This window comes from Roseivivax sp. CAU 1753, assembly GCF_054482575.1.
Genome location: NZ_JBTLRF010000007.1, coordinates 55656 through 164001 on the forward strand (window position 1 = coordinate 55656; position 108346 = coordinate 164001).

97 protein-coding genes and 2 pseudogenes (1 of these 99 running past the window's edge) are annotated in these 108346 nt (G+C 66.8%); 47 read left to right on the plus strand and 52 right to left on the minus strand.

The annotated features are described in order from the left end of the window. A protein-coding gene (locus ACXYMN_RS14915; protein ID WP_459014518.1) for an SDR family NAD(P)-dependent oxidoreductase crosses the window boundary here: on the plus strand, window positions 1-497 show its 3' portion. It extends 253 nt beyond the left edge of the window; the window shows 497 of its 750 coding nt (coding positions 254-750); its start codon lies beyond the left edge, outside the window; its stop codon occupies window positions 495-497. Between the two features lie 12 nt (window positions 498-509). Here the strand turns inward: ACXYMN_RS14915 and ACXYMN_RS14920 are convergent, their stop codons facing one another. Genes ACXYMN_RS14920 through ACXYMN_RS14955 form a run of 8 tightly spaced genes read right to left on the minus strand, consistent with a single transcriptional unit; the run spans window position 510 to window position 6980 of the window. Beyond that, window positions 510-665, minus strand: coding sequence for a hypothetical protein (locus tag ACXYMN_RS14920; RefSeq protein ID WP_459014519.1), 156 nt, complete (start codon window positions 663-665; stop codon window positions 510-512). A 16-nt stretch (window positions 666-681) separates the two neighbouring features. Beyond that, a complete protein-coding gene (locus ACXYMN_RS14925; RefSeq protein WP_459014520.1) occupies window positions 682-1917 on the minus strand; it encodes a flavin-dependent oxidoreductase in 1236 nt (411 codons plus the stop codon). A gap of 4 nt (window positions 1918-1921) precedes the next feature. Next, window positions 1922-2374 (minus strand): cupin domain-containing protein, encoded by a 453-nt coding sequence (locus ACXYMN_RS14930; RefSeq protein WP_459014521.1) that lies wholly within the window; start codon window positions 2372-2374, stop codon window positions 1922-1924. Between the two features lie 21 nt (window positions 2375-2395). Next, window positions 2396-3097 (minus strand): ABC transporter ATP-binding protein, encoded by a 702-nt coding sequence (locus ACXYMN_RS14935; protein ID WP_459014522.1) that lies wholly within the window; start codon window positions 3095-3097, stop codon window positions 2396-2398. Continuing rightward, the gene (locus tag ACXYMN_RS14940) at window positions 3097-3849 is read right to left on the minus strand and encodes an ABC transporter ATP-binding protein (protein ID WP_459014523.1); all 753 of its coding nucleotides are present in this window, start codon (window positions 3847-3849) and stop codon (window positions 3097-3099) included. Before ACXYMN_RS14940 ends, ACXYMN_RS14935 begins: the two co-directional genes overlap by 1 nt. Next, complete coding sequence (locus tag ACXYMN_RS14945) at window positions 3846-4838, minus strand: branched-chain amino acid ABC transporter permease (protein ID WP_459014524.1); 993 nt, start codon at window positions 4836-4838, stop codon at window positions 3846-3848. Before ACXYMN_RS14945 ends, ACXYMN_RS14940 begins: the two co-directional genes overlap by 4 nt. Then, entirely contained in the window at window positions 4838-5755 is a 918-nt protein-coding gene (locus ACXYMN_RS14950) for a branched-chain amino acid ABC transporter permease (RefSeq protein WP_459014525.1), read from the minus strand. The genes ACXYMN_RS14945 and ACXYMN_RS14950 overlap by 1 nt, the downstream gene beginning before the upstream one ends. 25 nt (window positions 5756-5780) lie before the next feature. Continuing rightward, window positions 5781-6980, minus strand: coding sequence for an ABC transporter substrate-binding protein (locus ACXYMN_RS14955; protein WP_459014526.1), 1200 nt, complete (start codon window positions 6978-6980; stop codon window positions 5781-5783). A 460-nt stretch (window positions 6981-7440) separates the two neighbouring features. Here ACXYMN_RS14955 and ACXYMN_RS14960 point away from each other — a divergent pair, with 460 nt between their 5' ends. From ACXYMN_RS14960 to ACXYMN_RS14980, 5 genes are all read left to right on the plus strand, one after another. Then, window positions 7441-7956 (plus strand): MarR family winged helix-turn-helix transcriptional regulator, encoded by a 516-nt coding sequence (locus ACXYMN_RS14960; protein WP_459014527.1) that lies wholly within the window; start codon window positions 7441-7443, stop codon window positions 7954-7956. Further along, window positions 7953-8753: an enoyl-CoA hydratase family protein gene (locus tag ACXYMN_RS14965; RefSeq protein ID WP_459014528.1), complete on the plus strand. Its 801-nt coding sequence runs from the start codon at window positions 7953-7955 to the stop codon at window positions 8751-8753. The genes ACXYMN_RS14960 and ACXYMN_RS14965 overlap by 4 nt, the downstream gene beginning before the upstream one ends. Before the next feature lie 72 nt (window positions 8754-8825). After that, window positions 8826-9983, plus strand: coding sequence for an acyl-CoA dehydrogenase family protein (locus ACXYMN_RS14970; protein WP_459014529.1), 1158 nt, complete (start codon window positions 8826-8828; stop codon window positions 9981-9983). Beyond that, window positions 9980-10807 (plus strand): tryptophan 2,3-dioxygenase, encoded by an 828-nt coding sequence (gene kynA, locus ACXYMN_RS14975; protein ID WP_459014530.1) that lies wholly within the window; start codon window positions 9980-9982, stop codon window positions 10805-10807. The genes ACXYMN_RS14970 and kynA overlap by 4 nt, the downstream gene beginning before the upstream one ends. 37 nt (window positions 10808-10844) lie before the next feature. Further along, window positions 10845-12476, plus strand: coding sequence for an AMP-binding protein (locus ACXYMN_RS14980; protein ID WP_459014531.1), 1632 nt, complete (start codon window positions 10845-10847; stop codon window positions 12474-12476). A gap of 9 nt (window positions 12477-12485) precedes the next feature. On the opposite strand, the gene ACXYMN_RS14985 is transcribed toward ACXYMN_RS14980, so the two are convergent. Genes ACXYMN_RS14985 through ACXYMN_RS14995 form a run of 3 tightly spaced genes read right to left on the minus strand, consistent with a single transcriptional unit; the run spans window position 12486 to window position 16818 of the window. Further along, window positions 12486-13535 carry an FAD-binding oxidoreductase gene (locus tag ACXYMN_RS14985; protein WP_459014532.1) on the minus strand — a complete coding sequence of 350 codons (1050 nt, stop codon included), beginning with the start codon at window positions 13533-13535 and terminating at the stop codon, window positions 12486-12488. 8 nt (window positions 13536-13543) lie between these two features. Beyond that, complete coding sequence (locus ACXYMN_RS14990) at window positions 13544-14779, minus strand: aromatic ring-hydroxylating oxygenase subunit alpha (RefSeq protein WP_459014533.1); 1236 nt, start codon at window positions 14777-14779, stop codon at window positions 13544-13546. A 2-nt stretch (window positions 14780-14781) separates the two neighbouring features. Then, complete coding sequence (locus ACXYMN_RS14995) at window positions 14782-16818, minus strand: oxidoreductase (RefSeq protein WP_459014534.1); 2037 nt, start codon at window positions 16816-16818, stop codon at window positions 14782-14784. A gap of 228 nt (window positions 16819-17046) precedes the next feature. Here ACXYMN_RS14995 and ACXYMN_RS15000 point away from each other — a divergent pair, with 228 nt between their 5' ends. The 10 genes from ACXYMN_RS15000 (at window position 17047) to ACXYMN_RS15045 (ending at window position 26825) form a co-directional block, all read left to right on the plus strand. After that, the gene (locus tag ACXYMN_RS15000; protein WP_459014535.1) at window positions 17047-17748 is read left to right on the plus strand and encodes a paraquat-inducible protein A; all 702 of its coding nucleotides are present in this window, start codon (window positions 17047-17049) and stop codon (window positions 17746-17748) included. Further along, a complete protein-coding gene (locus ACXYMN_RS15005; protein WP_459014536.1) occupies window positions 17718-18362 on the plus strand; it encodes a paraquat-inducible protein A in 645 nt (214 codons plus the stop codon). The genes ACXYMN_RS15000 and ACXYMN_RS15005 overlap by 31 nt, the downstream gene beginning before the upstream one ends. Before the next feature lie 3 nt (window positions 18363-18365). Beyond that, window positions 18366-20828 carry an MlaD family protein gene (locus ACXYMN_RS15010; RefSeq protein ID WP_459014537.1) on the plus strand — a complete coding sequence of 821 codons (2463 nt, stop codon included), beginning with the start codon at window positions 18366-18368 and terminating at the stop codon, window positions 20826-20828. 5 nt (window positions 20829-20833) lie between these two features. Then, a complete protein-coding gene (locus ACXYMN_RS15015; RefSeq protein WP_459014538.1) occupies window positions 20834-21400 on the plus strand; it encodes a PqiC family protein in 567 nt (188 codons plus the stop codon). Between the two features lie 103 nt (window positions 21401-21503). Then, entirely contained in the window at window positions 21504-22127 is a 624-nt protein-coding gene (locus ACXYMN_RS15020) for a CDP-alcohol phosphatidyltransferase family protein (RefSeq protein ID WP_459014614.1), read from the plus strand. Next, window positions 22124-23335, plus strand: a complete 1212-nt coding sequence (locus ACXYMN_RS15025; RefSeq protein ID WP_459014539.1) for an ABC transporter substrate-binding protein — start codon at window positions 22124-22126, stop codon at window positions 23333-23335. The genes ACXYMN_RS15020 and ACXYMN_RS15025 overlap by 4 nt, the downstream gene beginning before the upstream one ends. An 89-nt stretch (window positions 23336-23424) precedes the next feature. After that, entirely contained in the window at window positions 23425-25077 is a 1653-nt protein-coding gene (locus ACXYMN_RS15030; protein WP_459014615.1) for an ABC transporter permease, read from the plus strand. Then, window positions 25070-25705 carry an ATP-binding cassette domain-containing protein gene (locus tag ACXYMN_RS15035; RefSeq protein ID WP_459014540.1) on the plus strand — a complete coding sequence of 212 codons (636 nt, stop codon included), beginning with the start codon at window positions 25070-25072 and terminating at the stop codon, window positions 25703-25705. The genes ACXYMN_RS15030 and ACXYMN_RS15035 overlap by 8 nt, the downstream gene beginning before the upstream one ends. A gap of 54 nt (window positions 25706-25759) precedes the next feature. Then, window positions 25760-26116, plus strand: coding sequence for a CidA/LrgA family protein (locus tag ACXYMN_RS15040; protein ID WP_459014541.1), 357 nt, complete (start codon window positions 25760-25762; stop codon window positions 26114-26116). Further along, the gene (locus ACXYMN_RS15045; protein ID WP_459014542.1) at window positions 26109-26825 is read left to right on the plus strand and encodes an LrgB family protein; all 717 of its coding nucleotides are present in this window, start codon (window positions 26109-26111) and stop codon (window positions 26823-26825) included. Before ACXYMN_RS15040 ends, ACXYMN_RS15045 begins: the two co-directional genes overlap by 8 nt. Before the next feature lie 34 nt (window positions 26826-26859). Here the strand turns inward: ACXYMN_RS15045 and ACXYMN_RS15050 are convergent, their stop codons facing one another. The 8 genes from ACXYMN_RS15050 to ACXYMN_RS15085 form a co-directional block, all read right to left on the minus strand. Next, complete coding sequence (locus ACXYMN_RS15050) at window positions 26860-27288, minus strand: cupredoxin domain-containing protein (RefSeq protein WP_459014543.1); 429 nt, start codon at window positions 27286-27288, stop codon at window positions 26860-26862. Next, window positions 27285-27959, minus strand: coding sequence for an ABC transporter ATP-binding protein (locus ACXYMN_RS15055; RefSeq protein ID WP_459014544.1), 675 nt, complete (start codon window positions 27957-27959; stop codon window positions 27285-27287). Before ACXYMN_RS15055 ends, ACXYMN_RS15050 begins: the two co-directional genes overlap by 4 nt. Next, the gene (locus ACXYMN_RS15060) at window positions 27905-28669 is read right to left on the minus strand and encodes an ABC transporter permease (RefSeq protein ID WP_459014545.1); all 765 of its coding nucleotides are present in this window, start codon (window positions 28667-28669) and stop codon (window positions 27905-27907) included. Before ACXYMN_RS15060 ends, ACXYMN_RS15055 begins: the two co-directional genes overlap by 55 nt. Beyond that, complete coding sequence (locus ACXYMN_RS15065; protein WP_459014546.1) at window positions 28666-29640, minus strand: ABC transporter substrate-binding protein; 975 nt, start codon at window positions 29638-29640, stop codon at window positions 28666-28668. Before ACXYMN_RS15065 ends, ACXYMN_RS15060 begins: the two co-directional genes overlap by 4 nt. A 148-nt stretch (window positions 29641-29788) precedes the next feature. Beyond that, window positions 29789-30238 (minus strand): c-type cytochrome, encoded by a 450-nt coding sequence (locus tag ACXYMN_RS15070; protein WP_459014547.1) that lies wholly within the window; start codon window positions 30236-30238, stop codon window positions 29789-29791. Between the two features lie 182 nt (window positions 30239-30420). Then, window positions 30421-31845, minus strand: coding sequence for a mannose-1-phosphate guanylyltransferase/mannose-6-phosphate isomerase (locus tag ACXYMN_RS15075; protein ID WP_459014548.1), 1425 nt, complete (start codon window positions 31843-31845; stop codon window positions 30421-30423). Window positions 31846-31852: 7 nt separating this feature from the next. Beyond that, on the minus strand, window positions 31853-32353 hold the full coding sequence (locus tag ACXYMN_RS15080) for a type II toxin-antitoxin system VapC family toxin (protein ID WP_459014549.1): 501 nt from the start codon (window positions 32351-32353) through the stop codon (window positions 31853-31855). After that, a complete protein-coding gene (locus ACXYMN_RS15085) occupies window positions 32259-33518 on the minus strand; it encodes a replication initiation protein (RefSeq protein ID WP_459014550.1) in 1260 nt (419 codons plus the stop codon). The genes ACXYMN_RS15080 and ACXYMN_RS15085 overlap by 95 nt, the downstream gene beginning before the upstream one ends. A gap of 610 nt (window positions 33519-34128) precedes the next feature. On the opposite strand from ACXYMN_RS15085, the gene ACXYMN_RS15090 reads away from it, so the two are divergent. The 4 genes from ACXYMN_RS15090 to ACXYMN_RS15105 all read left to right on the plus strand — a co-directional run bounded on the left by ACXYMN_RS15090 (window position 34129) and on the right by ACXYMN_RS15105 (window position 38329). Beyond that, window positions 34129-35535: an AAA family ATPase gene (locus tag ACXYMN_RS15090; RefSeq protein ID WP_459014551.1), complete on the plus strand. Its 1407-nt coding sequence runs from the start codon at window positions 34129-34131 to the stop codon at window positions 35533-35535. 67 nt (window positions 35536-35602) lie between these two features. Continuing rightward, complete coding sequence (locus tag ACXYMN_RS15095) at window positions 35603-36586, plus strand: ParB/RepB/Spo0J family partition protein (protein ID WP_459014552.1); 984 nt, start codon at window positions 35603-35605, stop codon at window positions 36584-36586. A gap of 130 nt (window positions 36587-36716) precedes the next feature. Beyond that, entirely contained in the window at window positions 36717-36986 is a 270-nt protein-coding gene (locus ACXYMN_RS15100; protein WP_459014553.1) for a spike base protein, RCAP_Rcc01079 family, read from the plus strand. Next, window positions 36986-38329 (plus strand): hypothetical protein, encoded by a 1344-nt coding sequence (locus ACXYMN_RS15105; RefSeq protein ID WP_459014554.1) that lies wholly within the window; start codon window positions 36986-36988, stop codon window positions 38327-38329. The genes ACXYMN_RS15100 and ACXYMN_RS15105 overlap by 1 nt, the downstream gene beginning before the upstream one ends. On the opposite strand, the gene ACXYMN_RS15110 is transcribed toward ACXYMN_RS15105, so the two are convergent. Genes ACXYMN_RS15110 through ACXYMN_RS15130 form a run of 5 tightly spaced genes read right to left on the minus strand, consistent with a single transcriptional unit; the run spans window position 38272 to window position 43705 of the window. Further along, window positions 38272-39387 (minus strand): GumK N-terminal domain-containing glycosyltransferase, encoded by a 1116-nt coding sequence (locus ACXYMN_RS15110; protein WP_459014555.1) that lies wholly within the window; start codon window positions 39385-39387, stop codon window positions 38272-38274. The two genes, ACXYMN_RS15105 and ACXYMN_RS15110, sit on opposite strands and share 58 nt — an antisense overlap. Continuing rightward, window positions 39384-40712, minus strand: coding sequence for an oligosaccharide flippase family protein (locus ACXYMN_RS15115; protein WP_459014556.1), 1329 nt, complete (start codon window positions 40710-40712; stop codon window positions 39384-39386). Before ACXYMN_RS15115 ends, ACXYMN_RS15110 begins: the two co-directional genes overlap by 4 nt. Next, entirely contained in the window at window positions 40709-41758 is a 1050-nt protein-coding gene (locus ACXYMN_RS15120) for an acyltransferase family protein (RefSeq protein WP_459014557.1), read from the minus strand. The genes ACXYMN_RS15115 and ACXYMN_RS15120 overlap by 4 nt, the downstream gene beginning before the upstream one ends. After that, window positions 41751-42989 (minus strand): O-antigen polymerase, encoded by a 1239-nt coding sequence (locus ACXYMN_RS15125; RefSeq protein WP_459014558.1) that lies wholly within the window; start codon window positions 42987-42989, stop codon window positions 41751-41753. The genes ACXYMN_RS15120 and ACXYMN_RS15125 overlap by 8 nt, the downstream gene beginning before the upstream one ends. Beyond that, window positions 42986-43705 carry a sulfotransferase family 2 domain-containing protein gene (locus ACXYMN_RS15130; protein ID WP_459014559.1) on the minus strand — a complete coding sequence of 240 codons (720 nt, stop codon included), beginning with the start codon at window positions 43703-43705 and terminating at the stop codon, window positions 42986-42988. The genes ACXYMN_RS15125 and ACXYMN_RS15130 overlap by 4 nt, the downstream gene beginning before the upstream one ends. Before the next feature lie 77 nt (window positions 43706-43782). Here ACXYMN_RS15130 and ACXYMN_RS15135 point away from each other — a divergent pair, with 77 nt between their 5' ends. Both ACXYMN_RS15135 and ACXYMN_RS15140 read left to right on the plus strand, forming a co-directional pair. Beyond that, window positions 43783-44907, plus strand: coding sequence for a glycosyltransferase family 4 protein (locus tag ACXYMN_RS15135; protein ID WP_459014560.1), 1125 nt, complete (start codon window positions 43783-43785; stop codon window positions 44905-44907). Continuing rightward, window positions 44904-46028: a glycosyltransferase family 4 protein gene (locus tag ACXYMN_RS15140; protein ID WP_459014561.1), complete on the plus strand. Its 1125-nt coding sequence runs from the start codon at window positions 44904-44906 to the stop codon at window positions 46026-46028. Before ACXYMN_RS15135 ends, ACXYMN_RS15140 begins: the two co-directional genes overlap by 4 nt. Here ACXYMN_RS15140 and ACXYMN_RS15145 read toward each other — a convergent pair. After that, the gene (locus tag ACXYMN_RS15145; protein ID WP_459014562.1) at window positions 46025-46678 is read right to left on the minus strand and encodes a sugar transferase; all 654 of its coding nucleotides are present in this window, start codon (window positions 46676-46678) and stop codon (window positions 46025-46027) included. The genes ACXYMN_RS15140 and ACXYMN_RS15145 overlap by 4 nt on opposite strands. A gap of 111 nt (window positions 46679-46789) precedes the next feature. Beyond that, the gene (locus tag ACXYMN_RS15150; RefSeq protein WP_459014563.1) at window positions 46790-47524 is read right to left on the minus strand and encodes a metallophosphoesterase; all 735 of its coding nucleotides are present in this window, start codon (window positions 47522-47524) and stop codon (window positions 46790-46792) included. 268 nt (window positions 47525-47792) lie between these two features. Here ACXYMN_RS15150 and ACXYMN_RS15155 point away from each other — a divergent pair, with 268 nt between their 5' ends. The 5 genes from ACXYMN_RS15155 (at window position 47793) to ACXYMN_RS15175 (ending at window position 53516) form a co-directional block, all read left to right on the plus strand. Next, window positions 47793-49880 (plus strand): YjbH domain-containing protein, encoded by a 2088-nt coding sequence (locus ACXYMN_RS15155; protein ID WP_459014564.1) that lies wholly within the window; start codon window positions 47793-47795, stop codon window positions 49878-49880. After that, window positions 49877-50479 (plus strand): YjbF family lipoprotein, encoded by a 603-nt coding sequence (locus ACXYMN_RS15160; RefSeq protein ID WP_459014565.1) that lies wholly within the window; start codon window positions 49877-49879, stop codon window positions 50477-50479. Before ACXYMN_RS15155 ends, ACXYMN_RS15160 begins: the two co-directional genes overlap by 4 nt. Before the next feature lie 35 nt (window positions 50480-50514). Further along, window positions 50515-51888, plus strand: a complete 1374-nt coding sequence (locus tag ACXYMN_RS15165; protein ID WP_459014566.1) for a polysaccharide biosynthesis/export family protein — start codon at window positions 50515-50517, stop codon at window positions 51886-51888. Window positions 51889-52163: 275 nt separating this feature from the next. Beyond that, the gene (locus ACXYMN_RS15170; protein ID WP_459014567.1) at window positions 52164-53153 is read left to right on the plus strand and encodes a response regulator; all 990 of its coding nucleotides are present in this window, start codon (window positions 52164-52166) and stop codon (window positions 53151-53153) included. Between the two features lie 3 nt (window positions 53154-53156). Beyond that, complete coding sequence (locus ACXYMN_RS15175) at window positions 53157-53516, plus strand: Hpt domain-containing protein (protein ID WP_459014568.1); 360 nt, start codon at window positions 53157-53159, stop codon at window positions 53514-53516. Here ACXYMN_RS15175 and ACXYMN_RS15180 read toward each other — a convergent pair. Next, window positions 53513-53893 carry a response regulator gene (locus ACXYMN_RS15180; protein ID WP_459014569.1) on the minus strand — a complete coding sequence of 127 codons (381 nt, stop codon included), beginning with the start codon at window positions 53891-53893 and terminating at the stop codon, window positions 53513-53515. The two genes, ACXYMN_RS15175 and ACXYMN_RS15180, sit on opposite strands and share 4 nt — an antisense overlap. A gap of 195 nt (window positions 53894-54088) precedes the next feature. Here ACXYMN_RS15180 and ACXYMN_RS15185 point away from each other — a divergent pair, with 195 nt between their 5' ends. The 3 genes from ACXYMN_RS15185 to ACXYMN_RS15195 all read left to right on the plus strand — a co-directional run bounded on the left by ACXYMN_RS15185 (window position 54089) and on the right by ACXYMN_RS15195 (window position 60237). Beyond that, window positions 54089-56116, plus strand: coding sequence for a PAS-domain containing protein (locus tag ACXYMN_RS15185; protein WP_459014570.1), 2028 nt, complete (start codon window positions 54089-54091; stop codon window positions 56114-56116). Between the two features lie 94 nt (window positions 56117-56210). Continuing rightward, window positions 56211-57881: a PAS domain-containing sensor histidine kinase gene (locus ACXYMN_RS15190; RefSeq protein WP_459014571.1), complete on the plus strand. Its 1671-nt coding sequence runs from the start codon at window positions 56211-56213 to the stop codon at window positions 57879-57881. A gap of 133 nt (window positions 57882-58014) precedes the next feature. After that, entirely contained in the window at window positions 58015-60237 is a 2223-nt protein-coding gene (locus ACXYMN_RS15195) for an NADP-dependent isocitrate dehydrogenase (RefSeq protein ID WP_459014572.1), read from the plus strand. A gap of 77 nt (window positions 60238-60314) precedes the next feature. Here the strand turns inward: ACXYMN_RS15195 and ACXYMN_RS15200 are convergent. Next, window positions 60315-60940: pseudogene (locus ACXYMN_RS15200) on the minus strand (class I SAM-dependent DNA methyltransferase). A gap of 120 nt (window positions 60941-61060) precedes the next feature. Between ACXYMN_RS15200 and ACXYMN_RS15205 the strand changes: the two are divergent. Both ACXYMN_RS15205 and ACXYMN_RS15210 read left to right on the plus strand, forming a co-directional pair. Continuing rightward, window positions 61061-62011, plus strand: a complete 951-nt coding sequence (locus ACXYMN_RS15205; protein WP_459014573.1) for a lysylphosphatidylglycerol synthase transmembrane domain-containing protein — start codon at window positions 61061-61063, stop codon at window positions 62009-62011. 38 nt (window positions 62012-62049) lie between these two features. Next, complete coding sequence (locus tag ACXYMN_RS15210) at window positions 62050-63456, plus strand: alkaline phosphatase D family protein (protein ID WP_459014574.1); 1407 nt, start codon at window positions 62050-62052, stop codon at window positions 63454-63456. Between the two features lie 6 nt (window positions 63457-63462). On the opposite strand, the gene ACXYMN_RS15215 is transcribed toward ACXYMN_RS15210, so the two are convergent. From ACXYMN_RS15215 to dctP, 10 genes are all read right to left on the minus strand, one after another. Beyond that, window positions 63463-64812 (minus strand): TrkH family potassium uptake protein, encoded by a 1350-nt coding sequence (locus ACXYMN_RS15215; RefSeq protein WP_459014575.1) that lies wholly within the window; start codon window positions 64810-64812, stop codon window positions 63463-63465. A 1-nt stretch (window position 64813) separates the two neighbouring features. Next, window positions 64814-65476, minus strand: a complete 663-nt coding sequence (locus ACXYMN_RS15220; RefSeq protein ID WP_459014576.1) for a potassium channel family protein — start codon at window positions 65474-65476, stop codon at window positions 64814-64816. Between the two features lie 83 nt (window positions 65477-65559). Then, window positions 65560-66090, minus strand: a complete 531-nt coding sequence (gene nusG / locus ACXYMN_RS15225) for a transcription termination/antitermination protein NusG (RefSeq protein ID WP_459014577.1) — start codon at window positions 66088-66090, stop codon at window positions 65560-65562. 99 nt (window positions 66091-66189) lie between these two features. After that, window positions 66190-68346, minus strand: coding sequence for a GumC family protein (locus tag ACXYMN_RS15230; protein ID WP_459014578.1), 2157 nt, complete (start codon window positions 68344-68346; stop codon window positions 66190-66192). Window positions 68347-68519: 173 nt separating this feature from the next. Further along, on the minus strand, window positions 68520-68837 hold the full coding sequence (locus tag ACXYMN_RS15235; protein ID WP_459014579.1) for a hypothetical protein: 318 nt from the start codon (window positions 68835-68837) through the stop codon (window positions 68520-68522). Window positions 68838-68993: 156 nt separating this feature from the next. Continuing rightward, window positions 68994-70508, minus strand: a complete 1515-nt coding sequence (locus ACXYMN_RS15240; RefSeq protein ID WP_459014580.1) for a malonate--CoA ligase — start codon at window positions 70506-70508, stop codon at window positions 68994-68996. Window positions 70509-70512: 4 nt separating this feature from the next. Beyond that, window positions 70513-71769 (minus strand): malonyl-CoA decarboxylase, encoded by a 1257-nt coding sequence (locus tag ACXYMN_RS15245; RefSeq protein WP_459014581.1) that lies wholly within the window; start codon window positions 71767-71769, stop codon window positions 70513-70515. After that, window positions 71766-73082: a TRAP transporter large permease gene (locus tag ACXYMN_RS15250; RefSeq protein ID WP_459014582.1), complete on the minus strand. Its 1317-nt coding sequence runs from the start codon at window positions 73080-73082 to the stop codon at window positions 71766-71768. The genes ACXYMN_RS15245 and ACXYMN_RS15250 overlap by 4 nt, the downstream gene beginning before the upstream one ends. Before the next feature lies 1 nt (window position 73083). Further along, window positions 73084-73662, minus strand: a complete 579-nt coding sequence (locus tag ACXYMN_RS15255) for a TRAP transporter small permease (RefSeq protein WP_459014583.1) — start codon at window positions 73660-73662, stop codon at window positions 73084-73086. A gap of 59 nt (window positions 73663-73721) precedes the next feature. Continuing rightward, window positions 73722-74708: a TRAP transporter substrate-binding protein DctP gene (gene dctP, locus ACXYMN_RS15260; RefSeq protein WP_459014584.1), complete on the minus strand. Its 987-nt coding sequence runs from the start codon at window positions 74706-74708 to the stop codon at window positions 73722-73724. A 130-nt stretch (window positions 74709-74838) separates the two neighbouring features. Between dctP and ACXYMN_RS15265 the strand changes: the two genes are divergently transcribed. Continuing rightward, window positions 74839-75492: a GntR family transcriptional regulator gene (locus ACXYMN_RS15265; RefSeq protein ID WP_459014585.1), complete on the plus strand. Its 654-nt coding sequence runs from the start codon at window positions 74839-74841 to the stop codon at window positions 75490-75492. 169 nt (window positions 75493-75661) lie between these two features. On the opposite strand, the pseudogene ACXYMN_RS15270 reads toward ACXYMN_RS15265, so the two are convergent. Then, window positions 75662-75959, minus strand: a pseudogene (locus tag ACXYMN_RS15270) (IS3 family transposase); the annotation flags it as partial. Between the two features lie 224 nt (window positions 75960-76183). Then, window positions 76184-77503: a UDP-glucose dehydrogenase family protein gene (locus tag ACXYMN_RS15275; RefSeq protein ID WP_459014586.1), complete on the minus strand. Its 1320-nt coding sequence runs from the start codon at window positions 77501-77503 to the stop codon at window positions 76184-76186. A 202-nt stretch (window positions 77504-77705) separates the two neighbouring features. Between ACXYMN_RS15275 and ACXYMN_RS15280 the strand changes: the two genes are divergently transcribed. From ACXYMN_RS15280 to kdsA, 3 genes are read left to right on the plus strand one after another with little or no spacing between them, the layout of a single operon-like run. Continuing rightward, window positions 77706-78665, plus strand: a complete 960-nt coding sequence (locus ACXYMN_RS15280) for a KpsF/GutQ family sugar-phosphate isomerase (protein ID WP_459014587.1) — start codon at window positions 77706-77708, stop codon at window positions 78663-78665. Then, on the plus strand, window positions 78662-79453 hold the full coding sequence (locus ACXYMN_RS15285) for a 3-deoxy-manno-octulosonate cytidylyltransferase (protein WP_459014588.1): 792 nt from the start codon (window positions 78662-78664) through the stop codon (window positions 79451-79453). Before ACXYMN_RS15280 ends, ACXYMN_RS15285 begins: the two co-directional genes overlap by 4 nt. Continuing rightward, on the plus strand, window positions 79450-80271 hold the full coding sequence (gene kdsA, locus ACXYMN_RS15290) for a 3-deoxy-8-phosphooctulonate synthase (RefSeq protein ID WP_459014589.1): 822 nt from the start codon (window positions 79450-79452) through the stop codon (window positions 80269-80271). Before ACXYMN_RS15285 ends, kdsA begins: the two co-directional genes overlap by 4 nt. 306 nt (window positions 80272-80577) lie before the next feature. Here the strand turns inward: kdsA and ACXYMN_RS15295 are convergent, their stop codons facing one another. Continuing rightward, entirely contained in the window at window positions 80578-82056 is a 1479-nt protein-coding gene (locus ACXYMN_RS15295) for a phosphomannomutase/phosphoglucomutase (RefSeq protein ID WP_459014590.1), read from the minus strand. Between the two features lie 79 nt (window positions 82057-82135). Here ACXYMN_RS15295 and ACXYMN_RS15300 point away from each other — a divergent pair, with 79 nt between their 5' ends. Further along, entirely contained in the window at window positions 82136-82351 is a 216-nt protein-coding gene (locus ACXYMN_RS15300) for a DUF6552 family protein (RefSeq protein WP_459014591.1), read from the plus strand. Between the two features lie 42 nt (window positions 82352-82393). Here the strand turns inward: ACXYMN_RS15300 and ACXYMN_RS15305 are convergent, their stop codons facing one another. After that, window positions 82394-84472 (minus strand): acyltransferase family protein, encoded by a 2079-nt coding sequence (locus ACXYMN_RS15305; protein WP_459014592.1) that lies wholly within the window; start codon window positions 84470-84472, stop codon window positions 82394-82396. 233 nt (window positions 84473-84705) lie between these two features. On the opposite strand from ACXYMN_RS15305, the gene ACXYMN_RS15310 reads away from it, so the two are divergent. The 3 genes from ACXYMN_RS15310 to ACXYMN_RS15320 are packed head-to-tail and all read left to right on the plus strand — an operon-like array spanning window position 84706 to window position 88928. Next, on the plus strand, window positions 84706-87294 hold the full coding sequence (locus tag ACXYMN_RS15310) for a glycosyltransferase (RefSeq protein WP_459014593.1): 2589 nt from the start codon (window positions 84706-84708) through the stop codon (window positions 87292-87294). A 3-nt stretch (window positions 87295-87297) separates the two neighbouring features. Continuing rightward, on the plus strand, window positions 87298-88023 hold the full coding sequence (locus ACXYMN_RS15315; protein ID WP_459014594.1) for a CatB-related O-acetyltransferase: 726 nt from the start codon (window positions 87298-87300) through the stop codon (window positions 88021-88023). Beyond that, the gene (locus tag ACXYMN_RS15320) at window positions 88023-88928 is read left to right on the plus strand and encodes a sulfotransferase family 2 domain-containing protein (RefSeq protein ID WP_459014595.1); all 906 of its coding nucleotides are present in this window, start codon (window positions 88023-88025) and stop codon (window positions 88926-88928) included. The genes ACXYMN_RS15315 and ACXYMN_RS15320 overlap by 1 nt, the downstream gene beginning before the upstream one ends. Here ACXYMN_RS15320 and ACXYMN_RS15325 read toward each other — a convergent pair. After that, window positions 88883-89815 (minus strand): glycosyltransferase, encoded by a 933-nt coding sequence (locus tag ACXYMN_RS15325; RefSeq protein ID WP_459014596.1) that lies wholly within the window; start codon window positions 89813-89815, stop codon window positions 88883-88885. The genes ACXYMN_RS15320 and ACXYMN_RS15325 overlap by 46 nt on opposite strands. A gap of 128 nt (window positions 89816-89943) precedes the next feature. Here ACXYMN_RS15325 and ACXYMN_RS15330 point away from each other — a divergent pair, with 128 nt between their 5' ends. The 3 genes from ACXYMN_RS15330 to ACXYMN_RS15340 are packed head-to-tail and all read left to right on the plus strand — an operon-like array spanning window position 89944 to window position 92842. Next, the gene (locus tag ACXYMN_RS15330) at window positions 89944-91272 is read left to right on the plus strand and encodes a capsule biosynthesis protein (protein ID WP_459014597.1); all 1329 of its coding nucleotides are present in this window, start codon (window positions 89944-89946) and stop codon (window positions 91270-91272) included. After that, on the plus strand, window positions 91272-91928 hold the full coding sequence (locus ACXYMN_RS15335; RefSeq protein WP_459014598.1) for an ABC transporter ATP-binding protein: 657 nt from the start codon (window positions 91272-91274) through the stop codon (window positions 91926-91928). Before ACXYMN_RS15330 ends, ACXYMN_RS15335 begins: the two co-directional genes overlap by 1 nt. Next, complete coding sequence (locus ACXYMN_RS15340) at window positions 91925-92842, plus strand: sulfotransferase family protein (protein ID WP_459014599.1); 918 nt, start codon at window positions 91925-91927, stop codon at window positions 92840-92842. The genes ACXYMN_RS15335 and ACXYMN_RS15340 overlap by 4 nt, the downstream gene beginning before the upstream one ends. Before the next feature lie 22 nt (window positions 92843-92864). On the opposite strand, the gene rfbA is transcribed toward ACXYMN_RS15340, so the two are convergent. The 6 genes from rfbA to ACXYMN_RS15370 form a co-directional block, all read right to left on the minus strand. Further along, a complete protein-coding gene (gene rfbA, locus ACXYMN_RS15345; protein WP_459014600.1) occupies window positions 92865-93737 on the minus strand; it encodes a glucose-1-phosphate thymidylyltransferase RfbA in 873 nt (290 codons plus the stop codon). After that, complete coding sequence (gene rfbD / locus ACXYMN_RS15350; RefSeq protein ID WP_459014601.1) at window positions 93734-94591, minus strand: dTDP-4-dehydrorhamnose reductase; 858 nt, start codon at window positions 94589-94591, stop codon at window positions 93734-93736. The genes rfbA and rfbD overlap by 4 nt, the downstream gene beginning before the upstream one ends. 79 nt (window positions 94592-94670) lie before the next feature. Then, complete coding sequence (gene rfbB / locus ACXYMN_RS15355; RefSeq protein WP_459014602.1) at window positions 94671-95711, minus strand: dTDP-glucose 4,6-dehydratase; 1041 nt, start codon at window positions 95709-95711, stop codon at window positions 94671-94673. Next, window positions 95708-96823 (minus strand): acyltransferase family protein, encoded by a 1116-nt coding sequence (locus tag ACXYMN_RS15360; protein ID WP_459014603.1) that lies wholly within the window; start codon window positions 96821-96823, stop codon window positions 95708-95710. The genes rfbB and ACXYMN_RS15360 overlap by 4 nt, the downstream gene beginning before the upstream one ends. 1 nt (window position 96824) lies before the next feature. Then, the gene (rfbC, locus tag ACXYMN_RS15365; protein ID WP_459014604.1) at window positions 96825-97385 is read right to left on the minus strand and encodes a dTDP-4-dehydrorhamnose 3,5-epimerase; all 561 of its coding nucleotides are present in this window, start codon (window positions 97383-97385) and stop codon (window positions 96825-96827) included. A gap of 15 nt (window positions 97386-97400) precedes the next feature. Continuing rightward, a complete protein-coding gene (locus ACXYMN_RS15370) occupies window positions 97401-98393 on the minus strand; it encodes a replication initiator protein A (protein ID WP_459014616.1) in 993 nt (330 codons plus the stop codon). A 494-nt stretch (window positions 98394-98887) separates the two neighbouring features. Between ACXYMN_RS15370 and ACXYMN_RS15375 the strand changes: the two genes are divergently transcribed. The 4 genes from ACXYMN_RS15375 (at window position 98888) to ACXYMN_RS15390 (ending at window position 105298) form a co-directional block, all read left to right on the plus strand. Further along, the gene (locus tag ACXYMN_RS15375) at window positions 98888-100276 is read left to right on the plus strand and encodes an AAA family ATPase (RefSeq protein WP_459014605.1); all 1389 of its coding nucleotides are present in this window, start codon (window positions 98888-98890) and stop codon (window positions 100274-100276) included. Window positions 100277-100351: 75 nt separating this feature from the next. After that, window positions 100352-101377: a ParB/RepB/Spo0J family partition protein gene (locus ACXYMN_RS15380; RefSeq protein WP_459014606.1), complete on the plus strand. Its 1026-nt coding sequence runs from the start codon at window positions 100352-100354 to the stop codon at window positions 101375-101377. A gap of 170 nt (window positions 101378-101547) precedes the next feature. Then, window positions 101548-102633 carry a DUF2793 domain-containing protein gene (locus tag ACXYMN_RS15385; RefSeq protein WP_459014607.1) on the plus strand — a complete coding sequence of 362 codons (1086 nt, stop codon included), beginning with the start codon at window positions 101548-101550 and terminating at the stop codon, window positions 102631-102633. 181 nt (window positions 102634-102814) lie between these two features. Beyond that, window positions 102815-105298: a calcium-binding protein gene (locus tag ACXYMN_RS15390; protein WP_459014608.1), complete on the plus strand. Its 2484-nt coding sequence runs from the start codon at window positions 102815-102817 to the stop codon at window positions 105296-105298. 60 nt (window positions 105299-105358) lie between these two features. Here the strand turns inward: ACXYMN_RS15390 and ACXYMN_RS15395 are convergent, their stop codons facing one another. The 3 genes from ACXYMN_RS15395 to ACXYMN_RS15405 all read right to left on the minus strand — a co-directional run. Continuing rightward, window positions 105359-106171 (minus strand): ABC transporter permease, encoded by an 813-nt coding sequence (locus ACXYMN_RS15395; protein ID WP_459014609.1) that lies wholly within the window; start codon window positions 106169-106171, stop codon window positions 105359-105361. 103 nt (window positions 106172-106274) lie between these two features. After that, a complete protein-coding gene (locus ACXYMN_RS15400; RefSeq protein WP_459014610.1) occupies window positions 106275-107996 on the minus strand; it encodes a CAP domain-containing protein in 1722 nt (573 codons plus the stop codon). Between the two features lie 124 nt (window positions 107997-108120). Then, window positions 108121-108346, minus strand: a 226-nt coding sequence (locus ACXYMN_RS15405) for a UDP binding domain-containing protein (protein WP_459014611.1), incomplete at its 5' end; no start/stop codon positions are given.

Below are 108346 nucleotides of genomic sequence, written 5' to 3' on the forward strand. Positions count from 1 at the left end.
CGTCCGCGTCGGCACCCTTTACCCGCACAGATCTGGCCGACTGGAAAGCGATGGTCGACGTCAACCTGACCGGCGCGTTCCTGACCCTGCGGGACGGCGCGCGGCATCTGAAAGGCCGCGACTGGGGGCGGCTGATCGCGGTGGCCTCGACCGCCGGGCTCAAGGGCTACCCTTACGTGTCGGCCTATAGCGCCGCCAAGCACGGCGTCGTCGGTATGGTCAGGGCCGCCGCGCTTGAGATGGCGCGGACGGGGATCACCGTGAACGCGCTCTGCCCCGGCTTCCTCGATACCGAGATGACCGAGCGGTCGGTGGCGAACATCATGGACAAGACCGGCCTCTCCGCCGAGGACGCCCGCGCCCAGCTTGAAAAGATGAGCCCCCAGCGCCGCCTGACCCAGCCCGCCGAAGTGGTCGCCGCCGCCCTGTGGATCTGCGGGCCGGGATCGGAAGGCATCACCGGTCAGGCGATCTCGATCTCGGGCGGCGAGGTCTAGCGGCTTTGGCCATCAGTCCTCGGGCAGCAGCGGCCGACAGCGTCGATAGCGCGCCAATGTCGGTCCGTGTTCCTCAAGCCGCGCCGCTTCTGCCGCGAATCCCGGCTTTGCCGCCGCCACCCATTCCGCCTGCCTTGCGCGCGCGTCGCGCTCGGTCCGGTCCTCCATTCACATCTCCCACCCGTCAGCCCCGCCTGACCTGGGAATACCCGGCCATGTGCGCGTAGCCGCCGACGATGGCCTTGCGGGTCTCGTAATCGAGCACCTGGTTCACATCGCGGAAACCGGCGGGCGCGCGTTTCTCGATCTCGTCGATCACCCGTTCCGGCCCGCCGACGCGATTGGTGCGCACGACGTCGGCGGTCTTGGGCAGGCGGTCTTTTTCATAGGCCCAAAGCGCCGCGCGCGGATGTTCCGCCCCGGCCAGCGCATCGGCAAGGCAGCGCGCATCCAACACCGCCTGGCTCGCCCCGTTCGAGCCCACGGGATACATCGGATGCGCCGCATCGCCCAAGAGCGTCACCCGCCCGAAGGTCCAGCGCGGCAGCGGATCGCGGTCGGCCATCGGGTATTCGAAGATCGCCCCGGTCGCCCGCACCAGCTTGCCGATATCCATGCCCGGCACGTGAAAGCGCAGCGCATGCGGCAGCACCCGCGACAGCGGCACCTGACGCGACCAGTTGTCGGGAGGCGGCGGCGAGATGGCGGGGTCCTTGATCCGCACGTTGACCACCCAGTTCATCAGCTGGCGGCCCTTCACGGCGGGCGCGATCGGGTAGAGCACGAATTTGCCGCCCAGACCGCCGCCGATGGCCATGCTTTCGCCATCCTCCCAAACCGGCCAGTCGGTGGCCCCGCGCCACATCACCACGCCCTGCCACGACGGCGCGCCTTCGTTCGGATAGAACACGCGCCGCCCCGCCGAATGGATGCCGTCGGCGCAGATCAGCACGTCGCCGCGGTCGGTCATGCCCGCGCCACCCTCGACACTGTCGGTAAACTGCGCCGTCACGCCCGCCTCGTCCTGCACGAACCCTGCCAGCCTGCGGCCCGTGCGCACCGCGTCCTTGCCCAGCCGGTCGATCACCGCGTCGAAGATCAGCTTCTGCAACCGCCCGCGATGGATCGAGAACTGCGGCACGTCGTGGCCCGCATGCATGCCGCGCAGTTCCGACCAGACCTCTTGCCCCTGCTTGGTCAGATAGGACAGCTTGCGCGTGCGCAGCCCCACCCGGTCGAGCGCGGGCAACAGCCCCAGCGCGTCCAGTTCGCGGATCGCATGCGGCAGCACGTTGATGCCGACGCCCACTTCGCGCACCTCGCGCGCCGCCTCGTACAGGGTGACGGGGATGCCGCGCGCATGCAGCATCAGCGCCGTCACCAGCCCGCCGATCCCGGCCCCTGCGATCAGAACGCGCATCGGCTCATTCCTCGGGGGGTGGCAGGAAATCGACCTCGTGCTCGGCCGAGATGGCGACCACATCCGCCGGGTTGGCATCGGGGCCGAGGTTGTGCAGCGCCCAGAACAGATCGAACAGGCGGCGTTCCGGCGCGACCCAGAACAGGCATTTGATCGTGGTGTCGGACTTGTTGAAGATGCCGTGCGGGATGCCCATCGGCAGGCGGATCAGGTCGCCCGGTTCGGCATAGGCCTCGACCCCGTTCAGAAGCAGGTCGAACCGGCCCTCCAGCACATAGATGAACTCGTCCTGCGTCGGGTGGATATGCGGCGGCACGAAGGTGCCCTTGGGCAAGGTCGCGTGCCAGGCCATCGACCGTTCCGACCGTTGCTTGGGCACATAGGTCTGCCCGAGGATGTTCCACTTGATATCGTCGAGGCCGGAACTGGCCTTGGTGACGCCGGGCAACATGGTCATGATCTATCTCCTTTTCGGGTCTTATACATGCAGGAAGCGGTCCTTGACCTCGGGGGTGGCAAGGATGTCGCGGTTGGTGCCGGTCCAGACCACGCGGCCCTTCTCGATCACCACGTGTCGGTCGGCGAACTTGGTCAGCGCGTCGACATTCTTGTCGATCACCAGGATCGCCTCGCCCTCGGCCTTGAGCCGGGTCAGCACCGCCCAGATATCGGCGCGGATCAGCGGGGCCAGCCCCTCGGTCGCCTCGTCCAGCACGATCAGCCGCGGATTGGTCATCAGCGCGCGCCCGATGGCCAGCATCTGCTGTTCGCCGCCCGACAGTTGCGAGCCCATGTTGCGCTTGCGTTCGGCCAGCCGGGGGAACAGGTCGTAGATCCGCGAAAGGGTCCATTTGCCGCCCCCATCGCTGCCGCTTCGCGCGGTGGCGACAAGGTTTTCCTGCACGCTCAGCGTCGGAAAGATCTGCCGCCCCTCGGGCACGAGGCCGAGACCCGCATGCGCGATGCGGTGCGGCTCTGCCCCGGTCAGGTCGGTGCCGTCGATCTGCACCGTTCCGCCGCGCGGCTTGAGGATGCCGAAGATCGACTTGATCGTCGTGGTCTTGCCCATGCCGTTGCGGCCCAGCAGCGTGACCACCTCGCCCTTGTCCACATGCAGATCGATGCCGAACAGGATGCGGCTTTCGCCATACGCCGCCTCAAGTCCGGACACGGTCAGCATCAGGCGGCCTCCTCCTCTTCGCCCAGATACGCGGTGCGCACCTGCGGATCGCGGCGGACCTCTTCGGGGGTGCCGGTGGCGATGATCTGGCCGTAGACCAGCACCGACACGCGGTCGGCCAGTTGGAACACCGCCTCCATGTCATGTTCGATCAGCACCATGGTCAGCTTGCCCTTGAGCTTTGCCAGCCGGGCCACGAAGGCCTCCGCATCCTCGCCGCCGACGCCCGCCAGCGGTTCGTCCAGCAGCAGGATCTGCGGCTTTGTCGCCAGCGCGATGGCCAGTTCCAGCCGCCGGTGTTCGCCATGGCTGAGCGCGCCGGCATTGCTACCCGCGCGATCCTGAAGCCCCGCCTCGGCCAGTGCGGCCATCGCCTGTGTGTTCAGCGCCGCCTCTTCGGCAACGCGCGAAAAGAACCGAAAGCTCGAACCCGACCGCGCCTGCACCGCAAGGGCCACGTTTTCCAGAACGGTGAAGCCGGGCAGCACCTGGGTGATCTGGAACGACCGCGCCAGCCCCAGATGCACCCGTTCGGGCATCGGCAGCGCCATGATGCTGCGCCCGTCCAGCAGGATATCGCCGCTGTCGGACCCGAGCTGCCCCGAAAGCTGCGACACGAAGGTGGTCTTGCCCGCACCGTTCGGCCCGATGATGGCGTGCAGTTCGCCGGGCTCGATGGTCAGCGACACGTCATCGGTGACCTTGAGCGCGCCAAAGCTCTTGCGCAGATGCCGGATTTCAAGGCGGCTCATTCCCGCGCCCTCCGCTGCCCGAGCTTCTTCAGCAGCCCGGTGATCCCGCGCGGCGAAAACAGCACCATCAGCACCAGAAACAGGCCGAACCAAAGCCGCCAATGTTCGGTCAGCGCCCCCAGCGCCTCTTCCAGCAAAAGCGCCGCAACCGCCCCGCCGATGGCCCCCGACAGCGTGCCGATGCCGCCCAGCACCACCATCACGATCAACTCGCCCGAGCGGTGCCATGACATGAAAGCGGGCGACACGAACTCTGCCTGATTGGCCAGAAACACCCCAGCGACCGAGGTCATGCACCCCGAGATCACGAACGCGGTCAGCTGGTAGCGGAACGGCGCATAGCCCACCGCCTCCATCCGCAGGCGGTTTTCGCGGATGCCGGTCAGCACCCGGCCAAAGCGCGCGCCGACGATGCGGTGGCAGACCCAGAACAGCGCCATCAGCACCAGCAGCGTCGCGTAATAAAGGGTGAAATCGTTCTCGAGCATATCGCTGCCCAGCACCGTCGAGCGCTGCGTCAGCCCATAGCCGTCATCACCGCCATAGGCCGAAAGCGAGATGAAGAAGAAAAACGCCATCTGCCCGAAGGCCAGCGTGATCATGATGAAATAGACGCCCTTGGTGCGCAGCGAAATCGCGCCCGTGATCAGCGCGAACAGCGCCGAGACACCCATGGCGGCGGCGATCTGCAGGAAGATGTCGTGCACGCCGTAGCTTGACAGAATGGCGACCGCGTAGGTGCCGAAGCCCAGATAGGCGGCATGGCCAAACGACACCATCGCGCCGTATCCCAGGATCAGGTCCAGCGCCATCGCGGCCATGGCATAGGCCAGGATGCGCGTGCCGATCAGCACCAGGAACGGGTCATCAAGCGCCGCCGCCACAGGTGGCAGGGCGGCGAACAGCGCAAACAGCACCAGCGCCGCCTTGACCCGGACCGCCAGCGCGGGCCGCGTTGCGGGCGCGGATGTCAGCGCGGTCTCGGCCATCAGCCGCGCCCCCCGAACAGTCCCGCGGGCCTGGCAAAGAGGATCGCCGCCATCAGGATATAGACCAGCATCGGGGCCAGCATCCGCCCGGTCTGACCCGCCGCCGCCGGATCGAGCACCGCGCGCAGCCAGATCGGCCCGAAGACGCCGCCCACGGTGTCGACCACCGCCACCAGGATCGCGCCGAAGAACGCGCCCTTGACCGACCCGATGCCACCGATCACCACCACGACGAAGGTCAGGATCAACACGCTTTCCCCCATGCCGGTATCGACCGACAAGATGGGTGCGACGATGGCCCCGGCGAAACACGCCAGCACCCCGCCCATGGTAAAGACGATGGCGAAAAGCTTGCCGATGTCGATGCCAAGCGCCGACACCATCGTGCGGTTGGTGGCGCCCGCGCGCAGCAGCATCCCGATGCGGGTGTGATTGACCACGACATAAAGCCCCAGCGCCACCGCCAGCCCTGCCGCGATGATCGCGATGCGGTAGACCGGGTAGCGCAGCGGCCCCATCAGCGGCACCGAGCCGGACAGGAGTTCTGGCATCGGCACCGACAGCGGTGAGACGCCCCAGATCATCTTGACCGCCTCGTTGGCAATCATCACCAGCCCGAAGGTCGCCAGCACCTGATCGAGATGCGACCGCGCGTAGAGCCGCCGGATCACCACCACCTCGAGCACCAGCCCGACCGCGATGGCGGCGGGGAACATCAGCAACAGCCCCCACCAGAAACTGCCCGTCGCCGCCGCGAAGGTGGCGATCAGGTAGGCCCCCACCATGTACAGCACCCCGTGGGCGAGGTTGACCACGTCCATGATCCCGAAGACCAGCGTCAGCCCGGCGGCGATCAGAAAGAGCAGAACGCCCAGTTGAACGCCGTTGAGAAGCTGCAGCACGAAGAGGTTGGTCATGGGCGCGGTCCCCTCGTCCGGTCGCTTACTCCATGGTGCAGTCGGCGGCGTAGTTGTCGACGTAATCGTCGAAGATCTTCTCGCGGATCGAGGTGCCGAAGAAGCCGTCATCGCGCTTCACCGCCTCGACCAGATAGAAGTCCTGCACCGGGTACTGGTTGACGCCAAAGCTGAAATCGCCGCGCGGGCTGTCGAAATCCGCCTTGGCGATGGCCGCGCGCAGGGCGGCGCGGTCGGTCAGATCGCCGCCCAGTTCGGCCACCGCGCTGTCGATCAGCTGGGCCGCGTCATAGGCCTGCATCGCATAGGTGCCGGGCACCGCGCCGTATTTCTCGATATAGGCCGACACGAAGGCCTGGTTGGCGGCGTTGTCCAGATCGGGGGCCCAGTTGGCCCCACCCATCAGACCCACGGCGGCATCCTGCGTCGCGGGCAGCGTGGTTTCGTCGACGGTGAAGGCCGACAGGAACGGGATGCGCGACAGCCCCGCCTGGTTGTATTGCTTGACCAGATTCACACCCATGCCGCCGGGCATGAAGGTGAACAGCGCATCGGGCTGGAACGCCGCGATCTGCGCCAGTTCGGACGAGAAGTCGAGTTGACCCAGCTCGGTAAAGACCTCGCCCGCGACGCCACCGGTGTAGGAATTCTTGAACCCCGCGAGGCTGTCCTTGCCGGCCTGGTAGTTGGGCGCCATCAGGAACACGTTCTGATAGCCCTGGCTTTGCGCATAGGCACCCATGACCTCGTGGTTCTGGTCGTTCTGATACGAGGTCACGAAGAAGTTCGGGTGGCATTCCGCGCCCGCGAAGTTCGAGGTGCCCGCATTGGTCGAGATCAGCACCGTGCCGCTTTCGGTCACCGGGCGGTGAATGGCGATCAGGATATTCGAGAAGATCGGCCCGACGACAAAATCGACCGCATCGCGAGCTACCAGTTCGCGGGCGCGGTCAGAGGCAAGATCGGGGCGCTGTTCGTCGTCGACGACGATGATCTCGGTCTTCATGCCGCCCAGCATCTGGTTCTGTTCGGCATAGAGCATGAAGCCGTTCTTGGCCTGTTCACCCAGGGCGGCGGCAGGGCCGGACAGGGTATAGACGAGGCCGATCTTCAACACATCGTCCGAGGCCGAGGCCGGGGCTTCGGCATGGGCCGCGGCGAAGGCCGCCCCGGTCAGCGCCAGCGTGGCAGAGGTCGAGGCAAGCAGTGTGGTCTTGAGTGTCATGGTCGTTCTCCCGGTTGGTCTGGTGTCGGCCGCGCCTCTGTCGGGCGTCGTGCCGGGCGGTTGCGGCGTGATGCGCCCGGTCGATGACCCGTGCGGCGCATCCTTTCGTCTGGCCCGGTTGGCAGAGGACCGTGGATCATGCGGGCGGTCAACGCCAATGATCCCCGAACCCGCGCCACCGACCGGGTCGGAACAGGCTGAGGGCCGATGGTTAACCGGGAATCGTAATATTTCAAGCTCAAACCTTTTTTGCTTGAAATAAAATTTGGCCGCGCCTAGCGTTTTGATACCGGATGCGCCGGGCCGCGCCCTTGGGGGACCGAACAGCCCACCGGGACCGGCAGATCGAAGCGACAGACCGGATGCGACAAAGCGGGTTCGACAGACCGGGATCGACAGACCGGGTTCGACAGACCGGGATCGACAGACCGGGTTCGACGGAAAGGAGCAGCGCGGGATCATGGGACAGTGGCGTGACACCGATGCGACACCCGGCCCCGACATTGTCGGCACCGAGATCTCGGCGCAGACCTCGAAGGAACGCCTGCGGCTCTGGCTGCGCATCCTCAAGCTGTCGCGCCGCACGGAGGCGGTGCTGCGCGACCGCCTGCGCACGGAGTTCGACGGCACCCTGCCGCGCTTTGACGTGCTGGCCGCACTGGCGCGCTATGACGCGGGCCTGAAGATGAGCGCGCTGTCGGGCGTGCTGCGGGTCTCGAACGGGAACGTCACCGGCATCGTCGACCGGCTGGCCGATGACGGGCTGGTCGAGCGGGTGCAGGTGCCGGGCGACAGGCGCGCCTCGCTGGTGCGGCTGACCCGCAAGGGACAAGAGGAATTCGCGGCCCAGGCCACCGCGCACGAAACCTGGATCGCCGAGATGCTGGGCGGATTTTCGGCGGACGAGGCGGCACGCCTGTCGGCCCGCTTCGACGCGCTGGCCGCCGCTGCACGGCCCGCCAAGGAGGACACATGAACACCGACACCACGCATTTTCGCTGCGACATCGCCGAAGGCATCGCGACGCTGCGGCTCGACCGGCCCGACCGCAAGAACCCGCTGACCTTCGAGTCCTATGCCGAGCTGCGCGACTGGTTCCGCGCGCTGGCCGCCGATGACAGCGTCAAGGCGGTGGTCTTCGGCTCGAACGGCGGCAATTTCTGCTCGGGCGGCGACGTGCATGACATCATCGGCCCGCTCACGAAGATGACCATGAAAGAGCTGCTGGCCTTCACCCGGATGACCGGCGATCTGGTCAAGGCGATGATCCATTGCGGCACGCCGATCATCGCGGCGGTGGACGGCATCTGCGTCGGCGCGGGCGCGATCATCGCCATGGCGTCGGACCTGCGCATCGGCTCGACCGACGCCAAGGCCGCGTTCCTGTTCACCCGCGTCGGCCTTGCGGGCTGCGACATGGGCGCCTGCGCCATGCTGCCCCGCATCATCGGCCAGGGCCGGGCGGCAGAGCTGCTTTATACCGGGCGGTCCATGAGCGCCGAGGAAGGGCAAGCCTGGGGGTTCTGGAACCGCGTGGTGGCGCCGGACGCGCTCGAGCAGGCGGCGCAGGATCTGGCCCGGCAGATCGCGGCGGGGCCGGGATTCGCGCATATGATGACCAAGACCATGCTCGACCAGGAGTGGTCGATGTCGCTGGATCAGGCCATCGAGGCCGAGGCCCAGACCCAGGCGATCTGCATGCAGACCGCCGATTTCACCCGCGCCTACGCGGCCTTCGCGGCCCGGGAAAAGCCGGTGTTCGAAGGCAATTGAGATTGGTGACCATGCGCCGGTGGCGCTGTTGCGTGGCGTATTTGGAAAATGGAAAGACAGGAAGGACGCGCCTTGCCGGACCGGAGTTTTCTTGACTGGCCGTTTTTAGAGGCGGCGCATGGCGATCACGCGCGCGCGCTGGAGGGCTGGATGGCGGGCTACGGCCCGATCGATCACGCTGCCACCGATGCCGCTTGCCGCGATCTGGTGGCGCGGCTGGGGGCGGGTGGCTGGCTGATGCCGACGGCGGTCGATCCGGAAGATCCGAAACCGCTGGATGTGCGCACCCTGTGCCTGAGCCGCGAGACGCTGGCGCGCCATGACGGGCTGGCGGATTTTGCCTTTGCCATGCAGGGGCTGGGCACCGGGGCGCTGTCGCTGTTCGGCAGCCGCGCGCAGCAGGCCGAATGGCTGCCGCTGACGCGAAGGGGCAAGGCCATCGCGGCCTTTGCGCTGACCGAGCCGCAGTCAGGCTCGGACGTGGCCAATGCCACCATGACCGCGCGCGAGGACGGCGATCATTACGTGCTGGAGGGCGAGAAGACCTGGATTTCCAATGGCGGGATCGCCGATGTCTACACGTTGTTTGCCAGGACCGGTGAAGGACCCGGGGCCAAGGGACTGTCGGCCTTCGTGGTGCCCGCCGATCTGCCGGGGCTGGAGATCGCCGAGCGGCTCGAGACCATCGCGCCGCATCCGCTGGCAACTCTGCGGTTCACCGGTGCGCGGATCCCGAAGACGGCGATGATCGGCGCGCCCGGACAGGGCTTCAAGATTGCCATGTCGGTGCTGGACGTGTTTCGCACCACGGTGGCGGCGGCGGCGCTTGGGTTCGCGCGGCGCGCGCTGGACGAGGCGCTGGCGCGGGTCACCCAGCGCGAGGTGCAGGGCAAACCGCTGGCGGAGTTGCAGATGGTGCAGGGCCATATCGCCGAGATGGCGCTGCGCGTCGATGCATCCGCGCTGCTGGTTTACCGCGCCGCCTGGGCCAAGGACCGGGGCGCGCCAAGGGTCAGCCGCGAGGCCGCGATGGCCAAGCTTTATGCCACCGACGAGGCGCAGAAGGTGATCGACGCCGCGGTCCAGCTGCATGGCGGCGACGGCGTGCGGTCGGGCCAGGTGGTCGAGCGGCTTTACCGGGAAATCCGGGCGCTGCGCATCTACGAGGGCGCGTCCGACGTGCAGAAGGTGATCATCGCGCGCGCCGCGCTGGCGGAGGGGGCGCGATGAGCGATCCGCACGAGACCGGGGCCGTCACCGATTTCGCCGACCGGATGTCCTATGGCGACTACCTGCGCCTCGACCGGCTGCTGGATGCACAACATCCCCTGAGCGACGCGCCCGACGAGATGCTGTTCATCATCCAGCACCAGACGTCGGAATTGTGGATGAAGCTGATGCTGGTCGAACTGGACAGCGCGCGCCGGGCGCTGGCGGCGGACCGCGTCGACGAGGTCTTCAAGATGCTGGCGCGGGTGGCGCGGATCATGGAGCAGCTGAACAACGCCTGGGACGTGCTGCGCACCATGACGCCGTCCGACTACACCACCTTTCGCGCGCGGCTCGGGCAGTCCTCGGGGTTCCAGTCCTTGCAATACCGGTTGATCGAATTTGCGCTTGGCAATCGCAACCTCGCGATGATGCAGGCGCATGCGCATGATCCGGCGGCCACGGCGGCGCTTGAGGGCGAGTTGGCGCGGCTGTCGCTGTACCAGGAGGTGCTGGCCTTTGCCGCACGGCGCGGCAAGCCGGTGCCCGACGCGCTGATCGCCGCCCCCGCCCGTGCACCGCATGGCCCCGACGAGACCGTCACCGCCATGTGGGCCGGAATCTACCGCGATACCGCCGGGCATTGGCGGCTTTACGAGATGGCCGAAAAGCTGGTCGATCTGGAGGATTACTTCCGCCGCTGGCGCTTCAACCACGTCACCACCGTGGAACGTGTCATCGGCTTCAAGCGCGGCACCGGCGGCACTGCCGGGGTTGCCTATCTGAAAAAGATGCTGGCGGTCGAGCTGTTCCCCGAGCTCTGGCACGTCCGCACCCATCTCTGAGCCCGAAGACGGGGCCGCGTCAAAGGGAGTACGCGCCATGAACCGCACCGATCCGCTTGGCCCCTCGGCCCATACCGACACCTTCACGCGCGACAACCTGCCGCCACGGGATCAATGGCCGGATTTCCTGCTCGACGGGTTCGACTACCCCGAGCGGCTGAACGTCGGCGTGGAGCTGACCGATGCCATGGTCGCCAAGGGCCATGGCGACCGGGTGGCGCTGATCGGCAATGGCCGGCGCCGCACCTACAAGGAGCTGGCGGACTGGACCAACCGGCTGGCGCATGCGCTGGTGGACGATCTGGGCGTGCGGCCCGGCAACCGCGTGCTGATCCGGTCGGCGAACAACCCCGCGATGGTGGCCGCGTGGCTGGCCGCGACCAAGGCGGGCGCGGTGGTGATCAACACCATGCCGATGCTGCGCGCGGGCGAGCTTGCGCAGATCGTCGACAAGGCCGAGGTCGCCTTTGCGCTGTGCGACACGCGGCTGATGGACGAGATGGCGCTTTGTGCCAAGACCAGCGGGCACCTGCGGCAGGTGGTGGGGTTCGACGGCACCTCGAACCACGACGCCGAACTGGATCGGCTGGCGCTGCAAAAGCCCGTGGGCTTCGACGCGGTGCCCACGGGGCGCGACGACGTGGCGCTTCTGGGCTTTACCTCGGGGACGACGGGCAGCCCCAAGGCCACGATGCATTTCCACCGCGATATCCTGATCATCGCCGATGGCTATGCCCGGCATGTGCTGAAGGTCACCCCCGAGGACGTCTTCGTCGGCTCGCCGCCCCTGGCCTTCACCTTCGGGCTGGGCGGGCTGGCGGTGTTTCCGCTGCGCTTCGGGGCGGCGGCGACGCTGCTGGAAAAGGCGTCACCGCCGAACATGATCGAGATCATCGAGACGCATCGCGCCACGGTCTGTTTCACCGCGCCGACCGCCTACCGCGTCATGTTGCGCGCCATGGACGAGGGCGCGGACCTCACGTCGCTGCGCGCGGCGGTATCGGCCGGAGAGACGCTGCCCGCACCGGTGTACGAGGAATGGATCGCCAAGACCGGCAAGCCCATGCTGGACGGGATCGGCGCCACCGAGCTGTTGCACATCTTCATCTCGAACCGCTTCGACGACCACCGCCCGGCCTGCACCGGCAAGCCGGTTCCGGGCTACGAGGCGAAGGTGATCGGCGAAGACGGGGCCGAGGTGGCGCGCGGCACGGTGGGCCGCCTTGCGGTGCGCGGGCCGACCGGGTGCCGCTACCTCGCCGACGCGCGGCAGGCGGATTACGTGCACGACGGCTGGAACATCACCGGCGACGCCTTCGTGATGGACGATGACGGCTATCTGCACTTTGCCGCACGCAACGACGACATGATCCTGACGTCAGGCTACAACATCGCCGGGCCAGAGGTCGAGGCGGCGCTTCTGTCGCACGATGCCGTGGCCGAATGCGCCGTGATCGGCGCGCCCGACCCGGACCGGGGCCAGATCGTCGAGGCGCATGTGGTGCTGGCCGAAGGTGTGACCGGCGACGACGCCTGCGCCCTTGCCCTGCAAGAGCACGTCAAGGCCACCATCGCGCCCTACAAATACCCCCGCCGGGTGGTGTTCATCGACGCGCTGCCCAAGACCGAAACCGGCAAGATCCAGCGCTTCCGCCTGAAACACACATAACGGCGCGCCTCAGGCCTCGATCTCGACGCGGCCCTTGGGGTGGGAACAGCAGGCGAGGATATAGCCCGCTTCGATGTCGTCTTCCGAAATGCCGCCGTTATGCACCATATGCACCTCGCCCGCGGTTTTGCGGACCTTGCAGGTGCCGCAGATGCCGAAGGTGCAGCCCGAGGGGATGCGCAAACCTTTCGCACGCGAAAGGGCGAGGATGGTATCGGTCTCGTGGCAGGGCACGGTGACGCCGGAACGGACAAAGGACACCTCGGCGTCGGCGGCCTCTTGCGGCAGCGGGTCGTCGAAGGCGGGCACGTCCTCGGCCAGGGCGGCGGGCGCGGCAAAGCTTTCCTGGTGGTAGCGGTCCATGTCGTAGCCCATGCCCGCCAGCGCCTCGCGGACCATGGTCATGAAATCCTCGGGGCCGCAGCAATAGATCTCGCGGTCGAGGTAGTCGGGGGCCATCAGGCCCAGCATCAGCTGGTTGAGCCGCCCGAGATAGCCGGTCCAGACCTCGTAGGGTTCTTCCTCGGTGACCGCAAAGCTCAGATGCAGGCCGGGCACGCGGCTGGCCATGTGGATCAGGCGCTGCTTGAAGATCAACTCGGACGGGCGGCGGGCGCAGGCGATCAGGCGCGCATCGGGCTGGTCGCCGAAATCGTACAGGTAGGACGCCATCGCCATCATCGGCGTGATGCCGGACCCCGCCGCGATGAACAGGTACTTGCCGCGCGGATTGCCCAGCGTGAACTGCCCGGCGGGCCCGTAGGCGCGCAGCCGCATCCCGGGCTTGAGGTGGTCGAACATCCAGGCGGTGCCGACGCTGCCCGCGTGACGTTTCACCGTGACGCTGAGCGTCAGGGGCCGCGACGGGGCCGAGGACAGCGTGTAGGTCCGCTCGACCGGATTGCCCGGCACCGGCAGCGCAAGGGTGATGAACTGCCCGGGCCTGTAGTCGAAGGGCCGCCCCGAGGGCGACCGGAACGCGAAGGTGCGCACGTTCGGGGCCTCGGGCACGACAATGGTGCATTCGAGCTCTTCGTCATCGGTCCAGAAATCTGCCATGGCCCTGCCTATTCCGCGGCGTAGAGCGCGCGCCCGGTCAGCCGCGATGTCAGGGTTTCGCAATACCAGTCGACGAATTGCGCGACGCCGGATTCCTGCAGCATGCTGTAGGGGCCGGGTTCATAGGCGGGCGAGTTGATGCCGCGCTGGTTTTCCTCGACGATGGCGCGGTCTTCGTCGTTGGTGTGGATCCACACCGTCGTCAGCCGGTCAAGATCGTAGTCGCGCCCCTCGACGGCGTCCTGATGCACGAACCACTTGGTCGTGACAGCGGTTTCCTGCGGCCCGATCGGCATCATCGAGAACAGCATCACCACATCCCCGAGGAAGTGGTTCCAGCTGTTGGGATAGTGGAAGAACAGCAGCGATCCGGCATCGCGGATCGTCACGTCGCCGACCAGCTTTTCGCAGGATTGCCCGCCATCCATCGTATAGCTGACCGCGCGACCCAAGAGCGGCACGCGGACGAAACGCCATTGCTGATCCGGCGCGATGGTGAAGGTCGAGGGCAGGCCCGCCGCCTCGCACTTGGCCAGATGCGCGGTGATGGCGGGGTCGTCCTTGCCCGACCCGTCGCCCGCGATGTTGGGGTTGTCGTCGAAGCTGACGCAAAGCGACGGGTGCGACCCCGAGCAGTGATAGCATTCGCGGTTGTTCTCCATCACCAGCTTCCAGTTGGCCTTCTCGACGATGGTGGTCTCGTGCGCCAACTTGCAGTCCGCCAGCCTGTGCGGCCCGGCATAGCGTTGCGCCTCGGCCGCCAGCGCGTCGAAAGGCGGGGCCTCGGGGCTGAGCGACAGGAACAGGATGCCCGCCGCCTCGCGGATATGCACCGGCTTCAGCCCGTGCCGCGCGGGGTCGAATTCCGGCCCCATGTCACGCGCCCATTGCAGCGTGCCGTCCAGATCGTAGGTCCATTGGTGATAGGGGCAGACCAGCTTGGGCGCCGATCCCTTGGCCGCCTGACAGATCCGCGATCCGCGATGGCGGCAGGAATTGTGGAACGCCCGCACGATCCCATCGGCCCCGCGCACGACGATGACGGAATAGTCGCCGATCTGGATCGTCATGTGGTTGCCGGTCTTGGGAATTTCGGCGGACGAACCGACAAGGATCCAGTCGCGATACCAGATTCGGTCCATGTCGACGTCGAACATGTCGGGGTCGATATAAAGCGCGCGCGGCAGGGTATGGCCCTTCCGGCGGCGCATCAAGTGGGCGAGCATCTCGGATTGGGCGCTCATGGTCAGATATCCTTCACAAGACGCAGGGCGTCGTAGATGGCGGCATGGGTGTTGCGGGCCGAGACCGCGTCGCCGATGCGGTAAAGCGCGAAGGCCCCGTCGGGGTTGCGTGTCACGTGTTGCGGGCGGCCTTCGATCAGCGCGTCGGAATCGACCGCGCCAAGATTGCGCGAGGCGGGTTTCAGCGCGAAATACAGCTCGTCCATCGGGCGCGTGCCGTGGTTGACCACGACCTGATCGAACTCCCGCGTCTCGCGGTGGTCGGAATAATCGGTGCCGATATGGGCGGTCAGCATGTTGCCGTTGCGGGTCACGTCGCGCAGTCGGTAGGTGACGGTAAAGCGCGTATCGAGCCCCTGCATCGACCGCATGTAGGGCACCAGGTTCATCGCCATCACGTCGGGCGCAAAGCTGCGGTCGGGCGTCATGATTTCCACATGTCCGCCCGACTTCGCGATGATTTCGGCGGCTTGCAGACCGGCGTGGTCGCCCGCGTCGTCATAGACCAGCACGCGGCTGCCCGGTTTCACATCGCCCGAGATGATATCCCAGGAGGACACCACCAGATCGTTGCCGGTCTCGCAGACCTCGGTGTGGGGCAGACCGCCGGTGGCGACGATCACCACGTCGGGCGCAAGTGCTGTAACGTCCTCGGCCTCGGCATAGGTGTTGAAACAGAACTCCACGTCGCGCGCGGCGCATTGCGCCATGCGCCAGTCGATGATCGAGATCATCTCGCGCCGGCGGGGCGATTGCGCGGTCAGGCGCACCTGCCCGCCGGGATCGGGCTGCACCTCGAACACGGTGACGGCATGGCCCCGCTCGGCGGCGACGCGCGCGGCCTCAAGCCCGGCAGGACCGGCCCCGACGATGGCCACCTTCTTCTTTTCGGCGGCGGGTTCGACCACATGCGGCATGGTCAGTTCGCGCCCAGTGGCGGCGTTGTGAATGCAAAGCGCATCGCCCGCCGCATAGATCCGGTCGAGGCAATAGGTGGCCCCGACGCAGGGGCGGATGTCGTCCTCGCGCCCCTCGACGATCTTCTGCACGATCATCGGGTCGGCCATGTGGGCGCGGGTCATGCCGACCATGTCGATCAGCCCGGCGCTGACCGCGTGCCGCGCGGTGGCGACATCGGGGATCTTGGCGGCGTGGAAGGTGGGCATGCCGGTTTCGCGCCGGATGGTGCCCGCGAAATCGATGAAGGGCGCGTTCTTCATGCCCTGCACCGGGATCACGTCGGTCAGACCCGGGTCGGTGTCGATATGGCCCTTGATCACGTTCAGGAAATCGACCTTGCCGCTGTCGGCAAGCCTGCGCGAAATCTCGAGCCCCTCGTCGATGCCGATGCCGCCTTCCAGCGTCTCGTCGGCGGTGTAGCGGATGCCGACGATGAAGTCGTCGCCGACCCGCGCGCGGATCGCGTCGAGCACATCCCAGGTGAACCGCAGCCGGTTGTCGAGATCGCCACCGTAAGGCCCGTCAAGCGCGTTGGTCAGCGGCGACCAGAACTGGTCCATCAGGTGCCCGTAGGCCTGCAATTCGATCCCGTCCATGCCGCCCGCCTGCATGCGTTCGGCGGCATCGGCGTAGTCGGTGATGATGCGCTCGATGTCCCAATCCTCGAGCATCTTGGGAAAGGCCCGGTGCGCGGCTTCGCGTTCGTGGCCCGGCGACACAGCGGGCAGCCAGTCGCCCTTGGCCCAATGGGTGCGGCGGCCCAGATGCGTGAGCTGAATCATCACCGCGCAGCCATGCTCGTGGCAGGCATCGGTCAGGCGGCGGATCCAGGGCACCACCTCGTCCTTGTACGCAAGGATGTTGTTGAACACCGGCGGAGAGTTGCGCGACACCGCCGCCGATCCGGCCGTCATTGCCAGCGCCACACCGGCGCGGGCGCGGGTTTCGTGATAGGCGCGGTAGCGGTCCTTGGGCATACCGTCTTCGGGATAGGCCGGTTCATGAGCGGTGGTCATGATCCGGTTTTTCAGCGTCAGATGCTTGAGCCGGTAGGGCTGCAGCAGGGGATCGTTGCGCATGGGGCGTCTCGCTGAAAGGCGCACGGGACCGGTCCGGCGCATGGAATGCTTGTCACGACCCTCAGCCGAAGCCGCGCCGGACGCGTGCCGCAAGGCGACACGGCATTGCCCTTTTGCGACCGCGCTGCAACGCAGGCCGCTCCCGCGGGCCCACGGGAATCAAGGGGCTGGCGATCCCGTCGCAGGGTGGTATAAACCGTCATGGCCATAGCAGGCAGGGTCCCGCGCATGGCGGTCCACCACCTCGCCGCAGGCTTTGGAGAGCCGTTTCCGTCGATGCCGCTTGATGCCACTGCCCACACCGCGCCCGAGACGGTGCCGATCGAAGACCTGATCGCCTGTCCCAATTGCGATGCGCTGTATGTCGCGCGCCAACCCGAGAAGGGAAAGCGCGCGATCTGCCGCTATTGTCACACGGTCCTGATCGCGCCGCGGCGCAAGGCCGGGGCCAAGATGATCGCGATCACGCTGACGGTGATGATCCTGGTCATCGCGGCGCTGTTCTTTCCGTTCCTCGACATCAACGCCAGCGGCTTCGGCAACTCCACCTCGATCCTCGATGCGGCGTCGAGTTTCCAGTCGGGCTACATGGTGTTCCTGTCGTTTCTGGTGGCGGCGGCGATCATCTTCATCCCGCTGCTGCGCACCTTCCTGATTCTCTACGTGCTGATCCCCATCGTGCGCGACCGCCCGACCCTGCCGCATGCCCGACACGCCTTTCGCTGGTCCCAGAAACTCAAGCCCTGGGCCATGGCCGAGATCTTTGCCATCGGCGTGGCCGTGGCGCTGGTCAAGGTGGCCGCTCTGGCGCAAATCGGCTTCGGCCCCGCCTTCTGGATGTTCAGCGCGCTTGTGGTGCTGATCCTCATCAACGACAACTTTCTGTGTACCTGGTCTGTATGGAAATCGCTCGAGCTGGAAGAAGAGTAACCGCGCGCGATGCGGGCCTTGTGGCCTGCCGCCGCTGCTCGCGGGTCTGGCCGATCGGTCAGGCGCGTTGCGGGCGCTGTGGCAGCCACCTGAAGTCGCGCGACACCAACAGCCTGCAGAAGGTCTGGGCGTGGTGGCTTGCCGGTGTGATCGCCTATGTCCCGGCCAATCTCTATCCGATGCTGAAGACCAACACGCTGGTGTCGAACTCGGAAAGCACGATCATCGGCGGCGCGGTGGAGATCGCCCATCACGGCAGCTACGGCGTCGCGGCGATCATCCTGATCGCGTCGGTGCTGATCCCGGTGGGCAAGTTCCTGGCCATCGCCTTTCTCGCGCTCTCGTCGCAGCGCGGCACCAACGTGTCGCCCGGCACCCGCACCCACATGTACGAACTTGTCGAATTCATCGGCCGCTGGTCGATGATCGACGTTTTCGTCGTCGCCATCCTGTCATCGCTGGTCCAGCTGTCCGTCGTGGCCTCGATCCAGCCGGGCCCGGCGGCGCTGACCTTCGCCATTTCCGTTATCTGCACGATGTTCTCGGCCCAGGCCTTCGATCCAAGGCTCATCTGGGATGCGCAGCGTCGCGACAAACCCCGAAAGATTACCTGATCCATGACCGACAGCAGCATCCCGTCCCCCGATCCGGTTCCCGTCGAGGACAGCAAGCCGTCGCTTGCGGACCGCATTTCCTTTGTCTGGCTGATCCCGATCATCGCGCTTCTGGTAGCGCTCGGCGCGGCCTGGAACAGCTTCAACGAACAGGGTCCGCTGATCGAGATCACCTTTGACAACGCCGCCGGCGTCAAGGCCGACGAGACGGTGCTGCGCTACCGCGACATCCGGGTCGGTCTGGTCGAAGAGGTGAGCTTTACCGACAACCTGGCGCAGGTCCGCGTCAGCGTGCGGATCGACAAGGCGCTGGCCGACTATGTCGACGACGAAGCCAGTTTCTGGGTGGTGCGACCCGAGGTCAGCGCGCAGGGTGTCTCGGGGCTCGATACGGTGCTGTCCGGGGTCTATATCCAGGGTGTCTGGGACGGCACGCCGGGCGGCTTCATGCCCGAATTCGAGGGGCTGTCCTCGGCGCCGCTGCTGGGGGCCGACCAACAGGGCATCGAATTCACCATCCGCTCGCCCGAGGGGCTGCCCGGGGCCAATACCCCCATCGTCTACAAGGGCGTGCAGGTCGGCCAGGTCGCCGCCGGAGAGATCAACCGGGACGGCACCGAGGTGCGGACCCGCGCGGTCATCTTCGCGCCCTATACCGATCTTGTCACCACCGGCACGCGGTTCTGGGACGTGTCGGGCTTCTCGTTCTCGCTGGGGGCGTCGGGGGCGCGGCTCAATTTCGACAGCTTCGCATCGCTGATCACCGGCGGCATCACCTTCGAGACGATGGGCTCGGGCGGCACGCAACTGGCCGAGGATGCCGTGTTCGAACTGTTCGGCAGCGAGGAGGCCGCGCGCGACGACTTCCTTGTGGAGGGCGATGGCGAAAGCGTCACCATGACGATGATCTTCGAGCAGAACCTGGCGGGTCTTGCCGCCGGTGCGCCGGTGGAACTGGGCGGACTGCGCGTCGGCGAGGTGGCATCGCTGACCGGCGTCGTCAACCCCGAGCGCTTTGGCGACGACAATGTGCGCCTGCTGACCACGTTGCGGATCAACCCGGGGCGGATCGGGCTGGGCGAAGGGGCCGATGGCGACGACCTTCTCGACTTCCTCGAGCGGCGCGTCGCGGATGGCCTGCGCGGGCGGCTGACCAACGCGTCGCTGCTGACCGGCGGGTTGAAGATCTCGCTCGTGGATCTGGACGACGTCGCGCCCGCGACGCTGATCCGCGATGCCGATCCCTATCCGATCCTGCCCACCGCCGACGCCGACATCACCGATGTGGCCACCTCGGCGCAGGGCGTGCTGCAACGGGTCAACGACCTGCCCATCGAAGAGGTCATGCAGTCGGCGATCGGGTTCCTCGACAATGCCACCGCGCTGATCGGAAGCCAGGCCTTGCAGGACGCGCCCGAAGAGCTGCGCGGCATCCTTGCCGCGGTGCGCGGCGTTACCGAAAGCGACGAGACCCAGGGCATTCCGGCGCAGGTGTCGGACATGCTGTCGGGGCTTCAGGAAATCTCGGGGTCGCTGAACAACATCCTGGCAGAGCTGGAACGCCAGGGCCTGACCGATACGCTGGTCGGCGCGGTCGACCGGGTCGGCGAAGTGGCCGACGGTCTGCCCGGCCTGCTGGCGCGGGTCGATACCATTCTGGCCGAGGCGCAGGAGGTGCCGCTGACCGAACTTTCCGCGGATATCTCGGACATTCTGGCCTCTGCGGAAACGCTGATCGCCAGCCCGGCGGTACAGGCGATACCGGACAACGTGACCGCCGCGCTGGACGAGTTGCAAAGCATCCTGACGTCGCTGCGCACCGTGGCCGAAAGCGAAGACACCCAAGGGCTGCCGAACCAGGTCTCGGTGGTGATGGCCGATCTGCAGGAAATCTCGGGGTCGCTGACCACGATCCTGGCCGAGATCGAGCGGCAGGACGTAACCACGCAACTGACCCGCGCCATCGCCAGTGTCGAAGAGGCGGCGCAAGGCCTGCCCGCGCTGGTCGAACAGGCCGACGCGATCCTGCGCGATGTCGGCGAGGTGTCGCTTGAAACACTGGCCGCGCGCACCACGGACCTTCTGACCTCGGCGGATGCGCTGATCGATCAGGCCTCGACCCGCGCGCTGCCGGAAGAGCTGAACGGCGCCTTGAACCAGCTCAGCCTGATGTTGTCGGAGCTGCGCGAAGGCGGTCTGGTGGACAGCACCAACGCGACGCTGGCCTCGGCCCGGGATGCGGCCTCGGCCATCGAGGAGGCGACGCAACTTCTGCCGGGTATCGCGGCGCAACTGCGGGTCGTGGCCAATCAGGCCGGGGCGACCCTTGGTGCCTACGGGCGCGACTCGCAATTCTCGCGCGAGACGCAAGGGGCGATCCGCCAGATCGAGGCCGCAGCCTCGGCCATCGAGCGGCTGGCCCGCACCATCGAACGCAATCCGAATTCGCTCATTCTGGGACGGTAAGACATATGTTGATGATCAAGACGGGCAGGATTGCTGCCTTTGGAGTGGTGGCCCTCTTGGCAGCCTGCAGCGGCGAGGCGCGCTTCGCGTCCCCGGTGGTGCTGCCCGAGGCACGGGTGTCGTCCAGCTTCCCGAGCCTGGAAGTGTCCGAAGTGACGCTGCCGACCTACGCCGCCTCGGAAGACATCTACGTGCGCGGCGCGGACGGAGCCATCTCGCCCGCGGGGCCGCTCTGGGCCGATATTCCGGCCCGCGCGATCACCCTGGAACTGGCGCGCGATCTGGGCACCATCACCGGCGTCACGGTCGCGCCCGAGCCGTGGCCGTTCCGCCCCTTCCCCGCCGCCACGGTCGATGTGCGGATCGAAGAGATGCTGGCCACTGCCGAAGGCGTCTTCCGTCTTTCGGGCCAGTATTTCATCGCGCCCGAAGCCGGGGGCCGCGCCGCTTCCGGGCAGTTCTCGATCGAAGAGCCGATCCTGGGCGAGGACCTTTCCGCCACCGCGATTGCCGCCGCACGGGGCCGGGCCGTGGCGCGGCTGGCCGAACTGATCGCCCGCGAAGGGCTCTGAAACATTCGTCTCTGGGGCTTCACGTTCCCGTAGGTGGAATGGACGGCTTGGCGGGCAGGGTGCATTCATGGGCGCACTTGCCCTGTCCAACGGTGCTGCACCCATGTTCGACGCCCGTATCCGGCCCCTGATCGACCCGCCGCTTGACGCGGCAGGGCGGTCGCTTGCGGGCGTGGGCGTGACGGCCAATGCGGTGACGCTGGCGGGGCTGGTCCTGGGGCTGGTCGCGGCGGCGATGATCGCCCTGGGCGCGGTCGGGTGGGCGCTGCTGCCGCTTCTGGCCTCGCGCCTTGCGGACGGTCTGGACGGGGCGGTGGCGCGGGCCAGTCACACCACCGACTTCGGCGGCTACCTCGATATTGCCAGCGACTTTCTGTTCTACGGCGCGGTGCCGCTGGCCTTCGTGGCGCTGGATCCGGCGGCGAACGGGCTGGCGGGGGCCTTCCTGCTGGCGGCCTTCTATTTCAACGGCACCAGCTTCCTGGGCTTCGCCATCCTTGCCGAGAAGCGCGCCATGGCGACCTCGGCGCAGGGAACGAAGTCGCTTTATTTCTCGAACGGATTGCTGGAGGGGACGGAAACCATCGTCTTTTTCGTGATCCTGTGCCTGTTTGAAACCCATTTCGCGCCGCTTGCGTGGATATTCGGCACGTTGTGCTACCTGACGGCTGTACTGCGGCTCTGGGCCGCGCGCCGCGTTTTCACCGACCCCAAGGAGACCCAATGACGCATCCGATCAAAGCGCTGCCGCTGGTGGCCGCCATGGGCCTGGCCCTGCCCGCCTTCGCCCAGACCGACCCCGCCGACTGGGGCGCGGTGACCGATGCCGCCGAAGGCCAGACGGTCTATTGGCACGCCTGGGGCGGATCAACCGCGACCAACGATTTCATCGCTTGGATCGGCGACAAGGTGGCCGAGGACCATGGCGTCACGCTGGAGCATGTGAAGCTGTCCGATACCGGCGACGCGGTGACGCGGGTGCTGACCGAAAAGCAGGCGGGCGCGGATGCCGACGGCGCGGTCGATCTGATCTGGATCAACGGGCCGAATTTTGCCGCCATGAAGGACGCCGGGCTGCTGTTCGGCCCCTTCGCCGAGGCGCTGCCGAACTGGCAATTCGTCGATGTGGACGGCAAGACCGTGCGCACCGACTTCACCGTGCCGACCGACGGCTACGAAGCCCCCTGGGCGATGGCGCAGGTGGTGTTCATGTATGACAGCGCCGACCTTGAAGCCCCCCTGCCCTCGTCCGAGGCGATCCTGGAATGGGCCATCGCGAACCCCGGGCGCTTCACCTATCCGCAGCCGCCCGACTTTCTGGGCACGACCTTTCTGAAACAGACGCTGATCGAGTTGACCGACGACAACGCGATCCTGGCGCGCCCCGAAGCTGAGGCGGATTTTCAGGCGGTGACGGCGCCGCTCTGGGACTACCTCGATGCGCTGACGCCGGTGCTGTGGCGGCAGGGTCAGGCTTATCCGGCGACCGGCCCCGCGCAGTTGCAACTGATGGCCGACGGAGAGATCGACCTTGCGATTTCGTTCTCGCCCGGAGAGGCCTCGGCGGCGATTGCCAACAACCAGTTGCAGCCCAGCGTGCGGACCTTCGTGCTGGAAGCGGGCACGCTGGGCAATGCGAGCTTCGTGGCAATCCCCTACAATTCCGGGTCCAAGGAGGGCGCGATGGTGGTCGCCAACGCGCTGATGTCGCCCGAGGCGCAGCTGCGCGCGCAGGACCCCGACGTTCTGGGCTATGGCACGGTGCTGTCGATGGACGCCCTGCCCGAGGCCGACCGCGCGGCCTTTGCCGCGCTCGATCAGGGTGTTGCCACCCTGTCACCCGCAGAGCTGGGCCCGGTCCAGCCCGAACCGCATCCCAGCTGGATGGTGCGGATCGGTCAGGAGTGGATCGAGCGCTACGGCGTCGTGCAGTAAGCCTTGCTGCCACAGGTGACGCACAGGTGACGCCCCGCCCTGCCCTTCCCGCCCGTGCAGGCCCGGTCGCGGTGCTGCCGGTGATCACCATGCTGGTGATGCTGGGGCCGGTGGCGGCGGGGCTGGCGGGCACCCTGGCGCCGGCGTTCGGCTATCTGCCCGCGGCGGGGCTGCGCGACTGGTCGCTGGACGCCTTCCGGTCCCTCCTCGACTGGCCCGGCCTGCCCGCGGCGATGCGGCTGTCGGTGGTTTCGGGTCTGCTGGCGACGGTGCTGGCGCTTGGCGGGGTGGTGTTGCTGTTCGCGGGCTGGTCCGGAACGCGGGCGTTCCGCGCGCTCGAGCGGCTGCTGTCGCCGCTGCTGTCGGTGCCGCACGCGGCGATGGCGTTCGGGCTGGCGTTCCTGATCGCGCCGTCGGGCTGGGTGGCCCGCGCGCTGTCGCCCTGGCTGACCGGATGGGACCGGCCGCCGGACCTGCTGATCGTGCAGGATGGCTGGGGGCTGGCGATGGTGGCGGGACTGGTCGCCAAGGAGATGCCGTTCCTGCTGCTGATGGGGCTGGCGGCGATGGGACAGGCCGATGCAACGCGGCGGATGCGGGTGGCGCAGGCGGCGGGTTATGGCCGGGTGATCGGCTGGCTGAAGGCGGTGTTCCCGGCGATCTACGCGCAGATCCGGCTGCCGGTCTATGTGGTGCTGGCCTATTCGATGTCGGTGGTGGATGTGGCGCTGATCCTTGGCCCGTCGACGCCGCCGCCGCTGTCCGTGCAGGTGGTGCGCTGGATGGCCGATCCGGACCTTGCCATGCGGTTGACGGCCTCGGCCGCGGCGCTGCTGCAACTGGCGCTGGTGGTGGGTGCGCTGGCGGTCTGGCGCGCGGGCGAATGGGTGGTGGCGCGGCTGGGCCGCGCCTGGATCGCGCGCGGGGCGCGCGGCGTGGGCTGGGACCGGCTTCTCCGCCCGCTGGGCGTCGTCGCCGCAACCTTTTCCACCGCCGCGGTGCTGGGCGGGATCCTCTGCCTTGGGGTGTGGTCCCTGGCCGGGTTCTGGGGCTTTCCGGACCCGCTGCCGCAAAGCTTCGATCTGCGCAGCTGGGCGCGGCACGGGCCGCAGGCGCTTGAGACGACGGTGGTCACGGCGCTGGTGGCACTGGTGGCCACCGCCCTGGCGCTGATCCTTGTCATAGGCTGCCTCGAGGCCGAGTACCGGCGCGGGCGGGCGCTGTCGCAGGCGGGGCTGTGGCTGGTCTATCTGCCGCTGGTGGTGCCGCAGATCGCCTTTCTGCCGGGCTTGCAGACGCTGTTCCTGATGGGCGGGTTCCATGCCGGGCTGGGGCCGGTGATCGCGGCGCATCTGGTTTTCGTACTGCCATATGTCTTTCTGTCGCTGGGCGATCCCTGGCGCGCCTGGGAGGCCCGGCAGGGTATCGTCGCGCGCGCGCTCGGGGCACAGCCCGCGGGCGTGCTGTGGCGGGTGCGGCTGCCGATGCTGACGCGGCCAATCCTGACCGCCGCCGCCGTCGGCATCGCGGTCAGCGTCGGGCAATACCTGCCGACGCTGCTGGTCGGTGGCGGGCGCGTGGCGACCCTGACCACCGAGGCGGTGGCACTTGCCTCGGGCGGCGACCGGCGGGCGATCGGCGTCTACGGTGTCACCCAGACGCTGGCGGTGATGGTGCCTTTCGCGGCAGCGCTGCTGATCCCGGCGCTGCTCTGGCGCAACCGGCGGGGGATGCATGGCTGAGGGGCTGACACTGGAGCAGGTGGCGATCTTTCGCGGCACGGCGCCGCTGGTGGCGCTCGACACCCATGTGGCGCCCGGCGAGGTGCTGAGCGTGATGGGGCCCTCGGGCGTCGGCAAGTCGACGCTTCTGTCGCTGATCACCGGCACGCTGCTGCCGGCCTTCCGCTTTTCGGGCCGGGTGCTGCTGGACGGCCACGACATCACCGGACTGCGCCCCGAAGCCCGCCGCATCGGCATCCTGTTCCAGGACGACCTGCTGTTTCCGCACCTGTCGGTCGGGGCCAATCTGGCTTTCGGGCTGAGCCCCGGGGGCGGACGCCGGGCGCGCGCCGAAAAGATCGCCGCGGCACTGGACGAGATCGGGCTTGCGGGATTTGCGGAGCGGGACCCCGCGACCCTGTCGGGCGGGCAGAAGGCCCGGGTGGCGCTGTCGCGGATGCTGCTGTCAGAGCCGCGCGCGCTGTTGCTGGACGAGGCGTTTTCGGGGCTCGATGCGGACCGGCGGGCGCAGATGCGCGCCCTCGTCTTTGACCGCGCGCAAAGCCGCGGCCTGCCGGTGCTGATGGTGACCCATGACCGCGAGGATGCGGAGGCGGCGGGCGGGCCGATTGTGACGCTGGGCGGTTGATGGGGGTGCCGCGCTGCTCTAGCGTCGCGTGACACCGCGCAGAAAGCCCGCCCGATGATCCGCAACATTGCCATCCTGCTGGTCTTCCAGCTTGGCGGAGAGACCCTGTCACGCCTGCTGGACTGGCCGGTGCCGGGGCCGGTCGTGGGTTTTGGCGCGCTGTTTGTGACCTTCGTGCTGTATCCGCCGCTGGCCGAGGCGATGCGGGCCACGACCGCCGGGCTGCTGGCGCATCTGTCGCTGCTGTTCGTGCCCGCCGGGGTCGGCATCACGGCGCATCTGGGCACCTTCGCGGAGCATGGCGCGGCTTTGGTCCTGGCGCTGGTCGGCTCGACGGTGCTGGCGATCCTGGCCGCCGTGGGCACCTTCGTGCTGATGACGAAACTGACCGGGGTGCCGATGGATGACTGACGGTTTCCGGCTCTGGTCCTATCTTGCCGAAGAGCCGCTGCTTTGGCTGGCGGTCACGCTTGCGGCCTATGTCATCGCCGACCGCATCGCCGAGGCGCTGCACCGGCATCCGGTGGCCAACCCGGTGCTGCTGGCGATCCTGCTGATTGCCGGGATCCTGACGGTCAGCCGCACGCCCTTCGCCACGTATTTCGAAGGCGCGCAATTCGTGCATTTCATGCTGGGTCCGGCCACCGTGGCGCTGGCGCTGCCGCTTTACGACAACCTCGCGCGGGTGAGGCGCACGCTGCTGCCGATGCTTGCGGCGCTGGTCGCGGGCTCGCTGACGGCGATCCTGTCGGCCCTGGGCATCGCCTGGGCCATGGGGATGCGGGGCGAGGCGCTGCTGTCGCTGGCCCCGAAATCGGCGACCGCGCCCGTCGCGCTTGGCGTGTCCGAGGCTATCGGCGGCGAGCCGACGCTGACGGCAGTTCTGGTGATCCTGACCGGCATCACCGGTGCGATTGTCGCCACGCCGCTGCTGAACGCGCTGCGCGTTACCGACTGGCGCGCGCGGGGCTTTGCGGTGGGGCTGGCGGCGCACGGGATCGGCACCGCGCATGCGTTCCGGGTCAATTCGACCGCGGGGGCGTTTTCCGGTATCGGCATGGGGCTGAACGCGATCCTGACGGCGCTGCTGGCGCCGGTGGTGGTGCATCTGCTGTTCTGAGCCCGCGCCCTGCCCCGCGCCTGCCTGCCCCATGCTACTTGATGGTGATCTCGACCCGCTGCGTGTCGCCGGTCGAGCCGGGCACCTTCAACTCGTAGATCCCCGGCTTGATGGCGACGAACTCGATCTCCATCTCGCCCGCCTCGTCGAACTCGACCGACTCGAGACCGAAGGGGCGCACTTCGAGGCCATTGATCACCACCTCGTTGACCCAGATCGCGCGGAAGAAACCCGGCCCGGTCAGCGCCAGTTCGGCAGAGCCGTCGGAGGTGATCTCAAGCTCGTAGACCTTGCCCGATTCAAGCGTGATCGGCGCTTCGGCGATGGGTTCGCCCGCCGACAGCGTCAGCCCCGGCATGTCGCCGGAATTGCCGTTCGAGAGAATGCCCGCGAAGCCGTAGTCGTGGGCCGTGACCGGTGCCGCGAAACAGGCCGCGCAGAGGGCAAGGTGGATGGCTTTCATGGTTTGACTCCTTGTGATGCGACGGGAAACGGGGCCAGGGTCGCGGGGGTGCCGCGCAGGCTGAGGATGCGGGTGGCCAGCCTGCGCGCCTCGGTGTCGGAATGGGTCACGAACAGCGTCGCGGGGCGGGTCTCGGCGATGAGCGTTTCGGTCAGCGCCAGCATCGTCTCGGCGGTGGCGGGGTCGAGCGACACGAACGGCTCGTCGAGGATCAGAAGATCGGGCTTGCCGACAAAGGCGCGGGCCAGGGCCAGGCGGCGCTGTTGGCCAAGCGACAGTTGGCCGGGAAAATCGCGGGCCTTGCCGCCCAGACCGACCTTGCCCAGCATCGCGCGCGCATCCGGGTCGGACAGGCCCCGGTGCACGAGTGTCAGGTTCTGCAACACGCTGCGCCAGGGCAGCAGGGTCGGTTCCTGGAAGACCATGGCGATCCGGTCGGGCGTGGTGACGGTGCCGTCGAAATCCGCATCGATGCCCGCGACGATGCGCAGAAGCGTCGACTTGCCGACGCCCGAGGGGCCGGTGATGGCGACGGTTTCGCCCTCGGCGATGTCGAAGGCGACCGGCCCCAGCACGGGCAAGGCACCGAAGCGCTTGCCGGTGATGCGGATGCGGATCACGCCGACCGCCAGCGCCGCACGCGCCGTTCCCAGGGTTGCAGCAGCGCCCATTCGACCACCAGCATCACGACGATGAAGGACAGCGCGTAGACCAGCACCATACCCACGTCGAACAGCTGGAAATAGAGGTGGATCTGGAAGCCGACGCCCGAGGACCGGCCGAGGAACTCGACCACCAGCACGATCTTCCAGATCACGGCGATGCCCGACCGCGCCGCCGCCGCGATGAAGGGGGCAAGCTGCGGCAGGGTCACATGGCGCAGACGGTCGATCCACGACATCCGGTAGACCCGGGCCATGGCGTCATGTTCGCGCGAGGTGGCGCGCGCGCCTTCGCGGATCACGGTGGTGACGTTGGGCACCTTGTTGAGCACGACGGCCAGGATCGCGGCGGTCTCGTTCAGGCCGATCCAGAGATAGCAAAGCACGATCAGCACCAGCGCGGGCAGGTTCAGGAACACCACCAGCCACGGATCGAGCCAGCGGTTCAACCGTTCGGACCGGCCCATCGCAAGGCCCAGCACCAGCCCCAGACCCATCGCCAGCGCGAAGGCCCAGACCACGCGGATCAGGGTCTGCGACAGGTGATAAAGCAGTTCGCCCGAGGCCAGTTCGGCCCGCAACGGCGCGATCAGCGCATAGGGCTGCGGCAGGACCGAGGCATCGGCGGTCAGCGCCGCCGCCCCGATCCAGAGCCCCAGAAGCCCGAGAAGCGACAGCGCCGTGACAAGGCGCTGATCGGTCCCCGGACGCGCGGTCATTCGACCTCGGCGAAAAGGCCCGCGGGCAGCGTTGTGGCCTTGCCCACCAGCTCGGCGCCGCCCAGATCGTTCATCAGCGCCAGAAACGCGCCAGCGCCATCAAGGTCGATGGGGCCGCGCGCGGGCGTCCCGGCCAGCCAGTCGGCCCTCAGCTGTTCGAACTGCGCATCGGTCGCGGCGTTCATGCGCGGGCGGATCGCATCCCAGGCGGCGGGTTCGCTGGCCAACAGATCCTTGGCGTCGCGCGAGGCGTCATAGAAGGCCTGCGCGATACCGGGATGCTGCGCCACGAAACTGTCCTTGAAATAATAGCCCAGGAGCGGCGTTTCCGTGTTCAGCCCAAGCGCCGTCGCCGCCGTCTCGACCGAGATCAGCTCGCGCATGCCGGCGGCCTTCATCTTGGCCAGAAAGTGCCAGAAGTTGATCGCCCCGGCCAGATCGCCGCCCAACCCGGATTTGAAGATCAGCGGCGGCGCGCCATAGACCTGCTCGGTCTCGGCCTTGAGGTCGAGCCCGTATTCCTGCTGCGCATAGGCCCGCAGGATCAGCCACGACTTGTCGAGCGGTCCGCCCGCGATGCCGATCTTGCCACCGGCCAGATCCTTCAGCGTCTCGGCGTTGCTGCCCTCGGGCACCACCAGGCTGCCGACCGCCTTGGAATAGGGCACGAAGACGTAGTCCTTGCCCCCTGCCCGCTGCCGCGCGACCCAGATCCAGTCGGCCACGGCCATGTCGGCCTCGTCGCCCTCGACCGCAACGCGGGTCGCGCCGTTGTCGGCGAAGGGCAGGATTTCAAGCTTGAAGCCGTGCTTTTCATCAAGCCCGTTCTCGACGATGGTCGCGAGTTCCCAGTTGACGGTGCCGATCTTGAGTACGGCACCGCGCACGACCGGCAGATCCTGCGCGAGGGCCGCGCCTGCCATCAGCGTGGCGGCAACAAGCGCCCCCAGACGGGTCAGTGTATGTTTCATCGATTCCTCCCTTGGCCGGACAACGCCGGATTGCGACCAGAGTGACAGATGCCAACCGTTGGGAAACCGCGACTTTTGGGGGGGAGGCACAAAAACGCCCGGCCCGCACGAGGGCGGCCGGGCGGTGATGCGATCGGCGGGGCCGGTCTCAGTCGTCGTCGGCTTCGGACCCGTCGGCGTTGAAGGTCGCGAGATAGGCGATCACGTCGTTACGCTCGTCTTCCTTGCGCAGACCGGCAAAAGACATCTTGTTGCCCTTGGCCCATTCGCGCGGGTTTTCGAGAAACGCCGACAGGGTTTCGGGCGTCCAGATGACACCTTCGGCGGCCTTTTCCATCAGCGCATCGGAATACTTGAAGTCTGCGTCCGCGGCGACCGCGCGACCGACAATGCCGTTCTGCTGCGGACCGACGCGGTTCTTCGCCCCTTCGCCGACCATGTGGCAGGCCTTGCACTTGCGATAGACCTTTTCGCCCGCTTCGGCATCGCCGACGATCTCGAATCCCATTTCACCGTCGGCGGAAGCATGGCTTTCGGCCATCGCGAAGCTTGCGGGAAGCGCCAGGAGGCAGGTGGCTGCGAGAAGTTTCTTGAGCATGGTTCGCCTTTCTTGTGGTTTGATCCGTTGGATATCGCTGCAAAGCGTATCGCACACGGCATACACGCTGCAAAATGCGCCGGTTGCCCGGTCTTCGCAAGCGACTCTTGGGTCATGGAAGCACGACCTAGCGCACAGGCCGCGCAAGGCTAAGGGTTTTATTGTCGCATTTCGCGCGCGGGTCACTTGCGCGCGTAGACGTCCTCGTAACGGATAATGTCGTCTTCGCCCAGATACGCACCGGTCTGCACCTCGATCAGGATCATGTCGAACTTGCCGGGGTTTTCCATCCGGTGCGTTTCGCCCAGGGGGATATAGACGGACTGGTTTTCGGTCACCAGCACGACCTCGTCGCCGATGGTCACCCGCGCGGTGCCCTGCACCACGATCCAGTGTTCGGACCGGTGGTGATGCGATTGCAGGCTGAGCGCCGCGCCCGGATGCACCACGATGCGCTTGACCTGAAAGCGCGTGCCGGTGGCCAAGCTTTCGAACCAGCCCCAGGGACGGTGATCGCGGGGAAATTCGGTGGCCTGATGCGCCTTTTTCGCCTTGAGCGCGGCGACCGCTTCTTTCACGCGCTGCGCCTCGGATTTGCGACCGACAAGCACGGCATCCTGGGTGGCTACGGCGATGATGTCGTCAAGGCCGATCCCCACAACCTCGATCGCGTCGCTGTCAGAGCGCAAGAGCGTATCGGTGCAGTCGATGGCGGTGGCATTGGCCGAGGTGACATTGCCGGCGGCGTCCGGCCCGCCCTCTTTCCAGACCGCGTCCCAGCCCCCCAGATCGGACCATTTGCCGCAATAGGGCATGACCGACAGCGCGTCGGACTTCTCCATGATGGCGTAATCGACGGAAATGTCGGCCACGCCCTGCCAGGGTTCCGGAGCCAGCCGGGTAAAGGCGAGGTCGCGTTCAGAGCCCGCTACCGCCGCGCGCACAGGCGCGACCAGATCGGGGGCATGGGCCTTGTAGGCAGCGATCACCGCATCGGCACGAAACAGGAAGATGCCCGCGTTCCACAGATAGTTGCCCGAGGCCAGCATCGCCGCGGCGCGGGCGCGATCGGGCTTTTCGACGAACCGTTGCAGGGGCAGCACCGCCCCTGCCCCGGGATCGGCGCCCGCGGCAAGTTCAAGATAGCCATAGCCCGTTTCGGCCCGGTCCGGCGAGATCCCGAAGGTGACAAGCTGGCCCGCCTGGGCTGCGGGCACGGCGGCCATGACCGTGTCGCAAAAGGCTGCGGGGTCCGCGATGGCATGATCGGACGGCGCCACCAGCATCAGCGCGCCGGGATCTTCCGCCGCCAGCATGAGAGCCGCCGCAAGGATCGCGGGCGCGGTGTTGCGGCCCTCGGGCTCGATCACGATGGCGCGCGCCTGCATCTCGAGCGCGGCAAGCTGTTCGGTCACGATGAAACGGAAGGGATCGCCGGTCAGAATGACGGGCGGCGCAAAATCCGGCCCCGAAAAGCGCCGCGCCGACGCCTGAAACAGGCTCTCTTTCCCCATCAGGGGCGAAAACTGCTTGGGATAGGCCTGCCGCGACGTGGGCCAGAGACGGGTGCCGGAGCCACCGGCAAGAAGGACGGGAATGATCTGCATCGACTACCTAACCTCGGCCCGGTTCCCGGACGTAACCTCGTTGGCGCCAGAGATGCCCCGGGGAGACGGCAATATTAAGGAAAATTGCTGACGTTTGCTGGATTCGCCAGATCGTCCTGATCGCAGGCAGGCTGGCAAAGACCGGATCCATCGTCACCAGCGTCAGGTTGCGCAGCGCGGCGGTGGCGGCCAGTATCCGGTCGAAGGGGGCGCGATGCGGCCAGTCCATGCTGCCCGCGCGCAGGCAGATATCGGCGGTCAGGGGGGCCTCGGCGGTGCCGTCGCGCCCGATCCGCGCGGGCATCGCATCCAGCAGATGCGCGGCCTCGGGCCATTTGCCGATGCGCACCTTCCGGGCGGTTTCATAAACGCTGATCGCGCTGACCAGGATCGCGTCGGCGTCCGACAGGATCTCAACGCCCGGGGCGGGTTTCGTCGACGGCCCCGTCGAAGGAACCGGGCACCATGTCTTCCCAAAAGCGGACGATGGCGGCGCGATTTGCGGCACTATCCCAGCCCGTTTTGCCGAAATCCGCCCGCATGGCCGCATCCTTGAGCCCGGCGAGAAAGAGCCGTTTGTCCGCATCGCGCTGGGTCGGGCTGCGTTCGGCAACCAGCGCGCGAATGCGGTCGAGTTGCCGCGATCTGAGCGCGCGCAGATCGTCGAGCGACTCGATCCCGGCGGCGGCGGCCGGATCGGGCGCTGTTTCGGCGGGTTTGTAGTCGTCGCGGATGGCGGCGGTCAGGTAGCGCACCGGGCTTTCGATACCGTCGCGCCCGGCAAGGTAGTCAAGCTTTTCGGTCACGTAGTCTTCGCCGTGCTGCGCGATCCATTGCCGCGCGAGGCGGTCACTGACCCCGACCTGCACCAGCCTGCCATAGGTCGCCCCCTGCCGCACGCCCTCGCCGTCGTCGATGTTCAGAAGCCCGAGCTGGGGGTTTTCCCTGATCCGGAAGCGCAGCTCGACCACCTGGCGGCCCATCTTGCGAAATTCCGGCTCCAGCAAGATGTTCGAGGTCTTGTTGACCTCGGCCACGGCGGGCTTGATGACCTTGGCGTTGAGATGCTTGAAACTGTCGTAATAGGCCGACCCATCGACCCCCATCAGGCGGCGAAAGAGATCGAGCGGCCACCACCCGGTGGACCCGGTGCGCACGAAACGATAGCAGTTTTCATAGAGCGCCAGCGCGTGCCCGCTGGTGAACCGCCGCTGGATGTTCAGGTTGATCAGCGCGAAGACCTTGGGATCATGCAACTTCTCGGCCAATGCGGGGGAATAGGCGTATTCGCAGATCCCCGCCTTCAGCTTGGCATAGGACAAAAGCGACGAGACCCCCCATTCCTGCCGCCCCTCGGCATCGAGCATGTCCCATTCGGCGGTGGTCTCGGCCAGGCTGCGCAGCGACTGCTTGAGCGTGTCCATGTCGTTGGAATTGTACCCCACCATCAGGCACAAGGTGCGCGCGTCGATCTGGTGCTTGGGCCGGGAGATCAGCGTGTCATAGGCATTGAGCAGCAGCACATTGGACAATTTGCGCTGTAACAGGGTCAATTTTCCCGAGACATGGATCGCGGCCACGTTCTTCTTGACCGAGGGCCGACGCAGCGAACCGGTCAGCTTGCCCTTGGGGATGCCATCGGCAAGGTTGGGTCTGGTGGTGTGGTCCTGCATGGCCTGCCCGCCTGTTGGTTCCGGTTCCGATTGCGCCCGTTTTCGAGTCGCGTTCTGCCTCACGGGTAGAATGCCCCAAAAGGTCCCCGCGCACAATTCCGCTTTGGGTACCTCGATCAGGGCGCTTTTCCGCAGGGTCGCGATCCTGCAAACGGGTTCCTAAGGGCAGGTTATCGCGCAGCACGCCTTCGCAAGGGGACCCGTTTGCGGGATGTGGCATCGCGCGTTTCGACCCTAACGTGCGGTTTCGCGCGCTTCCCGAGTCCGGGACCCACAAAACCCGCGAATCGGCACCGCTTTGCCCGTAGGCAGGCACCCGACATCCCGTGAACGGGTACCCATCGCCCCGTAACCGGCGACCTGAAGTTAGGCACGCCCTTGATATATATTGATTTTTCTACGTCAAAGTCTTGAAAGATCTACAAAGAATCTGAACTCTATAAGGGCCTGTCCGGTTGTTCTTTTCTCGATTTTTCCTTGGAAGGCTACGAGATTCACAACTGGCAGCAAATCGCATCGGGCGCGTTTCAATGATTCACCTTTGCCACAGGATGTGCGATGATTTGCGCGATAACGTCGAAAACAGGCGACATCCAAGAGGCAATCGAGCATGGCAAAAAAGCCGGAGGTCCCCCTCCCCCCATATTTCAATCTGGATCCGAAAACCGCCGCAGGCAAGCTTGGCGACCCGGTCGATACCGCGCGATTCGCAAAAGCCGCCGCCTTCGCGGGGCGCGGACGCGATGATCTGGCCAAGCGCGGCTATGCCCCGGACGGGCGCAAACGGCTGCGCAAGTTCTCCATGTGGGAGATCTGCCGCTATCTGATCCCGGTCGCCCCCGCGCATCTGCGCCGTGTTCTGAACAAGCACACGGACCTGCCGCAAGGCGAGGGTCAGGGCAACGCCAAGTGGTTCACGCTGGAAGACGTGCTGCGGATTCGAGACTATTTCGCCGAAGAAGGCGTCAGCACAAAGGAATACCGTCCTTATCGGCCCGAAGGTCTGCCCGCCAAGATCGTCGCGGTGGCAAACTTCAAGGGCGGCGTCGGCAAGACCTCGACGGCGGCGCATCTGGCGATGTCGGCGGCGCTCGATGGCTACAAGGTGCTGGTGATCGATCTGGACAGCCAGGGCTCGATGACGTCGATCCTGGGCGGGCAGGTCGCGGATGAGTGGAAGACCGTGTTTCCGCTGTTGGCGCGGGATTATGCAGCCCATCTGCAAGCCGAGAACCGGGTCAGGGAAGCCGCGGGCGACCCCCCTGCCCCGCTGGACGAAACCTTGACCGAGGCGCTGTCGATCAGCTTCGACGATGTGGTCCAGAAAACCCACTGGCCCAATATCGACCTGATCGGGGCGCAGCTGAACCTCTACTGGGCGGAATTCCAGATCCCGGTCTGGCGGATGCAGCTCAGGAACTGGCCGCTTTGGGATGCGCTGACCGCATCGCTGGACCAAAGCGGCGCTCTGGACAACTACGACATCATCCTGCTCGATACGCCCCCTGCCCTCGGGTACCTGACGATCAATGCGCTGGCGGCGGCGGATATCATCCTCGTGCCGCTCGGGGCGTCTTTCCTTGAGTTCGATTCCACCGGACGCTTCTTTGACATGCTCTATTCCACCTTCGCGTCTATTGAAGAGGGTGAAAACACCGCCCGGGCGCGCGCCGGTCTGCCCGAGATGCGCTTTGAATGGGACGTGGTGCGCGCCGTGATCACGCGGTTCGACGCCAGCCAGCAGACCGATCTGGCCAACGTCATCCAGGCCTATTTCGGCGACATGATGAATGCGTATCGACAGGAATATACCGCCATGGTCGGCCAGGCAGGAGAAACAGTGTCTGGCATTTATGAGGCCGATTACCGAAATTTTAACCGAGAAACCTATACTCGGGGCCGTGAAGCCTTTGATCGGACCTATGCGGAGTTCAAGGAACTTCTGATCGGGGCGTGGTGGCGCGACGCGCAGATGCAGAATGAGGAGGCCGGACATGGCGAAACGCAGACAGCTTGAGATGCCCACTGCGGACGCGCTGAAAGCGCTTGAGGAAGGTTTCGCACGCGAAACCCCGCGCAACGGGATGCGCCCGCCGATCGCGGACGTGGTGGCGGATGCGGCGCGGTTGTCCACCCCTCTGCCCCACACAGAGCGCGCCGAGATCGCGCGGGATCGCAGCGATGCCGAGGCGTTGCGCGCGGCGCGGCAGAAAGGATTGGTGGCGATCGAGATTCCGCTGGCCGAGATCGCGGTTGAAGCATTGTCGCGGGATCGCATGGATGTGGAGGACGAGGAGCTACAGGAACTGGTCCGGTCCATCGACGCGCACGGGCTGCGACTGCCGATCGAAGTGTTTTCGCGCGAGGATGGCAGCTATGCCCTTATCTCGGGATTTCGGCGGCTCGCGGCCTATCGGCAACTCAACGCGAGTTACGGAGCGACGCATTTCGCCACCATCCCGGCCTTTGTGCGGGCGCCAAAATCGTCGGTCGAGGCGATACAGGCGATGATCGAAGAGAACGAGATCAGAGTCGGTATCAGCCAATACGAGCGCGGACGCGTGGCCGCCATGGCGGTGCACGGGGGTGTCTTCAGCAGCCTGGAGACAGCGGTTGGTGCGCTGTATCAGTCCGCCTCGAAGGCGAAGCGCTCGAAAATCCGGTCTTTTGCGTTGATCCATGAGGAACTGGGGGACATGCTGCATTTCCCCAAGGCGTTGAGCGAGCGGCAATGCCTGCGCCTTGCGAACGCGCTGCGCACAGGGTTCTGTGACGCCATTCGGGCCGAGTTAGAGACGCTTGTGGTCGAAGATGCGGACAGCGAATGGCAGGCCATGCTGCCCTATGTCGAGCAGGCGGAAACTGGCGAGAAACAGGTATCTCGGGGCGGGCGGCCGAAGTCGGAAAGCGCGGCACCGGACCCGGGGCGCGAGATTGGGCGGGGTGTGCAGATGAAAGTCAGCAAAAAGTCCGACGGGGTCACGATATCCCTGTCAGGCAGCGCGCTGAGCGGCGAAGATATCGACACTATACTTGCCCAAATCGAAGCTCATTTCCAAACGCACTGAATTTCCCTCCTGAACGGCACCGAAGGGGTTTCGCATGCGAAACCCCTTTTTGCGTGCAACGCGCGCAGTCTTTGCATCCGGTTAAAGGCTTTGGGGAAGGGTCGGCCTGACCTTGTTCAGGAGAGACCCGATGCCGATTTACGATCCGTTTAAAGGCCAGTCCGCTGGTTTCGATTCCCCCGCGTCCAACGCGTTTGTCATCGTGCCAAACGATACTGCGGACCTCGCCACGTTGCCGCGTGGTCTGCTTCTTGGCCAGGGTGGCGATCTGGCTGTCACGTTCCAGGGCGGCGAGACTGTGGTGCTGCGCAACCTGTCCGAGGGGATTGTCTATCCGTTCCGTGTGCGGGCCATCGCTGCGACGGGGACCACCGCCACCGACATTATCGGACTGTACTGATGTTGAGCATGGGCACGGGGCTGGCACGCCATGTACGGACGGCGACGCGACACGCGCCCCCGGTTGGGTTCGTCGCAGGTTCGGTGCTGTCCGCTTTGACGCCGCAGCTCAATCGTGGCCGGGTAACCACGGGGATCGATCCGCGATCCCTGGTGGATGCCGCGATCTGGAGCGGGCCTGCCTTTCACGTGGACGGCGATGCGGGGGATGATGGCAATGGCGGGCTCGGCAGCTTTGACGGGGATTTCGCTGATCCTGTGCGAAGCATCTACCGCGCCTTCGAACTTGGGAATGCCACGGGGGCCGCATACCGGGTGGTGGTGAAGGCGGGCAACTACGAGGAATCCGCGTTCACAAAGAATGGCCAGCGAGAGCCTTCGCAACCGGTCGCGATATTGGGGTGGGGAGGTGCTGTACACTTCCGGACCGGCCCGCATGCGGTGTCATGGAGCGACGCGGGCGGCACCTATACGACGCCGGTGTCGGTGGTGCGCCGGGTGTTCCGGCAGGACATTGCGACCGAGGCAGGGCTTGCGGTCGAATTGGTGAAGGTTGCCGACCCCGGCCTGTGCGCGGCCACGCCGGATTCCTGGTGCGACGCGTCGGGACTGGTGCATGTCAACATCGGCCAGGTACCGGGCGCGGAAGACATCATCCTCTTGCGCAGCTTTCACGGGGCGCGTTTTCTGACCCATGCGCATGATCTCTACCTCGAGGATATCCACTGTGAAGGGGGCATCACCGGGACGCTGCATTGCGATGCGGCAGCGGCGCGCAGCATCGTCGGCGTCAGGTGCAGCTTTCGCTACGCGGCCCCGTCAAACCCGGCAGCGCCCTATGACGCGGTGCGAATCCGACGCACGTCGGGACTTTGCGCGTTCTTCGATTGCGACGCATCCGGTGGGGCCAAGGATGGCTGGTCCTTTCACGAGGACGGGAACCCGGGCCTGGAGGTCTTGCTGCAGAACTGCCGGGGTGTCGGCAACGGGGCAGGGGATGCAACCTCGTGCAACGGATTCACCACGCATGATGCCGTCGTTGCGGCGGTGCTCGGCGGTACCTTCGGCTATTCGCGCAACGGCACCGAGGTGCATTGCATCCAGAACACCCGGACCTGGTGCCTCGGCACAACTGCCATTGCCCGCGACGGGGATGGCAGCTCGATCGCGTTCAAATGCTCGAACGCGGCGACCATGTGGCTGGAAAAGACCCGCGCCGATGCGGTGGGGGCGGGAAGCGCCTTTGGCATCGAGGCCAATGGCGGAACCGTGTTGACCCGGGGCCATCAGGCACGGGCGGGCAGCGTCGCGACCTCGAATGGCGGGACGGTATCGCCGTTCTGAACCAGCGCGCGCGCAAGCTCGGCCCAGTCGGGTAGACGTTCGGGCTTGCGCGTCCAGGTTTCGCATCGAAACGCGGCGTCCGGCTGCCCGTAGCCGATCAGAGCGGGCACGGAAGGGTGGCAGAGGCGGTCCGGACCCAGCACCGGCAGGCCGTAATGGCGATATAGCTGGATGCGGTTCGAATGGGCACGCTGGTACTCGACACCGGGCATGTCGCGATAGGCGGCGAGGCCCACATCGGCATGGGCGATGTAGCCCAGCATCTGCGCATAGGGCCGTTCGCCGTGCAATACGACGTTGGGGGGCAGGGCTTCGGGCCGGTCGCGCAGGTGCCCGACAATGTGGCACCGCCAGGTCGGGTGGCCCTGCGCCCAATCCATCAGCCATGGCAGGTCCATGTGGCTAGTCCCGGCGCAGATCGCCTCGATCGGATGGCGGGGTTCAAATGGGTCAGCAATGCTGCCTTTGTGCGGCAGGGCCCCTCGCGGCACGCCCATCGCGTCCAGCGTCACATTGGGATGGGAAAAGCGCCGCGCCAAGTACGGGCTGGCGGTGCTGACGCGGTCGCAGAGGCGGGCGAGGGCCTGTTCGTTCCGCTGCAGCCACGCGGGCAGACGCAGCGCGCGCAGATCGTCATTCACCCGGTAGATCATCTCGGTCCCGGGGGCCAGGCGACGCACCAGCCCGACGAGGGCCAGAGGCGCGCCGGATTCGACGACGACGATATCGGCGCGCGACAGAGCATCGGCAAGCACAGGTACCCATTTACGGGACGAAATCCGCCACAACCGCCCCAGCGCCGCATCCAGCATGGCGGACCCGCTGCGCATCGGGTGCAGCGCCTGCCAGACAAACAGATGGTCAAGCCCGGGCCGCACCATGCGCCGCCCGGTATGGGCCGGAACCGGACGCCCGCGCAGCTGCGACAGGCGCGACAGACCCACGGTGGCGAAATCGACGTGCCAACCATCGGCGACCAGCGCATCGGCGATCCAGTGGAAACTGGCGCGCTTGGGCGATTGCGGCAGATGGGTCGACAACAAAAGCGCGTGTCTCATGGAGTGACATTCCTTGATCGGGCGGTGAAGAGGGCCAGGCCCGCCAGGTAGATCGCGCTGCCAAGGGCGATCTGCAGCACCAGTGCGATGCCGGCGGGCAGGGCCAGATCGAAGCTCAGAAGACCGCCCGTCATGGCCAGGCCGGACAAGGCCGGGGCGATGGGCAGCGCAACCCGGTGCAGCGCCAGAACGCGCGATGCCATCCAGAGCAGCAACAGCGCCGCCAGCGCGCTCGACAGGGACAGCGCCATGGTGGCGATCTGCGGCGTCGCATCGCGGCACAGCCAGAGCGCAGCCCCGGTCAGGGCCAGCATGACAAGCATCCGCAGGATCAGCACGTGCGTCGCCCCGCGTGCCGCAAGACCCTGCGCAAGCGGCATGGACAGCGCGCCCAGTAGGCCCAGCGGGGCCAGCGCGCGCAACAGCGGGGTGACCGCCGGGGCGGCGCCGGGGCCGAGGGCAACATGCGCGATCTCGGGGGCCGCGACGTAGAGGCCGGGCCAGGCCCAGAAAGCGACCATCGCGGCGCGATGCAGCGTCGCCGACAGCGCATCGGGGGTGGACCGCAGGATCGGCATCGCCTGGAACCGCAACGGGGCAAGGGTCAGCGCTTCGGTCAGGTGCAGCAGGCGCACCGCCATCTGGAACGCCCCGGCAGCGGCCAGCCCGAAGAACGCGCCGAAGCACAGCTGTGCCAGCGGGAAGACCCCCGACCCAAGCGCATCGCGGGCGGCGATCTGCAGCGGTTGGCGCAGCAGCGGGCGCAGCATGGCGCGCGCGGGCCACAACGGGCGCAGGGGTGTGGACAGCACCGCAAGCGCGGAGGTGGCCGCGGTGGCGACCAGCGCGAAGACGGCCAGCGCTTCGGGGCCCGCGCCGCGCCACAGGGCGATGCCAGCCACCAGCGCGGCCAGGCTCTGTGCGGTCAGGGTGCGCAGGGCCAGCGTCCGCAGTCGGAACGCCTTGCGCAACCGGCCTTCGGGGATGGCACCGGCCGCCGCCAGCAGCGGCAGGGGCGACATCAGCGCCAGCAGCGGCAGGTCGGACAGCACCGCGCCCAGCAGGACGCAGGCCGACAGCACCAGACCCGCCGCCAGGCTCAGCGACATCAGCGCGGCCAGGCGGCGGGGTCTGTCGGGGTGCAGGATGACCGCCTCTGAAAATCCTACGCGCAGGGCGTTCTGCAGCAGGCGCACGGGGGCAAAGAGCATGGCGAAGAAGCCGATATCCGCCAGGCTCAGAACCCGTGCCGCGGCCAAAAAGACCAGCGCCGACAGGCCCATGCGCGACCATTGCAGCAGGGCGGTCCAGCCGGTGGCGCTCATGTCCGGCTTGCGGCGCGGCGGCGCTCGGGTGCGACGTCGAGGGCAGCCAGCACCGGGCGTTCGATGGTGGCAAAGACGATCCAGCCGACCAAGACCGACGCCGCCATCACGATGCCGCAGAACAGCACGGCGGCGATGGGTGTGGCGGGCAGGACCGGCAGCAGGACCAGCGTCATCGCCCGCAGGGTAAAGCGGTGCGACAGGTAAAGCGCATAGCTGGCGTCGCCGATCCGTTGCAGGGGCCAGCGGATGTCCGGCGCGAACAGGCTGGCCGCCGCGACGATCAGCATGGCAGGCAGGCCCGCCGCGACAAAACGGGGCAGGGGGGTGGCATCGAGCCCGACCAGCGCCACGATCCCCGCAAGCGCACAGATCAGGGCCAGCCGCGCATCCGGGGCACGCCGATGCCAAAGCCGCGCGAGGATCATGCCAAAGGCGAACTCCAGAAAGATCGGGTTCGTCGAAAACCGCCACAGCGCCGACATCGGGGCCGGAATCCCGATCTCGAAGACGCCCGCAGGGCCGATGAGAGCCCCCAGCAGCGCCGCCGCCGCGAATATCGCGCACAGGGTCCGGACGGGCCTGCGCAGCATCAGCGCGCCGCTGAGCACCGCGTAGAACGCCATTTCGTAATTCAGCGTCCAGCCCAGCGACAGCACCGGCGCGATCCGCCCGTCATACCGCTCGACCGGAAAGAACAGGTAGGAGGCCACGATCTGCCCGGGCTCCAGCGCGGTATCCTTGGCGGCCCCGGGGGCGGCCAGCAGGGTCAGCACCATCAGCGTCGTGAACAGGTAGTAAAGCGGCGCCACCCGCAGGAACCGCCGGGCCAGAAACGCACCGGACCCGGCCTGCCAGCGATCCGCGGACCGGATCACGATGAAACCCGAGATCACGAAGAACAGATCGACGCCCCGGGTCCAGGGAATGGCATCGCCGGGCAGGTCGATGGCGAAGTAATGCTCGGCCTCGGCGATCACGTGCCCGGTCAGCACCATCAGCGCCGCCATGGCGCGGGCAGTCTGCAATCCGGCAAGCTTAGTCATCGGCAGCCCCCCGCGTCATCGGGGCGGCACGGCGCCGGGGGGCGCGACAGACCCACAGGACGCAAAGCGCGCCGAAGATCAGGTTCTGGTGCAGGATGTAGTTGCCATGCGGCGCGAACAGCAGCGCGGCCCCGATCTGCGCATAGAGCACCGACCAGACCAGCCGCTCGCGTGCACGGTGGAAGGCGACGCGGGCCAGAAACACCGCCAGACCCACGAACAAGACGCCACCCACCGGGCCAAAATCAACGTAAGGCCCTGAAAATAGGGAAAACTCACCGCCGCCGCGCGCCTCTTCAAGGGCCTGGACCAGGCGCGGGAAGGTCTGGTCGTAGACCCCGTCGAGACCCATCAGGATCAACGGCCCGCGAAACGTCACGCCGCCAAGCGCGTGCGGGATATCGACCTCGAACGGGGCAAAGCTGTTCCACAGGTCGTTGACGAAATAGAAGGCGAACTTCTGGCTGGCGATCTTCAGGGCGGGATCGGAAATGGTCGGGTTGGTCAGCGCCTCGCGCAGGCCCCAGACCGCCCCGAACAGCACCATCACCACGGGCAGAAGCGCCAGTCCCCGCAGCCGACCCCGGGCCAGGCTGAAGGCCAGCCAGGCCGAGATCAGGAATTGCATCAGCAGGATGCGCTGGCTCAGCACGACCGGCAGGCACAGCAGAAAGACCGCGCACAGCAGTAGCACCCGGCGCGCCCGCCTGCGCCCCTGTCGCGACAACGCGCCGCTGGCCAGAAGCCCGGTGGCAAGGCAGGCCAGCGCGGGCAGGGCCCCGTAGAACAGCCGCATGCCGGGAAACAGCGTGTTGCCCAGCAGCACCGCCCGCAGGACCGCCGGTTCCTCGATGGCAAGGTGCAGGAAGTGGCCCGGACCACCCGCCTTGGGCACCGACAGCGTGATCCAGAGCGCTGTGACCGACACGAATACACCGGTCAGCCGACAGGCCTGCCGCGCGGCCCGGTCGGCATCGACCCCGACCCGGAAGGCGCGCGGCGCGCCCAGGCACAGCTGCGCCCCCATGCTGCCCACGAGCGCCGCCAGCATCGCCACCACAAGCCACATACCGCCCAGCAGCCCGAAGCGATCCGCGTCGATACCGGACCGTGCCATGAACAACGGCAACAGGTCGAACGTGTCGGGCAGGGCCAGCGCGCTCCAGGCGATGCCGACGGCGATCAGCCATGTCAGCGACAGCAGCGACATCGGGGACAGCAGGCGGATCATGCGGCGGCCTGCATTGCAAAGGCGGTCTCGTAGAGTTCCAGATCGGGGGCGGTGACCGCTTCGATGCGTCGGCGCAGGGCCGGGGCGATGGTCACCGGATGCGGCGCGCGATTGCGGTGAAGACGGGGCAGGGGGCTTTGCACCAGGCGCGACAGATCCCGCCCGAAGGCAGGCGCATCCTCCAGCCTGCCCACCAGATCGAGCGCCGCCAGCGCCCGCCGTGCCATGGCGATCTGCGGTGCCGGGTCCTTGCCCGGAGAGGCCCAGTCGCCCGAGAAGTAGAACAGCATCTGCGCGCCGATCCGTGCGCCCGCGGGGCTGTCGCAGAACGCCTCGAGGGTGGCGGGGCGCGCCGGGTCGGGATGGCGGCGCTGCAGGTACTGGTAGTGCGAGACGAAGCGAATCACCGGATCGCGCAGAAGCGTCACCCAGAGGTATCGCGCGCCGATGCCTGCGTGCAGGTCCGGCGCATAGGGCACATGGGCCGCAACCACCTGCTTGCCGCGCTGAAGGGCGCATTCCAGCTGTCTGCGCCGCTGCGCGTGATCGGCCCGGATCAGCGCATCGCCGGTCAGACCGGGGGCGCGTTCCAGCGCCGCGCGCCTGGATTTTTCCAGGTCGATCGTCGCCTGTGAATAGAACGCCCGCAGACGCAGCGCCGTGCCGAAGCTGGTACCGCCGCATTTCGGCACATGGATGTAGACGGTTGGACGCATGGCGACCCCCTCGGGCACGTTAGGCTTTTGGTAACCATCGCGCAGGCAGGGTTAACGCGAGTTTAACGGAAAGGCGGATGATGCGAATCGTTCATGTCCTGACCCGCATGCGGCGCGGCGGGTCCGAAGAGAACACCGCCGAGGTCTGTCGCTGGCAGGCGGCGGCGGGGCACGAGGTCTGGCTGGTTCATGGCGGCGACGCGCATCCCTGCTGGAACGGGCGGATGCCCGGCGTGCGGCGGCTGGCGCTGGCGAACCTGGTGCATCCGGTCGATCCGATGCGCGATCTGCGGGCGCTGCGGATGCTGCGGCGGCTGTTCGCGGATCTGGCCCCCGACGTGATCCATACCCATCAGTCCAAGGCCGGTGTGATCGGGCGTCTTGCGGCGATGGGGCAGGGGGCCTGGGTGGTGCACGGCATGCATATCCTGCCCGCCCCCGGCACCCTGATGCGCGCGGCAGAGCGGCGCGCGGCGGCGCTGACCGACCGGTTCATCGGCGTGTCGCGTGCGGTGGGCGATGCGCATGTGGCGCTGGGTCTGGCGCGGGCCGAGCGCACCGAATGCGTCCGCTCGGGGCTGGATCTGGCGCGGTTCCAGACTGCGGGGCCCCCCCCGGACTGGCGCGCCTTGCTGGGTTGCGGTGCCGACCGGCCGCCCGTGGTGCTGGTGCTGGCGGCGCTCGAGGCGCGCAAGAACCATGCAGCCTTTCTGCGCGGATGGGCTGCCATGCGGGACGCGGTGCCGGACGCGCATGTGCTGATCGCCGGTGACGGGCCCGAGGCCGGGTCGCTCGCGGCGCTGGTGTGTACCCTCGGCCTGCAGGACCGGGTGCATCTGGTGGGCCATCGCGACGATCCCGAACGGCTCGTGGCGCTGGCCGACATGGTCTGCCTGCCGTCCGAGCGCGAGGGTCTGCCGCGCGTTGCGGTGCAGGCGCTGGCGGGGGGGCGGCCCTTCCTGTCGACCCGGCTTCCCGGCCTGTCGGAAGTCGTCGTGCCGGGGGTGACCGGGGTGACCGCCGACGACGGCGGCGGCGTTGCACGGGCGGCTTTGGGCCTGCTTGGCGATCAGGCGCGTCTGGCCCGGATGCAGGCTGCGGCGCGGGGATCGGACCTGTCGGCCTGGGCGCTCGCGGCGCTTGGCCCCGCGACCACCCGCGCCTACGGCCTCGGCCCCGGCGTCACACGGCGGGTGGCATGAGCCTTGTCATCAACGCCCGCTTCCTGACGCAGGGCCTGTCGGGCGTGCAGCGCTATGCCGACGAGATCCTGCGCGCGCTCGACGACCTGATGGGGTGCGATCGGGACCTTGCCGCCCGGCTCGGGCCGGTGACGGCCCTGGTTCCCGACCGTCCGCACCGGGTGCCCGGATGGCGCCATATCGCGCTTTGTCGTCTGCCCGGCGGGTCCGGCCACCTGTGGGAGCAGGGGGCGCTGGCGCGGGCCGCGCGGGGTCACGCATTGCTCAGCCTCGGCAATAGCGGGCCGCTGCTGCATGACCGGCAGATCGTGGCCTTCCACGACACCCATCTGTGGGACATTCCGGATGCCTATGACTGGCGCTACCGGGTCTGGCACAAGGCGCTGCGGGGCCGGTTGGCACGCCGCGCGCGGCAGGTTGCGACCGTCAGCGCCCATTCCGCGCAGGCGCTGGCGCATCGGCTGTCACTGCCCGGAGACCGGTTCCGCATCGTGCCCAATGCGGCGGATCACATGTTGCGCGTGCCTGCGCCGTCCTCGGTCTGCGGGCGCTATGACGTGGCACCGGGGGGCTATCTGCTGGCGCTTGGCAATGCTTCGGCGAACAAGAACATCGCCCGGCTGATCGACGCCCATGCGACCCTGCCGGATGCGCCGCCGCTGCTGGTGGCCGGTGGGCAGGCCGCGGGGCTGCGCGACAGCGGTACGGCGGCGCGTGGCACCTGCCGCCATCTGGGCCGCGTGCCCGATGCCGACCTGCCGGGGCTTATGCGTCATGCGCGGGGCTTTGTGTTTCCGTCGCTGCACGAAGGCTTCGGCATACCGCCGCTCGAGGCGATGGCCCTTGGCGTGCCGGTGGCGGCGTCGCGGACCAGCGCCCTGCCCGAGGTGTTGGCCGAAGCGCCGATCTGGTTCGATCCGCGCGATACAGGCGACATCGCCCGCGGCCTGTCAGAACTGGTGCAGCTGCCGGACGATGCGCGGGCCGATATGGTGGCGCGCGGACGGCAACGGGCGGCGGCGTTCAGCTGGCAGCGAAGCGCCTGCGCGCTGGCCGATCTGGTCCTCGAGACCGAAACCGAGACCGAGGTCGGGACCGGGGCAGAGATCAGGTCAGCCTAGCTACCGGTGCCGATAATCAGAACGCGCGCGGTCCGAAGCAGGATCCAGAGATCGCCCCGGAACCCCAGGGTGCGCGCATAGGTCCGGTCGCAGGCAACGCGCTGCACATAGCACCCCGAGCTGCGCGCCTCGACCTGCCAGATGCCGGTGATCCCCGGACGCAGCGCCAGATAGGCGGGAAGATCGGCCTGGTAGAGGTGCAATTCCGCGTCGGTGACCGGGCGCGGGCCGACCAGCGACATCTCGCCCCGGATCACGTTCCAGATCTGCGGCAACTCGTCGAGACTGGCGCGCCGCAGGATGCCGCCAAGCGGGGTCACGCGCGGGTCGCGGCGCAGCTTGCGCGTCCGGTCCCATTCGCGCGCGGCATCGGGGTTGTCCGCGAGATGGCGGGTCAGCGCCTCTTGCGCGTCCATGCGCATGGTCCGAAGCTTGAGGCAGCCGAACCTCCGCCCGTTCATGCCGACGCGGGTATGGATGAAAAACGCAGGCGCGCCGTCGGTACGGATCAGAAGCGCCAGAATGCAGATGATCGGTGCGATCAGCGGCAGCAGGCACAGCGCGAGCACCAGATCGAGGCCGCGCTTGCCGGCGCGGGAATAGGACAGCCGTGGCGCGGCGGCGGCGATCGAGACATCGGTGATCGACACGTATGGACCTCCAAAACGCAAGCCCACCCACGCTTCGGTCCGTACGACAAAACGAAATCGATCTTAACAAATGGTAAAAGATGGCGCGGCGCGCTGCAGATCGGTTGACCTTCAGGCGGCGATCAGCTCGATCCCCTCGGGCGCGATGATCGCGGCGGTCAGCCGCCCGGTCGCGAACGCCCCGGTATCGAGCGAGATGCGTCCGTCGGCGATCACCGGTTCGTCGACGATGGTATGGCCATGCGCGACCCACCAGCCGTCGCGGCGCGGCGTCGTCATGAAATCGCGATGCCCCCAGAGAAAGGTGCGCGACGAATTTTCATCGATCGGCAGGGCGGGATCGGCCCCGGCATGCAGCACGGCGATATTTCCCGACCATCGGATCAGCGGCAGATCGCGGATCCATTGCACCAGATCATCGCCCAGGTCGGCGGTCAGGGCGTTGCGCGCCTCGCGCAGCTTCATGCCGCGCGTCATCTCCGAGAGGCCGCGAATGCCGATATCGGCCATGGTCTGCAGCCCGCCATTGCGCAGCCAGCGCGGCCCCTTCTCGTCGGGGCGGTCGATGAAGTCGATCAACATGTCCTCGTGATTACCCTTGAGACAGGTGATCTCTGGCCGGGCCCTGAGGTAGCGCAGGGTCTCGATCGAGGACGGACCCCGGTCGATGTAGTCGCCGACGCAGATCACCGGCAGACCCTCGGGCAGTTTCGCCAGCAGACGCTCCAGCAGGTCAAGCCGTCCGTGCACATCGCCGATCACCGCGAAGGCGGCCTCGGGCCTGGGCGGCGGGAAGACAGCGTCGGCCGGCTTTTTTTGAAACCTGGCCAGAAGCGATTGCAGCATGCGGTGTCCCTCTGCTTTGACAGCGTGGTCTCATAACCGCGCATGGGTGTGCATGACAATGACCCCGGAAGTCACGATTCCGTCGCGGTCGGAGTTTCGCCCGATCGGCAGAATTTCGCCACTGCGGGAAAAAATTCAGGCTGGTTCGGGTCCGTTGTTGCCTGTGCGCAACAGCGCGCGCGCACTCGGGTTCGCAACTGTGCGGCGAGGGGTGTGAGCCGCCGTACCTTGCCCTATGCACGGCATAGCTATTGTTGGGGAGCAGGCCTTGAAGCGCGTTATCGGATCGGCTGCGATCGCGTTTGTTGCAAGCGGCGCATTTGCCGAACCGGTCTTCGAGACCGGCTACAACACCTATGGCATGCCCGGCATGGTCGACATGCCCAACGCGCTGAGCTTTCCCGATGCAGAACTTGGCGCGACGGTCAGCTACTTCGGCGGCCAGTCACGAACCACCGGTGCCTTCCAGATTCTGCCGCGACTGACCGGGGCGTTCCGGTACGCGAGCATCGATAACTATCGCGGTGGCGATACGTACTACGACCGCAGCTTCTCGATCCATTACCAGCTGATGCAGGAGGGCGACGGTCGCCCGGCGCTGGCCATCGGTGTGAACGACCTTTTCGGCACCGGTCTCTATGCGTCGGAATACCTGGTCGCGACCAAGCATGTCACGCCGCACCTGCGCTTCACCGGCGGATTGGGCTGGGGGCGATTGGGTCAGGTCAACGGATTTCGCAACCCCTTGTCGGTCTTCGGTAACGCGTTCGAGACGCGGCCTGCACGGACTGTCGATCTGGGAGGCGAGGCCGAACTGGACCAGCTGTTCCGCGGCGACGCAGCGTTTTTCGGCGGGGTCGAATACCAGGCGACCGACAAGCTGAGTTTCACGCTCGAGTATTCCTCGGACGAATACAACTTCGAGGACGGTCCCACCTTCGACTACGAATCGCCGTTCAACCTCGGCATGACCTACCGCGTCACCGACAATGCCAGCCTGTCCGCGAGCTACCTTTATGGCTCGGCGATCGGCGTGCAGCTGACCTATGCCACCAACCCCAAGGAGCCCGGCTCCTACGGCGGCGGCGACGTGGCGCCCTATCCGGTCACCCCGCGCGGCGATGTGGATGTCGAAGGTCTGGGCTGGAGGCTGCCCGACAACGGTGCCGCGGCCATCGGGCAGCTTCGCACGGTCATGGCAGCGGATGGGATCAACCTGCACGGCTTCCGGATCGATAGGAACGTCGCGCGCGTCGAGATCGAGAGCACGCGCTGGCGCACCGCGGCGCAGGCCGTCGGGCGCACCTCGCGCATCCTGACCGCATCGATGCCGCCGGTGGTCGATACCTTCGTGATCGTGCCGGTCACCCGGGGCATTCCCGCCTCCGAGGTCACGATCCGCCGGGACGACATGGAAGAGCTGGCCTACGATCTCGACAACAGCTGGTCGAGCTATGCCCGCGCCCGGATCGATGCGGCGACCGCGCCGCTGATGCCGCTGGCCGATCTCTATCCGCGCTATGACTACAAGTTCCGCCCCTACGCGGTGCCGAGCCTGTTCGATCCGGACGATCCGTTGCGGTTCGACGTCGGCGTCGAACTCAGCGCCCGGGCAGAGCCGGTGTCGGGCCTGCTGTTCCAGGGCGCGGTGCGCCAGAAGGTGTTCGGCACGCTCGATCAATCGACCCGGGTGTCCAACTCGGTGCTGCCGAAGGTGCGGTCCGAGACCAACATCTTCCAGAAGAACGCCGACACCTACCTCAACCACCTGACCGGGTCCTATTTCTTCAAACCGGGCCGCGACCTTTATGGCCGCATGACGGTGGGGTATCTCGAGTCGCAATACGGCGGCGTCTCGGGCGAGGTTCTGTGGAAGCCAGTGGACAGCAATCTGGCCCTCGGGGTCGAGGCGAACTACGTCAAGCAGCGGTCCTTCGAGCAGGGTTTCGGGTTCCAGGACTACGAGATCGCCACCGGTCATGCCTCGGTCTATTACCAGTTCGCCAACGGGTTCGAGGCGCAGGTCGACGCCGGGCGCTATCTTGCGGGCGACTGGGGCGCGACCTTCACCCTGGAGCGCACCTTCAAGAACGGCTGGCGCGTCGGGGCCTTCGCGACCCTCACGGATGTGCCGTTCGACGAGTTCGGCGAGGGGTCCTTCGACAAGGGTCTGATAATTACCGTGCCGTTCGACTGGATCCGCGGCTCGCCGACGCGCGATGAGTTCTCGTATACGCTGCGCCCGATCCTGCGGGATGGCGGCGCGCGGGTGAACGTGCGCGACCGGCTTTACGAATTGGTGCGCGACAACCATCGCCCCGATATGCAGGACAGCTGGGGCAGGTTCTGGAAATGATGCGCATCGTTCCCTTGCTGCTTCTGGGCATCCTCGTTGCCTGCACCCAGGCACCGCCGCCACTGGGCACCTTTCGCGCCGGGCTGACCCCCGAACTGGTGGCAACCGCGCCGGGCGACCTGCTGTACGTCGCGGTCGAGGGGCTGAAAAACGAATCGACCGTTCAGCCGATCGAGGAAATCGACGGCGTGATCAACTGGCGCACGCCGGACAACACCTCCGAGATCGCCACGCGCGACGGCATCATCGTGGCAACGCGGTCCTTGGGCGATGATCTGATGTCGGCGGATGTGGCCGGGTCGCAGAACGCGCTGCGGGGCCGCGATGGGGGCGACTACTACCCGCGGTTCCACACCACGCTGGATGGCGAATACCAGCCGCAATTCCGCAGCTTCCAGTGTATCGTCGCGCGCCGGTCGGGCGATACGCTTACCGTGTTCGACCGCCGCTTCCCGGCGACGAAGATCGAGGAAACCTGTACAACACCCGGAATGGAGGTCACCAACACCTACTGGCTCGGATCCGACGGGACGATGTTGCGTTCCCGGCAATGGATCAGCGAAGGTGTGGGCTACATCCAGACGGAACGACTGAAATGACCCGCGCCAGCGCGGTTCGGAAAGAGGGACGCAAAATGAACAGAGCGCTGTTCGGTTCGATGATGGCCTGCCTGGTCGTCGTATTGGCGGGTTGCGGGATCAGCTACACCAGCCCGTCGGTGAGCCAGCAATCCGGCGGTGCCCAGGTCCGGGTGATCGACCTTGATCCGCAGACCGTGCTGGTGGCCAACCGTCAGACCTACACCCCCAAATCGCTGCCCGAGGTGTTCTACCGCGCCGCCGGTGGCGGGCAGTTGCGCGGTGCCGGGGCGCTTCCGGCGGAACCGTTCCTGCCCGACGAAACGCGCCGCACACTTGAATTGCGGGTGCCGCCCGCGACCACGCCGCAGGCCTACCGGATCGGCGTCGGCGACGTCGTGCTGCTGGCGACCAAGTCGGCAGGCTCCACGGTCGAGGAATTGTCCGGCCTGCTGGCCGCGCAGAACGCCCGCCAGGGCTATACCGTCCGCGACGACGGCGCGATCGCCATTCCCGATATCGGCACCGTGCAGCTTGCCGGTCTGACCATCGAAGAAGCCGAGGCGCGGGTGTTCGAGGCGCTGGTGAGCAACCAGATCGACCCGGCCTTCTCGCTCGAGATCGCGGAATTCAACTCCAAGCGCGTCGTCGTCGGCGGTGCCGTGGGCAATCCGACGCTGGTGCCGATCACGCTCAACACGCTCGATCTGGGCGAGGCGATCACCGCCGCCGGCGGCGTGCAGGTCTCGAACGAGGAGTTCGCCTCGATCCGGATCTACCGCGACGGATCGCTCTACCAGATCCCGTTCGAGGATTTCCTCGCGCAGCCGGATTTCCAGCGTATCACCCTGACCAACGGCGACGCGATCTATGTGGACACCAGCTATGACCTCGAACAGGCGCTGGAGTTCTACCGCTCGCGGATCGACGTGATCAACGTGCGCCAGGCGGCCCGCACCGCGGCGATCAACGAGCTGACGGCAACCGTCGGCCTGCGCCGCGCGCAGCTGAACGAGCAACGCACGAACTTCACCTCGCGGCTCGATTTCGGGGCCGAGGACCGTGACTATGTCTATCTCGCGGGCGAGGTGACCAACCAGAGTCGCTATGTCATGCCCTACAACCAGCAGGTCACGCTGGCGGATGTGCTCTATGACAGCGGCGGCATGCCGACGACGACGGGCGATCCGTCCGAGATCTACGTGCTGCGGGCCTCAAACAACCCGTCCGAGTTCGGCGCGGTCACCGCGTGGCACCTCAATGCGTCGAACGCGATCAACCTGACGCTGGCGACGCGCCTGCAGATGCGGCCCAACGACATCGTCTTCATCGAGGAACAGCCGATCACCAAGTGGAACCGTGCGCTGAACCAGGCCTTCCCGACGCTGGTGAACACGGTTGCTGCCGCGGCAACGACGGCGGTGCAGTAAGCCAGACATGACATTCGGTCCGGTCCGGGGGTGCCCCGGGCCGGGCCCGGACCGACCGCAAAGGCCCCGGACCTGATCCGGGGCCTCTTGTCATGGGTCGGTCGGACCGTGGCCGTTGCGCAACCCAAGCGGGAACGAATCTCGGCTGTCTGTCGCGCATTTCGGGAAAAAACATCGGATTTGCCCGCATTACGCCCAATTTGAACCACGATTAACGGGCAATTCTCAACCTGACGACGACGGGACACCGTTCCAAACGTGAACAGGAGTTGAAGATGCGCATTCTCGCGGTGGATGACGACCCAATCATTCTGGAGCTGCTGGAAACCGTGCTGGGCGCGGCGGGATACACCGATCTGGTGCTTGCCCGGTCCGGGGAACAGGCGCTGGCCATCCTCGAAACCGTCGAGACCCCGTTCGACTGTTTCCTGCTCGACATCATGATGCCCGGCATCGACGGCGTCGAGCTGTGCCAGCAGGTGCGGCAGATGCCCAGCTATACCGCCGCGCCGATCCTGATGGTGTCGCGGCTGGACGAAAAGCGGCATTTCGACCGCGCCTTCGCGGCAGGGGCCAGCGACTACGTCACCAAACCCTTCGACCCGACCGAGCTTGGCATCCGCCTGCGCCTCGCCGACCAGGTCCAGAGCCAGTTGCGCAAGCTGCGCGACACGGACGACGCCGCGACGCGGGACAGGATCGACCTGTCGGACGCCTTCATGCTGCACGACGTGCCGGGCGCGATCGACAACCTCGCGCTCGATGCCTATCTCGAAAGGCTGTCGGGCAACATGTCGACGATCCAGCTTTTTGCGCTGAAGATCGGCAATATCGGCCAGATCCACCGCAAGGCCACGCCGGACGAGTTTCGCCTGATCGTCAATTCGCTTGCCGATGCGGTCACCGACGTGTTGGCGGGCAGCAGCTTCTTCATCACCCATAGCGGTAACGGCGTGCTGTCCTTCGTCGTGCACGGGCGCATCGACATGAGCATGGACGCGGTCGTCAAGGCGGTCCTGTCCGAAGCCGGGGGGATGGATTTCGTGCTGGCCTCGGGGCAGACCGTGATCCCCGAGATTGTCGTCGGCACCGGTGGCGGGCCGCGCACGGTGACCCGGAACGGGCGTCGCCAGGCGCTGCGCGAGGCGGTGCTGACCGCCGAAGAGATCGCGACCTCGGTGTCGCACCTGGAATTCGGACGCGGCCATCCGGCGATGCCGGCACCGCGTGAAGGGTTTTTCGCTCGCTTCGCTGAGGGATTTTGATCAATGGCGCAAGCTATCCATGCACTAAATCCGAAAGACGATGCGATCATCGCGATCCGTCTGCGTTTTCTTGACGGACTTGAAGATCGCCTAGCCGAGTTGGAAACCTTGTTTGATCTTCTGGAAGACTCCATTGACACGAAACGCATCTGGTCAGAGATCAGGGTGCGCGCGCATCGAATCTCTGGCGTGGCAGGGAGCCTCGGGTTTGCAGGTCTTGGTGCGCGCGCGGCGCAGATTGATCGGGGCATCGAGGGATTACTCGACGGGTCGTGGACTGGCGACGACGCCACCCTGCGCGCCGCCGTTGAATCCCTGCTTGACGATATTGATGCGATCCTCGAGGTCGAATCCGCAGCTTAGGTGCCGGAAAGCATCGCTCGTAGCTCATCAGCAAGGGTCATCGGGTCGAACGGTTTGGACACGAAGCCTATCGCATCGGTCCGCTCTACAAGCGCAACAGAGCTTTCCTCGGTCTGTGCCGTCATGAATATGGCGGGCAGGTCCTCGAAACCCTGCACTTGCCGCAGCGCGGTTAAGGTTTCCTCGCCACTCATCCCCGGCATCATCATATCCAGCAGGATCAGATCGGGCGTAAGCTCGGGTGCCATTACAACCGCGTCTGCGCCGGATGCAAACTGGCTGACCTGCAGCCCGCCGATCATCTCCAATGCGAGACGCGCAATTTCCTGAATATCTGCATCGTCTTCGACATGAAGTATATGGGTCAACTCTGGCATGGGCGATTCCATTTTTGCTAATTCTATATGATGGACAATCCGGCGCCAGCCGTCGATTGCGTTGAATTTGAGCAACAATCCGGTTGAACAAAACCTGACGGCTCTATTCATGTATACAAAATATGCCACTACTCAATCTAAAGATGTATCCGCGGCGCGTCTCGCCGTGTCCTTCCCTTGTTTCAGGCGGCCGACGTGATCAAGACCAGTCAGACCCTTCTTTTCCGGCACGCGATCATCGGCGCGTCCATCGCGGTCGCGGTGACCATCGCCAGTCTGTACACGAGCAGGCTCTCGCTCGATCACGACCGCGCCGAGGCGCGCTATCGGGCCGAGAATCGGGGGCAGGTCATTGCCAGCGCTATCGAGCGGGAACTCCAGAGACTGGAACTGATCACCCGCGGGGTCGGCACCGCGGTGTCCCGCGATACCCAGATGGATCAGGACACTTTCGGACGCATCGCCGAGCAGATCATCGCCGAAGGCCCGGACGGATCGGGCGGCGTGGACATCCTCAATATCGCGGCGGCCCCCGATCTGGTGCTGCGCTACGTCTATCCGATGGCGACGAACGAAAGCGTCATCGGCATCGATTACCGCGACCTTCCCGATCAGTTGCCCGCGGTGCGCGCGGCGATGAACGGCAGACAGCCGGTGATCACCGGTCCGGTGGCGCTGAAGCAGGGTGGCACCGGCCTGATCATCCGCGTCGGCGTGACCGACCTTGAAACCGGCCAGCCCTGGGGCGTGGTCGCGGTGGTGGCGCTGGTCGATGATCTCTTCGCCACCATCAACAGCGTCGCGTCGCAATCCCGTATCGATTTCGCCATCGTCGATATGGGCCATGACGGGGCGGCGACCGAACCCACCGCCATCGTCGGCGATCTGGACGCGCTGGCGGACAATCCGGTGGTGTTGCCGGTCCAGCTTCGCGACAAGCGCTGGAGCCTCATGGTCATGCCGCAGTCCGGCTGGCCGCAAGCGGCCGCCAACACCCTGACCATCTGGATGATCTTCGCAGGCCTCGGCGGGTCGGTCTTTGTGATCATGATCGTGATGGAGCGGCTGTTCGCGGCGCGGCGCCAGGCGGAAGACATGCTTGAAAACGCCATCGGGGCGATCGACGACGGGTTCGCCGTGTTCGACGCCAATGACCGGCTGGTGACCAGCAACAGGACGTACAAGACATACTATCCCCGCTCGGCCGAGGCGATCGTTCCCGGCACGTCCTTTGCCGACATCATCCGCTGTGGCATCGAGAGGGGCGAGTACGTCGATGCGATCGGTCGCGAAGAGGAATGGTTCGAACAGCGCATGGCACGGCACCGCGCGCTCGATTCCGACGATATCCAGCAACTCGCAGATGGCCGCTGGATCCGGGTGTCCGAGAAACGGCTTGCCGATGGCAGCACGGTGGGCTTCCGCGTCGACATCACCGAACTGGTCAGGTCACGCCAGGCCGCCGAGGACGCAAGCCACGCCAAGTCCCTGTTCCTCGACCAGATGAGCCACGAGTTGCGCACGCCGCTGGCGATCCTGATGGGCTATGCCGCGTTTCTGGTGAACCCCCGCAAACTCGGGTCCTACAAGGCGCTTGCAGAGACCGCCGACCCCGACGCGTTGGAGCGGTTCGAGCGCGACATCAGTGGCAATGCCAGCCGCCTGCATGCCTCGGGTCAGCGCCTGTCCAGCCTAATCGACCGCATCCTCGATGTCTCGGACATGGATGGCGGCAAGCGCGCCACCGATCTCGAGGATCTGTCTGTCGACGCGCTGCTGAGCGTCGCCGCGCAGGGCCCGCACCTTCCGGCGGGCGGGGCGCGCGTCGTGCAGCCGGATGCGACCGGGCTGTTCGCCCATGGCAATGCCGAGGAAATGCAGCGCGCCATCGTCTCGATCCTGCGCCATGCCGCCGAAGGGTTCTCGGACGCGTCGCTGCGGGTGACGGCGAACAGGGCAGAGCGCGACATCACGCTGGCCTTCGAGATCAGCGGACTGCGCAAACCCCTGTCGCTTCCGGCGCGCATCTTCGGAGAGGCGCTGGGATCGTCCGCCGCGGATCAGCCGGATGGCGACGTGGGCCTTGATCTTGCGATCGCCGAACAGCTGGTGCTGCGCTCTGGCGGGTCGTTCCACTACAGACGATCAGAGCAAACCATCGACCGGATCGAGATCCGGCTGCCCGCGGGCACGCCACCGACATCGCGGTCAAACGCCGCATAATCGGCAGAAGTCGCGACAAGGCCAAAATCTTGTCCCATTTGCCCGCTAGAGAGGTCGAACGGGCGCAAGATCCCGCACGTCTTGGAGGCATTGCATGAACCCCGAACCTATGAAGAAGATCCTGTCGAACAACCGGGTCCAGCTTGTTGCTTTGTTGGTCATCGCATGTCTGCTCGGGGCTTTCGGGTTTCTGACGGTCAACGAGTTATCGCCGGATCACGCGCATATGTCGCTTGACGTCTATCTGGTGACGATGGCGATCCTGATCGTTGCGGGCGGTGCCTTCTTCCAGCTTCATGTCTTCAACCGGCAGCAATCGCGCATACTGGCGATGCAGTTGCGGGAAAACACCGCGATGCGCGCCGCGCTTGACACCCATGCCATCGTGACGGTGACCGATGCGTCGGGCACCATCATCGATGTCAACGAACGGTTCGTCGAAACCTACGGCTATTCGCGCGATGAAAGCATCGGCCAGACACCGCATTTCATGCATGACGGCAAGGATGGCCAGAACTTCTTTCACCAGATCCGGAGCGGCCTGGCCCGGGGCGAGTCGTGGTCCGGCGAACATTCGGCCATCACCAAGACCGGCGAACGGCGCTGGTTCAAGGCGACCATCGTGCCGATGACCGACAAAAAGGGGCGCCTTCTCAAGGCGATCTCGATACGGACCGACGTGACCGCGCTGCGCGCCGCCGCGGTGGACAGCCAGGTGCGCGGCCTGCTCGATAATCTGCAGGACGAGGTCTATATCTACCGCATCTCGGATCTGCAGATCCGCTACATGAACAATTCCGCCTGCGCGCGGCTCGGCTGGGACCAGGCCGACTGCACCAACCGCACGATCCTCGATACCAAACAATCCATGAAGGCCGCGGAAGCACATGCCCATCTCGAACCGCTGCTCCGGGGCGAGGTCGCGGCGACCTATGTCCAGACGACCGATCCCGACAGGCCGACCGAGATCGCGACCAGCCTGTTCGAACAGGACAACGGCGAGTTCGTGTTCATTTCGGTGGTGCGCGACATCACCGAACGGCAGGCGCTGGCGCGGGCCAAGCTGTCGTCGGTGTCGGTGGTCAGCCACGAGCTGCGCACGCCGCTGACGTCGATCGCTGGGGCGCTGAAGATGCTTCAGGGCCGGTTCGAGGCCGATCTCAGCCCGCAGGCCAGCGGCATCCTCGATATCGCCGCGCGCAACACCGACCGTCTGCTGTTCATCGTCAACGACATTCTCGACCTCGAAAAGATCGAGGCCGGCAAGATGAGCTTCGATGTGCAGGAGGTCGATCTGGAAGCGCTGGTCAGCGATGCGGTCGTGTCGCACCAGACCTTCGCCAGCGGGCGCAACGTGCGGCTTGCCTACGAGGCCGAATGCCGCGATGCGACGGTGCATGGCGATCCCGCGCGCCTGATGCAGGTGATGTCGAACCTGCTGTCAAACGCCGCGAAGTACTCCGGCGAAGGCGACGTGGTCACGGTAAACATCTCGGACCGGGGGGCCGTCTGGCGCGTCGCCGTCCGCGATCGGGGCCCCGGCATTTCCGACGAGGGCAAGAAGAAGCTGTTCGAAACCTTTGCCCAGCTGACCGCGGCAGACGGGGTCAAGCGGGTCGGTACGGGGCTTGGGCTTGCGATCACCAAGCGCATCCTCGACAGGCACGGGGCGTCCATCGACGTGGACAGCCGCGTGGGCAGCGGCGCGACCTTCTTTTTCGACATTCCCAAGGCCGAACGCCGCGACGACGAAGCCGCCGCATAGGGCCACTCGGACGCCCGGAGGAAACGGCGCCGGTGTCCTGCGCGCGGATTTCTTCGCGTAGCGCGCATCCATTGTAGACCATCGCATACCAAAGCGGTATAGGTCGCGCAAACGGATGAAAGGACCCTGTTCCATGTCGGATTCGAACACCCCAGATATCGTCTATACCAAGGTCGACGAAGCGCCCGAGCTTGCCTCGCACTCGCTGCTGCCGGTCATTCGCACCTTTGCAACCGCGGCGGGCGTCTCGATCGGCGTGCGCGACATCTCTCTTGCCGGGCGCATCCTCGCGGCCTTCCCCGACAAGCTGAGCGCCGATCAGAAGCAGACCGACGATCTGGCGGTGCTGGGCGAACTGGTCAAGCAGCCGCAGGCCAATGTCATCAAGCTGCCCAACATCTCGGCCTCGGTGCCGCAGCTGGTGGCGGCGGTGAAGGAACTGCAAGGCCAGGGCTACGACATTCCCGATTATCCCGAAGCGCCCGAGACGGACGCCGACAAGGACGTGCGCGCGCGCTATGACGCGATCAAGGGCTCGGCGGTGAATCCGGTTCTGCGCGAAGGCAACTCCGACCGGCGCGCGGCGGCGGCGGTGAAATCCTACGCAATGGCCAACCCGCATTCGATGGGCACCTGGTCGAAGGACAGCAAGACGCATGTGTCCAGCATGTCCGACGGCGACTTCTTTTCGAACGAAACGTCGGTCACGCTGTCCGGGGCGCAGGCCGGGGCCGCGAAGATCGAACATGTGGCGGCGGACGGCAGCGTGTCGGTGCTGAAGGATGGCGTGTCCTTCCCCGAGGGCACGGTGGTCGATGCGACCTTCATGTCGGCGAAAAAGCTCGACGCCTTTCTGGCCGAGCAGATCGAAGCGACCAAGCAGGACGGCATCCTGTTTTCGCTGCACCTGAAGGCGACGATGATGAAGGTCTCGGACCCGATCATCTTCGGCCATGCGGTCAAGCAATTCCTCAAGCCGGTCTTCGACCAGTACGGCGACAAGCTGACGGCGGCGGGGGCCAACCCCAATGCCGGGATCAAGGACCTGATGGCGCGCGTCGCCGACATGCCCGAGCGTGCCGAGATCGAAGCCGCTATCGACAAGGTCATGGCCGACCGTCCCGCCATGTACATGGTCGATTCGGGCAAGGGCATCACCAACCTGCACGTGCCGTCCGACGTCATCATCGACGCCTCGATGCCCGCGCTCATACGCGCCGGTGGCAAGGGCTGGGGCCCGGACAACGCCGAGCATGACGCCAATTGCGTGATCCCCGACAGCTCCTATGCGCCGGTCTATGACGAGGCGATCGAATATTTCAGGCAGACCGGCGCGCTGGATCCGACCACGTCGGGCACCGTGCAGAATATCGGCCTGATGGCCCAGAAGGCCGAGGAATACGGCTCGCACCCGACCACCTTCGAAATCCCGGCGGCGGGCAAGGTGCGGATGGTCGCGGCCAATGGCGACGTGCTGCACGAACATGCCGTCGAGGCGGGCGATATCTGGCGCGCGGCCTCGGCCAAGAAGGCCCCGATCGAGGATTGGGTGAAGCTGGCCATCGAGCGGCAGAAGGCGGAAGGCTGCGAGGCGATCTTCTGGCTTGACGCCGACCGCGCCCACGACGCCGAGCTGATCGCGATGGTCAAGCCGATCCTCGACGCGGCGGGCGTGGCCGACAAGTTCCAGATCCTCAGCCCCCGCGCGGCGACGCGCCAGACGCTCGAGACGATCCGCAAGGGCGAGAACTCCATCGCCATCACCGGCAATGTGCTGCGCGATTACCTGACCGACCTGTTCCCGATCCTGGAACTGGGCACCTCGGCCAAGATGCTGTCCATCGTCAAGCTGATGAACGGCGGCGGCTTGTTCGAAACCGGGGCAGGGGGGTCGGCCCCCAAGCACGTGCAGCAGCTGGTCGCGGAAAACCACCTGCGCTGGGACAGCCTGGGCGAGTTCTGCGCGCTGGCCGAGAGCCTCAAGTTCCTGGCCGATGCGCGCGGCAATGCCAAGGCGCGTGTGCTGGGCGAAGGCGTCGAGGCGGCAACGCAGGGCGTGCTTGACCACGACCGCTCGCCGTCGCGCAAGGTTGGCCAGCCCGACAACCGCGACAGCCACTTCTGGTTCGCGCTTTACTGGGCGCAGGCGCTGGCCGCCCAGACAAAGGACACCGAGATCGCGGCGCATTTCGCCCCCATCGCCAAGGCGCTGGACGAAAATGCCGATAAGATCGTGGCAGAACTGGCCGCGGTGCAGGGCAAGCCCGCCGATCTGGGCGGCTATTATCACACCGACGCGGCCAAGACTTCGGCGGTGATGCGGCCCTCGGCGACGTTCAACCAGATCATCGACTGATCCGGTCGACGTGACGCAACAGACCCGCTGGCGGCGACGCTGGCGGGTTTTTTCATGGCCGCGGCTTCGGCGACGCCTCAGGCCTTTTGCGCCAGCAGCACGCTGTGGAAATCGCAATCGGGGTCTTCGCGGGCAAAGGCCATGACGGTAAGGCCCACGGCAGCCAGCCGCGCGGCGTAGTCGCCGGGCGACAGGCTCGCGTGATAGACGCGGTCGGTGCCCACATGCCCCAGCGCCTCCGAGGCAGAGGGACCCACCGTCAGCATCAGGCAACCGCCGGGCACAAGATGCCGCGCGAGCCTCGGGATCAGGTCGCGCTGGTCCTCGGGCGTCAGGTGAAAGAACGCATCCCACGACAGGATGCCATCATAGGCCGCCCCGAGATCGAGCCCGCGCATGTCGCCGACGTGCCAGTCACCTTGCGGCGCATATGCGCGCGCGCGATCATCGGCTTGGCCGCGTCGATGCCGGTCACCACGCAGCCCGCCCGCGTCAGATAGGCGGCAATGGGCCGCCCGGTGCCGCAGCCGAGGTCGAGAACCCGCGCCCGGGCGGGCAGCAGCGCGCGAAACCGGACAAGCCAGGCCCTCTCGAACAGGGCCTTGGTGCGGGTGGCATCGAAATAGGCCGCCTGGCGTTCAAAGATCGCGATTGTCGCCGCCGCGCGGTCGCGTATCCGGGGCGTCGTGTGCGGGTCTTTCATCGGTGCATAAAAGCGTGGATCGCCCGACACTTCCAGCCTGCAGGGCCGCGCGGCGTTGTGCGCGCGTCTGGGGCCGCGTACACCTGCGGGATGAACGTTTCGGCATCATAGGCGGCGAAAATGGGGCTCAACCGCACCCAGCTTCGCGTGGTTCAACTCGTGGTCAGCGCAGGGCTTCTCACGCTGCTCTGGCTTGCGGTCGACGGGCAGGAGGCGCTGCGGATCCTGCGGCGCGCGGATTTCGGCTGGATTGCGCTGGCCTGGCTGGTGATGAGCGTGCAGACGCTGCTGTCGGCGCTGCGCTGGAAACTCATCGCGGGCAGGCTGGGCCAGCCCTTCGGCTACCGGCATGCGGCGTCGGAATACTACCTGTCGCAATTCGTCAACCAGTCGCTGCCGGGCGGCATGGTGGGCGACGCGGGCCGCGCCTACCGGATGCGCAAACCGGCAGGCTTGCTGCGCGCGGCGCAGGGCGTGTTCTTCGAGCGTCTGTCGCAACAGGCCGGCATCTTCGCCATCTTCGCGGTCACCTACGTGATCACCACGATCCAGCCCGGGGGGCTGCGCTGGCCGGTCTGGCTGACCTCGATCACGGCACCGTTCCTGCTGGTCTGCCTCGGGCTGCCCTTCGTTCTGTGGTTCGGCTGGATCCTGCCCGGGCCGCAACGGCGTGCCCTGCAGGACATGTGGTCGGCGCTTTCGACGTCCTTGCTGGCCCCGCGTAACCTGGCCATTCAGGTGCCGCTGGCGCTGGCCACCGCCGCCTGCAACATCTTTGCCTTCTACGCCTGCGCGCGGGCCATCGGCACCACCCTGCCGCTGGCGGCGGTGCTGGGCCTCGTGCCGCTGATCCTGTTCATGATGCTGGTGCCGATCACCGTGTCGGGCTGGGGTCTGCGCGAAGGCGTGGCGGCGGCGCTGTTTCCCATCGCGGGGGCCAGCGGGTCCGCAGGGCTGGCCGCGTCGATTGCCTTTGGCCTGGTGTTTCTGGCCGCGGTGCTGCCGGGCGTTCTGCCGATCCTCGTGCGGCGTGGCCATGTTGAGGTTGAGGACCGCCGCCCCGAGACCTAATTGCAGGGCATCCGCCCGCGCAACAAGGAATCCCTTTCGTGACCATCGGCCCTGTCCTGATCTTTCGCCAGCTGAGTGACACGCAGCTGCACCTTGCGGCCCTCGTGACCGGGGTCGGGGCAGAGGCCCCCGGCCCGTTCATCGTCGCGGAAAAGCCGGTGACGCCAAGCCTGCTGGCCCAGGTTGACGATACCCGCGTCTGGCGCTTCGACTTCTGCCTGCCGCGCGGACAGGCGGCGCAGTACAGCTTCCGGGGCGACGTCCATCCGGTCGCCACCGATTTCGACGGCGATCTGCATATCGGCTTCGTGTCGTGCAACGGCGAGGAAAACGGCGATCTCGACCGCGACGACGCAGAACGCAACGCCATGTGGCGGCAGATGGACGACAGCCATCGTGCCCGGCCCCTGCACCTGCTGATCCACGGCGGCGATCAGGTCTATGCGGACGAGGTCACGGACGGCCACCCCCTGACGCGGGACTGGCCCGAAGCCGTGCCCGAGGATCCGTCGCCAGAGGCACTGGCCGATCTGCGCGCCCATCTGCGGCGCGGTTTCCTGCATCGCTACGCCAAGACCTACGCGGCCTCGGGCTTTGCCCGGATGTGCGCGCAGGTGCCGTCGCTGATGATGTGGGACGATCACGATATCTGCGATGGCTGGGGGTCGCTTGACGATGCGATCCAGGCGACACCGGTGGCGCGGCTGCTGTTCGAGACCGCGCGCGAGGCGTTCCTCTTGTTCCAGCACGCCGCGACCGATGCCGATGTGCCCGCGCTGTTTCTCGACCCGACGGGGGCGTCGCTGTCCTATCGCCGCGATCTGCCGGGGCTGACGGTGCTGGCGCCCGATCTGCGGTCCGAACGGACCAAGGCGCGGATCATGGGGCCGAAAGGCTGGCAGGCCTTCGATACCGCGCGGCAAGGGGTGGCCGAACGCGTGATCATGGTGTCGAGCGTGCCACTTCTGGGGCCACGCCTGTCGATTGTCGAGAAGGTCATGAACGCCCTGCCGACGATGCAGAAATACGAAGACGACCTGCGTGACCAATGGCAAAGCCATGCCCATCGCGCAGAATGGAAACGGATGCTGCGGGCGGTGCTGGACATGGAGGAGGCCGGGTCGGACGTCACTGCCGTCTCGGGCGAGATCCATCTGGCGACGCGCGCCACGCTCGACGGCAGGCGAGGGCCGATGCACCAGCTTGTGGCCTCGGGGATCTCGCATCGCGCGCCGCCCAAGGCCTGGGCCTGGACGCTGGGCACCTTCGCGCGGCTCGGGGATGCGCCGCTGCCGGGCCATCCGATCCGCATCCGGCCCTTGCCGGGGTTCCGGACCAACTACATCGCCGAACGGAATTACCTGCTGATCGACCGTCTGTCGGGCAACTGGCAGGCCCGCTGGGCGCTGGAAAACAGCGGCATGACCCCGGCCCTGTCGATCTGAGCGGCCTCAGCCAAGGTAGATCCGCCCCTTGGGATAGCGCACCCGCGCCACCGAATGTGTCGCCAGGAAAAAGCCCAGTGTCAGAGGCCCGACCCGGCCCAGGAACATCACCACCATGATGACAGCGCGCCCGATCCCGTCGAGGTCTTCGGTCGCACCCATCGACAGCCCGACGGTGCCGAAGGCCGACACGACTTCGAAGGCGAGGGTCAGGAAGGGGCCGTCATGGGTGATCGAGACGAGAAACAGCGACACGAAGACGATGAGGATCGAAATGGTGGTGAGGGCCAGAACCTTCATCACCTCGTCTAGGGCAAGGCTGCGCCCGAATGCGTGAAGTTCGGTCCGCTGGCGGAAAAAGGCGATGGTCGCCAGCACCAGCACGATGGCCGTCGTCACCTTGATCCCGCCCGCGGTCGACGTCGACCCGCCGCCCACCAGCATCAGCGTCATGGTCATCAGGGTGGTTGCATCGTGCATGGCTGCGGTGTCCAGCGTGTTGAACCCCGCCGTGCGCGGCGTCACCGCCTGGAACCAGCTGGCCTGAAGCCGCGCCCAGATGTCGGGCAGACCGCCCAGCGTGTTCGGATTGCGCCATTCCAGAGCGGCAAACATGACCCAGGCGAACAGGATCAGCGTGACCGTTCCGCCAAGCATGATCTTGGAATGCAGCGACAGCCTGGCCCATTTGCGGTTCTCGTGGATGTCGGCGACCACGACAAAGCCCAGCCCCCCGAGGATGAACAGGAACGGGATCACCAGATTGACCACCGGGTTCGCGACCCAAGGCGCCAGGTTCGCCGCATCGAGGCTGAAGCCCGCGTTGTTGAACGCCGAGACCGCGTGGAACATCGCAAACCAGAGGCCCGGACCCCAGCCCATCTCGGGCACGAAGACCAGCGCCAAGAGGGCCGTGCTCCCGGCCTCGCACAGCAGGGCAAAGGACAGCACGATGCGCACCAGCTTGAGCAGATCGCCGATGGAGGATTGGTTGAGGTCCTCGCGCAGCACGAGCCGCCCGCCAAGCCCGATGCGCACGCCGATCGCCGACAACACGAAGACCGCGAAGGTCATCAGACCCAGCCCGCCGAACTGGATCAGGATCGCAAGGATGACCTGCCCGGCAAGGGTGAAGTCGGCACCCGTGGTCACTACCGCAAGCCCCGTCACCGTGACCGCCGAGGTCGAGGTGAAGATTGCATCCGCCAAGCTGACATCGCCGGTCTGCGCCAGCGGCGACCAGAGCAGCAGCGCGCCCAGCAGGATCACCAGCAGATAGAGCGACACCAGCAGCATGGGCGGCGACAGGCGCAGGACGCGCCGCCGGACCCGGAGCCATGCCGCGCTCAGTGCCATGTCAGAGGCTCGCCGCGAACCGGCGCAGGTCCTTGCGTTGCCCCAGCAGCAGCAACAGATCGTCGCCCTCAAGCGTGCAGGGTTCGCCATCCTGCGCGACGAACTCGGTGCCGCGCATGACACCGACGCAGCGCAGATCGAACTCGGATCGATGCGTCAGCTCTGACAGGCTCTTGCCCTCGAGGCTTTCGGGGATGCGGAAGTTGACCACGTAATAGCCGTTGCCGAGGCTGATATAGTCGCGGATCAGCGGGTTGTGCAGCACTTGCGCGACGTGCTGGCCGACCTCGACCTCGGGATGGATGATGCGGTCGACCCCCAGCCGCGACAGGATACGATGATGGGTCTTGGTGCGGGCCTTGGCCCAGATCGTTTCGACCCCGACCAGCTTGAGGTTGATCGCCGCCAGGATCGACGCTTCGAGGTCCGAGCCGAGCGCCACCAGCGCCGCGTCGCAATCGCCGATGCCCGCCTCTTTCAGCGCCTGATCGTCGCGGGCATCGACGATCAGCGCCTGACTGATGTCATCGGCGTGCTCGGTCACGCGCTTTTCGTCAATGTCGATGCCGATCACCTGGTTGCCGAAGCGGGTCAGTTCCCTGGCGACCGTCGCGCCAAAGTTGCCAAGGCCGACCACGGCGAACATCCGGACTTTCTCGGCCATGGGGCGTCTCCCTTGGGGTGTCTGTGGTGGCGCGGCTGATGCGGCGGCGCGTCCCGACAAAGTGCGCCGGGCCGCGCGCGTGATCAATCGGCGAGTTTCTCGAGGAAATGGGTGGCGACGGATACGCGGGTTTCCTGCCCCATGAAGGCCGTCAGAAGCTGCACGCGATCCTCGGATTCGAGCTGCTCGATCCGGCTGACCAGTTCCGCCATCGGGCCCGAGACGACGCGGACGCGGTCCCCTTCCTGAAAGGCGGGTGCGGTCGTCATCAGCCCGTCGGAGTCGCACCGCGCCCGCATCCCGGCGATGAAGTCCTCGGGCAGGGGGCGGGGGTTGCGCGGGTCGTTGACGATGATCCGTGTGAGACCGCGGGTGGCGTTCAGCGCCCGCCACTGCGACGAAGCGGGGTCGAACCGGACGAAGATATAGCCGGGAAACAGCGGCCTGGCCTGGTTCAGCATCTTGTCGCCGCGGCGCACATTCTCAAGCCGCTTGGGCATGAAATGCGCAAACCCCTGCCGCGTGAGATTGCGTTCGGCAATGCCCAGCCCGTTGGGTTTCAGCTGGGCGGCGAACCAGTTGCCGGCGGCGGTGTCATCGCTGGGATCGGACATGGGCTCTTTCGCGTTTCACCGGAGGGCAGAAATCACGCAGGTGTATCGCAGGCATCGACCAGGCCCGACATGTGCCGGGCCTGCGATCGATCAAAGCGCTCAATTCGTGTAGTAGTTCGATCCATAGGCCGAGTAGGAGCCGTACTTGCCGCCATAGCCGTAGCGCTTCATCCCCTTGGGGTCGATCTGCCCGAGAACGAGGCCCGCGATGCGCAGGTTGGCGGTGGCGAACTGACGCATGGCCTCGCGGATTTGGACCTTGGTGGTGCGGTCCCAGGCGATGGTGAAGACGATCGCATCGACCAACTGGCCAATTACGCGGGCATCCGGCACGACCAGCACCGGTGGCGTGTCGATGATGATGATGTCGTACTCGGCGCGCACCTTCTTGATGAAGTCGCGGAACTTATCGGACGAGAAAATATCGGCCGCGTTCAGGTTCGACTTGTCACCCATCAGGATGTCGACGGGCATACGCGGGTCGCGCACAACGGCTTCCTCGAGGGTGCATTCCTCCATCATCGCGGCAACGAGCCCGGGATGATGCTCGTCGGTCTTGAAGTATTGTTGGAAGGTGCGGCGACGGATGTCGGCTTCGATCAGCAGAACCTTGCGGCCCATCCCCGCCAGGTTATGCGCCAGCGAGATGGCTTGTGTCGTCTTGCCCTCGGCAGGGAGAGATGAGGTCGACATTATGATTTGCGGAGGCTTGTCGACATTAGATAGCAGCACGGACGTCCTGAGATTGCGGATCGCTTCTGCCGCCGCCGAGGTTGGTTTCGCGTTCAGATAGTCGATCAGCTGATCGCGGCGCTTGATCGGCATTTTCGGAATCTGACCGAGGATGGACTTGCCTGCGTACTCTTCCAGTTCCTCGGCCGTGCGAAAACCGGAATGCATGAACTGGCGCATTAAAATGATTGTGGCACCTAGCAAGAGGCCCAGGAAACAGGACATCACAAGAATGATCGATTTGCGCGGCTCGACGTAGATCCCAGGTGTTGCCTCTGACAACACGCGGCTATCAGCCTGTTGCAGACCCCGCTGAACTGAAGCTTCCTTCAGGCGAGTGAGGAACGTTTCGTAAAGTGTGCGCGTGGATTGAATCTCACGGTCCAATCGTTCGAGTTGCGCGAGATCCTCGGATTGCTTAACTAAGTCTTCTTCCTGTCTCTTGAGCGAGGCTGCCAATGACGTCGCTTGCGATTGCAAGCGATCAAGATTGGCTTGCTCGCGAGCTATCAGAAGGTTTGCTCGGGACACGAAAAGATCGATATCGTCGTTGTCGCCAGTCAGCGTGCCGGGCAACAGGCGGTTTAAAGTCGGATCTCGGAAAGCCTCTGCGATGTCTGTGAATTGATTATCGTCTAGCGATTTCCGATAGCCGTAGATTTTCTGTTCTGAAACAATGGCTTGCGCTCTTGTTTCAGAAAGTCGGTTGCGAATTTCGATCAATTGACGATTGAGCCCCTCTAGTGCTTCGGGACTAATCAGGTCGGTTTCGGTTCGCACTGCTTGAAGTTCGTCTTCCCGTTTGAGAAGTTCGCGTTCAAGTTCTGTCACTCGCTCAGAAAGCCAAGTTACGGCGCTCTCTGTCGCCTCAAACTTGGAATTTAACTGGTCCCTGATGTAAAGCTCCGCCAAAGTATTGGCGAGCTTCTGTGATTTTACTGGGTCCCCAGTTCGCGCTGAAATATAATATACGTAAGTATTCCGTTGAGCATTGGCCGAAATGGTACCACGTAGATTATCGATAGTTCCGTTTAGAATTCGCTCATCTTCCGCTATGCTAAATCCAGTGGCGTTGTTTCCGCCCAGCAGGTCCCTAATGGCCTTCTTGATAGGAGAAAGCGAAACTGCAGGCGCTGGCCGAAGATCAGCATTGAATTCAGGATCTTGGAGCAAATTCAATTCATACACCAACTCGCTCAGCAACTTGCGCGACTTAATGATCTCAAGCTCGGTGTTAATACTCTCTTCATCGGCGGAAACACCGGAAACCACGGCTTCAATGTCAACGATTGGACGGGTCTGCAACTTGATTGCTAATGTCGTGGACGCTGAAAACTTCGGTACCGCAACTAGGTAGGCGTATGCACCGCCGAGCAGTACCGCGACGAATGCAAACAATATCAATAGCCACTTGCCGCGCCACAGCGTTCCAACAAGTTCCGTGAGGTCGATTCCATCGTCGCTGTCTGAACGGGATGCAACTAGGTCGGGTTGGGCGGCGGGAGCGGAATAGGACTTGTTCACGAAATGTCACGCTGTTTATTGCAAGGTCAGATGAGTGTGCTTTCTACGCGGCTCCGCACCGGTTGGGAACCGGCAAAAGTGCCGCGCTGTCGCGACAATTCCAACGGGTCAAAACATCAGGGGCGATCCGCAAGGACCGCCCCAGAACCCTTTTGGCTAGACCGCGAACCCGATCAGGTGCCGCTGGTCGTGCCGTCGCCGCCGCCGCCGTCGCCACCGATGGTCGAGATCAGGACAGCGAAGAGGACGCCGCCTGCAGCGAGACCGGCAGTCCCGAGCGTGCCGCCCAGATCACCGGCACCGCCGACGCGCAGGCAGGTCACGGAAATGGTGTTGGCGTCGATGAAGACAGCGCTCTGGATGGTGGCGTCGCCACCGCATGCGCCCTGAGCGGCTGCGATCTGCAGCGCCTCGTCGGGGGTGCCTTGCGCGGACGCGGCAACCGAAGTGATGGCAAGTGCGGCCGAAGCTGCGAGTGTACGAATCAACATGTTGATCTCCTAATACGTGAGGCGTTGCCCCATCCATAAGTTCTAACGTTGCACAACGCTAGAGATAATTTCTCCAGCGCCCGGCATTTTGGTCCTGAACGACGTCACGAAGCATACATGATCGCAACAACGTTGAAAAAGGGATTTTCTGGCACGCTAGGGCTTGAAAATACCGGCATATTCTTGCCGAAGCAGGTTCTTCTGAACCTTGCCCATGGTGTTCCGTGGCAGTGATTCGGCCTGGACCACGTGTCTGGGATGCTTGAACCGGGCCAGTTGCGACCCGGCGGCTCTGGCGATTTCGGCGCAATCGAGCGTGACGTCCGGCTCGGCCACCAGAATTGCCACCGGGGTCTCGCCGAAGTCCGGGTGCGGCACGCCGATGACCGCGCTTTCCAGAACGCCATCCTGCGCGTCGAGCACGATCTCGACCTCCTTGGGATAGATATTGTAGCCGCCCGAGATGATCAGGTCCTTGTTGCGCCCGACGATGGTCACATAGCCATCGGCATCTATCAGCCCGAGATCGCCGGTGATGAAGAACCCGTTTTCACGCAACTCCTCGGCGGTTTTCTCGGGCATCTGCCAATAGCCCTGAAACACGTTGCTGCCGCGCACCTCGATCTGGCCGATATCGCCTTGCGCCACCTCGTTCCCGGTTTCGGGATCGGTGATCCGAAGCTCGACCCCGGGCAGGGGAAAGCCGACCGTGCCGGCGCGCCGCTCGCCCTCATAGGGGTTCGACGTGTTCATGTTGGTCTCGGTCATGCCGTAGCGTTCCAGGATGCGGTGCCCGGTGCGGGCCTCGAAGGCCTTGTGCGTCTCGGCCAAAAGCGGTGCGGAGCCCGAGGTGAAGAGCCGCATTTTCGCCACCAGATCGCGGTCGAAACGGGCATCGTCCAGAAGGCGCGTATAGAAGGTCGGCACGCCCATCATCGTGGTCGCTTGCGGCAGCCATCGGATGACCGCGTCAGAATCGAACTTCGGCAGGAAGATCAGCGCACCGCCCGCCTTCAGCGTGACGTTGGTGGCAACGAAAAGCCCGTGGGTGTGAAAGATCGGCAAGGCGTGCAGCAGCACGTCGTCAGCCGTGAACCGCCACAGATCGGCCAGCGCCTCGGCATTTGACAGCAGGTTCGCCTGGCTCAGCATCGCGCCTTTCGACCGGCCCGTCGTGCCCGATGTGTAAAGCAGCGCGGCCAGATCGTCGCCGTCGCGCGACACCGTTGCAAAGCTGTCGGGCAGGTGTGTCGCGCGGTCGGTCAGACTGCCGCCCCCTGTCGCATCGAGCGTATCGAGCTTGGCCCCCAGCTTGTCCGCGACGGGGGCCAGTTCCTCGGCGTTGCGTGGATCGCAGATCACCAGCGCGGCACCGCAATCGTCGATGAAATAGTCCAGCTCATCGCGGGTATAGGCGGTGTTGAGCGGCAGGAACACGATGCCGGTCTGCGCACAGGCGGCATAGAGCATCAGCGCTTCGGGTGACTTGGCGACCTGCACGGCGATCCGGTCTCCGGGGGCAAGGCCGGTGTCGGTCAGCGCATGGGCGATCTGTGCGGCACGGCGCAGGAACGCGTCATAGCTGATCCGGTCCCCATCCGGCAGGATCAGGAACGGGGCCTGGTTGCCGGCGTGCACCCCGAACAGCGCGTCATAAAGAGGGTTGGTCATCGTCTCACCTATCGGATGTCACAAGCTTCGCGCCCTGAGCGGCCAGTGCCCGAACCTCGCCCGACGCGGCAACGGCATAGGCGGTCGCATAGCCTTCGTGGTTCTGGGACGCTTTCTTAAGATCGTAAAGGTAGTTCACCATGGCACCGCCCGATTGGCGCAGGCCGTTTGCGGATGTGTCGGCCCCGGCATGAACCGCGTGAACCTGTGCGCCGTTGCCGAGGTGAAACCGCGCCACCGGGTCTACCGGGCCGCCGGTGTCGCGGCGCGCGTTTACAAGGTAATGCGCGGCCAGTGCGCGCAGAGTCTCGCCCTCGGCGGGCCAATGATGAGGCGCGGTCTCGGTCATCCAGCGCGCCAGCCCGGGGATCGGCGACAGCGTCACAAAGGTCTTGAGACCGGGCAGTTCGGCGGCGAGATCGGCAACCACCTGCTTGATCAGGGACGACCCGAACGAGATGCCCGCCAGCCCCTTCTGGCAATTCGAGATCGAGTAGAACACCGCGGTATTGGCACGGGCGGCGTCGATGCCGTCGCGGTCTTCGGCCAGCAGCGCCTGCACCGACCCCGGCACGCCGCGGGTCAGGGCCACCTCGACGAAGATCAACGGTTCGTTCGGCATCGACGGGTGAAAGAAGGCAAAGCACCGCCGGTCGTCGGGCGCGACCCTGCGGCGCATGTCGTCCCAGCTGTCGATGGCGTGGACGGCCTCGTAGGCGATGATCTTTTCAAGCAGTTGCGCCGGGCTGTCCCAGCTGATCGGGCGCAGCACGAGAAAGCCGCGATTGAACCACGATGCGAAAAGATGCTGGAAATCGAGGTCGAGCGCCTGCAACTCGGGGCGATCCTTGCTGAGCCGCAGCAGGTCCGTTCGCATCTTCACCAGCTGCTCGGTGCCGCCGGGCACCTGGTTGAGCCGCCGGATGAACTCTTGCCGGGTCGGTTCGACCGCAGCGAGGAACGCGCGATAACTGTGTTGCGATCCCTCGTGTTCGTAACGGTCAAGCGCATCGCGCACCTGGTCCGGCGCGATGTTCATGTTGCGCGCCAGATGGTCGAAGAACCGGCCCTTGCCGTCATCGTCGAGGGCGGCGTATTGCGCCAGGATCTCGCCTGCCAGCGCCTGGCCCGAGACCTCGCCGCGTGCGCTGACCAGCGCTTCGGCCAGATCCGACAGGGCGCGTTTGTCACCGCCCGGCAGGAACGCCGACGGGTGGCGCCGGTCGAGAACCGTTGTCAGAAGGTCGGCCAGAACGCTCATATCCGCGTCCCCATGACAGCGTCGGGCAGCCATGTCGCCAGGCCCGGGAACAGGCACAGCAGCAGGATGGCCACGATCATGCAGGCCACATAGGGCAGGGACCCGAGCAGGATCGACTTCAGCGATATATCCGGCGCGATGCCGTTGATGACGTAAAGGTTCAGCCCGACCGGAGGAGAGATCAGACCGATCTCCATGTTGATGGTCAGCACCACGGCGAACCAGATCGGATCGAAACCGGCGGTGGTAATGATCGGCAGCAGGATGGGTGCGGCCATCAGGATGACCGCCACGGGCGGCAGGAAGAAGCCCGCGATCAGCAGAAAGACGTTGATCGCCCCCATCAGCACCCAGCGGTTGACCTCGAGCGTGCCGATCCACTGCGCAATGGACTGCGTGATGAACAGCGACGACAACATGTACGAGAAGACGCCCGCCGCGGCGATGATGAACAGGATCATCACGCTTTCGCGGGTCGAATCGCGCAGCACCGTCCAAAGGGCGGCCGGGCTCCACATCTTGTAGACGATCATCGCCATCACGAGGCACAGCAACGCGCCGACCGCCGCCGTTTCCGAAGGCGTGGCGATGCCGCCGTACATGGCATAAAGCACGCCCAGAATGATGAAGAGGAAGGGCAGGACCCTTGGCAGGATCTCGAACTTTTCCTTCCACGAATAGCTGCCGACGCCCAGCACCGCGGCATTGCCAGACCGCCAGGTGGCATAGATCGACCACACCATGAACAGGGCCACCAGCAGCAGCCCCGGGATCACACCCGCGAGGAACAGCCGCCCGATCGAGGATTCGGTGGCGATGCCGTAGACGATCATGGTGACCGAGGGCGGGATCAGGATGCCCAGCGTACCGCCCGCCGCGATCGACCCCGCCGCGACGCCGTCGGGATAGCCGCGCTTGCGCATCTCGGGGATGCCCATCTTGCCGATGGCGGCACAGGTGGCCGGGCTGGACCCGGACATCGCGGCAAACAGCGCGCAAGCCCCGAGGTTAGAGACCACCAGCCCGCCGGGGACCCGGGTGAGCCAGCGTTCCAGGGCTTCGTAAAGATCGGCCCCCGCCCGCGTCGAGGCGATGCTCGACCCCATGATGATGAACATCGGAATCGACAGCAGCGCGAAATTGTCGAGCTTGCCGAACAGGATCTCGGGCATCAGTTCAAGCGACCGCATGCCGTCGAAGACGATCAGGAACCCGCCCGAGACGATCAGCAGGCCGATCGCGACCGACACGCCGGAAAACAGGACGGCGATGGTGATCAGGGCGACGAGGCCGCCCAATGCCAGTGGATCCATGTCAGAGGTCTCCTGTCGCGCGGGCGGTCAGCCCTTCGGTCTCGATCCCGAAGGGCGCATCGATGCCGCGCAGCACGGCGTAAAGGTCGGCGACCAGTTGCAGCAGCAACAGTGCCAGACCGATGGGCAGGGACAGGTACGGCTTCCACAGCAGCGGTCCCCAGACCGTGTCCGACCGCCAGCCGCGCTCGAACGCGAAGTGCCAGAACTCGTACCCGTAAAACAGCATCACCGCGATCACGAGGATCGAGGCCGAGAGTGTGAATATGGACAACACCTTGCGGGCGCGCCGCGGCAGGGCGAGCGGCAGCAGATCGACGTTCACATGCCCGCGCAGACGCTGCACATAGGGCAGGCCGATCAGCGTGGCCGCGATCATCAGGTAGATCACCGCTTCGGTTTGCCAGACGGTCGAGCCGTTCATCACGAAGCGGATGAAGATCATCTGGCAGACGATGCCGACGGCGATGACGATCATCGCGGCCGAGCACCAGCCTGCAAAGGTTGAGATGGCCGCGACGCCCTTCAGGAACGGATCGTTCCCGGTGCGCGCAACAGTACCGGCGGTCTGCCCGGACATGGATGCCCCCTGTTCGTATCGGTGTGGCGGGACGGCGCGGGGCCGCCCCGAACCTGCGATCACTCGACGGCGAGCGCCATGTCCAGCAGTTGCTGACCGTCGGACACTTCCTCGACGAAGGCCTTGTAGGACGTTTCCTGCGCGACCTTCCGCCAGGCATCGAATTCCTCGGCGGTCATATCGGCGATCTCGACGCCGTTCTCCTCGTAGACGCGGCGGCTTTCGGCGTCCTCCTTCTTGGCTTCCTCGAGATAGAAGGCCTGCGCCTTGGCGGAGGCATCCATCAGCGCTTGCTGTTGCTCTTCCGTCAGCCCGTCGAAGGTGGATTTGTTCATCAGCATGGGCTGATACATGAACCACAGCGCAAATTCGCCCGGCGGGGTGTAGCAGCCGGCCTGTTCGTAGATCCGGTAGGATACGAAGGACGAGGACGAGGTGTTCGCCGCATCGAGCACGCCGGTTTGCATGGCGTTGTAGATCTCGGCCGAGGACATCGATGCGATCGAGGCACCGGCACCCGCCAGCATCTGCTCGAACGCCTTGCCCGCGGCGCGGGTCTGCAGGCCCTGCACATCATCGGGCCCGGTGATGCAGCCTTCCTTGCCGACAAATCCGCCCGCGAGATAGCCATGCACGAGGACCATGACGTCATCGGCGGCCATCTTCTCTTCCAGCGCGTCCATGAACGGGCTTTCGACCAGACGCGCGGCGTGGTCGTGGTTCTTCACCAGCCCCGGCATCAGCGTCAGGTTGTAGGCGGGCTGCTGGCCGCCGGCGTAGGACAGTGGCAGCACCGTCATGTCGAGCTGACCGCGGGACAGCGGGGTGTATTGCTCGCGCGCCTTGAACAGCGATTGCGAGCCGAAGATCTGGATGTTGAGATCGACATCGGCGGCGGCCACTTCGTCGGCAACCATCTGCGCGACCTTGTGGCGCACATCCTGGTTCGACCACTGGTGCGACAGGCGCAGATCGACGGCCTGAGCGGTGCCCGCAAAAGACATCAGCGCGATGGCAGCCGTTGCCGCCTTGTAATGAGTTTTCATGGTATCCTCCCTTTTTTGCCCCGCTCCTCAACAGGACTTCGCCCGACTATGAATATGACGTCCACAATGTCAACAACATTGCATACAATTTTTTTATGGTTGTATATTGGACGGGCAGGGGGGAGTCGGCATGCAAAAGCGACGCGCGGACCAGATCGCAGAGCAACTCGAAGAGCTGATCCTTGTCGGGCGCTACGCCGATGGCGACCGGCTGGACGAGGTGCGGCTGGCGGAAACCTTCGGCGTTTCGCGCACGCCCATGCGCGAAGCCTTCCAGCGGCTTGCGCAATCCGGACTGGTCGAGCATGTCCCCAATCGCGGCGTCTTTGTCAGGCAGCCGGGTCTGGTAGAATTGCTCGAGATGTTCGAGGTGATGGCCGAGATGGAGGCGATCTGCGGTCGCCTCGCCGCGCGCCGGATCAGCGACGCGGCCCTATCGGAACTGGACGCGGCCAACGCCAAGTGCCGTCAGGCGGTGCAGGAGGGCGATCCTGACGCCTATTACGATGAAAACCAGCGCTTTCACCGGTTGATCTATGCCCAGTCGGGCAACGCGTTCCTGCAGCAGGAGACCATGCGCCTGTCGCGTCGCCTGCGCCCGTTCCGCCGCCAGCAGCTGCGCCTGCGCGGTCGCCTGGCGCAATCCATGGGCGAGCATGAAGACATCGTCGCCGCCCTGCGCGACGGCGATGCCGCGCGGGCCGGGGAACTCCTGCGCGAACACGTGGCCGTACAGGGCGAGAAATTCCACCACCTGGTCGCAAGCGTGAAGGCGGCGGAGTAGGGGAAGGTTAATGCATGTGCGACCGCGTTAATTGCCAACCATACACCGGGTTTTTTAGTCGCCCCATGGTGCACATTCTTGCGCCGGTGCCGAGTGATTTCTTTTAGACCTCATGATTGGGGTGAACTGACTGGACCTGTCGCGCTTCTGTGCCGCCCCAAGTGCTCGTTTAAGCCACCTGTCGTTCGAAAGCGACGGGACTTTTCCAGCCAAATGCTGAGTGACGGCGGCGCGGGTTATAGAACCCGTTGATGTGTTCGAAGATAGCCATCTCAGCCTGCCGCCGCGTTTCCCATGATCGCCACTAGATCAGCTCGGCCTTGATAGATTTGAAGAAGGTCTCGAGGGCCGCATTGTGATAGCAATTTCCTTTGCCGCTCATCCACTGCCCGGCAGTGCATGTTTACATGCACGAGAGGGGACACGCTGAACCCGTGTTGTCGCAGGATTTTCTGATAGTCGTGAGAAAGCGCCTCTGGCGGTCCCTGACGTATGAGTGCGTCTATTTGCACGCCTTGGAGACCGGTTCGCAAGCGAAGGCGGGCATTGGCCGATGGATCACCCTTTTGCAATCACCAGCGGTCCTACTCCGCCCAACCGCCCGCTGTGATCTAATTCACTCATCCCGGAAATCGTCCAGCGGATGATGAGTAGTTCATTACTGCACGATGAACTCGAATGTCGTCCGCACCTAGTCGGGATAGCCCGCCCGACCGATCGCCGCATAGGCCTCGAACCCCGCGGCCTGCGCATCCTCGGCCGAATAGATGTTGCGCAGATCGCCCAGCCGGGGCGTCGCCATGCCCGCCGCCAGCGCCTTGAGATCGAGCGCGCGAAACTCGTTCCACTCGGTCAGGATGACCAGCAGGTCGGCATCCTTCGCGGCGCTGTAGGGGTCGCTTTCCCAGCTCACCCCGGGCAGCAGCGCCTCGCCCTCGCGGCGGCCCTGCGGGTCGACGACACGGACGCGGGCCCCGCCACCGACCATGGCGGGCACGATGGTCAGGGCAGGGGCGTCGCGCATGTCGTCGGTGTTGGGCTTGAAGGTCACCCCCAGCACGGCGATGGTGCGGCCGTTGAACGACCCGCCGGCAAGGTCCATCAGCTTGTCGACCATGCGGCGCTTGACCTCGTCGTTGATCTTGATGACCGCCTCGGTGATCTGCATCGGCGCGGCATGTTCCTGGCCGATCCTGGCCAAGGCCTTGGTATCCTTTGGAAAACACGAACCGCCATAGCCCGGACCCGCATGCAGGAAGGTCTTGCCGATGCGCCCGTCCAGCCCCATCCCCTTGGAGACCTGCTTGACGTCCGCGCCGACCTTCTCGCACAGCGCCGCGATCTCGTTGATGAAGGTGATCTTGGTCGCGAGAAAGGCGTTGGCGGCGTATTTGATCATCTCGGCGGATTCGAGATCGGTGATGACGATGGAAAAATCGCGCAGGTAGAGCGGCTTGTAGATGTCCATCATGACCTGGGCGGCGCGCTCGGTCTCGACACCGACGACGACGCGGTCGGGCTTCATGAAGTCGTCGATCGCCGCCCCCTCGCGCAGGAACTCGGGGTTCGAGGCGACGTCGAAATCAAGATCCGGATTGGCCGCCCGTACCACGTCGCGGACCTTCGCGTTGGTGCCCACCGGCACGGTCGATTTGGTGACGATGACCAGGTAATGATCGGCGACGCGGGCGATTTCCTCGGCGGCGGCCATGACATAGGTCAGGTCCGCATGGCCATCGCCGCGCCGCGTCGGCGTGCCCACGGCGATGAAGACCGCGTCCGCGTCCCTGATCGCGGCCTCGAGATCGCGGGTGAAGGTCAGCCGTCCCGCGGCAACGTTCCGGGCCATCAGCACATCGAGACCCGGCTCGTAGATCGGCACTTCGCCGCGCTCCAGCATGGCGATCTTGCGCTCGTCCTTGTCGACGCAGGTGACCTCGTGGCCGAAATCCGAAAAACACACGCCCGAGACGAGGCCCACATAACCGGTACCGATCATCGCGATTTTCATGAAAGCCCATCCTGTTCGTCGTAAATCCGTTGCAGGCCTGCATGGGGCAGGGGGTCGCATGTGTCAATTGCGGGGCAGGGGCGCGCGACCGTCTTTCCATTTGTCAAATACGCATGGTGCCCGCGGGTCACGCGCGCGTGGACAGGGCGGGGTGGGGCCGGTATCACCGGGCGGACCGCCCCGAGGAAAGCCAGACGCCAGCATGACCGCCCCCCGTACCGCAGCCCGGATCGCCCGTTCGGTCCTCGAGATCGAAAGCGCGGCGCTCGCCCGCCTCGCCGAAGAGATCTCGCCCGAGATCGAGGAGGTGGTCACCCGCCTTCTGGCCATTCCCGGGCGCATCGTGGTCTCGGGCATGGGCAAGTCGGGCCATGTGGCGGCCAAGATCGCGGCGACGCTGGCCTCCACCGGCAGCCCGGCGCAGTTTGTCCATCCGGGCGAGGCGAGCCACGGCGATCTCGGCATGATCACCCGCGACGATGCGGCGATCCTGATCTCGAACTCGGGCGAGACGCGCGAACTGGCCGACATCATCGCCCATACACGCCGCTTCCGGGTGCCGATGGTGGCGATCACCCGCAAGGCAGACTCGACCCTGGCCCGACAGGCCGATCACCTGCTGCTGCTGCCCGACGCGCCCGAGGCCTGTTCGATCGGCATGGCGCCGACCACGTCGACCACCATGACCATGGCGCTCGGCGATGCGCTGGCGGTGGCGCTGATGGAGGCGCGGGGCTTCGATCGCGAAAGCTTCCAGGTGTTTCACCCGGGCGGCACGCTCGGGGCGCAGCTGCTCAGCGTCGGCGCGGTGATGCATCGCGGCGCGGCTCTGCCGGTGGTGAGCCCGGAGACCGGCATGGGCGAGACGCTGCTCGAGATGACCGCCAAGGGCTTCGGCGTCGCGGCGGTGGTCGAGGACGGGCGGCTCACCGGTGTGATCACAGACGGCGACCTGCGCCGCAATCTCGACGGTCTGATGGGCCGGCGGGCTGGCGACGTGGCCACCGGGCAGCCCCGCACCGTGTCCCCCGACGCGCTGCTGGTCGAGGCATTGGGCATCATGAACGAACGCAAGATCTCGGCGCTGTTCGCGGTCGACGAGGGCGGCCAGCTTCGGGGGCTGGTGCATATCCACGACGCGCTCAGGGCAGGTGTCGCATGAGCGCCGTGGTCTTCATCCCCGCGCGCTATGCCTCGACGCGCTATCCGGGCAAGCCGCTGGTCGATCTGACCGGTGCGACCGGGCGCAAGGCGTCCCTGATCCAGCGCAGCTGGGAGGCGGCGCAGAACGTGCCCGGCGTGGCCCGCGTCTGCGTGCTGACCGATGACGACCGCATCCGCGATGCCGCCGAGGGCTTCGGCGCCGAGGTGCTGATGACCAGCAGCGCCGCCCGCAACGGCACCGAACGCTGCGCCGAGGGGCTGGCGCAGCTTGGCACCGATCCCGATATCGTGGTGAACCTGCAGGGCGATGCGCCGCTGACCCCGCCCTGGTTCCTCGAGGCGCTGATTGCCGCGATGCAGGCGGACGGGGCGGTGCAGATGGCGACGCCCGTGCTGCGCACCGACCGCGAGACGCTGGGCAACTTCCTGGCCGACCGCAAGGCGGGCCGGGTGGGGGGCACCACCGCGGTGATGCGCGGCGATGGCACCGCGCTCTATTTCTCGAAAGAGGTGCTGCCCCATGTCGGCAACCTCGCCGCGCCGCCCGAGGTCTGGCACCATGTGGGCGTCTATGTCTACCGGCCTGACGCGCTGCGCGCTTACGGTTCATGGGACGAGGGCCCGCTGGAGCGCGCCGAGGGGCTCGAGCAGTTGCGCTTTCTCGAAAACGGCTGGCCGGTGCGTTGCGTCGCGGTCGACGCGCGCGGGCGCATGTTCTGGGAATTGAACAACCCCGTCGATGTCGCCCGGATCGAGGCGGTGCTGCAACAGGAAGGGATCGCATGAAAGACGTGACCATCGGCGAGATAACAGTCTCTAACACGGCCCCATTCGCGTTGATCGCGGGGCCCTGCCAGCTTGAAAGCCTGGACCATGCGCGCATGCTGGCGGGCCGGATCGCCGCCGCCGCCGAGGCAGCGGGGGTGCCGTGGATCTTCAAGGCGAGCTACGACAAGGCCAACCGGTCCTCGCTGGGCGGCAAGCGTGGCCTCGGGATGGAGGAAGGCCTGTCGATATTAGGCTCTGTAAAGGCCGAATTCGGCGTTCCGGTGCTGACGGACGTGCATGCGCCCGATCAATGCGCACCGGTGGCCGAGGTGGTGGATGTGCTGCAGATCCCGGCGTTTCTGTCGCGCCAGACCGACCTGTTGCTGGCCGCCGGAGAGACGGGGGCCGCGATCAACGTCAAGAAGGGCCAGTTCCTCGCGCCCTGGGACATGGAGAACGTGGCCGCCAAGATCGCGTCCACCGGCAATGCGCGGATCATGCTGTGCGAGCGCGGCACCTCGTTTGGCTACAACATGCTGGTGTCGGACATGCGGTCGCTGCCGATCATGGCCAGGACGGGCTATCCGGTGGTGTTCGACGCCACCCATTCGGTGCAGCTGCCGGGCGGGCAGGGGGCGTCGTCGGGCGGGCAGCGCGAGTTTGTCGAACCCTTGGCGCGCGCGGCGCTGGCGGTGGGCTGTGCGGCGGTCTTCATCGAGACGCATGAGGACCCGGACAACGCCCCCAGCGACGGGCCGAACATGGTCGAGATCGGCGGGCTGGCGCGGCTTCTGAAGCGGCTCGCGGCGATCGACGATCTGACCAAGGGGCTGTGAGGGGCAGCTTTGGCGGTGCGGCGTCAAGCGATGAACCCAGGCCCGGAATCAAGGCCGCTTGCGGCCGTCGGGCCAGCGCCGGACCGGCCCCACCGGTCTGGCGCTTTGGTGACGTGGGCGCGCCGCGCGGGCGAAGCAATGATGTGACGAGATAAAGCGCCGATCTCAGCCGTCGTAGCGCCAACCCGCCGGTCCGGCGCCGGCCCGACTTCCCGGCGTTTGGCCCGAGGTGCGGTCATCCTCGGGCGCGACCCGAGGACCTGATCCCGGAAGCGCTTGAATGCGAGCGGCATCTGCTAGCCCCCCTCAAAACGTCTGGTCGTACTCCCCCACCCCCGGCTCTTCGCGGATCACCGCATCAAGCGCGGCAAAGATGGCGCGCAGTTCGGCCTCGCTCTCGGCGCTTTCGCAGACCACCACCAGGTTCGGCGTGTTCGACGAGGCCCGCACCAGCCCCCAGGAGCCGTTATCGAGGATCAGCCGCGCGCCGTTCACGGTGACCACCTCGGTCACCTTCCGGCCCGCAAGCGCGGTGAGGCCCTGAAGTCGGGTCACGATCCGCGCGAGGATGTCGTATTTCTCGGTATCGGCGGCATGGGGCGACAGGGTCGGCATCGACCAGGTGCGGGGCAGGGCGCGGTAGAGGTCGGACATGGACGCCTGCGGGTTGCGGTCGAGCAGCTTGCACAGCTCGACCGCCACCCGAAGCCCGCAATCGTAGCCCCGCCCGATGGGCGCGGCGAGGAAGTAATGCCCCGACTTCTCGAAGCCCGCGAGCGCACCCAGATCGCGCACCCGGCGCTTCATGTGGGAATGCCCGGTCTTCCAGTAATCGGTGCGGGCGCCGTTTGCGCGCAGCACCGGATCGGCGGCGAAAAGCCCGGTGGATTTCACGTCCGTGACGAACGTTGCGCCGGGATAGAGACGGCTCAGATCGCGCGCCAGGATCACGCCGACCTTGTCGGCGAAGATCTCTTCGCCGGTATCGTCCACGACGCCGCAGCGGTCGCCGTCGCCGTCGAAGCCAAGCGCCAGATCCGCGCCCGAGGCCTTCAGGGCGGCGGACATGTCGTGCAGCATCTCCATCGCTTCGGGGTTCGGGTTGTAGTTGGGGAAGGTGTAGTCGAGGTCGCAATGCAGCGGCACCACCTCGGCCCCGATCCGTTCCAGCAGCTCGGGCGCGAAGGCCCCCGCGGTGCCGTTGCCTGTGGCGCAGACGACCTTCAGGGGGCGCGACAGGCGAAAATCGCCCACGAGATCGTCGAGATAGGCCGCGCGCACCCCCGGCACCTGCCGCCAGGATCCGCCGGGCCGCGCCACGCCGCGCCCGTCCAGCACGATGTCGCGCAGCTCGGCCATGTCGTCGGGGCCATGGGTGAGGGGGCGGTCGAACCCCATCTTCACCCCGGTCCAGCCATTGGGATTGTGCGACGCGGTGACCATGGCGACCGCCGGCAGATCGAGGTGAAACTGCGCGAAATAGGCCATCGGCGACAACGCCGGGCCGATGTCATGCACCGCGACGCCTGCCTGCACCAGCCCCAGGATCAGAGCCTGTTTCACCGCAAGAGAGTAATCCCGGTAGTCATTGCCCACCGCGATGCCCGACAAGCCGCGCGCCTGCATCTGGGTGCCGAGACCGAGGCCAAGGGCGGTGATGCCGGGCAGGTTGATCTCGTCCGGAAAGCGCCAGCGGGCATCGTATTCGCGAAAGCCGGTGGGGGCGATCATCGGCTCGGACAGGAAGGCGAAGGTGTTCTGCGTGACGGTCGGGTGAGGGCGCATGCGGGGTCCTTTGGGCAGGGCAAATGAGGCTTGCAGCATCGGCAACGTGACGTCAGGGTCGGCAGGCGGAGGTGCCGGGATGAAGCGGGTCGATATCGTCAAATGGGTCGCCACCGCGGTCCAACTTGTGGGCTACGGGCTTACCGGTCTCAATATCGTGCCCTGGAACGTCTTTGCATTTTTCGTCGGGATCATCCTGTGGTTCCTTGTCGGCGTCATGTGGAAAGACCGTGCGATCATGGTGGTGCATCTGGGGGCGTTTGTGGCGATCGCGACGGGCTATCTGAACGCGTGACGCGCCGGGATACATGCCTCCCATAATGCGTTTTATGGTAAGTCAGGGTCGATTCACCCCCTCGAAGGCGGGCGCGAAAACGGGCGCGAAGACTGGGGCGAAAAGCGGGGCGATGCGGCGGGCGGCGGTGTTGGTCAGATGGTTGTTGTCGAAATACTGCCCCGTGCCGTCATTGATCGCAAAGCAGCGATCGGCGTCGCAGAGATAGGGCCAGGGATCGAGGCGGATGACGTCCTGCCCGGACCAGAGCGCGCGGGCACCGGCGATGCGGGGGGCAAGATCGGCGCGCGCGACAGAGGCCTGCGTGACCGGATCGGCGGCCAGCGGCCACCCGGCATGGGCGGTTTCGCGGGCGGCGATGCGGCTGTCATAGCGCGGGATCTCGGGCGGTTGGGTCAGCACGAAGACCGGGCCGAGTTGCGCCTGCAGCGCGGTGACGGTGTCCGAGGCGGCGGCTCGCAGGGCCTCGGGGCCGGTTTCGGGGCCCGCAGCGGCGCCATCCACGCGGGCGACCGCGATGCGGTTATGGGCATCGAGGCCAACGCCCTGCCCGGTCGCGTAGTAATTCCAGCGGCCGATCAGCAGCACCCGCGCGAGGCTGTGGGTCGCGGCGATGGCGTCCTTGATCTGCGCATTGGCATCGGTGCAGGCGGCATCCTCGGTCGGGCTGGCCGCGCTTTCGGTCTTGGCGATGCCGAACAGCGGCGGGCACCCGGCGCGCCAGATCGCCCATGTGGGCACATCCGCGTCGCGCGCGGCGGTTTGCAGCCCCGCATGGGCGGCGCGCAGATGGCTGTCGCCCCAGATCAGCACGCGCGGCGGCCCGTCGGGACCAAGCGGGCAGACCTCAAGCCCGGCGAAGGGGCCGTTTGCGGGCACATGGCAGCGGCTGAAATCCTGCAGGAAATCGTCGGAGGCGGCGATATGCACCCGCGCGTCGGCACCGAAACGCGATGGCACCCCGTCTTTCAGATAGGCCAGCGCACCGAAGGCGATGGCCGCGCCGCTGGCTGTGATCACAAATGCCAAAAGCGCCCTGCCCGAGGCCATGCGCCCCCGGCGCACCGGTGTTTCGACCAGGGCCCAGGAGGCAATGGCCAGCCCGAGGGACAGCGCCATCCAGAGCGCGGCTTCCCACCAGCCCGCATAGCTTCCGCGCAGCTGGTGCGACAGGGTCACCACCGGCCAGTGCCAGAGGTAGAGCGAATAGGAGATGCGCCCGATCCAGACCGCGCCGGGATGGCGCAGAAGGGCACCGACACCGGCCCCCGCGCCGGACCACAACAGCCCCAGCGTGCCCAGGGTCGGTAGCAGGGCCCAGGCCCCGGGAAAGGCGGATCGGGCATTAACAGAGACGAATCCGACGCAGATCAGCCCCAGCCCGAGCCAGCCCGCCCAGACCGGGCCGGACGCGGGCCGCTGACGCATGAAGATCGCCAGAAGCACGCCTGACAGCAGCTCCCACGCGCGGAAGGGAAACAGGTAGAAGGCCGCCTGCGGATCGCGCGGCGTGATCCAGAGACAGGCGGCGAAGGAGGCCGCCCAGATGACCGCCAGGGCCCCCAGAAGCGCGCGGGGGCGGCGGGCCAGCAGCAGGATCAGCAGCGGCAGCACAAGGTAGAACTGTTCCTCGACCGCCAGCGACCAGGTGTGCAGCAGGGGCTTGTCCTCGGAGGCGGTGTCGAAATAGCCCGCCTGGTCGTAGAACAGCACATTGGCCAGATAGACCGAGGCCGCGATCAGCGCCTTGCCGTATTCGCGGAACTCGAAGGGCAGAAGCAGCGCCCAGGCGACCAGGCTGGTGACCACGGCCATGGCGAAAAAGGCGGGCGCCAGGCGGCGGAAGCGGCGCAGGTAGAAGGCCCCGAGGTCGATGCGGCCGGTTGCGGCGCGCTCGGCCCAGAGCAGCCCGCCGATCAGAAAGCCCGAGATCACGAAGAACACGTCGACCCCGGTGAACCCGCCCGGCAGCGGCGCCCCGAAGTGGTAGAATACCACCGACAGCACCGCGATGGCGCGCAACCCGTCGATATCGGCGCGGTAGGGCAGACGCGGCGCGGCAGGCCCGCGCACCGATCGGCGCACGGACTGGCGCACCGGCTGGGCGGCAGGGCCGTTCATGGGCGGGCCGTCGGAGCGGGCCGTCGGGCGGGGCAAAGCGGCATCAAGCGGGCGGGATCCTTTGGGGCGCGCATAGGGGCGCGGGCAGTCTTGGCAGAATGCGTGGCCATTTCCATGGACCAAAGCGGGCTTTTTTCAGATCCGGGGCGGCTGTGGCCGATCAGCCTTAAACGGAATTTAAGGCTTGGCGTGCTCACTGGGGGGGTCTTCGACCGCTCACAGGAACCCCGTTCATGCTTCGCCGCCTTGCCGCGCTGTTCGATCTTTATGCCGCCACGCGCCTTCGGGCCGCCCGGGCCGGTCCGCCGATTCACGATTCGCAAGGCGACAGGATCGGGCATGTGGACCGGGTGCTGTACGACCGCGGGCATCTGGTCGTCGAAGGCTGGGCCGACGCCACGGGGCTGACCCTGCTTCTGGGCGGGGCGGTGGCGCGCGGCGGGGCCGACCTCTTGCGCCCGGATGTGGCGGCGACGGGGCGACGGGCCGGGGGCTTTCGCCTCGATGTGCCCGCCCGGCCCCGCGACCTGATGCGCAGCGCGGCCCCGGGGCTGGCGCTGACCGAACGCGCCGGTGCGGCGACGATCCCGGCGCTCAGCCTGCCGCTGCCCCGGCTCGGGCGCTGGCGGCTGCTGCCGGGGTTTGCGGTGGCGATGGCGCATGTGCTGCCCGCGGCCCTTGCCTGGCGGGTCAGCCGCGACCCCCGGCACCGGCGCCGGGTCAAGGCGGGGCTGGGGTTGCTGCCGCCGCCCGAGGCCGGGCCGCTGTTGCCGGGATTGCTGCGCGACCGGGCGGAACCAGAGCCTGTGTCAGCCCGATCCATCACCATCATCCTGCCGGTCTATAACGGTTTTGCGCTGCTGCCCGAGGTGCTTGACCGCATCGAGGCCCATACCGACCTGCCCTGGCAGCTGGTCGTGGTCGAGGATCGATCGCCCGATCCCGCGGTGCGCCCCTTCCTGCAGGACTGGGCGACAGAGCCGCGCCGCGCCTCGCGCGTGGCATTGCTGGAAAACCGCGAGAACCTGGGCTTCATCGGGTCGGTCAACCGCGCCTTCGCCCATGTGCTGGCGCGGCCCGGCTCCGGCCCGGTGGTGCTGCTCAATGCCGATGCGCTGGTGCCGCGGGGCTGGGCCAGCCGCCTGATCCGGCCCTTCGACCATCACGACGGGGTGGCCACGGTGACGCCCGCCTCGAATGCCGCCGAGATCCTGTCGGCCCCGGTGATCTGCCGCGACGTGCCGCTGAGCCCGGGCATGGGCGATGCGATCGACGCGGTGGCCGCGCGGCTCGATCCGGACGGGGCGCTGTGCGACCTGCCGACCGGCGTGGGTTTCTGCATGGCGATTCGCCGCGAGTGGCTGGCGCGGCTGCCGCGCTTCGATCCGGCCTTCGGGCGGGGCTACGGCGAAGAGGTCGACTGGTGCCGCAAGATCGCCACCATGGGCGGGCGGCACCTGGGCCTTGCGGGGCTTTACGTCGAACATCGCGGCGGTGTCAGCTTCGGGCCGGAAAAGGCCATCCTGCTGGCGCGGAACGGGGCCGAGATCAGCACCCGCTATCCGGAGTTCGATGTCGAGGTGGCGCGCTTCAAGGCGGTCGATCCGCTGCGCTCGGCCCGGGTCGCGCTGGCGCTGGCCTGGGCGGGCGCGGTGGCGCGCGGCGCACCGGTGACGGTGATCCTGACCCACAGCCTGGGCGGCGGCGTCGAACGGGCCACCGCCGCCCGCATCGCGCGGACGCTGGCGGCCGGGCAGCCGGTGGTGCGCCTGCGGGTCGGCGGCGCGCGGCGCTGGCAGCTTTCGGTGATGGCATCCTGGGGCGTGACCGGCGGCGAATGCGACGCGGCCGAGGTGATCCACGATCTTCTGGGCCTGCTGCCCCGGCGGCACGTGGTCTATGCCTGCGGCGTGGGCGATCAGGACCCCTACGTCCTGCCCGCCTTTCTCAACGATCTGCTGCGCCCCGGGGACAGTGCCGAGCTGGAGCTGCACGATTACTTCCCGCTCTCGCCGGCCTATACGCTCTGCGATGCCGACGGGGTCTATCGCGGCCTGCCGCAGGACGGGACCACCGATGCCGCCCACCAGGTGCTGCGGCCCGATGGCAGCGCGGTGTCGCTGGCGGCATGGCGCGCGGCCTGGCACGGCTTTGCCGCGCGCGCCGAGGTGACCTGCTTTTCCGAGGCCTCCGCCGCGCTGTTGCGGCGCACCTGGCCGGACCTGGCCGCCCGCACGCAGGTGGTGCCGCATCCCCTGCCCGACCCGCCCGAACGGGTGATCCCGCGGCCCGGTCCCCGCCCCGTCATCGGTGTGCTGGGGGCGATCGCGCCGCAGAAGGGGGCCGACGTGGTGGCGGCCCTGGCCCGGCAGACCCGGGGCCAGGTCCGGCTGGTCCTGGTCGGAGAGATCGCGCCCGAAACCGCCCTGCCGGTGCATGTCACCCGCACCGGCCGCTACGTCCCGTCCGAGATCGCCGACCGGGCGCGGCTGCAGGGCATCACCCATTGGCTGATCCCCTCGGTCTGGCCCGAGACCTTCTGCTTTGCGCTGCACGAGGCGCTGGCCACCGGGCTGCCGACGCTGACCTTCGATCTGGGCGCGCAGGGGGATGCGGCCCGGGCGGCCCCCAACGGCATCCCCCTGCCCTACCGCCCCGGAGAGGCGGCGGCGATGGCGCGCGATGTGCTGACGGGCGTACTGGCCAGCGGTTCGGGCAGCGGTCTGATGGCTGCATCCCGCACCGCCGCGGATCAGGCGCATGGCGGCGAAAGCGCCCCTGCGCCCAAGCCCGAGCCGCCGCGCCTGACCGGGACGGGCTGAGCCATGGGCGAGGTTACCATCGGCTGGCTGCGCGCCCGCGGGATCGAGGCGCTGCCGCGTCCCGGCGGCAAGGTCCGCCTGCCGCCCCGGGGTCGGATCGAGGCACCGTCGAGCCTGAAATGGACCCAGTTCGAGCAGCTGCTCGACCTCGGGGCCTTTTCCTACCAGGTCTCGGGCCATGCCTGCGCGGCGCGGATCGGGCGCTATTGCTCGATGGGGGAAGACGTGCAGATCGGGCGGCAGAACCACCCGATGCACTGGGTCTCGACCAGCCCGGCCTTCTACCTGGGCGATAGGTTGTTCGATCTCGGCGATGAATTCGCCGGGGCCGAGGACTGGCACGGCACCGCGCCGCCCCGTCCCGCCAACGGCCCGCCGACACAGCTGAAGGAAACCGCGATCGGCCATGACGTCTGGATCGGGCATGGCGCGGTCATCGCCGCGGGGGTCACCGTGGGCCACGGCGCGGTGATCGGCGCGGGGTCCGTGGTGACCCGCGACGTGCCGCCCTACGCGGTGGTGGCGGGCGCGCCTGCCCGGATAAGGCGCATGCGGCATCCGCCCGACCAGGTGGCGGCCTTCCTGCACCTGCGCTGGTGGCGCTTTGCACCGTGGCAGCTGGCGCATCTCGACCCGTCCGATCCGGGCGGCTTCCTGCGCGGGTTGCGCGCGATGAAGGACGCACCCGATTTCGCCTTCGACACACTTGACCTTGCAGAGGTGGCCTGATGACCGACGCCGCACCCGCCACCGCGCCCAACGCCCATGCCACTGCCAGCGCACCCGCCGGTGCCACTGCCAACGCACCCGCCGGTGCCACTGCCAACGCACCCGCCGGTGCCACTGCCAGCGCATCCGCCGGTGCCATGGATGCCGCCAGCGTTCCGGCCCCGATCGTGTTCCTGCACATCCCCAAGACCGCCGGGCAAAGCGTGCATCACGCGCTGATCGGGGCCCTGGGGCAGGACGCCGCCTCGCCGGTTCGGGTCCATACCCAAGCGGCGCGCGGGCGGGCGCAGTTTCCGCCGGGATACAGGCTCTATTCAGGCCATATCGACTGGGAGGCGCTGGAAAGCCTTGGCCCGCGCGCGCGGGCCTTCACGGTGCTGCGCGATCCGCTGGAACGGATCGCCTCGTTCTATCTCTATCTTCGCCGCAAGGCCGCCGGGATGGCCGGGGACGTTCTGGCGCGGCCCGAACATACCGGCCTTTTCCGCGCCCATCACTGGAAGACGGAGGCCTATTTCTTTGGCGGCGATCCGGGCTGGCGGCGCTTTGTCGAGGATCATTACCGCGCGCCCTATTGCAGCTATCTCGCCACCCGGCGGATCCGGGGCTGGGCGGCGGTGGCGGACCTGCCGCGGCCCGAGCTGATCGCGCGTGCCGCGACGGCGGCGCGGGGCCTTGCGGGGGTCTATGACGTCGCCGATCTGGCCCCCCTGAGCCGCGATCTCGGGCGCTGGACCGGCAAGGATGTGCAACTGCCCCGGATCAATGCCGCCCCGGGCCACGGTGCGCGCTGGCCGGAGCTGGCCGCGCGCCTGTCGCCTGCCGGGGTCGAGCGGCTGGTCGATTGGGTGACGCCCGATCAGGCGCTGATGGCGCGGCTCGGTCTGGACCGGGTGGCGGCATGATCGGCCCGGGTGGCCTGTGCGGTCTGAGTGGCCTGGAGAGCCTGTGCGGGACGGACGAGATGCGCGCGCCAGCCCGCCCCCTGCCCGGCGGCAAGCGCGGCGATGGCCGCCTGCGCCCCGGCCGTCAGCGGCACCGCATCGAGCGCGGCGAGATTGGCCGCCACCATGCGCCCGTATTCGCCCGTCGCCACCATCCGGGCCCGGCGCAGCACGCCGGCAATGCCGCCGCGATGGCCCAGCGTGCTGCCGTGGTGCTGCCGGTAGAGCAGCCCCGGGGCGGCATCGTGGAGCAGGCGCCCGCCGGTTCCGGTCAGCACCAGCACCGACCACCAGTCATGGAACGGCACGGCGGCGGCGCGCGCGGCGGCCACGGTTGCAGCGACCCGGGCCGCCGCCTCGGGCGACAGCACCAGCCGGTTGCCGCCGGGGGGACGCCCGAGCAGCAGGGACGCGAAATCCGTGGGCCCGGCGCGACCGGTGCAGCCCAGCGGGCGCAGGGCCGCATCGCTGGGTACCGCGCGGCAGGCCAGCCCCAGCGCCGCGCCCGGATCGAACCGGGCCAGAGCGCGGGCCAGTTTCTCGGGCAGCCAGACATCGTCCTGGTCGCAGAAGGCCACCGCCCGGCCCGGACCCTCGGCCACGGCGACCGACAGCGCGGTCAGGAAATTGGCCGAAAGCCCTGCCCTCGGCCCGGAACAGAGCCTGACCCGCCCCGGATGATCCGCCGCGAAGCGCCGCAGGATCGCCACCGTGGCGTCGGTCGATCCATCGTCCGAGGCGACAAGCCGCCAGTCGACCCCGCGCTGCGCCCTGAGGCTTGCCAGTTGCGCGGGCAGATGCGCGGCCCCGTTGCGGGTCGCAAGAACGATGGTGACGGCGTCGGTCATGGGGCGCTCCTTGTGATGCCCATGGTTCTAGACCTGACCCCTTACCGCTTTCTGAACGCCGCCCTGTGGACCGCCGGGGCACCGGGCCGTTGCCCGCAGCCCCCCGTCCCGACAAGAAGGAGAGGGCCATGACCACCGCCCGCCCGAAGCCAAGCCCGCCGGTCGATCGCAGCGCGCTGTTCGAAACGCTGCGCCGCACCGACCCGCAATCCAAACCCCCGGCAAAGCCCCCCGCGAAGGCCCCGAGCCCGGTCCAGACACAGGTCCAGACGCAGACCATCCTGCCGCTGCCCCGGGTCCGGCCCGCGCGGCTCAGGCGCAGGCATGCGGGCATCGCGGTCTCGGCGCTGCTCTGCGTGGTGCTGCCGGTGATGGTCACGGCCTGGTACCTGTGGGAACGGGCGGCGCCGCGCTACGTCTCGGAGGCGGGGTTCTCGGTGCGCTCCGAAGACAGCAATTCCGCGCTCGAGCTGCTGGGCGGGGTGGCGGACCTGTCGGCCTCGTCCTCGGACGACACCGACATCCTGTATCATTTCATCCAGTCGCCGGGGCTGGTGGCGCGGCTCGATGCGCGGCTCGATCTGCGCGCGCTCTGGTCGCGACCGGGCAGCGACTGGCGCGACCCCGGCAGCGATCCGGTCTTTGCCTATGACGCCCCTGGCACGATCGAGGATCTGACCCGCTACTGGCGCGACCGGGTGCGGATCGAGCGGATGGCGGGGACCGGGCTTCTGGCGCTCGAGGTCGAGGCCTTCACCCCGCAAGAGGCGCAGACCATCGCCGCGGCGGTGGTGGCCGAAAGCGCCGCGCTGACCAACCGGCTGTCGGCCGCCGCGCGCGAGGATGCCATCGGCTATGCCCGCGACGAGCTGGGCCGCGCCAAGGCGCAGCTTTCGGAGGCCCGCACGGCGCTGACGCGGTTCCGCAACCTGACCCAGATCGTCGATCCGGTGTCGGCCTTGCAGGTGCAGACCGGGGTGATGTCGTCGCTGCAGGAACAGCTGGCCCAGGCCATCATCGAGCTGGACATGATCCGCCAGACCGCCCCCGATGCGCGTTTTCGCATCGCCGGGGCCGAACAGCGCGTTGCGGTGATCGAGGCCCGACTGACCAGCGAGCGGTCGCGGTTCGGCCCCGGCGCGACGGGGGCCACAGGGGGCACAGCGGGCACGGGCAATGGCGCGGCCTTTGCCAACCTGGTCGGCGAATACGAGGCGCTGGCCGTCGATCTGCGCTTTGCCGAAGAGAATTACACCATCGCCCGCGCCAGCCTCGAGGCGGCGCTGGCCGAGGCCAACCGGCAAAGCCGCTACCTGGCGCTGCACCTGGAGCCGACCCCGCCCGAGGCCGCCCTGCGCCCGCAGCGCTGGATCACCCTGGGGGCGGTGGCATTTTTCGCGCTGATCGGCTGGGCGCTGACGGTGCTGTCGGTCTGGGCGATCCGGGACCGGCGCTGATGGTGGTGCTTGAGAACCTCGAAAAGAGCTTTGCCCGCGACGGCGGTCGGGTGGTGGTGGCGGACGGCATCTCGGCGACCTTTCCCGCCGGGGCCTCGGTCGGGCTGCTGGGGCGCAACGGGGCCGGAAAATCGACCCTGTTGCGGATGATCGCGGGCACCTGCAGGCCCGATGCGGGCCGGGTGCTTACGACCGGGCGCATTTCCTATCCGGTGGGGCTGGCCAGCGCGCTGCACGGCGATCTGACCGGCGCGCAGAACACCCGTTTCGTGGCGCGGCTCTACGGGGCCGAAACCGCCGATGTGTGCCATTTCGTCGAACGGTTCGCCGAACTGGGCGATGCCTTCCGCGCGCCGGTGCGGCACTATTCCAGCGGCATGAAGGCGCGGCTGGCCTTCGGCATCAACATGGCGCTGGATTTCGACACCTACCTGCTGGACGAGGCGCTGGCGGCGGGCGATGCGGCCTTCCTGCAGAAATCCCGCGCCCTGCTGCGCGCCCGTCTGGCCCATGCGGGCGCCATCGTGGTCAGCCACGCGGTGGGCCAGATCCGCAAGCTGTGCGACATGGGCGCGGTGCTGGAAGGCGGCCGGCTGACGCTGTTCGACGATGTCGAGGACGCCATCGCCCATTACGAAACGAGGCACGCCGCATGACCGCCGCCGCCCTGCCCCTGCTGCCGCCGGTGGCGTTGCCCGACGGCGCGCGGATGCTGTTCGTGATCGGCGCGCAGAAGGCCGGCACGACCTTCCTGCACCGCGCCCTCAGCCAGAGCCCCGAGGTGCATCTGCCGCCCGTGAAAGAGCTGCATTATTTCGACATCCGCGGCGGCATGGGCAAGCTGTCCTGGCAGACCCGCACCACCGAGATGACCCGCGCGACCGAGGCGCTGGCGCAGGCCGGTCCGACCGGGGCGGCGCTGGCGCGGGCGCGGGCGGCGTTCGACCTTCTGGCGATGATGGGCGGGACAGGCAACGGCCCCGACCGGCACGCGCCCTATCTCGATTACATGCTGGGCGGCTGGTCGGGGCAGAAGCTGGTGGCCGACATCACCCCCGCCTACGCGATCCTGCCGGCGCGCGATTATGCCGACATGGCGACGATCGGGCAGGCCCGGTTCGTCTTTATCCTGCGCGATCCGGTGGCGCGCATGTGGTCGCAGATCCGCATGGCCAGCGGCGTGCAGCTGGGCCCCGGGGCCACGGCGGAAGCCCTGGCCGAGACCGCGGAGGCGCGCGCGCGCTACCTGCTGGAGACCGGGCGTCTGCCGAAGATCGAGCGGGCCGATTACGACCGCACCCTGCGCGCGCTGGAACGGGCCGTGCCCGAGGCGCGCCGCCAGGTGATCTTTTACGAGGATATGGTGCGCGACGCCGATGCGCTGGCCGGTCTTTGCGGGTTTCTGGGCATCGCCCCGGTGCTGCCCGATCTGGCGTCCCGGGTGAACGAAGGCGCGTCCCTGCCCCTGCCCGAGGATCTGGCGGCGGCGTTCCGGGACGCCTTCGCGCCGCAATACGACGCGGTGCGCGCCCGTTTCGGCGACGCGGTGCCTGCGGGCTGGCATGGCTGAGGGGTTGAGGGGCTGAGGGGCGCTAGTCGAGCAGCCGTTTCAGGTAGGCCCCGTATTCGTTCTTGCCGAAGGCCGCCGCCCGCGCCGCCACCTGGTCGGCGGTGATCCAGCCCGCCTCATAGGCGATCTCGTCGGGGTTGCCGATCTGCAGGCCCTGCCGCTGCACCAGGGTGCGCACGAAATTGCCCGCATCGAGCAGGCTGCCATGGGTGCCGGTATCGAGCCAGGCATAGCCCCGTCCCATGCGCCGCACATCCAGCTGCCCGTCGGCGAGATAGCTTTCCAGCAGCGTGGTGATCTCAAGCTCGCCCCGCGCCGACGGGGTCACCTTGGCGGCCCGCGCAGGCGCCGTGCCGTCGAGGAAATAGAGCCCGGTCACCGCGTAGGGTGAGGGCGGATGCGCGGGCTTCTCGACGATATGGGTGACCCGGCCCCGGGCGTCGTAATCGACCACGCCGTAGCGTTCGGGGTCGGCGACGCGGTAGCCGAAGACGGTGCCGCCGGTTTCCCTGGCATCGGCATCGGCCAGCATCTCGGGCAGGCCGTGGCCGAAAAAGACGTTGTCGCCCAGCACCATCGCCGAGGGGCTGCCGGAAAGGAAATCCTCGGCCAGGATATAGGCCTGCGCCAGACCGTCGGGGCTGGGTTGCGCGATATAGCTCAGCCGCAGCCCCCATTGCGCGCCGTCGCCCAGGGTGCGCTGAAACTGGGTCTGGTCCTCGGGGGTTGTGATCACACAGATCTCGCGGATCCCCGCCAGCATCAGCACCGACAGCGGGTAATAGACCATCGGCTTGTCATAGACCGGCAGCAGCTGCTTCGAGACGCCCATGGTGATGGGATAAAGCCGCGTGCCGGAGCCCCCGGCGAGGATGATGCCCTTGCGCTGGGTCATGGCGAAAGCTCCTTCAGGATGTCGTGCAGACCGGCCCGCCAGTCGGGGGCCTTGAGGCCGAAAACCGTCTCTGTTGCACTGCAATCGAGCCGGGAATTGAGCGGGCGCGCGGCGGGTGTCGGGTAGTCGGCGGTGGGAATGTCGGTCACCGCGCAGGTGATATCGGCGGCGTCGAAGATGGCGCGGGCGAAGTCCGCCCAGCTGACCGGCGGCGCACCCGCGAAGTGCCAGGTGCCGGTCCTGGCGGGATCCGCGATCAACTGATCGGCGATGCTCAGGCAGGCGGCGGCGATGGCGCGCGCGGGTGTCGGGCCGCCGACCTGGTCGGCGACGATGCCGAGGCTGTCGCGGTCCGCCCCGAGCCGCAGCATGGTCTTCACGAAGTTGGTGCCATGCGCCGACACCACCCAGGAGGTGCGCAGGATGGCATGCACGCCCCCTGCCCCGCTGCCTGCCGCACGCACCGCCTCTTCGCCCGCCAGCTTGCTGCGCCCATAGGCGTTGATCGGCGCGACCGGATCGTCCGGGCGGTGCGGCGCCGTGCCGGTGCCCGCGAAGACATAATCGGTCGAGATATGCACAAGCGGGATGCCCCGTGCCGCGCAGGCCCCGGCCATCGCGCCGGGGCCTCGGGCGTTCAGCGCGAAGGCGGTCGCTTCGTCCTCTTCGGCACGGTCGACGGCGGTGTAGGCGGCGGCATTGATCACCGCGCGCGGGGCATGGGCGGCGATGGCGGCGCGGATCGCGTCGGCGTCGGCGATGTCGCAATCGGTGCGGCCCAGGCAGGTGACGCCGCCCGCGCGGGCCAGTTCGGTGGCGACCTGGCCGGATCTGCCGAAGACGAGGACGGTCATGTCTGGCCCTCGCGGATGCGTCGTCCGGCCCGCGCCAGCGGCCCGGACCGGGCGCACCGCATCGTTCCGAGGGGCCCGCTCATGTGCCCGCCCCCAGCCGCTGGCCGACGCCGTCGCGGCCCAGCAATGGCTGCCACCATGCCGCGTTGTCGAGGAACCAGCGCACCGTCTTTTCCAGCCCTTCTTCAAGCGTGACCGACGGCTGCCAGCCCAGTTCCGCGCGGATCTTCGCGGCATCGATGGCATAGCGCAAATCGTGACCGGGGCGGTCGTCGACAAAGGTGATCAGGCTGGAATAGGGTCGATCCCGGGGCCTGAGCCGGTCGAGGATGGCGCAGATCGTGGTGACCAGGTCGATATTGCGGCGCTCGTTCCCGCCGCCGATATTGTAGCTTTCGCCAAGCGCGCCGTCTTGCAGCACCCGCAGCAGCGCCGCGGCGTGATCCTCGACGTACAGCCAGTCGCGCACATTCTCGCCCGCGCCGTAGACCGGGATCGGGCGGCCATGCAGCGCGTTCAGGATCACCACCGGAATGAGCTTTTCGGGAAAATGATAGGGGCCGTAATTGTTCGAGCAGTTCGACAGCACCACCGGCAGCCCGTAGGTTTCGCCCCAGGCGCGTACCAGATGGTCCGATGCCGCCTTCGAGGCCGAATAGGGCGAGCGCGGATCGTAGGGCGTCGTTTCGGTGAACGCGCCCTCCGCGCCGAGGCTGCCGAAGACCTCGTCGGTCGAGACGTGATGAAAGCGGAACGCGCCGGGCCGGCCCTGCCCGGTCCAGAAGGCGCGCGCGGCCTCGAGCAGGTGAAAGGTGCCCATCACGTTGGTGTCCATGAAAGTGCCGGGCGCGTCGATGGAGCGGTCCACGTGGGATTCCGCGGCCAGATGCATGACCGCGTCGGGCGCATGGTCGGCGAAGATCCGGTCAAGCGCGGCACGGTCGCGGATATCGGCATGCTCGAACGCATAGCGCGGGTCGTCCGCCACCGGCGCCACGTTGGCAAGGCAGGCGGCATAGGTCAGCGCATCGAGGTTGACCACCGAATGCCCCTGCCCCACGGCCAGCCGCACCACCGCGGAGCCGATGAAGCCCGCCCCGCCCGTGACCAGTATCTTCATGTCGTCCCTTTCGTGCCGACCCGCCCCAGCGGTTTGTGCCTGAGATCGAGGAATGCCTTTTCATAGGTGCGAAAGCTGACCTCGGCCACCGCCCAGGACGCAGCCCAGTAGATCAGGTGGAACAGGGCCGTATCCAGCCCCAGCCCCAGAGCCTCTGCCATTTCGCGCACCACGTGCAGGACCGGCAGGTGCAAAAGATAGATGCCGTAGCTGACCATACCGATCCGCACCAGCGGGGCCGCGCGCATCAGCGGGGCCAGCGCGCTGTCCTCGCGCATCACCAAGGCCGCCAGCAGCGCCGTCATCGCCAGGTGCAGCGCCAGGTTCGGCAGGCCGGTCACATCGCGCGGCAGAACCGCCAGAAGCACGATCAGCCCCGCCAGCGCGGCAAGGCTCGCGGCGCGGTGGCCAAGCACCCGCCAGAGCAGGCCGAAGCCCCGGGCGCTGTGCAGCAGGATCGCCAGGGCCGAGCCCATCAGGATCGGCGCATAGGTCGCGACCGGCAGCGCAAAGCGCAAGGGCCCCCATTCGGGCGGCGCGATGCCGAAGGCCCCCATGACCCCCGCCACGTTCGCCGCGATCAGCCCCGCCAGCACCGGCAGCACGGCGCGCGGCGGCAGCAGGATCAGCAGCAGCGGCCAGATCAGGTAATACTGTTCCTCGACCGACAGCGACCACATCGGCGCGAGGTTGGGAATGTCGGCGGTCAGGAAATTCGCGAGAAAGAGGTAATAGAAGGGCCAGAGCTGCGCCGCCCCGGCATCGCCCTTGACCCAGACGTAATAGCCGCCGACGCCGGTGATCACCAGAAGATACAGGGGCAGGATCCGCAGCGCCCGCCGCCAGTAGAAGCCGCGCAGCGAAATGTGCCCGCGGGCCGCCCGTTCGCGCAAGAGCAGCGTGGTGATCAGGAACCCCGACAGCACGAAGAACAGATCGACCCCCAGAAAGCCGCGCGCGGCGATCACCGGCCCGTTCGTCATGGCGGCCCCGACCGGGCTGTGATGATAGAGCACCATGAGGATCGCCAGCGCCCGCACCCCGTCGAGCGCGCCGAAATGGCGGATGCCCAGGTAGGTGGCATGGGGGCCGACGGGGGATCGGGGGGGCATCTCAGCGGATCTCGAAGGGCGAGGCAAACCCCGCAAGGCCCGGCGCATCCGCATCCTTGCCGGACAGCGTCGGGGCCACGCCCGGATCGGGCCAGTCGATGCCGATGCCGGGATCGTTCCAGCGCAGCGCGCCCTCGGTCTCGGGGGCGTAGCTGTCCGAACATTTGTAGACGATCTCGGTGTCGGGGGTCAGCGTCATGAAGCCATGGGCAAAGCCCCGGGGCACCAGAAGCTGGCGGCCGTTCTCGAAGCTCAGTTCCGCCCCGACCCATTTCCCGTAGGTCGGACTGCCCCGGCGGATATCGACCGCCACGTCGTAAAGCGCGCCGCGCCCGCAGCGCACCAGCTTGTCCTGGGCGCGCGGCGGGGCCTGGAAGTGCAGGCCGCGCACGGTACCGGCATGGGCGGAAAACGAATGGTTGTCCTGCACCCAGTCGAAAGTCAGCCCCGCGGCCTCGAAGCTGGCCTTGTTCCAGGTCTCGCAGAAAAAGCCGCGATGATCGCCGAAGCGCCGCGGGGTCAGGATCAGCACGCCCTCAAGTCCGGTCTTGTCGATCTGCATGGCAGGCCCCTTCGGTCAGCGTCGTTTCTTTACCCAGCCCAGGAACGCCCGGTCGGGATCGCGCAGCCGCGGGCTGCCGGTCGCGGCCCAGACCACGCGCCAGTCGGCCTCGAGCGCGTAGACATCCGCCCCGGGCAGCAGCGCGCGCGCGGCCGCAAGCGTTTCGGGGGTCAGGGATGGCGGGCGCTGTGGGACCGGCGCGCGGCGCGGCGTGATGCGGATGATATCGCCCGGCTCTTCGGTCAGGCGGTATTCGGGCAGATGGTCGGCGGCGATCATGTCGCGCAGCTTGGCGCGAAACACCCGGCGCGGCGAGGCCGAGCCCGATTTCTTCAGCAAGACCTCGACCGAGACCCGCCATTCCGGCTGGCGGCCGCAATGCTTGCGCGCCAGTTCGTAAAGCCGCCGTTCAAGCGGCTTGCGCAGCCGGAAATAATCGCGGGAGAGCGTCAGCACCGATTTCGACACCACCGCCCGGTAAAGCCAGTCCGACAGCGTCACCGATACCGACGCCATGCGCCCGCCCTTGGCCTTGCGCACGATGCTCCAGCTTTCGATCAGGCCGAAACCCGATGTGACCTCTTGGCCGCCGGTTTCGTGATTGGTGGTGATGCGGGTGCCTGCCAGCCGCTCGAAGGCCTCGCGCAACCGGCGGTAGGCGTCGCCGGAGGTTTCGCGGTTGGTGGCGACCAGAAGGTCATGGGCGCGCAGATGCAGCGTACGCGAGATTGCGCGGCCCGCGTTCACCGCCGCCATGAGCTGGCTGATGCAATAGATCAGGATGTCCTTGTCGTGGATCGTGGCCAGCCCCTTGACCGAGGGCGTGACCTCGATCTCGGTGCCGTTGTGGACGTAGCGCAGGATGCGCCGGTCGGGCCGGGTCGCAAGCGAGAACATCGGATGTTCCATCGACGCCAGATCGTCCTTCGGGGCGGCGTCGAACAGGTCGCAGACAAAGACGTCCGGCGTCGGAGGACGCCCCGGATCAAGCGCGGATGCACCGGTCATGCCGGGGCCAGTCAGGGGGGGGCCTGTCACGGGTTCTGTCCTCGTCTCACTGCTCGGTCCACGCCCCTGCCCGGATCTTGTGCCCGTGGTCGGTGGGGATTCGTGGTTTCAGTGACACCCAGCGTAAAGATATCCACAGGCCCGGTCCAGCATGGGGGTGCGCAGGGGGAGCCGGCATCGGGGGTTCGGAGTCGCTGTTTCGGGGGTTTGGAATCGCCTTATCGTGGTTTCCGAGTCGGTCGGGTCGGATCGGAACCCTCAAAGCCCATGATCTTGCACGAAAAGTTGGACAGTCCGGGATCCCGTAACTAATACATTAACTCAATCTAACAGATCCCCGGGGCCGGTTTTGCCCGGAACCGGGACCGCCCCGGGCCCGATTGCGGTGGTATATGCCACGAAAAGGCGGAAAAAACGGCGGGGATGTCGCCTAAATCCTTGGATGTGACGGGTTTTGGGGTATGGTTCCCAAAAGACGTCACATTGAGCAGAAGATGGCACAGGACCCGACCGGCACGCCCCCCTATTTCAACATCGATCCCGATCGCGCCATGGCAGAGCTGGACGGCGCGGCCTCGACCGCGCGCTTTGCCGAGATCGCCGAGGCCTGCGCCCGGGGCCGGGCGGACCTGTCGTCGCGCGGGCTCGACCCCGAGGGACGCAAGACGCTGCGGCTGTTTTCCACATGGGAGATCACCCGCTACCTGATCCCCGTGGCCGCCGCGCATTTCCGCCGCGTGCTGCGGCAGAACCCCGACCTGCCGCAGGGCCGCTCGGACACCAGCGGCGGGGCCAAGTGGTTCACCTTCGAGGAGGTGCTGCGGCTCAGGGCGCATTTCAGCCAGTCCGGCAGCCGCGCCAAGGAATACCGCCCCTACCGGCCCGCCGGCCTGCCCGCCAAGATCGTCGCGGTGGCCAATTTCAAGGGCGGCGTCGGCAAGACCTCGACGGCGGCGCATCTGGCGATGTCGGCGGCGCTCGATGGCTACAAGGTGCTGGTGATCGATCTGGACAGCCAGGGCTCGATGACCTCGATCTTCGGCGGCAAGGTCACCGATGAATGGGGCACGGTGTTTCCGCTTCTGGCGCGGCACTACGCCCGCCACCTGCAGGCCGACAATCGCGCCCGCGAGGCCCGCGGAGAGCCGCATCATGCCCTGGACGAGACCCTGTCGGAGGCGCTGGGGGCCAAGGCCGCCGATCTGATCCAGCCCACCCACTGGCCCAATATCGACCTGATCGGGGCGCAGCTGAACCTCTACTGGGCCGAGTTCCAGATCCCGGTCTGGCGGATGCAGGGCCGGGCCTGGAAGCTGTGGGATGCGCTGACCGACAGCCTCGAGGCGGACGGGGTGCTGGACCAATACGACCTGATCTTCCTCGATACGCCGCCGGCCCTTGGCTATCTCACCATCAACGGGCTGGCCGCCGCCGACCTGCTGCTGGTGCCGCTGGGGGCCTCGTTTCTGGAATTCGATTCGACCGGGCGTTTCTTCGACATGCTGCATTCCACCTTCCGCTCCATCGAAGAGGCCGAGAACATGGCCGCCCGCGCCCTGGGGCGCGAGGGGCTGTCGTTCCAGTGGGACGCGGTGCGCGCGCTGATCACCCGCTATGACGGCGCCCAGCAGGGCGAGCTGGCGGCCTTGATGCAGGCCTATCTCGGCCCGACCCTGTCGCCGCACAAGCAGGACTATACCGCCCTCATTGGCCAGGCCGGTGAACAGGTGGCGGGCATCTACGAGGCCGATTACCGCGATTTCAACCGCGAGACCTATGTGCGTGGCCGCGAGACGTTCGACGCCACCTATGCCGCTTTCAAGCGCCTGCTTCTGGGGGTCTGGCGGCGCGAGGAACTGGCCACCCAAAAGGCCGCCGAATGAGGCCGCGCGCGGATCGGTCAGAATTTGGCAAGACCCGTGCCACGACCCTGACCCGGCGCAACAGGAGGCTCTGACATGGCCAAACGCAAACGGCTGAGCCCGGCCCAGTCCGATTATCTCGAGGCCACGCTGTCGGGCCCCTTCGCCCCTGCCCCGTCGCGCGCGCCGATCGCCGATGTCGCCGGAGAGACCGCGGCGGCGGCGGCCTTCGAGGAGGTCGCGGGCGAGCTGACCCGCGCCCGCGAGGAAGGGCGGCTGGTGTTGCAGATCCCGCTCGACGAGGTCGCCGCCGAGCATCTGATCCGCGACCGGGTCGACATGGACCGCGCCGCGCTGGACGAGCTGAAGCATTCCCTGCGCGAACGGGGCCAGCAGACCCCGATCGAGGTGGTCGACAAGGGCGCCGACGTCGCGCCGCGCTACGGGCTTCTGTCGGGCTGGCGGCGGGTGGCGGCGCTGCGCGAACTGTCCGAGGAAAGCAACGGTCTTGCGCGCTACGGCACCGTGCTGGCGCTGTTGCGGCTGCCCAAGGACCGCGCCGATGCCTATCGCGCCATGGTCGAGGAAAACGAGATCCGCGCCGGGCTGTCCTTCTTCGAGCGCGCCCGCATCGTCGCCCGCGCCCTCGAGGCCGGGGTGTTCGCGCGCGAAAAGGATGCGCTTGGCGGGCTGTTCGCCTCGGTGTCCTATTCCAAGCGTTCGAAGATCAAGTCCTTCCTGCCGGTGGTCTCGGCGCTGGACGGCGTGCTGCACTATCCGACGCGCCTGCCCGAGCATCTGGGCCTGGCGCTGGCCCGCGCGCTGAAGGCCCGGCCCGAGCTTGCCGCACAGATCCGCGTGGCGCATCAGCGTCTGGACGAGGTCACGCCCGAGACCGAGGCCGAGCTACTGCGCGCGCTTCTGGCCCGCAAGCCGCTGCCGCAGGACGGGGCTACGCCGCCCGAAAAGGCCGTAACAGAGCCGAAATCCGGATACAGGACGCTGATCGGCGGGCTTGCCATCGCGGTCGATCCCGACACCCGCGAGATCAGCCTCAAGGGCCAGCGGGTGACGCCGCATTTTGTCGAAGCGCTGGAGCGCTGGCTGAAATCCATCGACTGAGCGCGCCATTCGCCCCTGCCGCCCCTGCCCCGGGCTTGATCCGGGGCCTCATCGGGTCTTGTTCCCGATCCGGATCCGCGCCGGACGCAACGCCCGCCGGATTAGGCCCGCCTTCATCCCCCGGCCCGCAGCCTCGCGCTGGTATCACCAGCCCCCGGGGGAATTCACCCATGACCAATTCAGCCGCGCTCGGCCTGCCCTATATGGCCCCGTCCCAGGCGCAGAAACACGTCACCCATAACGAGGCGCTGCGCCTGCTCGACCTGATCGTACAGCTCAGTGTCGTCGACCGCACGCGCAACACGCCGCCGACCGGGGCCATCGAAGGCCAGCGCCATATCGTCGGCCCGGCCCCGACCGGCATCTGGGCGGGACAGTCTGCCAGCATCGCCGTGTTCGAGTCCGGCAACTGGAGCTTTCTCGCCCCCGGCACCGGCTGGCAGGCCTATATCGAGGACGAAGCCGCGATGTCGGTGTGGACCGGCAGCGCCTGGGCTGCCCTGGGTCCCGACTATGACAACCTGCCCGGTATCGGGATCAACGCCACCAGCGATGCCACCAACCGGCTGTCGCTGTCGGCGGCCGCGACGCTGTTCAATCATGAAGGGGCGGGGCATCAGCTCAAGATCAACAAGGCCGCCGCTGCCGATACGGCCAGCCTGCTGTTCCAGACCAACTGGTCGGGCCGCGCCGAGATGGGCACCGCCGGAACGGACGGCTTTGCCATCAAGGTCAGCGCTGACGGATCTGCCTGGCAGGATGCGATGGTGTTCGATGCGGCGACCGGCCTTGCCACCGGGGCCGCGGTGCAGACGGCGGCCACCGATACCGGCGCGGGCAAGCTGATGCGCGCGGATTTCGGCTATGGGCCGGGCAACCTGCTGGGCACCGTGGCGCAAGGCGCGGGCACGCCCACCGGTGCGGTGCTCGAGGCCGGGACGGAGTATCTGCGCCTGGCCTGCGGCACCCAGATCGCCTGGACCACGCTTGGCCTAGCCCGCATCGACGGCGCCACCCTGGGGGCGACCTGGACCCTGCCGGTGCCATTCGCGGGCGATGCCTTTGCCAGCGGCAGCTTCGATCCGGTCTCGGCTTCGGGGCTGACGCCCGGGCTCGATGCGCTGGGGCCGGTCACCTGCAGCGCGGGCAATGGCACCAGCCTTGACGTGACCCTGCGCCGGATCGCCGGACAGGCAGATTTCGGCACCGGCGAAAGCTGCACCGTGCGCGTCACCGCGATGGGCCGCTGGGTCTGAAACCTTTCGCATGCGAAAGGTTTTGCCGCGCCGCCGAGACCCTGCACAGGCTTAACAGCGCCTGAACAAAGCGCATCGACTTGTCGTGGAAGGTCCGAATTCCGCCGCGCTCTTGCCCCCGCCCCTGCCCCGGGTCCGGATCATCTTGATCCTCGGTGAATGGGAAAATTTGGGGTGTGTGATGGAGGTGGTCTTCGGCCACGTCGGCAGCATGTCTGTCGACCACGCGCAAAGTCTCGAAGGGGTGAGAGCCTTTGCGCTGCATGACGGGGCTGATGGGGCCACGTTGCAAGTGATCTCCGGGCAGGATGGGGCAACCGGCCTCACCGCCTGGGATCTGACGGGGACCGGCCCCGTAGCCGAGGACCAGGCGGTCCTTTCGGGGGGGCCGGTTCCAGGGATCACGCCGGAGATAACCGGCGCGACGCTGGCGTCCGGCCAGGAGGTGGCGCTTGTCACCGGCACCGGCGATGCGGGCCTCGTGATGGTCCGCGTCGAGGCGGATGGCGCCTTCGGTGCCGAAATCGCGATCAATGCCGCCGCGGCCGGGGTGCCGGGCGACCTGAGCGATGTGGCCTGGGCGACAACCGCCACCGGCACCTATCTTTATGGAATCGCACCGGGGTCCCAGACCCCGATGGTCTGGCAGGTCTCGGCCACGGGCCAGTTGACGCTGCTCAGTTCCGGCAGCCGCGCCAGCCCTTCGGGGGGAATCGCGGCCCCGGGGCTGACGGACCTCGAGGTGATCGACGGGCAACTCGTGGCCTCCGGCACCGGCACGACCTTTCTGGTCAGCTATGACATCGCCGCGAATGGCACGCTGTCGTCGCCGCAGGTCTTCGGCCCCGAGCAGAACCCCGGGATCGCTGGCGAGACGACGCTCGAGACCGTCACTCTGGGCGGCACCTCGTTTGTCATCCTCGGTGCCGCGCAGACCGGCACCCTGTCGGTCTATGCGCTGAACGGTGCGGGCCAGCTGACGCTTGTCGATCACCTGATGGACGGGCTCGAAAGCCGCTTCCAGGGGGTGACGGCGCTGGATGCGGTGGTGATCGACGGCGTCGCCTATCTGGCCGCCGGCGGGGGCGATGGCGGGGTCAGCCTGTTCCGGATCACCGACCAGGGCGATCTGGTGCATCTGGGCGTGCTCGAGGACAGCGTGCAGACCGCCGTGAACGGTATCGGCAGCCTTGCACTCTACGAGACGCCGGATGGCGGGCTGGGCCTTGCGACGCTGGGGCTGGCCGATGGCGGGATCAGCCAGTTCAGCATCAGCCTGTCGGGGCAGATGCATCTTGACGACGCGGGCGCGGACACGCTTTCAGGTGGAACAGGGTCTGATCTGTTCGTTCTGACCGCCGATGCCGCCCCCGACCGGATCACCGGTTTCGATCCCGCGGAGGATACGCTCGACCTCTCGGGCTGGGCGTTCTACCGCGATGTGTCGCAACTCAGCATCAATGCCACCGCGACCGGGGCCGAGATCCGCTTCATGTCGCTGGTGGGCGAGGAGGTGCTGATCGTCGAAAGCGTCGCGGGCACGCCGCTGTCGCCGGATCTGGTGGCGGCGTCCATCGCCCCTGCCCCGTCTCGATTCCTGCCCGAATGGCTGTCTCCGGTGCTGACGCCCGCGCCGGTCGATGCGTCGGTGTCGCGCACGGGATCGACCGGCAATGACACGCTCGAGACCGGGTCGGGCAACGACACGATCACCGGGCGCGGCGGATCGGACGTGATCTCGGGCGGCGCGGGGCGCGACAACATCAATGGCGGCATCGGTGCCGACACGCTGCTGGGCGGCGATGCGGAAGACACCATCTCGGGGCTCGACGGTTATGACGTGATCGACGGCGGGGCGGGGGCGGATTCGCTGATGGGCAATGCCGGGGCCGATCAGATCCAGGGCGGCGCCGGGGCGGACACGTTGATCGGTGGCAATGCCGCCGACCAGCTGCGCGGCGGCGATGACGACGACTGGCTGCAGGGCGATGACGGCGCGGACGAGCTTTGGGGCGATGCCGGGGCCGACACGATCTTCGGCAATGCCGGGACCGACTTTGCCTGGGGCGGGGCAGGCGGCGACCGCATCGAGGGCGGCATCAACCACGATACTTTGTTCGGCGAAGACGGGTCGGACACCCTGTCCGGCGATGGCGGCGATGACAGCCTCGATGGCGGTGGCGGGCGCGATTCGCTCATGGGTGGCGGCGGCCGCGATGTCCTGCACGGCGGCGGCGATGCGGACACGCTCGATGGCGGGATCAGCAACGACACGCTTTCGGGGGACGCGGGCAACGATCTGCTGATCGGCAAGAACGGCTCGGACTGGCTCGATGGCGGCGCGGGCAACGACACGCTGTATGGCGGCGCGGGCAATGACACGCTGACCGGGGGCGGCGGCACCGATGTGCTCGACGGCAGTACCGGCGCGGATACGTTCATCTTCTCGGAGGGCAACGTGGTGATCACGGAATTCCAGAACGATGTGGATACGCTGGTTCTGGATGCGGCGCTCTGGGGCGGGGCGGCGCTCGATGCCGAGGCCATGGTCGATATGGCCGAGGTGGTGGACGGCGATCTGGTCTTCGCCTTCGACGACGCACGGCTGGTGATCGAGGGGCTGAGCAATCCCAACGCGCTGCTGAACGACATCCTGTTGCTGTAGGGCAAGGTCGGCGGGGCAGCTAGGGGCAGGGCCGGGCCGGGTCGGTCGCAAACGGCCCGGCTAGCGTTCGAGGATGTCGCGGTGAAAGCCGCGCAGGAACATCAGCCCCATCATCGCAAGCCCGCCAGCCACCGCGAAGACATAGAGCGGGTCCAGATAGGGCGCGTCATAGCCCGGATAGAAGGCCGCCCGCGCCGCCCCGGTCACATGGGTCAGCGGGTTCCATTCGAGCCAGCTGCGCCATGGATCGGGCAGGCGATCCTGCAACAGGATCACGCCGGAGACGAGGATCAGCGGCCGCGTCGCCACCGACCAGATCGAATGCCAGATCGGGTGGCGGGTGATCGGCCCCGCAAGCACCGCCCCGACGCCGAAGCCAAGCGCCAGCGTCATGGCGTAGCACAGCGCCAGGGGGCCGGGCAGGAGCCGCGCCTCGGGAACGAGCCACAGCGCGATCCCGCCGAGCAGCAGCGCCGCCACCAGCATCTGCGTCAGCGCCGACAGCAGAAAGGACGCCACCAGCGCATCAAGGAAACTGACCCGGGGATAGGCCATCAGCGGGCGCGACCGGTTGAGCGCCTGGGCCACCGCCAGCGTGGTCGTGGTGAAGGCGAAGAAGGGCAGCACGCCGGTGGCGTAGAACAGCGCGAAACTTTGCCCCAGGGGCGGCGCGCGAAAGCCCGCCTGGAACACCACGCACAGAAAGGCGATACCCGCCGCGGGTTCCAGCACCGCCCAGATATAGCCGCCCGGATTGCGCCCGTAGCGGGTGGCCATTTCGCGCAAGGCAAGCGCGCCGACGGCCCGCGCCGTGGTCGACAGGGCAGGGGGGGAATGCGGGGCGAGGCTGTCGGAGGCAAGGCTGTGCGGCATGGCCCCATTCTGGTGCGCAAAGGGTTAATGCCCCGTATGCAGGCAACCGAAAACCTTTCGCATGCGAAAGGTTTTGGTCCCGATCACCGCCAGACAGAGCCTGTTACAGCCAAAGGACATCATCCGCGATCTGATCCAGATCGGTGATGCCATTGAGGGTCAGGCTGCCCGCCGCGCCGAAATCCAGCACCAGATCCGTGTCCTGTACCCGGGCGTGATCGGCCAGCGTGCCGTCCGGGGAGACAAGGCTCTGATCCAGCGCGATCACGTCTATTCCGGCCTGATGGGCCACCACCGTGTCGGCGCCGTCGCCGGCGGTGAAGACGAAAGTGTCGGCGCCGATCCCGCCATGCAGCCGGTCATCGCCCGTGCCGCCCGCAAGGGTGTCGTCGCCGGCATTGCCCAGCAGCGTATCGGCCCCGGCGCCGCCTGCCAGATCGTCCCAGCCGTCGCCGCCTTCGAGCCGGTCATTCGCCGCGCCGCCCGACAGCTGGTCGCGGTTGATCCCGCCTTGCAGCAGGTCGGCACCGTCGCCGCCCGACAGCGTATCGGCCCCGGCATTGCCCATGAGCGTATCCGCGCCGTCCTGGCCCGAGATCAGATCGGCCCCGTCGCCGCCCATGATGCGGTCGCCGCCCGCGCCGCCCGACAGGGTGTCGGGCCCGATCCCGCCCTCGATCAGATCGTTGCCGGCACCGCCCCCGATCTCGTCCGCGCCGGCATTGCCGAGCAGCGTGTCGTCGCCCGCGCCGCCCGCGATCGTGTCGAACCCGCCCGCCCCCTGGGCATGGTCGTCGCCATCGCCGCCGTCGATCACATCGAAGCCCACGCCGCCGAGGATGGTATCGGCCCCGGCGCCGCCCTCGATGGTATCGCCGCCGCCGCGCCCGTCGAGCGTATCGCCAAGCGCGCTGCCCGATATCCGTTCATCCGCGCCGGTGCCGACATGGATCAGCCCGCCCGGGCGGGCGGCGTCCGCCTCGGCATCGAGGGCCACGTTTTCCGCCGAGATGGTCACGGTTTCGGTGATTGTCCCGTCCAGATCGCCGCCCGAGAAGGTGACCGTGTAGCTGCCCGGCGGCAGCACCATCTGGTAGCCGCCCGACGCCCAGGACGTGGTCACATAGGTCTCCGACACCCCGGTGGCGGTGACGGTGATCCCGCCCATGCCTTCGCCGGGGTCGTAGAAGTCGTCGCCATCCGCGTCGTCGATCACCACGCCCAGAAGCTGCGCCTGCGGATCCCATGTGGTGCCGAGATGCTGGGTCACGATCTCGGTCCCGACCTCGGTCGCGGAGCTGGTATCGGTGACGATGCCGATGCCGATCTCGGTATAGGTCGCGCTGAAGATGGCGGTGCGGTGGCCCGCCGGCGTCTGCATGCCGCCCGGCCCGTAACCCCAGTCGATCACGAAACCCGCATGCCCGTGCAGCGGCCCGTCGGAATAGGCATAGACGTTTTCGGCGATGGCGCGCATGTCGTCATAGCCCGCATCGAGGATGCGCTGATACAGACCCGGTTCACCGGGCAGGTTGTGGGACTGTTCGTCATGTTCGACGATCAGCACCGAATGGGCCTCGGCCGAGGTGGCCAGCGCGCTGTTCCAGGCAAGCGGCGCCACCGGGGCATATTCGGCAAGCTGGTCCTCGAGCATCGACAGCGACACGCCGAAATAGACCAGCGCGGCTTCGGTGCCGGGCGTGGCCTCGGCCATGAGCCGGTCATAAGCCCCCGCCGGATCGGCACGGTCGCGATTGATCAGACACAGGTAATACTGCTCGGCCACGCTTGGCGTGACCTCCGGCGCGGGCAGATAGACGGCCATTGCAAAAACACTCCTACCACGAAGCGTCGATCATGGCAGCGCCCGCTTAAGACGGCGTTTCGGAATTGCTCGGGATTCGAGACAAATCGGGCGGGCCCCGCACCTGTCCCGCGCGGGCTCGCACCTAGTCGGGATAGCCCGCCCGACCGATCGCCGCATAGGCCTCGAACCCCGCGGCCTGCGCATCCTCGGCCGAATAGATGTTGCGCAGATCGCCCAGCCGGGGTGTCGCCATGCCCGCCGCCAGCGCCTTGAGATCGAGCGCGCGAAACTCGTTCCACTCGGTCAGGATGACCAGCAGGTCGGCATCCTTCGCGGCGCTGTAGGGGTCGCTTTCCCAGCTCACCCCG

Bases quoted from the DNA above. Each gene is read 5' to 3' on its own strand.
- ACXYMN_RS15000 (WP_459014535.1), top strand. From the start codon at position 17,047: ATGGCGGTCCACCACCTCGCCGCAGGCTTTGGAGAGCCGTTTCCGTCG.
- ACXYMN_RS15380 (WP_459014606.1), top strand. From the start codon at position 100,352: ATGGCCAAACGCAAACGGCTGAGCCCGGCCCAGTCCGATTATCTCGAG.
- ACXYMN_RS15310 (WP_459014593.1), top strand. From the start codon at position 84,706: ATGCTTCGCCGCCTTGCCGCGCTGTTCGATCTTTATGCCGCCACGCGC.
- ACXYMN_RS15130 (WP_459014559.1), bottom strand. From the start codon at position 43,705: ATGCGTCCAACCGTCTACATCCATGTGCCGAAATGCGGCGGTACCAGC.
- ACXYMN_RS15065 (WP_459014546.1), bottom strand. From the start codon at position 29,640: ATGAAACATACACTGACCCGTCTGGGGGCGCTTGTTGCCGCCACGCTG.
- ACXYMN_RS15055 (WP_459014544.1), bottom strand. From the start codon at position 27,959: ATGGGCGCTGCTGCAACCCTGGGAACGGCGCGTGCGGCGCTGGCGGTC.
- ACXYMN_RS15120 (WP_459014557.1), bottom strand. From the start codon at position 41,758: ATGACTAAGCTTGCCGGATTGCAGACTGCCCGCGCCATGGCGGCGCTG.
- ACXYMN_RS15150 (WP_459014563.1), bottom strand. From the start codon at position 47,524: ATGCTGCAATCGCTTCTGGCCAGGTTTCAAAAAAAGCCGGCCGACGCT.
- ACXYMN_RS15280 (WP_459014587.1), top strand. From the start codon at position 77,706: ATGACCGCCCCCCGTACCGCAGCCCGGATCGCCCGTTCGGTCCTCGAG.
- ACXYMN_RS14960 (WP_459014527.1), top strand. From the start codon at position 7,441: ATGGGACAGTGGCGTGACACCGATGCGACACCCGGCCCCGACATTGTC.
- ACXYMN_RS15265 (WP_459014585.1), top strand. From the start codon at position 74,839: ATGCAAAAGCGACGCGCGGACCAGATCGCAGAGCAACTCGAAGAGCTG.
- ACXYMN_RS15140 (WP_459014561.1), top strand. From the start codon at position 44,904: ATGAGCCTTGTCATCAACGCCCGCTTCCTGACGCAGGGCCTGTCGGGC.
- ACXYMN_RS14950 (WP_459014525.1), bottom strand. From the start codon at position 5,755: ATGACCAACCTCTTCGTGCTGCAGCTTCTCAACGGCGTTCAACTGGGC.
- ACXYMN_RS15215 (WP_459014575.1), bottom strand. From the start codon at position 64,812: ATGGCACTGAGCGCGGCATGGCTCCGGGTCCGGCGGCGCGTCCTGCGC.
- ACXYMN_RS15300 (WP_459014591.1), top strand. From the start codon at position 82,136: ATGAAGCGGGTCGATATCGTCAAATGGGTCGCCACCGCGGTCCAACTT.
- dctP (WP_459014584.1), bottom strand. From the start codon at position 74,708: ATGAAAACTCATTACAAGGCGGCAACGGCTGCCATCGCGCTGATGTCT.
- ACXYMN_RS15235 (WP_459014579.1), bottom strand. From the start codon at position 68,837: ATGTTGATTCGTACACTCGCAGCTTCGGCCGCACTTGCCATCACTTCG.
- ACXYMN_RS15255 (WP_459014583.1), bottom strand. From the start codon at position 73,662: ATGTCCGGGCAGACCGCCGGTACTGTTGCGCGCACCGGGAACGATCCG.
- ACXYMN_RS15180 (WP_459014569.1), bottom strand. From the start codon at position 53,893: ATGCCAGAGTTGACCCATATACTTCATGTCGAAGACGATGCAGATATT.
- ACXYMN_RS15320 (WP_459014595.1), top strand. From the start codon at position 88,023: ATGACCGACGCCGCACCCGCCACCGCGCCCAACGCCCATGCCACTGCC.
- kynA (WP_459014530.1), top strand. From the start codon at position 9,980: ATGAGCGATCCGCACGAGACCGGGGCCGTCACCGATTTCGCCGACCGG.
- ACXYMN_RS15115 (WP_459014556.1), bottom strand. From the start codon at position 40,712: ATGAGCGCCACCGGCTGGACCGCCCTGCTGCAATGGTCGCGCATGGGC.
- ACXYMN_RS15060 (WP_459014545.1), bottom strand. From the start codon at position 28,669: ATGACCGCGCGTCCGGGGACCGATCAGCGCCTTGTCACGGCGCTGTCG.
- ACXYMN_RS15005 (WP_459014536.1), top strand. From the start codon at position 17,718: ATGGAAATCGCTCGAGCTGGAAGAAGAGTAACCGCGCGCGATGCGGGC.
- ACXYMN_RS15220 (WP_459014576.1), bottom strand. From the start codon at position 65,476: ATGGCCGAGAAAGTCCGGATGTTCGCCGTGGTCGGCCTTGGCAACTTT.
- ACXYMN_RS14935 (WP_459014522.1), bottom strand. From the start codon at position 3,097: ATGCTGACCGTGTCCGGACTTGAGGCGGCGTATGGCGAAAGCCGCATC.
- ACXYMN_RS15165 (WP_459014566.1), top strand. From the start codon at position 50,515: ATGAACAGAGCGCTGTTCGGTTCGATGATGGCCTGCCTGGTCGTCGTA.
- nusG (WP_459014577.1), bottom strand. From the start codon at position 66,090: ATGTCCGATCCCAGCGATGACACCGCCGCCGGCAACTGGTTCGCCGCC.
- ACXYMN_RS14980 (WP_459014531.1), top strand. From the start codon at position 10,845: ATGAACCGCACCGATCCGCTTGGCCCCTCGGCCCATACCGACACCTTC.
- ACXYMN_RS15095 (WP_459014552.1), top strand. From the start codon at position 35,603: ATGCGCCCGCCGATCGCGGACGTGGTGGCGGATGCGGCGCGGTTGTCC.
- ACXYMN_RS15360 (WP_459014603.1), bottom strand. From the start codon at position 96,823: ATGCCCCCCCGATCCCCCGTCGGCCCCCATGCCACCTACCTGGGCATC.
- ACXYMN_RS15160 (WP_459014565.1), top strand. From the start codon at position 49,877: ATGATGCGCATCGTTCCCTTGCTGCTTCTGGGCATCCTCGTTGCCTGC.
- ACXYMN_RS15375 (WP_459014605.1), top strand. From the start codon at position 98,888: ATGGCACAGGACCCGACCGGCACGCCCCCCTATTTCAACATCGATCCC.
- ACXYMN_RS15370 (WP_459014616.1), bottom strand. From the start codon at position 98,393: ATGACCGGTGCATCCGCGCTTGATCCGGGGCGTCCTCCGACGCCGGAC.
- ACXYMN_RS15110 (WP_459014555.1), bottom strand. From the start codon at position 39,387: ATGAGACACGCGCTTTTGTTGTCGACCCATCTGCCGCAATCGCCCAAG.
- ACXYMN_RS15275 (WP_459014586.1), bottom strand. From the start codon at position 77,503: ATGAAAATCGCGATGATCGGTACCGGTTATGTGGGCCTCGTCTCGGGC.
- ACXYMN_RS14965 (WP_459014528.1), top strand. From the start codon at position 7,953: ATGAACACCGACACCACGCATTTTCGCTGCGACATCGCCGAAGGCATC.
- ACXYMN_RS15315 (WP_459014594.1), top strand. From the start codon at position 87,298: ATGGGCGAGGTTACCATCGGCTGGCTGCGCGCCCGCGGGATCGAGGCG.
- ACXYMN_RS15020 (WP_459014614.1), top strand. From the start codon at position 21,504: ATGTTCGACGCCCGTATCCGGCCCCTGATCGACCCGCCGCTTGACGCG.
- ACXYMN_RS15090 (WP_459014551.1), top strand. From the start codon at position 34,129: ATGGCAAAAAAGCCGGAGGTCCCCCTCCCCCCATATTTCAATCTGGAT.
- ACXYMN_RS14930 (WP_459014521.1), bottom strand. From the start codon at position 2,374: ATGACCATGTTGCCCGGCGTCACCAAGGCCAGTTCCGGCCTCGACGAT.
- ACXYMN_RS15285 (WP_459014588.1), top strand. From the start codon at position 78,662: ATGAGCGCCGTGGTCTTCATCCCCGCGCGCTATGCCTCGACGCGCTAT.
- ACXYMN_RS15015 (WP_459014538.1), top strand. From the start codon at position 20,834: ATGTTGATGATCAAGACGGGCAGGATTGCTGCCTTTGGAGTGGTGGCC.
- rfbA (WP_459014600.1), bottom strand. From the start codon at position 93,737: ATGACCCAGCGCAAGGGCATCATCCTCGCCGGGGGCTCCGGCACGCGG.
- ACXYMN_RS15070 (WP_459014547.1), bottom strand. From the start codon at position 30,238: ATGCTCAAGAAACTTCTCGCAGCCACCTGCCTCCTGGCGCTTCCCGCA.
- ACXYMN_RS15335 (WP_459014598.1), top strand. From the start codon at position 91,272: ATGGTGGTGCTTGAGAACCTCGAAAAGAGCTTTGCCCGCGACGGCGGT.
- ACXYMN_RS14925 (WP_459014520.1), bottom strand. From the start codon at position 1,917: ATGCGCGTTCTGATCGCAGGGGCCGGGATCGGCGGGCTGGTGACGGCG.
- ACXYMN_RS15100 (WP_459014553.1), top strand. From the start codon at position 36,717: ATGCCGATTTACGATCCGTTTAAAGGCCAGTCCGCTGGTTTCGATTCC.
- ACXYMN_RS15050 (WP_459014543.1), bottom strand. From the start codon at position 27,288: ATGAAAGCCATCCACCTTGCCCTCTGCGCGGCCTGTTTCGCGGCACCG.
- ACXYMN_RS15385 (WP_459014607.1), top strand. From the start codon at position 101,548: ATGACCAATTCAGCCGCGCTCGGCCTGCCCTATATGGCCCCGTCCCAG.
- ACXYMN_RS15330 (WP_459014597.1), top strand. From the start codon at position 89,944: ATGACCACCGCCCGCCCGAAGCCAAGCCCGCCGGTCGATCGCAGCGCG.
- ACXYMN_RS15340 (WP_459014599.1), top strand. From the start codon at position 91,925: ATGACCGCCGCCGCCCTGCCCCTGCTGCCGCCGGTGGCGTTGCCCGAC.
- ACXYMN_RS14995 (WP_459014534.1), bottom strand. From the start codon at position 16,818: ATGCGCAACGATCCCCTGCTGCAGCCCTACCGGCTCAAGCATCTGACG.
- ACXYMN_RS14985 (WP_459014532.1), bottom strand. From the start codon at position 13,535: ATGGCAGATTTCTGGACCGATGACGAAGAGCTCGAATGCACCATTGTC.
- ACXYMN_RS15325 (WP_459014596.1), bottom strand. From the start codon at position 89,815: ATGACCGACGCCGTCACCATCGTTCTTGCGACCCGCAACGGGGCCGCG.
- ACXYMN_RS14920 (WP_459014519.1), bottom strand. From the start codon at position 665: ATGGAGGACCGGACCGAGCGCGACGCGCGCGCAAGGCAGGCGGAATGG.
- ACXYMN_RS15010 (WP_459014537.1), top strand. From the start codon at position 18,366: ATGACCGACAGCAGCATCCCGTCCCCCGATCCGGTTCCCGTCGAGGAC.
- ACXYMN_RS14940 (WP_459014523.1), bottom strand. From the start codon at position 3,849: ATGAGCCGCCTTGAAATCCGGCATCTGCGCAAGAGCTTTGGCGCGCTC.
- kdsA (WP_459014589.1), top strand. From the start codon at position 79,450: ATGAAAGACGTGACCATCGGCGAGATAACAGTCTCTAACACGGCCCCA.
- rfbD (WP_459014601.1), bottom strand. From the start codon at position 94,591: ATGACCGTCCTCGTCTTCGGCAGATCCGGCCAGGTCGCCACCGAACTG.
- ACXYMN_RS15245 (WP_459014581.1), bottom strand. From the start codon at position 71,769: ATGAGCGTTCTGGCCGACCTTCTGACAACGGTTCTCGACCGGCGCCAC.
- ACXYMN_RS15395 (WP_459014609.1), bottom strand. From the start codon at position 106,171: ATGCCGCACAGCCTTGCCTCCGACAGCCTCGCCCCGCATTCCCCCCCT.
- rfbC (WP_459014604.1), bottom strand. From the start codon at position 97,385: ATGCAGATCGACAAGACCGGACTTGAGGGCGTGCTGATCCTGACCCCG.
- ACXYMN_RS15240 (WP_459014580.1), bottom strand. From the start codon at position 70,508: ATGACCAACCCTCTTTATGACGCGCTGTTCGGGGTGCACGCCGGCAAC.
- ACXYMN_RS15030 (WP_459014615.1), top strand. From the start codon at position 23,425: ATGCTGGTGATGCTGGGGCCGGTGGCGGCGGGGCTGGCGGGCACCCTG.
- rfbB (WP_459014602.1), bottom strand. From the start codon at position 95,711: ATGAAGATACTGGTCACGGGCGGGGCGGGCTTCATCGGCTCCGCGGTG.
- ACXYMN_RS14955 (WP_459014526.1), bottom strand. From the start codon at position 6,980: ATGACACTCAAGACCACACTGCTTGCCTCGACCTCTGCCACGCTGGCG.
- ACXYMN_RS15085 (WP_459014550.1), bottom strand. From the start codon at position 33,518: ATGCAGGACCACACCACCAGACCCAACCTTGCCGATGGCATCCCCAAG.
- ACXYMN_RS15040 (WP_459014541.1), top strand. From the start codon at position 25,760: ATGATCCGCAACATTGCCATCCTGCTGGTCTTCCAGCTTGGCGGAGAG.
- ACXYMN_RS15135 (WP_459014560.1), top strand. From the start codon at position 43,783: ATGATGCGAATCGTTCATGTCCTGACCCGCATGCGGCGCGGCGGGTCC.
- ACXYMN_RS15170 (WP_459014567.1), top strand. From the start codon at position 52,164: ATGCGCATTCTCGCGGTGGATGACGACCCAATCATTCTGGAGCTGCTG.
- ACXYMN_RS14945 (WP_459014524.1), bottom strand. From the start codon at position 4,838: ATGGCCGAGACCGCGCTGACATCCGCGCCCGCAACGCGGCCCGCGCTG.
- ACXYMN_RS15035 (WP_459014540.1), top strand. From the start codon at position 25,070: ATGGCTGAGGGGCTGACACTGGAGCAGGTGGCGATCTTTCGCGGCACG.
- ACXYMN_RS14990 (WP_459014533.1), bottom strand. From the start codon at position 14,779: ATGAGCGCCCAATCCGAGATGCTCGCCCACTTGATGCGCCGCCGGAAG.
- ACXYMN_RS15400 (WP_459014610.1), bottom strand. From the start codon at position 107,996: ATGGCCGTCTATCTGCCCGCGCCGGAGGTCACGCCAAGCGTGGCCGAG.
- ACXYMN_RS15175 (WP_459014568.1), top strand. From the start codon at position 53,157: ATGGCGCAAGCTATCCATGCACTAAATCCGAAAGACGATGCGATCATC.
- ACXYMN_RS15125 (WP_459014558.1), bottom strand. From the start codon at position 42,989: ATGATCCGCCTGCTGTCCCCGATGTCGCTGCTGTCGCTGACATGGCTG.
- ACXYMN_RS15305 (WP_459014592.1), bottom strand. From the start codon at position 84,472: ATGAACGGCCCTGCCGCCCAGCCGGTGCGCCAGTCCGTGCGCCGATCG.
- ACXYMN_RS15205 (WP_459014573.1), top strand. From the start codon at position 61,061: ATGGGGCTCAACCGCACCCAGCTTCGCGTGGTTCAACTCGTGGTCAGC.
- ACXYMN_RS15045 (WP_459014542.1), top strand. From the start codon at position 26,109: ATGACTGACGGTTTCCGGCTCTGGTCCTATCTTGCCGAAGAGCCGCTG.
- ACXYMN_RS15105 (WP_459014554.1), top strand. From the start codon at position 36,986: ATGTTGAGCATGGGCACGGGGCTGGCACGCCATGTACGGACGGCGACG.
- ACXYMN_RS15190 (WP_459014571.1), top strand. From the start codon at position 56,211: ATGAACCCCGAACCTATGAAGAAGATCCTGTCGAACAACCGGGTCCAG.
- ACXYMN_RS15195 (WP_459014572.1), top strand. From the start codon at position 58,015: ATGTCGGATTCGAACACCCCAGATATCGTCTATACCAAGGTCGACGAA.
- ACXYMN_RS15250 (WP_459014582.1), bottom strand. From the start codon at position 73,082: ATGGATCCACTGGCATTGGGCGGCCTCGTCGCCCTGATCACCATCGCC.
- ACXYMN_RS15075 (WP_459014548.1), bottom strand. From the start codon at position 31,845: ATGCAGATCATTCCCGTCCTTCTTGCCGGTGGCTCCGGCACCCGTCTC.
- ACXYMN_RS15025 (WP_459014539.1), top strand. From the start codon at position 22,124: ATGACGCATCCGATCAAAGCGCTGCCGCTGGTGGCCGCCATGGGCCTG.
- ACXYMN_RS15295 (WP_459014590.1), bottom strand. From the start codon at position 82,056: ATGCGCCCTCACCCGACCGTCACGCAGAACACCTTCGCCTTCCTGTCC.
- ACXYMN_RS15390 (WP_459014608.1), top strand. From the start codon at position 102,815: ATGGAGGTGGTCTTCGGCCACGTCGGCAGCATGTCTGTCGACCACGCG.